Raw genomic sequence first — 115,343 nt, 5'->3', positions numbered from 1 at the left:
CACTGCAGCAGGCGCAGGCCGCCGTGCACGGCCGGGGACGTGCGTTCCTGCGTCCGTCCGGCACCGAGCCGGTGGTGCGCGTGACCGTGGAAGCCGACGACGCCGGCCTGATGCAGGACACGCTCGACCGTCTCTCCGGGGCCGTGCGTGACGCGGCGTGAGTCGCTGATCATTGCTGTGTGCGTGGTCTTTGCCAAGGCCGCGACGTTCTACCTGTTGTATCGCCTGCTGTCCTGAGCGGCAGGCCTTCCTTTCGACCTCCCGACTTCAACTGCAGATATCCGTATGAGCGCCCGCATCCCGACCCTGGACATCACCCGTTTCGACAGCGACCGCGACGCTTTCGTCGCCGAGCTCGGCGCGGCCTATCGGCAGTGGGGCTTTGCCGGCATCCGCAACCACGGCATCGCGCAGGCCGACATCGACGCGGCGTACGAGGTGTTCAAGGCGTTCTTTGCGCTGCCCGAAGAGGTCAAGCGTCGCTACCACGTGGAAGGTAGCGGCGGTGCGCGCGGCTATACCGCGTTCGGCGTGGAAACCGCCAAGGATTCCAAGCATTTCGATCTGAAGGAGTTCTGGCATATCGGCCGCGAAATCCCGGACGATTCGCCGTACCGCGCGGTGATGGCGCCGAATCTGTGGCCGGAAGAGGTGCCCGGGTTCCGTGAGCGCGGCTATCGCCTGTACCAGCAGCTGGATCACCTGGGCTCGCGCGTGCTGTCGGCATTGGCGCTGCATATCGGCCTGCCGCAGGAGTATTTCGTCGACAAGACCAACAACGGCAACTCGATCCTGCGGCCGATCCACTACCCGCCGATCACCAGCGACGACATTCCCAACGTGCGTGCCGGCGCGCATGGCGACATCAATTTCATCACCTTGCTGGTCGGTGCCAGCGCGGCCGGGCTGGAAGTGCGCTCCAACGATGGCGAGTGGGTGCCGTTCACTGCCGACGCCGACACCATCGTGGTCAACATCGGCGACATGCTGCAACGCCTGACCAACCACGTGTATCCGTCCACCATCCATCGCGTGGTCAATCCGCCGGGCGAACAGGCACGCAAGCCGCGCTATTCGGTGCCGTTCTTCCTGCATCCCAATCCGGATTTCCTGATCGACGTGCTGCCGTCGTGCATCACCGCCGACAATCCGAGCCGGTATCCCGAGCCGATCACCGCGCACGGGTTTCTGGAAGAGCGTCTGCGCGAAATCAAGTTGAAGTAGGCCGTTCGCGCCCAGGACGCGCAGGCGATCGCTGCGCTTGCAGCATCGGCAATGACCGCCGGCACAGTTTGATTCATGAAAGTGTGCTCGCGTCCGATTAAAGCTTGCATTCACCTGAGCCGATAACCCAGTCTGATCGCTAGCGCGACGTCGGACTCGCCTGGCGCCCGCTGCTGAGTGCACTAGCTTGGGGGGCGCATGCGGATGCAGTGGTTCAAACGGATCGGCCCGGTTTGCGGGGTGCTGGCGTACTGCGCCGCAAGCTGCGCATTGGCAACGCCGCTCAGCGTGACCGTCGTCGATGCCAACGGCATGTTGGTCGATGCGGTGGTGAGCCTGGAGCCGGCACGTCCGGTTGCCGCCGGCGCGCCCCGGACCGTGGAGATGGACCAGGTCAATTCGCAGTTCGTGCCCGCCGTGCTGGCGGTGCGCACCGGCACCCTGGTGCGGTTTCCCAACAACGACCAGATTCGCCATCAGGTCTATTCGTTCTCCCCCGCCAAGCGCTTCGAATTGCCGCTGTTCCAGGGCAGTACCGCCGCACCGGTGCGCTTCGACCAGGCCGGTCTGGTGACGGTGGGCTGCAATATCCACGACTGGATGCTGGGCTATATCCTGGTGGTGGACACGCCGTATTTCGGCAAGACCGGCAGCGACGGCCGCGTGCAGCTGGATGCGCCGGCAGGCAACTACACGCTGCGGGTCTGGCATCCGCGCATCAAGGGCGCCGCGCTCACCGAGCCGGTGGCACTTGCGCGCCAGGCCATGCAACGGCGCGTGACCCTGCAGACCACCGGCGCCGCGCCGGTGGTCGCGCCACCGGATGCGCGCGTGCGCGCGCTGCAGGACAAGTTCCGTCGCGCCGACCCGAAGACGCCGAAGCCATGAAGGCCATGCGCCTGCATACCCGGATCGCGGCCTTGTTGGTGCTGGTCGTGCTCGCCACGCAGGCACTGACCTTCATTGCGGTGCAGGTCGCCACCGAGCGTAGCGTCAAGGCGCAACTGGGCGAAGAACTGCAGATCGGCGAGCGCGTCTGGCAACGCATCAATCTGCGCCGCGACGAGCAACTGATGCAGTCGGCCTCGGTGCTGGCCGACGACTTCGGCTTTCGCGCGGCCGTGGCCAGTGGCGATGTGCCGACCATGCAATCGGCATTGCGCAATCACGCTGCGCGCATGTCGGCGCAGACCGCGCTGCTGTTGTCCCCGGACGGGGAGTTTCTGACCGGGCTCGCCGACCTGCCGCAAGCCGAACAGCTGCGCGCCGTGCAGACCCTGCTGCAGCAGGCGCAGCGCGATGGGCGTGCGGTCGGCGTGGTGGCCTTGGACAACCGCATCGTGCGGCTGGCGGTGGTGCAGGTGCTGGCACCGAGCCGGGTGGGCTGGATCGCGATCGGTAATGAATCCGGCGACGGCCTGGCGCAGGATTTCCGTTCCACCACCGGGCTGGATGCGACCTTCTTCACCGATGGCCCGCCGGTGCGCGTGCTGGCCTCCACCCTGGAGCCGGCCGCGCGTGCAGAGTTCGCGCAGCAGTTGCCGACCGCCGAACGCGCGCAGGGCGCGGCGGTCGCCTTGACCCTGGCCCAGTCGCGCTACCTGGTCAAACTGCAGTCGATCCAGGGCGACAGCCATGTGCGGGTTGCGCTGCAGGCCTCGCTGGATCGCGCGGTGGCGCCCTATCGCGTGCTCAAGTTGCGCATCCTGCTGCTGGCGGGTCTGGCCACGGCTGCGGCGCTGGGCGTGGCGATCTTCCTGGCGCGCAGCGTCAGCAGGCCGGTCGCGCAGCTGGTACAGGCCGCACGGCGCATCCAGCGCGGCGATTACCACACCGCCGTCGAAGTACCATCCGGGCGCGAACTGGCCGAGTTGGCCGACAGCTTCGCGCGCATGCAGCAGCAGATTGCCAGTCGCGAGCAGCACATCCTGCATCAGGCGCGCCACGATGCCTTGACCGGTCTGCCCAATCGCATCTGCTTGCTGGAGCGGCTGAAGGACGTGGTGGAGCAGACCGTGGCGTCCGGCGGCACCGCCGCGGTGCTGATCCTGGATCTGGAACGCTTCAAGGAACTCAACGACAGCCTGGGCCACGATTTCGCCGACCAGGTCCTGGTCGAGGTGGGCCGCCGTCTTGCCGACGTGGTGCAGGAACCCAATCTGGTCGGGCGGCTGGGCAGCGACGAGTTCATGGTGGTGGTGGCGCAGACCGATGCCGCCACCGTGCAACAGGATGCACAGCGCTTGCTGCTGCAGCTGCGCCGCCCGCTGGCGCTGCCGCAGGCGCGCATCCAGCTGGAAGCCAGCATCGGCATCGCCCTGATCCCCGAACACGGCGCCGACCCGGACACCTTGCTGCGGCGCGCCGACATTGCCCGTCGCCAGGGCGGCAATGTCAGCACCATCGGTGCCAGCGTGTATCGCCTGGGCCAGGACGAGCAGCATCTGCGCCGGCTGCGCCTGACCGGCGATCTGCGCCAGGCCGTCGGTGGCAACGAGCTGACCTTGCGCTTTCAGCCCAAGATCTGCCTGCGCAACGATCGCGTCGAGCAGGTGGAGGTGCTGGTGCGCTGGCACCATCCGGTGCTCGGGGCGATCGGCCCGGACGAATTCATTCCACTGGCCGAGCACTCCGGCGTGATCCACCCCTTGACCCGCTTCGTGCTGGACGAGGCGCTGCGCTGCCAGGCGCAGTGGCGCCGGCAGGGCCTGGAGCTGGGCATGGCAATCAATCTTTCCGCGCTGGACCTGTCCGACCCCGGCTTGCCGGATTACGTACGTGGCCGTCTGGAGCATCACGCGGTGCCGGCGCAGTCGGTCACGCTGGAGCTGACCGAAAGCGCCTTGATGCGCGATGTCGAATCCGCGCTGCACATGCTGCATCAGCTGCGCAGCGTCGGCGTGCGGCTGTCCATCGACGACTTCGGCACCGGCTATTCCTCGTTGGCGCAGCTCAAGCGCATGCCGGTGGACGAATTGAAGATCGACAAGAGCTTCGTCATGCAGCTGGCCGAAGGCACGGACGATGCGTTCATCGTGCGCAGCACCATCGATCTCGGGCATAACCTGGGTTTGAGCGTGATCGCCGAAGGCGTGGAAAACGCCACGTCCCTGGGACTGCTGCGCGGTTACGGCTGCGACATGGTGCAAGGCTATCTGTACGCGCCGCCGTTGGAAGAGGTGCCGCTGGTCGCCTGGTGCCTGCGCCAACTCGATACGACGCCGGCAGCGCAGGCAGGAGTGCATCGATGACCCGGTGGCGGCGCACGCTACTGGCTGCGGCACTGGCCGGGCTGGCCATCGCGCCCGCGTCGGTGATCGCGGGTGATGGGCGTCTGCTCGCCACCGGCGGCGTGTCGATGATCGAAGGCAGCAGCGGGGGCGGCATCGTGCCGTGGGCCACGCTGTCGGGCTACGGCACCCGCGACGAACTCGGCACCGTCCTGTTTGCCACCCATGTGGACAGCGGCGATTACCGGCTCGACGTGCAGGGTGCCGCGCTGACGGTCGGCAACCGGCTGGAACTGTCGCTGGCGCGGCAGCGGCTGGATCTGGGCACCCTGCAGGACCGGCTGGGCCTGCCATGGAATGCGCTCGGCCAGGACGTGTTCGGCGCCAAGCTGCGGGTCTGTGGCGATCTGGTCTACGGGCATGCGCCACAGGTCAGTGTGGGCGTGCAGTACAAACGCCTGCGCGATGGCACGCTGCCGCTGGCGATCGGCGCGCGCGACGATCACGGCACCGATGTGTATGTCAGCGCCAGCCGTTTGTTGCTGCAGGGCGCGGGCGGCTACCAATTGCTGCTCAACGGCACGCTGCGCGCAACCCGCGCCAATCAGACCGGCTTGCTCGGTTTCGGCGGCGATCGTCGCAACAGCTATCGGCTGGTCGGCGAGGCCAGCGCCGCCGTCGTGCTGTCGCCGGCATGGGTGGTCGGCATGGAGTACCGCGACAAACCCGATAACCTCGGCTTCGCCCGCGAGCAGGCATGGGCCGATGGATTCGTGGCCTGGTTTCCCAGCAAGCATGTGTCCCTGACCGCGGCATGGGCCGAGCTTGGCGACATCGCCACGCTCGCCGACCAGCGCGGCCCCTATCTTTCCCTGCAGGTGGCGTTCTGATGAATCGACGGCTGCGCTGGTCCTTGCTGGGCGTGCTGGCGCTGATGGGCGCCTGCGCCACCACGCAACCGCGCCCCACGCTCTATGACGAACTCGGCGGACAGGCCGGCATCGAGGCGCTGGTGGAAACCATGCTGTCGCGCATCGCCGACGATCCACGCATCGTCGACACCTTCGCGCGCGTCAACATCGTGATGCTCAACGAGCGGCTGGTGCAGAAGTTCTGCCATGTCGCCGATGGCCCGTGCCCGGATACCGCCAAGTCGATGCAGCAGGCGCATGCGCACCTGGTCATTCGCGAAGGCGACTTCAACGCGCTGGTGGAGGACCTGAACTGGGCGATGGATCAGCGCAGGATTCCACGCCGCACGCAGAACCGGTTGCTGGCACGGCTGGCGGCCATGCATGGCGACATCGTCAATCACTGACGGCATCACACACCGGCCGCGCGTAGCGCTGGACGCGACGCCGCAGCGGATGTGCAGCCGCCTCACCGCAACGGCCGTACCCGATGCGATCCGCGCGCCATCACGCGCAATGCAAGCGCATGCGGCAACACGCGCAACACCGCACTGACCAGGCGATAGCGCCAGCCCGGCACGGCCAGCACCTGGCCACGTTCTAGTGCGGCAATGCCGTACTCGGCCACGTCGTCGGCTTGCAGCCAGGCCCAGCGGGGCAGGGTGGACATCGCCTCGCGGGTGCCGGTGACATCGTGAAATTCCGACCAGGCAAAGCCGGGGCACAGCGCGCAGACCTTGACCGCGCAGTCGGCATTTTCCAGCGACAGCGATTCGCTGAAGCGCAGCAGGAAACTCTTGCTGGCCGCGTACAGCGTCTGCCCATCGGCACCCGGCGTCAGTGCGGCGAACGAGGCCACGTTGAGGATGCGGCCCTGGCCGCTGGCACGAATCATCGGCAACAACCGCCAGGTTAGCTCGCATACCGCGGCCACCATCACCTGCAGGAAGCGTGCATGCGTGGCCCAGTCGTTGCGCAGATAGCGGTCCGGCACGCCGTAGCCGGCATTGTTGACCAGGGTGCCCACCGTCCAGCCATTGCGCTGGATCCGCGCAACCAGTGTTTCGGCCGCGTCGGCATCGCCCAGATCGGCCGGCAGGACTTCGACCTGCACCAACGGCCGCAACTCCTCGGCCAGCGCCTGCAGCCGATCCACCCGGCGCGCGGTCAGGATCAGCGGCACGCCGCGCCTTGCGTAAGCGCGCGCAATCTCGCGGCCGATGCCGCTGGAGGCGCCGGTGACCAATGCAAAGACAGGTGAAACGGACATGGCAGGTTCCTGTTGAAGGAGGGAGGAGACAGGCAATGGACAGAAGTGTGCCGGCTGCCGACAGGGCATGGGCTATTCTGTCGCCTGTCTTCCACTCAGGAACCTGCGCCTGATGCGTCGAAAGATCGTTGCCGGAAATTGGAAGCTGCATGGCAGCCGCGCCTTCGCCACCGAACTGGTGGCCCGGATCGCCGCGCACATGCCCCTGGAGGGTGTCGATGTCGTCATCCTGCCGCCCCTGCCTTACCTCGGCGATCTGATCGAGGATTTCGAGGAGCACCACCTGTGTTTCGGTGCCCAGGACGTCAGCAGTAACGAGAAGGGCGCCTATACCGGTGAAGTCTCGGCCACCATGCTGGTCGATGTCGGCGCCGAATACGGGCTGGTCGGCCATTCCGAACGGCGTCAGTACCATCGTGAGAGCAGCGAGCTGGTGGCGCGCAAATTCGCCGCCGCCGTGCACGCCGGGCTGATCCCGGTGCTGTGCGTGGGCGAGTCGCTGGAACAGCGCGAAGCCAAGCAGACCGAAGCGGTGTTGCGCGCCCAGCTCGAACCGGTGCTGGCACTGGTGGGCAGCGCAGGCTTTGCCCGTGCCGTGCTTGCCTACGAGCCGATCTGGGCCATCGGCACCGGTCGCACCGCCAGCCCAGAGCAGGCGCAAGCCGTCCATGCCTTCCTGCGTGGCGAAGTCGCGAAGGCGGATGCTAGAATCGCCGATTCTCTGCCCATCCTGTACGGGGGCAGTGTCAAGCCCGTTAACGCCGGCGAGCTGTTTGCGCAGCCCGACGTCGATGGCGGGCTGGTCGGAGGCGCCTCGCTGGTCGCCGAGGATTTCCTGGCCATCGCCCGTGCGGCGGCCGCTTGTTAACCCATTAAGTTTTGTCCGGGGACGGATTTCGAAATGCTGATGTTGATCCTCAATGTGGTCTACGTGCTGGTCGCGCTGGCGATGATTGCGCTGATCCTGATGCAGCGCGGTGCGGGTGCGGCAGCTGGTTCCGGCTTCGGTGCCGGCGCCTCGGGCACCGTGTTCGGCTCGCAGGGCGCGTCGAACTTCCTGTCCAAGTCGACCAAGTGGCTGGCGGTGGTGTTCTTCAGCATCAGCCTGTTCATGGCGTGGTACGCCACCCATGGCGCACGTCCCACCGACCAGAACCTGGGTGTGATGTCGCAGTCGGCCACCCCGGCGCCTGCCGCCGCGGGCGAGCTGACTCAGCCGTTGCCGCAGGCACCGGCCGCCGGCGCAGTTCCGACCGCCCCGTCGCAGCCGGCGCCTGCCGCAACTCCAGCTACGGCGCCTGCGCAGTCCGCACCGGCGCAGCAAGCGCCTGCGGCACGCGAAGAAAACGCTTCAGAACCAGCACAAAAACGCTGAAGCCGGTTACAATACGCTGCGCACTGGGATGCCCAGCGGCGCAACGTATGCCCAGGTGGCGGAATTGGTAGACGCACTACCTTGAGGTGGTAGCGACTTAGGTCGTAGGGGTTCGAGTCCCCTCTTGGGCACCATTGTTTGGCTGCAGTTCCTGCGCATTGCCTGTCGCGCGCGGGGTCTGCCTATACCCCATGCCGGCACGCGGCGCGTGCGGGCAGAGGCAAGAGAGAATCGCTGTGCTGGCCGAATATTTGCCGAGTCTGCTGTTTCTGATCGTCGCCACCGGTATCGGCATCGTGCTGATGCTGATCGGTCGATTCCTCGCACCGCGTACCCCGGATGCGCGCAAGCTCTCGCCTTACGAGTGCGGCTTCGAAGCCTTCGAAGACGCGCGCATGAAGTTCGACGTGCGCTACTACCTGATCGCGATCCAGTTCATCGTGTTCGATCTGGAAATCATCTTCATCGTGCCGTGGACACAGGTGTTCATGGAGATCGGCGCACGTTCGCTGGTCACCATGGGCCTGTTCGTCGGCATGTTGTTCCTCGGCTTTATCTACGTGTGGAAGAAGGGAGCGCTGGAATGGGAGTGATTCAGACCCTGGATCGTCTGATGACCAACCCGATGCCGGAAGGCCGGGTGGAAGACATCCTGCGCCCGGAAGGCGAAAACCCGCTGCTCGAGAAGGGCTACGTGACCACCAGTGTCGATGCGCTGCTGAACTGGGCGCGCACCGGCTCGATGTGGCCGATGACCTTCGGTTTGGCCTGCTGCGCGGTCGAGATGATGCATGCCGGTGCGGCGCGCCTGGATTTGGACCGCTACGGCGTGGTGTTCCGTCCGTCGCCGCGCCAGTCCGACGTGATGATCGTGGCCGGCACGCTGGTCAACAAGATGGCCCCGGCGCTGCGCAAGGTCTACGACCAGATGCCGGATCCGAAGTGGGTCATCTCGATGGGCAGCTGCGCCAATGGCGGCGGCTACTATCATTATTCGTATTCGGTGGTGCGCGGTTGCGATCGCATCGTGCCGGTGGACATCTACGTCCCCGGTTGCCCGCCGACCGCCGAGGCGCTGGTTTACGGCATCCTGCAGCTGCAGAAGAAGATCTGGCGTACCCAGACCATCGCGCGCTGACACCCGTCTTCTTCTACTGAGAGCAGCCAAGCCCCCATGGCAGAGCAAGCATCCTCCTTCACTGACCGACTTGCGGCACGTTTCGCCGGTGCGCAGATCGCCGTGGCATTGCCGCGCGGCGAAGTGACGCTGGAAGTCGCTGCGGCCGATTGGCACGCCACCTGCCTGGCCCTGCGCGACGAGCTCGGTTTCGAGCAGCTGAGCGATCTGTGCGGCGTCGATTACCTGGGCTACGGCAGCGACGAGTGGGATACCGCCGACGTGTCGTCGCAGGGCTTCAGTCGCGGCGTCGAAGGCAAGGCCGTCGGCCGTTTCGCCTGGGGTGAATTTCCCAGCCAGGAAAGTTCCGACGGCGCCCGTCCGCAGCACATGCCCAAGCAGCGTTTTGCGGTGGTGGCGCAGCTGATCTCCTACCAGCACAACCAGCGTCTGCGCGTGCGTTGCTACGCACCGGACGAGCAGGTGCCGGTGGTGGCATCGCTGACCGACATCTGGCCTGGCGTGAACTGGTTCGAGCGCGAAGCCTTCGACCTGTTCGGCATCGTCTTCGACGGCCACCCGGACCTGCGCCGCATCCTGACCGACTACGGATTTGTCGGCCATCCGTTCCGCAAGGATTTCCCGCTGATCGGCAACGTGGAAGTGCGTTACGACGACGAGCGCAAGCGTGTCGTGTACGAACCGGTGACCTCGGTCGAGCCGCGCGTCGGTGTGCCGCGCGTGATCCGCGACGATGCCCGTTATGAGACTGCCGCTGGTGAAGTGGGCAAGTCGGAGACCGCCAAGTGAGTGAGTTCCGCCAGGCAACCGATGCCTTCGCGAGCAATCCTGTCGAAAGCAAGCAGGAAATCCGCAACTACACGATGAACTTCGGCCCGCAGCATCCTGCGGCGCACGGCGTGCTGCGCCTGATCCTGGAAATGGACGGCGAGACCGTGGTGCGTGCCGATCCGCATATCGGCCTGCTGCACCGTGGCACCGAGAAGCTGGCCGAGTCCAAGCCGTTCAACCAGTCGGTTCCGTACATGGACCGACTGGATTACGTGTCGATGATGTGCAACGAGCACGCCTATGTGCGTGCGATCGAATCCTTGATGGGGATCGAGGTGCCCGAGCGCGCGCACTACATCCGCACCATGTTCGACGAGATCACCCGCATCAAGAACCACCTGATGTGGGTGGGGTCCAACGCGCTCGATCTGGGCGCGATGGCGGTGATGCTGTATGCGTTCCGCGAGCGCGAAGAATTGATGGACGTCTACGAGGCGGTCAGTGGCGCGCGCATGCACGCTGCCTACTACCGTCCCGGTGGCGTGTATCGCGATCTGCCCGATCGCATGCCCAAGTACAAGGAATCCCGCTGGCACAAGGGCGGGGCACTGAAGAAGCTCAATGCAGCGCGCGAAGGCTCGATGCTGGACTTCCTCGAGGATTTCACCAATACGTTCCCGTCGCGTGTGGACGAGTACGAGACGCTGCTGACCGACAACCGGATCTGGAAGCAGCGTACCGTCGACGTCGGCATCATCAGCCCCGACCTGGCGCGTGCCTGGGGCATGACCGGTCCGATGCTGCGTGGCTCGGGTATCGAGTGGGACCTGCGCAAGAAGCAGCCCTACGCCAAGTACGACGCGGTGGAGTTCGACGTGCCGGTCGGCACCAACGGCGATTGCTATGACCGCTATCTGGTGCGCGTGGCCGAGATGCGCGAATCCAACCGCATCATCAAGCAGTGCGTGAAGTGGCTGAAGGCCAATCCGGGCCCGGTCATGGTCACCAATTTCAAGGTCGCTCCGCCAAGCCGCGAAGGCATGAAGGACGACATGGAAGCGCTGATCCATCACTTCAAGCTGTTCAGTGAAGGCTACTGCGTGCCAGCCGGCGAAACCTACTGCGCGGTGGAAGCGCCCAAGGGCGAGTTCGGCTGCTACCTGATGTCCGATGGCGCCAACAAGCCGTTCCGCGTGCACCTGCGCGCACCGGGCTTTGCGCATCTGTCGTCCATGGACGCGGTGGTGCGTGGCTATCTGCTGGCCGACGTCGTGGCGATGATCGGTACTTACGATTTGGTTTTCGGTGAGGTTGACCGATGAAGGCGACGGGTAATTTCGAAGCGGCGCGCGACGTCGATCCGCAGGTGGTGCTGAGCGACAAGACGCGCGCGCACATCGATCATTGGTTGAGCAAGTTCCCGCCCGATCGCAAGCGTTCGGCCGTGCTGCAGGGCCTGCATGCTGCGCAGGAGCAGAACCAGGGCTGGCTGACCGACGAGCTGATCGTGGGCGTGGCCAAGTATCTCGACCTGCCGCCGGTGTGGGCCTATGAGGTCGCCAGCTTCTACTCGATGTTCGAGACCGAAAAGGTCGGCCGCCACAACGTGGCGTTCTGCACCAACATCAGCTGCTGGCTCAATGGCGCCGAAGATCTGCTGGCGCACGCGGAAAAGAAACTGGGTTGCAAGCTGGGGCAGTCGACGGCCGATGGCCGCGTCTACCTCAAGCGCGAAGAAGAGTGCCTGGCGGCCTGCTCCGCGGCGCCGATGATGGTCATCAATGGCCATTACCACGAGCACCTGACGAAAGAGAAGGTCGACGCGCTGCTGGACGGGCTGGAGTAAGACATGGCACATCATCACGCACCCTCAGGCCCGGTCGGTCCGGCGCCGTTGCCGCATCAGGTCGTCTACACGACGCTGCACTACGACACCCCGTGGTCGTACGAGAGCTATCTGAAGACTGGTGGCTACGCCGCGCTGCGCAAGATCCTCGAAGAGAAGATCGCGCCGGCCGACGTCATCGAGATGGTCAAGGCATCCAACCTGCGCGGCCGTGGCGGCGCGGGCTTCCCGACCGGCCTGAAGTGGTCGTTCATGCCCAAGGGCACGATGCAGAAGTACATCCTGTGCAACTCGGACGAATCCGAGCCGGGCACCTGCAAGGACCGCGACATCCTGCGTTACAACCCGCATTCGGTGGTGGAGGGCATGGCGATCGCCTGCTACGCCACCGGCTCGACCGTGGGCTACAACTACCTGCGCGGCGAGTTCCACCATGAGCCGTTCGAAAACTTCGAGCTGGCGCTGGCCGATGCGTATGCCAACGGCTGGCTGGGCAAGAACATTCTCGGCAGCGGCGTGGATATCGACATCTACGGTGCGCTGGGTGCAGGCGCCTACATCTGCGGCGAAGAAACCGCGCTGATGGAATCGCTGGAAGGCAAGAAGGGCCAGCCGCGCTACAAGCCGCCGTTCCCGGCGAACTTCGGCCTGTACGGCAAGCCGACCACCATCAACAATACCGAGACCTACGCCTCGGTGCCGGCGATCATTCGCAACGGCCCGGAGTGGTTCTTAGGGCTGAGCAAGACCAAGAACGGCGGCCCGAAGATCTTCTCGGTGTCCGGCTGCGTGCAGAAGGGCGGCAATTTCGAAGTGCCGCTCGGCACCACCTTCGACGAACTGCTGGAAATGGCCGGCGGCCTGCGTCCGGGCCGCAAGCTCAAGGGCGTGGTGCCTGGCGGCGTGTCGATGCCGGTGCTGAAGGCCGACCAGGTTGCCGGGCTGCAGATGGACTACGACACCTTGCGTGCACTGGGCACCGGCCTGGGTTCCGGCGCGATCGTGGTGCTGGATGACAGCGTCTGCTGCGTACGCTTTGCCTGCCGCATCTCGCAGTTCTTCCACAAGGAATCCTGCGGCCAGTGCACCCCGTGCCGCGAAGGCACCGGCTGGATGCATCGGGTGCTGGAGCGCATCGTCGCCGGCAAGGCCACGATGGAAGATCTGCACCAGCTGCGCACGGTTGCCGGCCAGATCGAAGGACACACCATCTGTGCCTTCGGCGAAGCGGCGGCGTGGCCGATTCAGGGCTTCCTGCGCCAGTTCTGGGACGAGTTCGAGTACTACATCGTCAACGGTCGTTCGATCGTCGACACGCACGTCGGAGTGGCCGCATGAGCGCCCAACCAGTGAACCCGAACGTGCCACCGGACCATGTCACCGTCGAGATCGACGGGCAGTCGCTGGTGGTGCCGAAGGGCTCGATGATCATCCAGGCCGCCGACAAGGCCGGCATCCCGATCCCGCGCTTCTGCTACCACGAGAAGCTGCCGATCGCCGCGAACTGCCGCATGTGCCTGGTGGACGTCGAAAAATCCCCGAAGCCGTCGCCTGCCTGCGCCACGCCGGTGATGGACGGCATGAAGGTCACCACGCGTAGCGAAAAGGCGCTGAAGTACCAGCGCAGCGTGATGGAATTCCTGCTGATCAATCACCCGCTGGACTGCCCGATCTGCGATCAAGGCGGCGAGTGCGAGCTGCAGGACGTCTCGCTCGGCTACGGCCGTTCGGTCAGCCGCTTCAACGAACGCAAGCGCGTGGTGCCGGACGAGGACATCGGTCCGCTGGTCGCCACCGAAATGACCCGCTGCATCCAGTGCACCCGTTGCGTGCGTTTCACTGCAGACATCGCCGGCACCTACGAGTTGGGTGGCATGTATCGCGGCGAAAACCTGCAGATCGGCACCTACGACGGCAAGCCGCTGACCACCGAGATCTCCGGCAACGTCATCGACGTGTGCCCGGTCGGCGCGCTGACCAACAAGGTGTTCCAGTTCCGTGCGCGTCCGTGGGAACTGATGGCACGCGAATCGCTCGGCTATCACGATGCGATGGGCTCGAACCTGTTCCTGCACGTGCGTCGCGGCGAAGTGCTGCGCACCGTGCCGCGCGAGAACGAGGCGGTCAACGAGTGCTGGCTGTCCGACCGCGACCGTTATTCGCATCAGGGCCTGTACGCCGAAGACCGCGCGGTCAAGCCGCTGAAGAAGGTCAACGGGCAGTGGACCGAAGTGAGCTGGGCCGAAGGTCTGGCTGCCGCGACGCAGATCCTGCGTGACAACGCCGGCGATCAGCTCGGTGTGCTGGTGCATCCGTCCACCTCCAACGAGGAGGGCGCGTTGCTCGCACGTCTTGCCGAAGGCTTGAACAGCGGCAATCTGGATCACCGCCTGCTCAATCGCGATTTTTCCGACGCTGCGGTGGCCGAGCCGTTTGCCACGCCGCTGGCCGAGATCGAGCACGCCGATGTGGTGGTGCTGTTGGGCACCAACGTGCGTCACGAGTTGCCGTTGCTGCATGCACGCCTGCGCAAGGCCAGCATCCAGAACGGGACGAAGATCCATTCGGTCAATCCGGTCGATTTCGATTTCGCCTTCACCCAGGCAAGCCGTGCGGTCGTTGCGCCGTCGCAGCTGGCCGGTGCGTTGGACGATGCGGCATTGCGCGATGCGGTCAAGGGCGCAACGCGCGCGGTGATCGTGGTCGGCGCACTGGCTGAAAATCATCCGCAGGCTGCTTCGTTGCGCGCTGCCGCACGCGATTTCGCCGCTGCAACCGGTGCCTCGCTGTGCCGGATCCCGCAGGGTGCGAACGCTGTCGGTCTGGTTGCGCAAGGTGTGTTGCCGACCGCGCGCGATGTCGCCGGCATGCTGGCGCAGCCGCGTCAGGCCTATGTGTTGTATGGCATCGAGCCGGGCCTGGATTTCGCCGATGCCGCCGCTGCACGCAGCGCGCTGGCCGGTGCCAAGGTAGTCGCGTTCAGCCAGTTCGCCTGCGCCTCGACGCGCGACGTGGCCGACGTGATCCTGCCGATCGGTGCACTGCCGGAAATCGACGCATCGCTGACCAATCTGGATGGCCGCGTGCAGACCGCACGTGCCGCCGGTCGCCTGCCGGTCGAAGCGCGCGAGGGTTGGCGCGTATTGCGTGCGCTTGGCGGCGAGCTGGGTCTGGCCGGGTTCGAATTCATCGATCTGGTCGGCCTGCGTGCCGGCATGCAGAACCGTCGCGTCAGTCCCGCTGCCTCGGCGCAGCCGGCTGTTAGCGGTGACGGGCTGGAGGTTGCCGCCACCGCTGCGATCTATCGCACCGATGCGGTGGTGCGTCGCGCCGCTGCGCTGCAGTCGCATCCGCTCAATCTCGCCCCGTGTGTGGCGATGCACCCGGAGCAGGCCGCGCAGTTGCAGGTCGGCGCCGGTCAGATGGTCAAGGTCGGCACCGATGCCGGTAAGGCAACGTTGCCGGTGGTGCTGGACAAGCGCGTCGCACCGGGCACGGTGTGGATCGAATCCGGCCATGGCGCAACCGCGCCGCTCGGTGCCGGTCGTGTAACGGTGGTGGCTGCATGAACGAATTGCTGTTGAACCTGGTCGATCCCTTGCACCAGTGGTTTGTCGGCCTGGGCGATGGCGGCATCGTGCTGTGGACCGTATTGAAGATCCTGCTGATCGCCGTGCCGGTGATCGTGTCGGTGGCCTTCTACGTGGTCTGGGAGCGCAAGCTGATCGGCTGGATGCATGTGCGTCACGGGCCGATGTATGTAGGCATGGGCATCTTCCAGGCCTTCGCCGACGTGTTCAAGCTGCTCTTCAAGGAGATCCTGCAGCCGAGCAGCTCGCACAAGGCGATGTTCATCATCGCGCCGCTGCTGACACTGGCACCGGCCTTCGCCGCCTGGTCGGTGGTGCCGTTCGATGCGCAGCTGGTGCTGTCCAATGCCAACGTCGGCCTGCTTTACCTGCTGGCGATGACCTCGCTGGGCGTGTACGGCATCATCCTGGCCGGCTGGGCATCCAACTCCAAGTATGCGTTCCTGGGCGCGATGCGCTCGGCCGCGCAGGTGGTCAGCTACGAGATCGCGATGGGTTTTGCGCTGGTCGGCGTGATGATTGCCTCCGGTAGCGTCAACCTGAGCCAGATCGTATTCGCGCAGGCCGGCAACTCCGGCTTCTTCGACTGGTTCCTGATTCCGCTGTTCCCGTTGTTCATCGTGTACTGGGTGTCGGGCGTTGCCGAAACCAACCGTGCGCCGTTCGACGTGGTGGAAGGTGAGTCGGAAATCGTTGCCGGCCACATGGTGGAGTATTCGGGCGGTGCGTTCGCACTGTTCTTCCTGGCCGAGTACGCCAACATGATCCTGGTCAGCTTCCTGATCTCGATCTTCTTCCTCGGCGGTTGGCTGAGCCCGATCCAGGGTTGGGTCAACGCGGATATCTCGCCGTGGATCGACTGGTTGTGGAAGGGTGGTTGGCCATGGCTGCTGATGAAGGTGTTCTTCTTCGCCAGCGCCTACATCTGGTTCCGTGCCAGCTTCCCGCGCTACCGCTACGACCAGATCATGCGTCTGGGCTGGAAGGTGTTCATTCCGCTCACGATCGTGTGGATCGCAGTGACGGCGTTGATGGTGTTTTACGGCGTGATCCAGAAGGGCGTGTAACCGATGAACAAGATCACCCATTACTTCAAGAGCCTGCTCCTGCTCGAACTGCTAGGCGGCTTGTGGCTGACGTTGAAATACACGTTCAAGCCCAAGTACACCGTGCTGTATCCAATGGAGAAGTTCCCGCAGTCGCCTCGCTTCCGTGGCCTGCACGCGCTGCGTCGCTATCCCAACGGCGAAGAGCGCTGCATCGCCTGCAAGCTGTGCGAAGCGGTGTGCCCGGCGCTGGCGATCACCATCGACTCGGCCAAGCGCGAGGACGGCTCACGCCGCACCACGCGCTACGACATCGACCTGTTCAAGTGCATCTTCTGCGGCTTCTGTGAGGAAAGCTGCCCGGTGGACTCGATCGTCGAGACGCACATCCTCGAGTACCACTTCGAGAAGCGTGGCGAGAACATTGTCAACAAGCCGCAGCTGCTGGCCATCGGAGACCGGTTCGAAGCCGAGATCGCCGAGCGTCGCGCTGCCGATGCCGCCTTCCGTTGAGGTCATGATGGACTGGGTCACTATTGCTTTTTACGCCTTCTCCGCCGTCGCGGTCGTGTCCGCCGGTGCGGTGATCAGCGTGCGCAACCCGGTGTACGCCGTGTTGTGCCTGATCCTCACCTTCTTCTCGATGGCATGCATCTGGTTGCTGGTTGGCGCCGAGTTCCTCGGCGTGACGCTGGTGCTGGTCTATGTCGGCGCGGTGATGGTGCTGTTCCTGTTCGTGGTGATGATGCTGGACATCGACACCAGCCGCCTGCGCGAAGGCTGGGTCAAGTACATGCCGGTCGGCGTCATCGTGGCGGTTGCCATGCTGGTGCAGATGGTCACCCTGATCGGCGTCAAGGCACGCAGTGCCGCGCCGTTCCCGGCCGACAATGCCGCTGCGCAGGCAGCCGATGTGTCGAACCTGACCTGGCTGGCCAAGACCCTCTACACCCAGTTCCTGCTGCCGTTCGAGTTCGCCGCGGTGATCCTGACCGTGGCCGTGGTGGCTGCCGTGATGCTGACCCTGCGCAAGCGCACCGGCATCAAGCATCAGAACGCTGGCGAGCAGTCGCGGGTGAAGGCGGGCGACCGTCTGCGCATGGTCAAAATGGCGGTTGAAAAGCCGGTACAGGTCGCGCCGACGCTCGATGCGACCGACGGACAGGAGGCGAAGTCTTGATTACCTTGGGCCACCTGCTTGGACTGGGCGCGGTGCTGTTCTGCATCTCGCTGGCCGGCATCTTCCTCAACCGCAAGAACGTCATCGTGTTGCTGATGTCGATCGAGCTGATGCTGCTGTCGGTCAACGTCAACTTCATTGCGTTTTCGCGCGAGCTTGGCGACCCCGCCGGTCAGTTGTTCGTGTTCTTCATCCTGACCGTTGCCGCCGCGGAGGCTGCGATCGGCCTTGCGATCCTGGTGACTCTGTTCCGCACGCGCCGCACGATCAATGTGGCCGAAGTCGATACGTTGAAGGGCTGACCTGTAGATGGAAATCACTCTCTCCAAGAGTCTGTTGATTGCGGTGGTGCTTGCACCGCTGGTCGGCAGCATCATCGCCGGCCTGTTCGGTCGCCAGGTAGGGCGCAAGGGCGCGCAGTACGTCACCATCCTGGGCGTGGCGGTCAGCTGCGTGCTGTCGTGCCTGACGCTGTATCAACTGGTGGAGCAGGGCGCCAGCCCGTTCAACCAGAACCTGTACACCTTCTTCGATGTCGGTAACTACTCCGCCCATGTGGGCTTCATGGTCGATCGCCTGACCGCGATGATGATGGTGGTGGTGACCTTCGTGTCGCTGCTGGTGCACATCTACACCATCGGCTACATGGAAGAAGACCCGGGTTACCAGCGCTTCTTCAGCTACATCTCGTTGTTCACCTTCTCCATGCTCACGCTGGTGATGAGCAACAACTTCCTGCAGCTGTTCTTCGGCTGGGAAGCGGTGGGTCTGGTGTCCTACCTGTTGATCGGTTTCTGGTTCAAGCGTCCGACCGCGGTGTTCGCCAACATGAAGGCGTTCCTGGTCAATCGCGTGGGCGACTTCGGCTTCATTCTCGGCATCGCCGGTGTGCTGCTGTGGTTCGGCTCGCTGGACTACTCCACCGTGTTCGCCAACGCGACCACCATGGCCGGTGCCAAGGTGCAGCTGTTCGCAGGCCACGAGTGGAGCGTGATGACGCTGATCTGCATCTGCCTGTTCATCGGCGCGATGGGCAAGTCGGCGCAGGTGCCGCTGCACGTGTGGCTGCCCGACTCCATGGAAGGCCCGACGCCCATTTCGGCCCTGATCCATGCCGCCACGATGGTCACCGCCGGCATCTTCATGGTCGCGCGCATGTCGCCGCTGTTCGAACTGTCGGAAACCGCGTTGAACTTCATCCTGTTCATCGGTGCAACCACGGCCTTCTTCACCGGCCTGATCGGCATCGTGCAGAACGACATCAAGCGCGTGGTTGCGTATTCCACGCTGTCCCAGCTCGGCTACATGACCGTGGCGCTGGGCGTGTCGGCCTATTCGGCGGCCGTGTTCCACCTGATGACGCATGCCTTCTTCAAGGCGCTGCTGTTCCTGGCGGCCGGCTCGGTCATCATCGGCATGCACCACGAGCAGGACATGCGCAAGATGGGCGGCCTGCGCAAGTACATGAAGGTGACTTACTGGACCAGCGTGATCGGTACCCTGGCGCTGGTCGGTACGCCGTTCTTCTCCGGCTTCTATTCCAAGGACACCATCATCGAGGCAGCGGCCCACCACGCCCACGAGTCGCATAGCTGGATCGCGACCTATGGTTACTGGGCAGTGCTCGGCGGCGTGCTGGTGACCAGCTTCTACAGCTTCCGTCTGCTGTTCCTGACCTTCCACGGCAAGGAGCGCTTCCGCGATGCCCATGCGCACGACGCCCATGCACACCACGACAGCGCGCATACCGATGCCGAGGCGCAGGTCCACGCGCACGACAGCCATGCGCACGACGCACATGCACACGACACGCATGGCCACGACGATCACGGCCACGGCCACCATGGTGCCCATGAGCCGCACGAATCCAAGTGGGTGGTGACGCTGCCGTTGATCCTGCTGGCAATCCCGTCGGTGGCGATCGGCTTCTTCACCATCGGCCCGATGCTGTTCGGCACCGACTGGCAGGGCCACCACGCCGCACATGCGATGAAGGGGCAGGCAATGTCGTTCTTCACCGGCATCGTCGACTTCTACGATCCTGCGCGCGACACCGTTGGCGCGCTGGCCGAGGAGTTCCATGGCCCGGTCGCCTTCGCGGTGCACGGCATGATGGCGGCACCATTCTTCCTGACGGTCGCCGGCCTGTTGCTGGCTGCGCTGTTCTACCTGTGGAAGCCGGAACTGGCGACCAAGTCGCGCAAGGCGTTCGCGCCGGTCGTGTGGCTGCTGGAAAACAAGTACGGCTTCGACAAGCTCTGGATCAATGGCTTCGCCGGTGGTGGCGTGGCTCTTGGCAAGGCGTCACGTGCCATCGATACCCATGTGGTCGACGGTGTCGTCGTCAATGGTTCTGCCCGACTGATCGACCTGGCTGCAAATCTGCTGCGTCGCACGCAATCCGGTTTCCTCTATCACTACGCCTTCGCAATGATCATCGGTTTGATCGCCTTGTTGGCGGTACTGATGCATTTCTGGCGTTGACCTGTACGGAATAAGAAAACGTGTCGAACTGGCCTTTACTGTCTATCTTGATCTGGCTGCCGATTATCGGTGGCGCCTTGATCCTCGCGTTGCGCAACGCCGAGACTGCCCGCTGGGCGTCCCTGGCGGTGGCGGTGGCGACCTTTGTGCTGAGTCTGCCGCTGCTGGGCTACGACACGGCCAATGACGCCATGCAGTTCATCGAACTGCATGCCTGGATCCCGGCCTACAACATCGGCTACAACCTGGGCGTGGACGGCATCGCGGTCGCGTTGATCGTGCTGACCACGCTGGTGACGGTGCTGGCCCTGATCGGTGCCTGGCGCTCGATCGACAAGCGTGTCAATCAGTACGTCGCTGCCTTCCTGATCCTGGAAGGCGTCACGGTCGGCATCTTCGCCGCCACCGACGCGATGCTGTTCTATGTCTTCTTCGAAGCCATGCTGATCCCGATGTTCCTGATCATCGGCGTCTGGGGCGGCCCGCGGCGTATCTACGCGGCGATGAAGTTCTTCCTGTACACCTTCCTCGGCTCGGTGCTGATGCTGGTGGGCCTGGTCTACCTGTACCTGAAGGGCGGCAGCTTCCAGCTGGCCGATCTGTACGCGCTGCAGCTGACCGCCAAGGAACAGACCTGGATCTTCTTCGCCTTCCTGATCGCGTTTGCGGTCAAGGTGCCGATGTTCCCGGTGCACACCTGGCTGCCGGATGCGCACGTGGAGGCGCCCACCGCCGGTTCGGTGATCCTGGCTGCGATCGCGTTGAAGATCGGTGGCTACGGCTTCCTGCGCTTCAACCTGCCGATCGTGCCGGATGCGAGCCATGAGTTCGCCTGGCTGGTCATTACGCTGTCGCTGATCGCGGTCGTCTACGTCGGCCTGGTGGCCCTGGTGCAGGACGACATGAAGAAGCTGGTGGCGTATTCGTCCATCGCGCACATGGGCTTTGTCACCCTCGGCACCTTCATCGCGTTCACCCTGGTGCGCGAGTACGGCAGCACCGACGCCGCCCGTCTGGGTCTGCAGGGCGCGATGGTGCAGATGATTTCGCACGGCTTCGTGTCCGGCGCGATGTTCTCCTGCATCGGCGTGCTGTACGACCGCATGCATACCCGCCGCATCGCCGATTACGGCGGCGTGGTCAATGTGATGCCCTGGTTCGCCACGTTCTCCATGCTGTTCTTCATGGCCAATGCCGGCCTGCCGGGTACCAGTGGTTTCGTCGGTGAGTTCATGGTGATCCTGGCCAGCTTCCAGAAGCATCCGCTGGTGGCCTTCGCTGCCGCCACCACGTTGGTGATCACTGCCGCCTACACGCTGTGGCTCTACAAGCGCGTGTTCTTTGGCGAGGTGGCCAACGCCCACGTGGCCGAGCTGAAGGACATCAATGGCCGTGAGGCATTCGTGCTGGGGGTGTTCGCCGTTGGCGTGCTAGCCCTGGGCCTGTATCCGAAGCCGTTGACCGATCTGATGGAACCATCGATCGCCAAGCTGGCTACCCAGATTGCCGCGACCAAGCTGTAACAGCTTGCCGTACGTTTTGATTTCCAGGATTTGATGATGACCACGCCAACGCTCGCGCCGTTGACCACCGCTGACCTGGCTCCGCTTGTTCCGGAGCTGGTGCTGATCGGCGGCGCCTTTGCACTGCTGATGCTCGACCTGTTCGTGAGCCAGCGGAACAAGGTCTGGACCCACCTGTTCTCCGTTGCCGTGCTTGCCGTGGTGTTCGCGCTGTTGGCGACCGGCACGGGCGGGCAGGGCGAGATCTTCCACGGCATGTTCGTGCGCGACACCGCGGCCGACGTGATGAAGACGGTGATCGTGCTGGTCAGTGGTCTGAGCCTAGTGTACGGCTGGACATACCTGCGCGAGCGCAATCTCTATCAGGGCGAGATCCCGGTGCTGGTGTTGTTCGCCACCGCCGGCATGATGCTGCTGACCTCGGCGGGCAGCCTGCTGATGGTGTACCTGGGCCTGGAGCTGCTCGCGCTGTGCTCGTATGCGCTGGTCGCCTCCAATCGCGACAACGGCCTGGCCACCGAAGCGGCGATGAAGTATTTCGTGCTCGGCTCGCTGGCCTCGGGCCTGCTGCTGTACGGCATGTCGCTGGTCTACGGCGCCACCGGCACGCTCAGCCTGAGCGGCATCCACGACGCGATCGAAGGTTCCAGCGAGCGCACCCTGCTGCTGACCGGCACCATCTTCATGATCGCCGGTGTGGCATTCAAGCTGGGCGCCGCGCCGTTCCACATGTGGTTGCCCGACGTGTACCAGGGCGCGCCCGCACCGATCGCCTTGTTCATCAGCTCCGCGCCCAAGCTCGCCGCCTTCGGCATGGCCTACCGTCTGCTTGAAGTCGGCATGGGCCCGCTGTCGCCGCAGTGGCATCTGTTGATCGGCGGCCTGTCGGCGGTGTCGCTGGTGATCGGCAACCTGATGGCAATTGCGCAGAGCAACCTCAAGCGCATGCTGGCGTACTCGACCGTCTCGCATATCGGCTTCCTGCTGATGGGCGTGGCCGGTGGCGGCGAAGAAGGCTATGCCGCGGCAATGTTCTACGCGGTGAGCTACACGATCATGTCCACCGCCGCGTTCGGCGCGATCATCGCGTTGTCGCGCAATGGCTTCGAAGCCGAGAACATCGACGACTTCAAGGGACTCAACGCGCGCAATCCGTGGATGGCCGGCCTGGTGCTGTGCATCATGGCTTCGCTTGCGGGTATCCCGCCGTTCCTGGGTTTCTGGACCAAGCTGGCGGTGCTGGGCGCTGCGGTCAACGGCGACATGCTGTGGCTGGCCCTGGTCGGCGTGCTCTGTGCAGTGATCGGCGCCTTCTATTATCTGCGTGTCATCAAGGTCATGTACTTCGACGAGCCGGTGGGCGAGCCGTTGCCCGCCAATAACGATCGTGTGCTGGGCACCGTGCTCGGGGTCAACGCGCTCGCATTGCTCGCACTTGGCCTGGCCTGGAGCCCGATCATGGTGTGGTGCCAGCGTGCGTTCGCAGGCCTTGCCTAAGTCACGCATGCCTGCATGACGTCGCGGCGCGTGCCTCACACGCGCCGTCGCTGGATGACTGCAATAAAGTCGTGATTGTTGTTTCGTTTTTGTTGCAATGCGGTTATCATTTGCCGCGACGTTGAAGACCCCAGGGTTTTCAATCGATGAAAAACTAGGGCTTGCAATTGCCGCTCAAGTTCTTCATAATTCCGCTTCTGCTGCGGGGTGGAGCAGTCTGGCAGCTCGTCGGGCTCATAACCCGAAGGTCGCAGGTTCAAATCCTGCCCCCGCTACCAAGTTTTGAAGTACTGCTTTAATGCAATGCCTTAGGGCAGTACTTCAGCTTCTTGGATCGCAAAGACGCATGTTCCCGTCTTTGCGCCGACCCTGAGAGGTCGGGCTTTTTTCACGCAAGGGGCCCATCGGGCCCCTTGTTTTTTCCGGAACCGGAAAGTTTGCTGCCGGTTGCCGGGGTTCTACTGGCAATCATCTGATCAGGGCAGTCTGTGAGCGAAAAAGCGACCGAAATCGCGAATCTGCTGAGTCCAACGGTTGAGTCCCTGGGCTTGGAACTGCTGGGTGTGGAATATCTTCCCGCTCCAGGTGGCGCCACGTTGCGCCTGTACATCGATGTGCCGCTGGCCGAACAGCCCGAGCGTGTGATCAACGTCGATGACTGCGAGCGCGTGAGCCGTGAAGTGTCGGCCCAGCTCGACGTCGAAGATCCCATCACCGGCAACTACACGCTTGAGGTGTCTTCGCCGGGTGTGGACCGTCCGTTGTTCACGCTGGAGCAGTTCGGCCGTCACGCCGGCGAGTCCGCCAAGATCGTGTTGAAGCTGGCGCAGGATGGTCGGCGCCGCTTCCAGGGCCAGATCGTGCGGATCGAGTCCGAAGCAGAGGCGGTGGTGTTCGCCATCGACGGCAAGGACGTGCAGATCGTCTTCGACAACATCGACAAGGCGCGCATTTTGCCGGATTGGGTCGCTCTGGGCCTGGCCCCGCAAAAACCGAACAAGCCCGGCCCGAAGAAACCCGGGCACGAGAAGAAGAAACCATCCAACGAGTCGGCGGCTGGCAAGCCGCGCGCGGAGTGACGAAATGAGCAAGGAACTTTTGCTGGTAGTGGATGCGGTGGCCAACGAAAAGGGCGTGCCGCGCGAAGTGATCTTCGATGCGATCGAGGCCGCGTTGGCTTCCGCAGCGAAGAAGCGCTATCCCGACCAGGACGTGCTGACGCGCGTGACCATCGACCACAAGGACGGTAACTACGAAACCTATCGCCGCTGGGAAGTGGTTGCCGACGATGTGGTGATGGAATCCCCGGATCGCCAGGTGCGCCTGATGGATGCCGTCGACGAGGCTGATGGCGTCGATGTGGGCGACTACATCGAAGAACAGATCGAAAACCCGGACTTCGGCCGCATCGCCGCGCAGGCTGCCAAGCAGGTGATCGTGCAGCGTGTGCGCGAAGCCGAGCGTCAGCAGGTGGTCGATGCCTGGAAGGACCGCGTCGGCGAGTTGATCACCGGTGTGGTCAAGCGCGCCGAGCGCGGCAATATCTTTGTCGATCTGGGCGGCAATGCCGAAGCCTTCATCCCCAAGGACAAGGGCATTCCGCGCGACGTGCTGCGGCCGGGCGACCGCGTACGCGGCTATCTGGCCGAAGTGCGTTCCGAGCCGCGCGGCCCGCAGCTGTTCATCAGCCGCGCCGCGCCGGAATTCATGATCGAGCTGTTCAAGCTCGAAGTGCCGGAAGTGGGCCAGGGCCTGGTCGAGATCAAGGCCTGCGCCCGCGATCCGGGCGATCGCGCCAAGATCGCAGTGATCGCGCACGACACCCGCACCGATCCGATCGGCGCGTGCATCGGTATGCGTGGTTCACGTGTGCAGGCAGTGTCCAACGAGCTCAATGGCGAGCGCGTGGACATCGTGTTGTGGAACGAGAACCCGGCCAACTTCGTCATCAATGCGATGGCGCCGGCAGAAGTGCAGTCGATCATCGTCGATGAAGACAAGCACTCGATGGATCTGGCCGTGGCGGAAGATCGCCTGGCCCAGGCGATCGGCAAGGGCGGCCAGAACGTGCGTCTGGCCAGCCGCCTGACCGGTTGGCAGCTCAACGTGATGACCGCCGACCAGGTGGCCGCCAAGTCCGAAGCCGAGCAGACCTCCGCGCGCCAGTTGTTCATGGATCGCCTGGAAGTGGACGAGGAAATCGCAGCGATCCTGGTGACCGAGGGCTTCAATACGGTCGAGGAAATCGCCTACGTGCCGGTCGGCGAGTTGCTGGCGGTGGAAGGCTTCGACGAAGACATCGTCGAAGAGTTGCGCGCCCGTGCCCGCGATGCGTTGCTCAACGCCGCGCTGGCAGAAGAAGAAGGCCTGGAAGGAACTCAGCCCACCGAGGACCTGCTGGCGCTGGAGGGGATGGACGAGGAAACGGCCTTTGCTCTGGCCGAGCACGGCGTGCGCACCAGCGAGGACTTGTCCGACCTGGCAGCGGACGAGATCGTCGACTTCGGCATCGAGGGCTTGACCCAGGAGCGCGCCGCGGCGCTGATCCTGGCGGCCCGCGCCGAGGAGATCGCCCGTTTGGAGCGCGGCGAATGAGCCGGCAATGAACCGCGCCCTGACCCCATCAGGGCTTAGAATCAGCGTTTCCCTTGCTCTGGGCGAGGGGGCGCCAACCAGATCATAGGATCCGAATGTCGCAGCAAACCACCATCCGCAAGCTTGCCGAACTGGTCAATACGCCGGTCGATAAACTGCTGGTTCAACTGGCCGAGGCCGGAATGAAGTTCAGCGGTCCCGACCAGGTCGTGACTAGCACCGAGAAGATGAAACTGCTTGGCTTCCTGCGCCGCACGCATGGCAAGGCCGACACGCCCGCCGAAGCGGCGAGCGAAGCAGCCAAGAAGATCACGCTCAACCGGCGCAAGCTGCAGGAAGTCACGGTCAGCGCCGGCCGCACCAAGACCACGGTCAACGTGGAAGTGCGGCAGAAGCGCACCTACGTAAAGTCCGAAAACGAAGGCGGCCGCCCGGCGCCGATGACGCCGGACGAGGAGCGCGCCGACATCCTGGCCAAGCTCGCCGCTTCGCGTCAGCGCAATCTCGACGAGCAGCAGGCGCTGGCCGAAAGCGATCGTCTGCGCGATGAAGCGATTCAGCGCAAGCGTGAAGAAGAGCAGGCCGCCAAGGACCGTGCAGAAGCCGAGCGCAAGGCTGCCGAGGAAGCCGCTGCGGCTGCCAGTGCGCCGGCCCCGGTTGCTGCTGCGCCGACGCCGTCGGCGCCTGCCGCGCGTGCACCGTCTTCGCCGTCCTCGGCACCGCGTCCGGCCCGTCCGGCTGGCGCGTCGCCGGCATCGCGCCCGGCAACGCCGGCGCGCCCGGACGATCGTTCCAATGCGGCCAAGCACAAGACGCGCGGTTCGCACGTCATGGTGGCCGGTGTCGAAGACGACGATGCGACCAAGCGTTTCGCCGGGCAGTTGCATCTGTCTGCGGCTGATCGTGCGCGTCGTTCCAATGTACGCGGCAAGCCGACCGGTCGTCCCGGTTCGTCGTCCTCGCGCCGTGGCAACGACAACGGCCGTGGCGGCAATCAGGGCAACAGCGGTCCGCACGGGTTCGAGCGTCCGACCGCACCGGTGGTGCGCGAAGTGGCGATCGGCGACACCATCACCGTGGCCGACCTGGCGCAGAAGCTCGCGCTCAAGGGCGGCGACGTGGTCAAGGCGCTGTTCAAGATGGGCGTCATGGCGACCATCACCCAGAGCATCGACCATGACACCGCCGCGCTGGTGACCGAAGAGCTCGGCCACAAGGCCGTGCGTGCCGACAATGCCGACTTCGAGGATGCGCTGCTGGCGCATGCCGAGGATGCGCAGGGCGAGACCACCTCGCGTCCGCCGGTGGTGACCATCATGGGTCACGTCGATCACGGCAAGACCTCGTTGCTGGATTACATCCGTCGCACCAAGATCGCCTCGGGCGAAGCCGGCGGCATCACCCAGCACATCGGTGCGTACCACGTCGAAACCGGCCGTGGCGTCATCAGCTTCCTGGATACGCCCGGCCATGCCGCGTTTACCTCGATGCGTGCCCGTGGCGCCAAGATCACCGACATCGTGGTGCTGGTGGTCGCGGCCGATGACGGCGTGATGCCGCAGACCAAGGAAGCGGTGGCGCATGCCAAGGCGGCGGGCGTTCCGTTGATCGTGGCGGTCAACAAGATCGACAAGGCCGGCGCGGATCCGCTGCGGGTCAAGAATGAATTGCTGGCCGAAAACGTGGTGGCCGAGGAGTTTGGCGGCGATACCCAGTTCATCGAGGTGTCGGCCAAGCTCGGTACCGGTGTGGACACGTTGCTGGACGCGATCTCGCTGCAGGCCGAAGTGCTGGAGCTCAAGGCGGTGGCCGAAGGCCGCGCCAGCGGTACCGTCATCGAGTCCTCGCTGGACAAGGGCCGTGGCCCGGTCGCAACGGTGCTGGTGCAGCAGGGCGCGCTGAAGCGTGGCGATTACCTGGTGTGCGGTATCCAGTACGGCCGCGTGCGTGCACTGTTCGACGAGACAGGCCACCAGCCGGCCTCGGCCGGCCCATCGATTCCGGTGCAGGTGCTCGGCCTGTCCGGCGTGCCGGAAGCCGGTGATGATTTCGTGGTCGTCGACGACGAGCGTCTGGCCAAGGACGTTGCGCAGCAGCGCGAAACCAAGCGCCGCGAGTCGCGCCTGGTCGCCTCGGCCAGCAACCGCATGGAAGACATCCTGGCCCAGATGGGCAAGGGTGAAGGCCAGCAGGTGCTGAACCTGGTGATCAAGGCCGACGTGCAGGGTTCGGTGGAAGCGCTCAAGCAGTCGCTGGTGGCATTGTCCAATGACGACATCCGCATCAACGTGATCCACTCCGGCGTGGGCGGCATCACCGAGTCCGATGCGAATTCGGCGGCGGCTTCCAAGGCCACGATCATCGGCTTCAACGTGCGTGCCGATGCCTCGGCGCGCAAGATCGTCGAGTCCAACGGCATCGATCTGCGTTACTTCTCGATCATCTATGACGTGATCGACCAGGTGAAGCAGGTGGCGTCCGGTCTGCTCGGCGTGGAAATCCGCGAAGAGATCATCGGTATCGCGCAGGTCCGCGACGTGTTCCGCAGCTCCAAGTTCGGTGCGGTTGCAGGCTGCATGATCATCGAAGGCGTGGTGAAGCGCAGCAAGCCGATCCGCGTGCTCCGCGACAGCGTCGTGGTGTTCGAGGGCGAGCTGGAATCGTTGCGCCGCTTCAAGGAAAACGTCGAGGAAGTGCGCAACGGTACCGAATGCGGTATCGGCGTGAAGGCCTACAACGACGTCAAGGCCGGCGATCAGATCGAGTGCTTCGAGCGTATCGAAGTCGCCCGCACGCTGTAACGGTTGCCGGGGCCTGCGGGCCCCGGACTCCGTCGAGCGGAGTCGCTCCGTAACGCAAGTTCTGCAAGGCGAGGGCGGCATGGCCGCCCGCGTCCGTTTTTGGCTTCGGTGCCAACTGGCCCTCCGAATCAACCAGGTCCACGACCATGCCAACCAAATCATTCCATCGCACCGACCGCGTTTCGGCGCAGGTGCGCCGCGACCTCGGCACGATCGTGCACGCGGCCGTGCGCGACCACGGCCTGCCGTCGGTCAGCGTGTCCGACGTCGAAATCAGCCGCGACCTGGCGCATGCCAAGGTGTTCGTCACCGCGCTGCAGCAGGAGCGCTCGGCCGAAGCGGTCAAGGGGCTCAAGGAAATCGCCGGTCAGCTGCGCACGCAGCTGGCACGCGCGATGAAGCTGCGGCATGTGCCCGAGCTGCATTTCCATTACGACGATTCGGTCGACCGCGGCGAGCGCATCGACAACCTGCTGCGTGACCTGGACGATGTCGGCCCCGAGGCCGCGTCCAGCGACGAGGACGCCGAGCAGCGCTGAGCGCTGCCGGCCGGCCGGCTGTTGACCAGCGGCCCTGATTTCAACGGGCGCGCACGGTGCCCGCTTCGAGCACTGATCTCTTGAAACCCCGCATCGTCTATCGCCCGTTGCACGGCATCCTGTTGCTCGACAAGCCGGCTGGAGTCAGCTCCAACACGGCCTTGCAGTCCGCGCGCCGTTTGTTGCGGGCCGAAAAGGGCGGCCACACCGGCAGCCTGGACCCGCTGGCCACCGGCCTGCTGCCGCTGTGTCTGGGCGAGGCGACCAAGATTGCCGGCCTGCTGCTCGGTTCGGCCAAGGCCTATGACGCCGAGATCGTGCTGGGTGTCACCACCGATACCGACGATGCCGATGGCCAGGTCCTGCGCGAGCGTGCAGTGCCGGCACTGGACGAAGGCGCGCTGCGTGCAGCGCTGACGCCCTTCATCGGGCGCATCCGCCAACAGGCGCCGATCTATTCCGCGCTCAAGCAGGGCGGCGAGCCGCTGTACGCCAAGGCACGCCGTGGCGAGGCGATCGAGGCGCCGGTACGCGAGGTCGAGGTGCAGGCGATCGACGTGATCGGCTACGCCGCGCCGCGGCTGCAACTGCGCGTGACCTGCGGCTCGGGCACCTATATCCGCAGCCTGGCGCGCGATCTGGGCGAAGTGCTCTGCTGCGGTGCGCATATCGCCTCGCTGCGCCGGCTCTGGGTCGAGCCGTTTCGCACGCCGCAGATGATCACGCTGGAGGCGCTGTCGGCTGCCCTGGAAGCGGGCACCGACGCGCAGGACCTGCTGCTGCCGATCGAGGCCGGACTGGCCGATTTTGCGCGGATCGTGCTCGATGCGGCGCACGCGGCACGTTTTCGCATGGGCCAGCGTCTGCGCGATGCGGCATTTCCGACCGGCCAGGTGGCGGTGTTCGGACCCGACGGAACCCCCTCCGGGCTAGGCCTGGTGGACGCGGAGGGGCGCTTGTCGCCGCAGCGATTGTTCAATGGACTGAACGAAGTGGCGTCTTGTTAAGGTTTAGTCAACTTGTTCCCGGGGCCGCACGACGTTACAATTTTGCGGCCCCGATCGGGGCACCTCAGCGCCAAGCGCGCTCATCCCAAGCAAACGGCGAGTCCGGCGGTGCGTCATGCACGTTCCTGTCGACCACGCATCTATCGAGTAAACATCATGTCCGTCGACACCCAGAAAGTTATTGAAGACAACAAGCGCAGCGCCCAGGACACCGGTTCGCCGGAAGTGCAGGTCGCCCTGCTGACCGCGCGCATCGAGCTGCTGACCGGCCACTTCAAGACCCACAAGAAGGATCACCACAGCCGTCGTGGCCTGCTGCAGATGGTCAACCGCCGCCGCAGCCTGCTCGACTACCTGAAGAAGAAGGACAACGAGCGTTACAAGTCCTTGATCGAGAAGCTCGGCCTGCGCCGCTAATCGAGTCCTACCGCCGCGGCGCAGCGATGCGCCGCGGCTTTGTTTTGGTCATTCGCATTACGTTATCTGCAGCATGCAGTTCATGGGCCGGAGCCTCCCGGCCGCCCGTTCTCGGCATGGGTCGACGACGGTCCAACGAAGACAGCAACACCTAAGGGAAAAAACCTCCGTGGCAAAAATCACCAAAACCTTCCAGTACGGCAAGCACACCGTCACCCTGGAGACGGGCGAAATCGCTCGCCAGGCAGGCGGCGCCGTCATCGTCAAGTTCGACGACACCGTACTGCTGGTCACCGCCGTCGCCGCCAAGAGTGCGCGCGAAGGGCAGGACTTCTTTCCTCTGACGGTCGATTATCAGGAGAAGTTCTACGCCGGCGGCCGCATCCCGGGCGGCTTCTTCAAGCGCGAAGGACGTGCGACCGAGAAGGAAACGTTGATCTCGCGCCTGATCGATCGCCCGATCCGTCCGCTGTTCCCGGAGGACTACAAGAACGAAGTGCAGATCATCGCCACCGTGATGTCGATGAACCCGGACATCGACGGCGATATCGCCGCGCTGATCGGCGCATCGGCCGCGCTGTCGCTGGCCGGCACCCCGTTCAACGGCCCGATCGCTGCGGCGAAGGTCGGCTACAAGAATGGCGAATACATCCTCAACCCGACCGTGACCGAGCTGAAGGATTCGCAGCTGGAGCTGGTCGTGGCCGGTACCGCCAACGCGGTGCTGATGGTCGAGTCCGAAGCCGAGCTGCTGTCGGAAGAAGTGATGCTGGGCGCGGTGACGTTCGGCCATCGCGAGATGCAGAAGGTCATCAACATCATCAACGAGCTGACCGTCGAAGCCGGCACCAAGCCGTCCGACTGGGTGGCCCCGGCCAAGAATGACGGCATGATCGCCGCGCTGAAGGAAGCGGTGGGCGATCAGCTCGCGTCGGCATTCCAGGTGCGCGACAAGCTGCAGCGCCGTGATGCGATTTCGGCGATCAAGAAGGACGTGCTGGGTGCGCTGGCACCGCGCGCCACCGTCGAAGGCTGGGCTGCCGGTGATCTGTCCAAGGAATTCGGCGAGCTGGAATACCAGACCATGCGTGGCTCGGTGCTGAGCACCAAGGTGCGCATCGACGGCCGTGCACTGGATACCGTGCGTCCGATCAGCGCCAAGGCCGGCGTGCTGCCGCGTACCCATGGCTCGGCGCTGTTCACCCGCGGCGAGACCCAGGCGATCGTGATCACCACGCTCGGCACCGCACGCGACGGTCAGGTCATCGACGCCGTCTCGGGCGAGTACAAGGAAAACTTCCTGTTCCATTACAACTTCCCTCCGTATTCGGTGGGCGAGTGCGGTCGTTTCGGTGCGCCGAAGCGTCGCGAGATCGGCCACGGCCGTCTGGCCAAGCGCGGCGTGCTGGCCGTGATGCCGAGCCTGGAAGAATTCCCGTACACCATCCGCGTGGTCTCGGAAATCACCGAGTCCAACGGTTCGTCCTCGATGGCCTCGGTCTGCGGCAGCTCGCTGGCGCTGATGGATGCCGGCGTGCCGATCAAGGCGCCGGTCGCAGGTATCGCGATGGGTCTGGTCAAGGAAGGCAACGACTTCGTCGTGCTGTCGGACATCCTGGGTGACGAAGATCACCTCGGCGACATGGACTTCAAGGTGGCCGGTACTGCCGAAGGCGTGTCCGCGCTGCAGATGGACATCAAGATCGAAGGCATCACCGAAGAGATCATGAAGCAGGCATTGCAGCAGGCCAAGGCCGGCCGTCTGCACATCCTCGGCGAGATGGCGCATGCCCTGACCACCCCGCGTCAGGAACTGAGCGATTACGCCCCGCGCCTGCTGACCATCAAGATCCACCCGGACAAGATCCGCGAAGTGATCGGCAAGGGTGGCTCGACCATCCAGGCCATCACCAAGGAAACCGGTACGCAGATCGACATCCAGGACGACGGCACGATCATCATCGCGTCGGTCAATGCCATCGCTGCGCAGGCTGCGAAGTCGCGCATCGAGCAGATCACCTCGGACGTGGAGCCGGGTCGCATCTACGAAGGCAAGGTCGCCAAGATCATGGACTTCGGTGCGTTCGTCACCATCCTGCCGGGCAAGGACGGCCTGGTGCACGTCTCGCAGATTTCCAGCGAGCGCGTGGAGAAGGTCGGCGACAAGCTGAAGGAAGGCGATCTGGTCCGCGTCAAGGTGCTGGAAGTGGACAAGCAGGGCCGTATCCGTCTGTCGATCAAGGCAGTGGAAGAAGGCGAAGGCCTGCCGGCATCGGCCGAGTAATCGCCACGGTTTGACGCGTTACGAAAAGCGGGCTTCGGCCCGCTTTTTTATTGGGTGTTTAGGGCAATCGCCGGTGCCTTGATCCTTCTCCTGCGGGAGAAGGTGCCCCGCAGGGGCGGATGAGGGTGCGGGCGCAGCCTAGTGTGGTCGAACCTTGGCCAGGGCTTCGCTTCCGTACCCTCACCCCAGCCCCTCTCCCGACGGGAGAGGGGCTTCGAGCCTTGCTTACCCGGGCTGCTGGGTCGGCGCGGGCTGTGTTTCCGGACGCGGTGGCACGACGCGTGGAAAACCCGGCGGCATCGTTGCGGGCAAGGTGGTTGGCGAAGGCAGTGGCTCGACCGGCGGAGGCGCGGTCATCACCGCATCCGGGCGCAGCTTCAACAGGGCCGCCCAGTCGCGTCGATTGAAATCGCAGAGTTCTTCGTGTGCCGGCGTGCACTCGCTGGCGATGCCCAGGCCGTCCTCGCTCTGGTCCTGGCTGCCGTCAGATTGGGGCGTCGGCAACACCACGCGGCCGGCGCGGTCCAGCGGCATCTTGCGCATCATCACGGTGTTGAACACGTTGCCGCCGATCAGGTACAGAGTGCGATCGCCACCGACGTTGGCGGCCACCACGACGTCGCAATGCGATTGCCAAGGCATCGGCGCGCTGCCGCCAAGCCCGGCCCTGAGGCCGGCATAGCCAAGCGCGACACTGCGCCCGCGCAACAGGCACAGCAGATCGCCGGGAGCGGGCTTCTCCACCGCCGGGTCGGTGAACTGGTAAGGCCCGCTGGCGCCATCGTTGTAGGCGCTGCGGATGTAATCCAGATGGCGTGCAGAGCGATGGAAGCCGCTCAGGCCGGCCTGTGTCATCACCCAGGAGATGAAGGCAGCCGACCACGGGTTGTCGACCAGGAACGCACGGCAATCGCTGGCGGTATAGCGCGTGCCATCCAGTGCCGCGCAGCTCGACGCGCCCGGGCGCCCGCCCATCGATGCCAACGTGCCGCTGTCGCGCCAGTAGCCTGCCACGCGTTGCCACGCGACCACCCCATGGTCGGCGAGATAGCCTGATTCGGCTTCGGTCACGCCCAGGCTGGCCAGACGCCCCTTGGCATCGATAAACGGGCGTTGCCACAAGCGATGCTCGTTGCAGGCATTGCGCACGATGGCGATTGCAGCAGGGCTGGTGCCGAAGCGTGGCGGCACGTCGCAGACTTCCGCGGCGGCCGCGGTGCCGCCCCATGCGGCCAACACCAGACAGAGCCACGGCCAAGGTTTTACAGTCATCGCAGATCCTGCACAGAACAATCGCAGCAGGCTGACAGAGCCGGCTGCGGGCACGCGTGAAATCAGTGCGGCGGCGGGCCGAGCTTGAGCGACAGATCGACGGCGTGCACGTGCTTGGTGAGCCCGCCGATGGAGATGCAATCCACGCCATCGGCCGCAATGGCGGCAATGCCGGCCAGATCCACGCTGCCGGAGACTTCCAGCGGAATGCGTTGGTCGCGCGGCAGGGCGGCAACGATGCGCACCGCCTCACGCCGCAGTGCCGGGTCGAAATCGTCGATCAGGATGCGCGTACACCCGACCTGCAAGGCCTCGCGCAGCTGCTCCAGGGTTTCCACCTCCACCACCAGCGGCAACTGCGGTTGCTGCGCACGTGCGGCATGCACGGCGGCGCTCAACGAGCCGGCGGCGCGGATATGGTTTTCCTTGAGCATCACCGTGTCGAACAGCCCGATGCGGTGATTGTCGCCGCCGCCGCAACGCACGGCGTATTTCTGCGCGGCGCGCAGGCCCGGCAGCGTCTTGCGCGTATCCAGGATGCGCGTGCCGGTGCCGGCCACGGCGGCGACGTATGCAGCGGTGGTGGTGGCGGCAGCCGACAGCGTCTGCAGGAAGTTGAGCGAGGTGCGCTCGGCACTGACCAGGCTACGGCTGCGGCCATGCAGCAGCGCCAGCACCGTGCCGGCGGCAACGTGCTGGCCTTCGTGCACCTGCCAGTCGATACGCACCTGCGGATCGAGTGCGCGGTGCGTGGCGTCGAACCAGGGCCGCCCGGCGATCACGGCATCCTGCTTGCACAGCAGGTACGCGCGGTCGGCCTGATCGGGCAACAACGCCGCAGTCACATCGCCGCTGCCGATGTCCTCGGCCAGTGCGCGTGCCACATCGGCATCCACCAGCGCGGCCGGCGGCGCCTTCGGCACGGCCGTGCTTGCGGAAGAAGTCACTTTTCGGGGAAGTCGGCGATCTGCCCTGTGCCGATCGCTTCTTCGGCCAGCAGCACCGGAATGCCGTCGTCGACGCGGAAGACCTGCTTGCGGTCGCGCGTGATCAGCGCCTCGCGCAGTGGCTGTGTCTGCGCCGTGCCGTCGGCACGCTGCAGGGTTCCGCCGGCGATGGCGGTATTGAGTGCCTCCAGGCCCTTGCCGTCGAGCAGCGAGAGCGGCTGGCGGGTGTCGGGCGAGCACAGCAGGTCGAGCAGTTTGCGATCCATCGAAGTCTTGTCTTGCGTGGAAGATGGCTAGAATACGTCTTTACCGCAGGGCAGGGCCATGACCTCCAACCACTCCGCGCCGCTGGTCGGCATCGTGATGGGTTCCCGTTCCGATTGGGAAACCATGCAACACGCAGCTCAGAAGCTCGATGCGCTGGGCGTGCCTTACGAAGTCAAGGTGGTCTCGGCGCACCGCACACCGGACGTGTTGTTCAGCTATGCAGAGCAGGCGGGCGACCGTGGCCTGCGCGCGATCATCGCCGGCGCCGGTGGCGCAGCGCACCTGCCCGGCATGCTGGCGGCCAAGACGGCGGTGCCGGTGCTCGGTGTGCCGGTGCAGTCCAAGGCGCTCAACGGCATGGATTCGCTGCTGTCGATCGTGCAGATGCCGGCCGGGATTCCGGTGGCGACGTTTGCGATCGGCAACGCCGGCGCGGCGAATGCGGCCTTGTTCGCCGCTGCGATGCTGGCGCCAGAGCAGGCGCAGATCGGTCAGGCACTGGCGCAATTCCGCGCCAGGCAGACCGACGATGTCATGGCCAGCGACGACCCGCGCCAATGACCACAGTTGGTATTCTGGGCGGCGGCCAGTTGGCCCGCATGCTGGTACTGGCCGGCGCGCCACTGGGCTTGCGGTTTGCGGTGTTCGACCCAGCCGCCGACGGCTGCGCAGGGCAGGTGGCGCCGCTGCAGGCGGGCGCTTTCGACGATGCCGCCGCGCTTGCCGCATTCGCCGCACACGTGGATGTGATCACCTTTGATTTCGAAAACGTGCCGGCTGCCAGCGCGCAGCAATTGGCCGCGCAGGTGCCGGTGTTTCCCAGTGCTGCCGCGTTGGCGGTGGCGCAGGACCGGCTCAGCGAAAAGACCCTGTTCCGCGAGCTCGGCATTCCGGTGCCCGCGTTTGCCGCCATCGACGACCGTGCGGGACTGGATGCCGCGTTGGCCCGTATCGGCACGCCGTGCGTGCTCAAGACGCGCCGCTTCGGTTACGACGGCAAGGGCCAGTTCCGCATCAAGACGCCGGCCGGTGCCGATGCCGCGTGGGACGCGCTCGGCGCGCAGGCCGCCAAGGTCGGCCTGATCGTGGAAGCCTTCGTACCGTTCGAGCGCGAGGTCAGCGTGGTGGCCGTGCGTGGGCGCGATGGCGAGTTCCGTGCCTGGCCGCTGACCGAAAACTGGCATGTGGACGGTGTGCTCTCGGCCAGTCTTGCGCCGGCGCATGTGGATGCCGGGTTGCAGGCGGTGGCAGAGGCGCATGCGCGCGCGATCGCCGAGCGCGTGGACTACGTGGGCGTCTTCGCGCTCGAGCTGTTCGTGCGCGATGGCCAACTGCTCGCCAACGAGATGGCGCCGCGCGTGCACAACTCCGGGCACTGGACCATCGAAGGCGCCGAGACCTCGCAGTTCGAAAATCACGTGCGTGCGGTGCTTGGTTTGCCGCTCGGCAGCACCGCGATGCGTGGACATGCCTGCATGCTCAACTGGCTGGGCGCGATGCCGGATGCTGCCGCATTCCTGGCGGTGCCCGGTGGGCACTGGCACGACTACGGCAAGCAATCGCGCGAGGGCCGCAAGGTCGGCCATGCCACGCTGCGCGCCGAGACGCCGCAGGCGCTTGCGCAGGCAGTGGGCGACGCAGGCACGGTGCTGCGGCGTGAGGCACAGGTCGGTCCGGTGCTTGCGCGCTTGAGCGAAGGGTCACTCGCAGAATGAGCGTTGGCGCCGCCACGACCCGGCGCACGCGCAGGGTCGTGGCGGAGCTGGACCGCAGTGCGCGATGCCGCCGGGTGCGCCGTCGCAACCAGTCAATTGGACGTTGACCTGTTGCAACGGCGCAAGCGGCTAGCCCAGCCGGCTGGCCACGAAGTCCCAGTTGATCAGCTTCCAGAATGCGTCCAGGTATTGCGCGCGGTCCTGACGGTAGTCCAGGTAGTACGCATGCTCCCAGAGGTCGCAGGCGAGCAACGGCGTGTCCGGGCCGGTGAGCGGCGTGGAGGCATTCGGCGTGGCGACGATCGCCAACGTGCCATCCGGCCGCTGCACCAGCCACACCCAGCCCGAGCCGAAGGTGCCCAGGGCGACGCGGTTGAATTCCTGCCTGAAGTGCACGAAGTCGCCGAACGATTTGGCAATGCGGTCGGCCAGCCGGCCCAGCGGCTCGCCGCCGCCACGTGGGCGCAGGCACTGCCAATAGAACGTGTGGTTCCACACCTGCGCAGCCAGATGGAACAGCGTGCCCTGCGCCTGCGCGATGATGTCTTCCAGCGTCAGCTCGGCGAACTCGCTGCCTTCGATGCGTGCATTGAGCCGATCGACCTCGCTGCGGTAACAGACGCCGTGGTGCGCCTCCAGGGTGGCGGCGGAAAGATGCGGCTCCAGAGCGGCGCGGGAGTAGGGCAGTGCAAGGTGTTCGATCGGCATGATGGCAAGGGCAGCGAAGGGAGTACGGCGACAGGTCGCGCCGAGGGCTTACAATGCGCGCCTTTGCGGAAGTCTATCCGACCCGGCGGTCGGGCCTGCCGCTCCCAGTCAGGAGAGTCCAATGCCGGTGATGGAACGGATCCAGGCCGAAGTCGAACAACACCCGATCGTGCTGTTCATGAAAGGCACCCCGCAGTTTCCGATGTGCGGTTTTTCCAGCCGCGCCGTGCAGGCCCTGGTCGCTGCCGGCGCCGATCAGTTGCGCACGGTCAACGTGCTCGAAGAGCCCGAAGTACGCGCCAATCTGCCGCGCTATTCCAACTGGCCAACCTTCCCGCAATTGTTCATCCACGGCGAGTTGATCGGCGGTTGCGACATCACGCTGGAACTGTTCGAGGCCGGCGAGCTCAAGCGCATTGTCAGCGAGGCCTACCAGCCGTGAGCCTGGCGCAGGCCCAGCCCGACGCGCCCGCGCTTGCCGAGCGCGTGGTGCTGATCACCGGCGCAGCGGGCGGTCTTGGCGCGGCCGCTGCGCAGGCATGCGCAGTGGCCGGTGCGACCGTGGTGCTGCTGGGCCGCAAGCTGCGCCCGCTGGAGCGCGTCTATGACGCCGTTGCCAAGCTCGGTCCGGAGCCGTTGCTGTATCCGCTGGATCTGGCCGGCGCCACGCCGGACGACTACGCCGCGCTGGCGCAACGGCTGCAATCCGAGCTGGGTGGCTTGCACGGCCTGCTGCACTGCGCTGCCGACTTCGCCGGCCTGACCCCGGCCGAACTTGCGGCACCTGCCGACTTCGCACGCAACCTGCATATCAACTTTACTGCGCGCGCCTGGTTGACCCAGGCCTGCTTGCCGCTGTTGCGGCAGCAAGCCGATGCGGCGGTGGTCTTCGTCGTCGACGACCCTGCACGCGTTGGCCAGGCCTATTGGGGCGCCTATGGCGCTGCCCAGTATGGGCAGCATGGCCTGCTCGCCAGCCTGCATCACGAAACCGCCGCCGGCCCGGTCCGCATCAGCGGACTGCAGCCCGGCCCGATGCGCACCGCCTTGCGTGCGCGTGCCTTTACCCATCAGGAAGACAGCGAAGCGGTGGACCCCACGCGCTATGCGTCCGCCTGCGTCACCTTGCTGTCCACGGCTGGTGGCGCGCACCGCGGTGCGATCTGGAGCCCTTCCGCATGACCATTCTTTCGGCGGCGCTGCTGCTGTTCCTGATCCTCGATCCGCTGGGCAACATCCCGGTGTTTCTCAGCGTGCTCAAGCCGCTGCCGCCGAAGCGCCAGCGCTTCGTGCTCGCGCGCGAGTTGCTGATCGCCTTGTGCGTGCTGATGGCGTTTCTGTGGGGCGGCAAGTACGCGCTGGAGCTGATGCACCTGCGCCAGGAGTCGGTGGCGATCGCCGGCGGCATCGTGCTGTTTCTGATCGGCATCCGCATGATCTTCCCGCGTCCGGAAGGCCTGATGGGCGAGATCCCCGATGGCGAGCCCTTCATCGTGCCGCTGGCGATCCCGCTGGTGGCCGGCCCGTCCGGGATGGCGGCGGTGATGCTGATGGGCAGAAACGAACCCACCCGGCTGTGGGATTGGAGCCTGGCCTTGATGATCGCCTGGATCGGTGCCTCCACCATCCTGGCCTCGGCCCCGCTGTTGTACAAACTGCTCGGTCATCGCGCACTGACCGCGATCGAGCGCCTGATGGGCATGTTGCTGGTCGCGATTTCCGTGCAGATGTTCCTGGATGGGTTGGGGACGTACTTCAAGCTGCCGGTATCGATCTGAGCCGGTCGGTGATAGGCGGGCAGGGCGTGGGAGCGACTTGTGACACTGCCTAGCGAGAATCTGAAGCCACGCCACCGACGCGTAGCGGTGCAAGCCGCCGGCTGCGCCGGGATGCCTCTGTAACAAGGGCCTTCGACAGCCCTTGCCGCGCTTTCGGGCCAAATGAGCCCTGTTTTCGATCAAACGGCTCAATAGCGCGACGCTGGTCGCAGATGCCGTGCGACTTTGCGCAAGCTGGCGTTTACGCCTTCACATGCGAAGTTCATGTTGCACTGCGCGAACTTTGTCACGCCGCCGTCACAATCAGGCCTTAGCGTGTTAATCTGTTGTTAACCGTTGCGGCAGCAACCGCCGCGCGGCGAGGGACCCCAGATCATCGGCAGCCCACCCCCGGGAACGGTTGGGCTGACTGCGCCTTTTTGTCACTGCCCAACCTGTATCGAGGCTACCGAAATGACCCACCCCCGTTGTCTTCGCATGTCCAAGCTGACGCTTGGCCTTGTTGCCGCGCTCGCCGCCGCCCCCGTGTTCGCTCAGAGCACCTCTGCCGGCGTCGCTGGCCTGGTTACCAGCAGCGGCGGTCAGCCGGTGCCGAATGCCGAAGTGACGATCACCCACGTCGAATCGGGAACCGTCAGCCGCGCCACCACCGATGCCAGTGGACGCTACAACGCGCGCGGCCTGCGTGTGGGCGGGCCGTACACCATCACGATCACCAAGTCGGGTGAAGGGACGAAGACGGAAGAGGGCGTGTACCTGAACCTCAATCAGGTCAATAGCGTCGACGCATCCCTGGGCGGTGACGTAACCACGCTGGGCGCGGTGCAGGCCATCGGCGGCGATTACGGCTCGGCGCTGTTCAGTGCGAACAAGATGGGCACCGGTACCAATGTGACCCGCGAGCAGATCGAATCGCTGCCCTCGATCAACCGTAACCTGCAGGACTACGTACGTCTGGATCCGCGCGTGGCGCAGACCGACAAGGCGCGTAATGAAATTTCCGTGGGCGGCCAGAATCCGCGCTTCAACCTGATCCGTGTCGACGGTATCAGCACCAACGACGCGTTCGGCCTGGAATCCAACGGCTTGCCGACGCCGCGCCAGCCGTTCTCGATGGATGTCATCGACGAAATCTCCGTCGACGTCGCCAACTACGACGTCACCATCACCGGCGCCACCGGCGGCGTGATCAATGCGGTCACCAAGTCGGGTACCAACGAGTTCCACGGTTCGGTGTACGGCACCTACCGTGAGAACGATTGGTCGGGCAAGAACCAGAACGATATCCGCCCGCAGCTGTTCGATAACGAAACCACCTACGGCCTGACCCTGGGCGGCCCGGTCATCAAGGACAAGCTGTTCTTCTTCGCCAACTACGAAAAGTACAAGGGCAAGGGCGTGTTCACCGGAGCCTCCGGCTACGGCCCGATCGGTTCTGGCGCGAGCAACATCGTGCAGATCCCGCAGGCGGACATCGATCGGATCATCGACATCTCACGTAACGTCTACGGGTTTGACCCGGGAACCCTGGCGCTGCCAGCGCTCGATTCGGATTCGGAAGAAAAGGGCTTCAAGCTTGACTGGAACATCTCCGACAAGCATCGCGCCTCGTTCCGTTATGGCGAGAGCGAGCAGAGCACTGCCAACCTCAACGGTTTCGGCAATCAGGCGCTGTCGCTGAATTCGTATCACTACGTGCGCGACTTCAGCCTCAAGACCTATACGGCCCAGTTGTTCAGCGATTGGACCGACACCTTCTCGACCGAAGCCAAGGTGTCTTACCGCGACTACTCGGCCGTGCGTACTGCTGCATCGCAGCTGCCGGCCGTTGCTGTGCGCATCGGTAACAACACCGTCAACCTGGGCACCGAGCAGAGCACCCAGGCCAACGAACTGCGTACCGAAACGTGGAATGCCTTCTTTGCCGGCACGTTGTTCTTGAACGACCACACCGTCAAGTTCGGCTTCGACTACGAAGACAACGATCTGTTCAACCTGTTCGGCCAGCGCGTCTTCGGTTCCTACACGTTCAACTCGATTGCCGACTATGCGGCCAATCGCCCGCTGAACTATCGTTATTCGCGGTCCAACAGCGGAAACATCGACGACATCGCCGCAGACTGGGGCATGCGCAATGTCGGCGTCTTCCTACAGGACACCTGGGCCGTCAACAACAACCTGACGCTGACGTTCGGTGTGCGTTACGACGAACCGATGGTCAAAAACAGCCCGGCCTACAACGCAACCGCCTCGACGCTGTTCGGCTTCCGTAACGATCAGACCATCGACGGCAACGGCCTGTTTGAGCCGCGCTTCGGTTTCAACTACACCTTCGACAGCGATCGCCCCACCCAGTTGCGCGGCGGCGTGGGCCTGTTCCAGGGGGCCGCGGCAACCGTGTGGTTGTCCAACCCGTACTCCAACACCGGCCTGGCGTACACCGATTACAACTTCTCCAGCCAGACACTGGTGAACACCAATGGCATTCGTTTCACGCCTGACATCAATAACCAGCCGATCGGTAATGGTTCGTTGAATGGCGCTACGCAGTCCGTCGATTTCGTCGACAGCAAGCTGGGTCAGCCGTCGGTATGGAAGGCCAACCTGGCATTCGACACCGAGCTGCCCTGGTACGGCATCGTGGCGTCTGCGGAAGCAGTGGTGACTCAGGTCAACGAGGCGATCTACTACCAGCAGCTCAATCTGGGCAACACCAGCCGCGTGGGCCAGGATGGCCGTAACCTTTACTGGAATACTGCAGGCTTGAATCCGGCCTGCTGGCTGGATGACGGCCGTAACCCGACCGGTGCAGGCGCCCCGGCTGCTTGTGTGCGTGGCACTGCATCCGTGGTCGATGCGCGCGGCTCGCGCGATGGGCGCTTCAACGATGCCATCATCGCCCGTCCAACCGATAAGGGCGGCAGCGAGAGCTTCACCGTCGGCCTGAACAAACCCTTCAATGGCGGCGACTGGTCGTGGGGCTTGTACTACACCTACACCGACGCCGACGAAGTCAGCGGCCTGACCAGTTCGACCTCGGGTTCGCAGCTGGGCAACAATGCTGTCTTCCAGGCCAACGAAAATGTTGCCTCGACCGCTGCGTACGAAGTGAAGAACAGCATCCTCGGCACCTTGAACTGGAAGCATGCGTTCTTCGGCGACTACGAGACCAAGTTGGGCCTGATCTGCCAAGGTCGCAATGGTCGCCCGTATAGCTATGCGTTCGACAACGACGCCAATGGCGACGGCCGCCTGAACGACCTGTTGTATATCCCGGCCGGCCGCGGCGATGTGCTGTTCGGTACCGCTCGAGAAGAACAGGCGTTCTGGAACTACATCGAAGGCAACGAGTATCTGGCTGCCCGCCGTGGTCAGGTGGCCGAGCGCAACGGCGCGCGCAACTCCTGGATCAACCAGTTCGACCTGCACATCGAGCAGGAGATCCCCGGCTTCTTCAAGGACAACAAGGCCTCTCTCTGGCTTGACGTCATGAACGTCGGCAACCTGCTGAACAAGAAGTGGGGCCGTGTCGAAGAGTACGGCTTCCCGGGCATGCGTGGTGTGGTGGAATACGGTGGTGTCGATGCGGCCAGCGGCAAGTACGTGTACCGCTTCAATACCCCGGACCAGTCCACGGTCTACGACGATCGCGGCATCTCCCGCTGGGCGCTGCAGCTGGGCTTCCGCTACCAGTTCTAAAGCTGGCTAGCGTGTCGAAGCTTGCAAAAACGGCCGGGTTCTCCCGGCCGTTTTCTTTTGTGCGGGTGAGTACGCTAAAGTCCTAGAGATACGACAGGAGCAAGCTATGGAACTCAGCAGTACGGCAGCACGGGCGCTGCCGGTGGTGGATGCGCGGATCTATCCGCGCGGTGGCCTGGATGTGTTGTCCAAAGCGGAAGTGGCGCGTCTGCGCGACGCCTCCAGCGGCGGCATGCACGAGCTGTTGCGCCGGTGTGCGCTGGCCGTGCTCACCAGTGGTAGCGCGTCGGACGACCCGCGCGCCGCGCGCGACCTGTATCCGGATTTCGATATCCAGGTGAACCAGCAGGACCGTGGCATCCGTATCGATCTGAGCAACGCACCGGCGATGGCCTTTGTCGATGGCGAGATCATCCGCGGTGTGGCCGAGCTGCTGTTCGCCGTGGTGCGCGACCTGGCCTACATGGCGATCGAGCTGGAAGCCCAGCGCGGGGATCTGGACACCAGTGAAGGCATCACCAACGCGGTCTTCGGCCAGCTGCGCAACGCGCGCATCTTGCAGCCGTCGGACCCGAACCTGGTCGTGTGCTGGGGTGGCCATTCCATTTCGCGCGACGAGTACCTCTACACCAAGCAGGTGGGCTACGAGTTGGGCTTGCGTGGCCTGGACATCTGCACCGGCTGCGGGCCGGGCGCGATGAAGGGCCCGATGAAGGGTGCCACCATCGCGCACGCCAAGCAGCGCAAGCATCACACGCGCTACATCGGCGTGACCGAGCCGGGCATCATCGCCGCCGAGTCGCCGAATCCGATCGTCAACCACCTGGTGATCATGCCGGACATCGAAAAGCGCCTGGAAGCCTTCGTCCGCATCGGACACGGCATCCTGGTGTTTCCGGGGGGCGTCGGCACGGCCGAGGAAATCCTCTACCTGCTCGGCATCCTGCTGCGCGAGGAGAACGCCGACCTGCCGTTCCCGCTGATTCTAACCGGCCCGACCATTGCCGCGCCGTATTTCGAGCAGATCGACCGCTTCATCCGGCTCACCCTGGGCGAAGCTGTCGCTTCCCGCTACGAGATCATCGTTGGCGATCCAGTCGCCGTGGCGCGTCGCATGGCCGAAGGCATCCACCAGGTACGCGCGCACCGCAAGGAACAGAAGGATTCGTACTACTTCAACTGGTCGGTGCACATCCCGCTCGAGTACCAGCAGCCGTTCGAACCCAGCCACGAGGCCATGGCCGCCCTGGATCTGCACCACGGCCGCCCAGCGCCCGCGCTGGCCGCCGACCTGCGCCGCGCCTTCTCCGGCATCGTCGCCGGCAACGTGAAGGAAGACGGCATGCGCCGCATCGAGGAATTCGGCCCCTTCGAGATCAATGGCGACCCGGACATCATGCAGGCCCTGGACGAGCTGCTGCGCGGCTTCGTCGAACAGCGCCGGATGAAGATTTCGGGCGATTACCGGCCTTGTTATCGGGTGGTGACCTAAGGCCTGCTGGATGTAGACCACCATTCTGGAGAAGGGAAAAGCCGGGCTGGGTACGAACCCTAGGCCCGGTTCGTCCCCCACGCGCACGCCGACAACCCTAAAACGACCGCTCGTCCCCCCACTGCTTGTTCTTGAGGGGGTGGTCGAAGCATCTTGGTCAGGTCACGCTGGGGAGCGTCCAATGTCTTTTCGCCGATCTACCGGCTTCACACTTGTGGAATTGATCATTGCGATCGCCGTGTTGGCGATTTTGCTTACGATCGCGCTTCCAAGCTTTCGTGGAGTAATACGCTCCAATCGCGTAGCCAGTAGCGCCAATGAGACCCTCGGGCTGCTGTCTCTCGCGCGCAGTGAGGCGATACGCAATCGCCGAGGTGGTGGGGTTTGCGGTAGCGCATCGGGGACCGCATGCGACAACAACTGGGGGAGCGGGATGCTGGCTTGGGCGGATACCGACGGAGATGGAGCCTTCAAGGGTGGCGACACCGTCTTGCGTTTCGTCTCAATTGACCCGTCGCTAAGCAATTCCGGTCCGTCCGGCGCAACGATTGCATTCGATGGACGCGGGCGCAGGGTCGCGTCGACAAATCAACAGATTACGTTGCAACCGATGACGTGCGATGGGCAGGCGCTGCGGCGCACCTTGTTCGTCAATGCCGCCGGCCAGATCACGTCTCAGAAGAGCTCCTGTCAATGATGCGTCTCCGTCCCTTCGTTTCGCCCTCTCGCGCCAAGGGATTCAGTCTGCTTGAGGTGCTGGTCGCCATCGTCGTACTGGCATTTGGCTTGCTTGGCTTTGCGCTGTTGCAGACGGCCAATGTGCGGTTCGTACAGAGTTCCAACTACCGCACCCAGGCAACCAACCTGGCGTATGACCTGATGGACCAGATGCGAAGTAATCGCTTCCAGTCTGCCTGGTATACCGATGCCACCTTTGCCGCAAATAGCGTGACCGCGGCCAGTTGCAGCCGACCTCTCGGAAGCGTGGCCATCGCTGACAATATCGCGCGCTGGAAATGCCAGGTCGTGCGCGCATTGGGCGAAGGTGCCAGCGCAACCGTTCTCAATAACAACGGCCAGGTCACCGTTGGCATTAGTTGGGGAGACCAGCGCTGGGACGCCAATAATCCCAACGCCCAGACCACCTTTACCCTGGTATCGCAGCTATGACGCGGCGGCCTTCTTCCAAGCGTGTCGCTGCGGGCATCAGCCTGATAGAGATGATGATCGCCATGGTGATCGGCCTTGTGCTGATGCTGGGAGTCATCCAGGTCTTTTCTGCCTCGCGTACTGCATCGATGCTGGCTGAAGGCAGTGCGCGCGCACAGGAAAACGGACGTTTCGCCATGGATTTCCTCCAGCGTGACATTCGCATGGCCGGGCATTTCGGTTGCGTCAACGACCAGGCGCATTTTGTGCGCGGGGAGGGCGACCCGGTGGTCACTACCGGCGCGGCCAGCGGCTCGGGTCATCCGCTGGATTTCAGCATCAGCGTGCAAGGCTACGAGGCACCTAATACGACGCCTCCCGGCAGCCTGAAGCTTGGAGATAACTGGGCAGTACCAGCGAATCTGCCAGCATCGATCACCAAGCTCAATCCGCGCGGCGGCAGCGATATCCTGGTTCTGCGTTTCCTTGCTCCGGAAGGCGTGCCAATCACAACGTTGACCACAGGCAGCAACAGCGTCGTGGGCTTCAATGCCTCGGCCGGATTGCGTTTGACAGAGGGGGGGCAGGCGGCTCCGAGCCTGTTCGGGGTTGCGGACTGCGCCCATGCCACGGTGTTTAAGGGTACCTATGCCAGCGGCCAAGTCACTGCCACAGGAACCAATCTGTCCAATTACTCCACCCGTCCCAGCGGCCAGGCAATGCTCTATCGCGCCGAATCGCTGGTTTACTACGTCGGTACATCGACGACCTCGGGCGAGCCTGCGCTGATGCGTGCACGGTCCAATGGTGTCGACGACTATGGCACGCCGGAAGAGTTGGTCGAAGGGATCGAGAACATGCAGCTGCTGTTCGGTCTCGATCAGACCGTGAACATGTCCAATACCTCGCCCCCGTTGGGAAACATCAGCACCCAGGCGATCGCGAGCGACGTATCCACTGCGGTCGATGCCACAGCTGCTGGCCAGTGGAGACGGGTCGGGCAAGTTCAAGTTGGCATCCTAGCGCGCAGTCCCGCACCTTCCACAGCCGAACGCCCGGCAACTGCGTTGAATTATCCCAGTGCATTGGGCGTTTCGTTTGCGCCGCCCGCCCAGACGGATGGCCGCTACCGAATGACCTACGAATCCACGATCGCCTTGCGCAATCGTCTGTTTGGGAATTGATCAATGAATGCAGTCGCTCGCCGCCGCCCAATGCCATCCCGTCCTCGGGGGGCCGTGCTCTATGTTGCCTTGATCATGTTGATCCTGCTGGCGCTGATCGGGATCGCCGGCATGCAAGTGGCAGGCATGCAGGAAAAAATGGCGTCCAATTATCTGGTGACCAATATCGCCTTTCAGAATGCCGAGGGCGTGACGCGCAGGAGCGAGCGGGCGATTGAGGCCATCGCCAATCGCAAGAGTGCTCCCAGCGACGCAACGGTTGCGGACACTGAAATCCAGCAGAACTGCGATACAGCATTCGATCCGATGGCTTGGGCACGTAATAAGGCCGTGTCGGTCAACCAAGCGGTTAATGTGCGTCGCATCGACTCGTGCATCATCGGGGGGGGCTCGCTCGCGATGGGCGATCCGGTCGACCCGGTGACTCCGGTCTATCAAATCACCACCTTCGCCAACGATGCTACGACGGATGCATCTTCGTCGGCGGCGATCGATTCCATCTTCAAGCTCTGAGGCCGTGAGCATGTCTCGTCGCACCGTTCGAACCGCTATCGCCTCCGCCATAGTCCTGATCGCGATGAGCGGTTACTTTGTATACAACTTGATCGCGGCGCAGGGTCAGGAAAAGTTGGCACAGGGTCCACTTAATAATGGCAGTCCGGTCCCGCCGGCATTTATTATGACGGTGGATGATTCGAACTCAATGACGTTTGAGCGCATTTTCAAAGGCGGTGATGGGCGACTGCAATGGAATAGTGTCAATTCCAGCTTCTTTAATGCCGATGGAAGTTTTTTTAATAATGGTTCCGACTGTAATGGTTTTGTCGACTGTTACGTGTATTTATTTCCTTTTCCTTCGTATAATTCGTCATATAGTCCGGGCGTGGCTCTTCCGCCGATTGATCAATTTGGTTTCGCAAGATCGCCAGCATATAACGCAAATTATTTCGATCCGAATATCAAATACGATCCATGGAGTCTATCCAAAGGCGATGAAGTTAATAAGGGCTTATGGCCGCAGGCCGATTTCGACAGTGCTCGAGCGGATTCGCGTGACCCTGATGTTTATTGGGACGACGGCACGATAAACATGAGTCGCTACGGCACTGCGGTTAATCTTGGGGTAAGTAGAGAGGTTAATGGTGATAGTTCATTTCGATTTTTAATTGGAATGACGATTCCTTCTGGGACGCGCTATCGCACGGGCGGTAATGCTAGGGCGTGCAGTACCAACAACTCGAATGGCCTGCCGGGCACGAATGGACTTTGGTCCACTCTTGGCTTTAATGCCCAGGTGGCTGCAACTTGTTCGGTGCAAATCTCCTACGTCCCTGCAACATTCTATTTGCCTGCGGCCGCTCCGGCGCCCACGGGATACCTGACTAGCGACACCAATCGGCCGATTATCGTAAATGCATGCGGCCCGGGCTGCAATATGCGACGATATCAAATACTTCGCTCCAATTATTCCGCTGCTAATACGTCTGCTTATAATAATGCGAGGCAAAATTTTGCTAATTGGTTTCAATACCATCGGAATCGTATTCTCTCGATCATTGGCTCAGAGTCGCGGGCATTGACCGGTATTGAAAATATGCGGGTCGGTTATTTCACAATCAATAATTTGGCTCAGCCGACCATGTATGATGTCACGAACGATGATTCGCGTGAGGCTTTATTTCAGCAAATTTATCGTCTCAGGCCGAGTGGTGGCACGCCAAATCGGGCGGCCATCGATTATTTGGGTCAACAATTTAGGCGGACGGGGGACGGAGCTCCGGTGGTGCGTGCATGTCAGAAGAATGGCGGCATGCTATTTACTGATGGGTACACGACTAGGAATAATTCGGTCACTGGCTATGGCAATGCCGATTCCACTGGTACGGTAGACTTCCCCATCGTGCCGTTCGCTGATAGTTACAGCGATACAATCGCTGACATCGCTGCGAGCTATTATTCAGGGGCTTCTACGCCACTGGTGACAGGGCCGGGCTTCCCGGCTGGGCGGGTGCCTGTGGACGAAAAGTGCGCTACGCTCGCCAAGACATCTGCGGATTGGAAGCGTTTGGACTGCCAGAAAGATCTGCACATGAACTTCTATGCGATCACTTTAGGTGCGCAGGGGAATATCTATGAGGTCAATCAACCAGCGACAGATGACCCCTACGCCAATGCCCCCAACTGGACTGGCAATGGCAATCCGGTAACCGCTGACGATGGTCGTGTCATTGACGAACTGTGGCACGCCACGATCAATAGTCGTGGTCAGTTTATCAACGCCAAGAGCCCTGATGAAGTGACCAGCGCCATGCGCCGCGTGTTGTCGGCTGCCAGTGCACCCAACTCGCCGTCTGGCACCCTGGCGCTGACAGGTGCGCGTATCGGTGCAGGCTCGTTGACCGTCACTCCTGAGTACCAGATCAGGAATAATGGCACAGATTGGTCCAGTACGCTGAAGGCCAATCAGGTTTCGGTCGATCCGGATACGCGCGAGGCACGCTTTACGCCTCTCTGGGAGGCGTCTGCGCAGATACCAGCCGCCAATACGCGAAATGTATATTTCAATGATGGCAGTAACGTGCGAAAGCTCGATGGCACGACTGTCAGTTTAAGCGGCCTATGCGGTCTGCCTGCGACGTTGTATCCGGCGCAGTCGCTCTGCTCGGAGTCAGATCTGACCAGTCTTGGCGCAACTGCTGCGACCGCGGCCAACTATCTGCTAGGCGACCGCAGCGGCGAAGTTCAGCAGGGTGGCAAGCTACGCGATCGGAGTACTGTGCTCGGCGATATCGTCAATTCCACACCGGTTATCAGTGCCCCGGTCGATGACTACGGATATCGTGGCCTGGGCGGCACGCTTGGGACTAGCTATGCCAACTACCTAAATAGCAAGCGCAACAGGGGCTATATGGTGTATGCAGGAGCCAACGACGGCATGCTGCATGCTGTCGATGGCGGCATCGACAGCACTGGTGCCGTCACCGGAGGTGGTGGTCGGGAGCGCTTTGCTTATGTGCCGGCAACCTCCTATGGCCATATGGGGAATTTGTTGCTACCGTACCAGACCATTAAGTCATCTACGGTGCCCAGTTTTGAGCATCGTTATTTTGTCGATGGTCCGCTTGCCGTAGGAGATACCTACTACAACAATGCCTGGCAGACGACGCTGGTCGGCACCACGGGAGCGGGAGGTCGGGGTGTCTTCGCACTTGACGTTACCAATCCCGCAAGCTTCGGTGCCGGTAGTCGCCTCTGGGAGATCAACGATCTTGCTGGCGATGCCGCTGTGCGCGGGAACATCGGGCATGTGCTCGGCAAGCCCGTCATCGTCCCGGTGCGCGCGTCCAATGGGACGGTCAGCTGGAAGGCGATCTTTGGTAATGGTTACGCTAGCGCCACTGGGAAGGCGGTATTGTTCGTTGTCGATATCGGAACAGCCACCACACCGACGATTCGGATGATCGAGGCAACTGAGTCGGGAACCTCAATCAGTGGCAATAACGGGCTAGGCAATATTATCGTACTGGATCGCATCGACAATCTGACAATCGATCCGACGACCAATAAGCCAGCTCGCACGCGTGATGGATATGCCGATACTGTCTATGCGGCCGATCTCCGCGGCGCAATCTGGAAGTTCGATCTCACTTCGACCGCAACCTCAGTAACCGTTCCCGCGTTCACGACCGGGATCTATTCCGAGGGTGGTCTAAACTACCGTCAGCCAATAACTGGTGGGCTGCAGGCCGCTTCCGGCGAGAATGGAGGGGTGCTGGTTTTGTTCGGCACGGGGAGTTTCTCGTTTAGTAAAGACAATCTGGCAAGCTCCTCGCTGCAGACGCAAAGCTTGTATGGCTTCACCGATCAGGTCGATGGAGTGGTTTCCTCAACTCTCACAAGGGCGAACCTGACTCCGTATTCGGTCAGCATTGGCGCCTCCAGTACCACTCGATCCCTGCAGCAAGGGACTGGTCCCGCTCTGGCACTAGGCTGGTACGTGGATCTGCCCGCCGGTGAGCGATTTGTGGGTTATCCGGAACTCGTGTCGGGAATCTTGTTCATGCCCACTTATTCGCCGCTCGCGATCAGCAGCGGGTGCAGCACCGATGGTGTGAACTGGTTGTTCGGACTGAATCCACGGACGGGTAGGGGGGCCCTATCTGGTGTGCGAATGGGCGGCATCGGTGGCTCCACGCTTGCCACCGATTCGGCTGGAATCTCGCTCAATACCGGCGGCAATGCGCCGGTTAAAGACGTGGGCGTGTCAGTCGTGCCCAGGCTCGAGCCCAAGGTCAATCCCAAGGATGGTTCTGCGGCACCCACCGTGCCTGCAGGATCGGGCTGCTGGATGATCGTCAGCGTGGCTGGCGCCCCGCCCATGTATGTCCCTTATCCTTGCGGCCGCCAGTCCTGGCGCCAGCTTCAGTAACGGAGATTGTCAATGCCCTTAGACCTATCGCGGTCCCTGTCCACGCAACTTCGTCAGCGTGCTGGTGCCGGTGGTTTCACCTTGATCGAGTTGATGATCGTCGTCGCGATCGTCGGCATCCTGGCTGCCGTCGCCTATCCTTCCTATGCCGATCATGTTCGCAAGTCTCGCCGAGCGCAGGCCAAGGCCGATCTGGTCGAATACTCGCAGTTGCTGGAACGCTCGCATACGACCAACAACACCTATGCCAGTTTCAAGTTCGGGAACGGCTCGACGACCATCCAGTCGCCGCGCGAAGGTGATACGGCGCAATACAACATTACGCTCGCGACTACGCAGTCGACCTTTACCTTGACTGCTGCGCCCCAGGGCAATCAGGCCAAGGACAAGTGCGGCACGCTGACGTTGAACCAGACAGGGGTGAAGACGCCGAGTGCAACTACCACTCCAGGCTGCTGGTAGCTTCGTTACGAGGTGTTGCGCTGCTGCAAAGTTGCCTATAGAATGTGCCTCCCCGCCCGAATAGCTCAGCCGGTTAGAGCACTTGACTGTTAATCAGGGGGTCGTTGGTTCGAGTCCAACTTCGGGCGCCAAGATGTTGAAGAGGCCGCGACTAGTCGCGGCCTCTTTGTTTTTGCTGGAACTCACCGTGCAGGGCAGGCGGTTGGTTGCCTGTAGCGGACAGACCGCGTCCGCCCTGAGTTGTTGACGATGACATCCGCCAGGCGTTGCGCGCCCGTGCAGAGGCTGATCGTGATGTTGGTGCCGCTATTGCGGCCGTTCGGAAGAAATCGGACAAGCGATCGGCCGATCGTTCCAGTGATGCTGATGTTGTCGCTCGCAGCATACTGCTCGATCCGCAGGATCGAGCCTGCGTCCGCAGGCTGCCCACTACGCGCTGGATCTTTGAAAAGAATCCATCCCCGGCTCCAGTCCCTGTCTGGTCGGCAATTCGCGCCGTCAACGGATGGGCAGACGCTAACCGGCAGGCGATGCGTGATGGCCATGCTTCTGGCCATCGCCAGATGTACGGTGAGCACGTGAACCCGTGCCTGTGCTCGCTGCCATTCGATCAAAGCATTGAAGCCAGGCAGGCCGATGGCCGCCATGATTCCGATGATCGCCATCACGATCACTAGCTGTACTGCCGTGTACCCTTCTGCGCACGAACGAATCACTGCTTCACCGTCCTGCTCCCTGGCTCGGAGCAAGCAGTGTCTACGGCGTCTATTGCCCAGGTAAGGCCGGCTCTCAGTGATGAGGTGTCGGACTTTTACCGAAAGTGGCATCCGCCGTTCGTGCAGTCCTCCCCCGAGATCCGCTCCATGACCGACCGTTTTCAGCTCGTATCCCCGTACTCCCCAGCCGGCGATCAGCCTGCCGCCATCGACAAGCTGGTCGCCAGCTTCGAGGCCGGCTTGGCCAAGCAGACCCTGTTGGGCGTGACCGGCTCCGGCAAGACCTACACCATTGCCAACGTGATCCAGCAGGTGCAGAAGCCCACACTGGTGATGGCGCCGAACAAGACGCTGGCAGCGCAGCTGTATGGCGAGTTCAAGTCGTTCTTTCCGCACAACGCGGTGGAGTACTTCGTCAGCTACTACGACTACTACCAGCCCGAGGCCTATGTGCCGTCGTCGGACACCTTCATCGAGAAGGACAGTTCGATCAACGAGCACATCGAGCAGATGCGTCTGTCGGCGACCAAGACCCTGCTGTCGCGTCGCGATTCGCTGGTGGTGGCTACGGTGTCGGCGATCTATGGCCTGGGCGCGCCGGAAGACTATCTGTCGCTGCGCCTGATCCTGTCGGTGGGCGAGCACATCGACCAACGCCAGTTGATCCGCCATCTCACCGACCTGCAGTACACCCGCAATGAATTCGAACTGACCCGCGGCGCGTTCCGTGTGCGTGGCGAGGTGCTGGACGTGTTCCCGGCCGAATCCGACACCGAAGCGCTGCGGATCGAGTTGTTCGATGGCGACATCGAGCGGCTGACCCTGTTCGATCCGCTGACCGGCGAAACGCTGCGCAAGCTGCAGCGCTACACCGTGTACCCCAAGACGCACTACGCGACCACGCGCGAGCGCACGCTGAGTGCGGTTGATACGATCAAGGAGGAATTGAAGGAGCGCTTGGAGCAGCTGTACTCGCAGAACAAGCTGGTCGAAGCGCAGCGCCTGGCGCAGCGCACCCAGTTCGATCTGGAGATGATGGCCGAAGTCGGCTTCTGCAACGGTATCGAAAACTATTCGCGGCATCTCACCGGCAAGGCACCCGGCGAGCCACCGCCGACCTTGTTCGACTACTTGCCGCCGGACGCGCTACTGGTCATCGACGAGTCGCACGTGACGATTCCGCAGATCGGCGCGATGTACAAGGGCGACCGCTCGCGCAAGGAAACGCTGGTGGAGTTCGGTTTTCGCTTGCCCTCGGCGCTGGACAACCGGCCGCTGCGTTTCGAGGAATGGGAGGCGCGCTCGCCGCGCAGCATCTATGTGTCGGCCACGCCGGGGCCCTACGAGCTGCGTGAGTCCGCCGGCGAGATCACTGAGCTGGTGGTGCGCCCGACCGGGCTGATCGATCCGGTGGTCGAAATTCGCCCGGTCGGAACGCAGGTGGACGACTTGATGTCCGAAATCCATGAGCGCATCAAGCTTGGCGACCGTGTGCTGGTGACGACGCTGACCAAGCGCATGTCCGAGAACCTCACCGAGTACCTCGGCGAGCATGGCATCCGCGTACGCTATCTGCATTCGGATATCGACACCGTGGAGCGCGTGGAGATCATCCGCGACCTGCGCCTGGGCAAGTTCGACGTGCTGGTCGGCATCAATCTGTTGCGCGAAGGTCTGGATATGCCGGAAGTGTCGCTAGTGGCGATCCTGGACGCGGACAAGGAAGGCTTCCTGCGCTCGACCGGTTCGTTGATTCAGACCATTGGCCGCGCCGCGCGCAACCTGCGCGGCAAGGCCATTCTGTACGCCGACAAGATGACGCGCTCGATGCAGGCCGCGATCGACGAAACCGACCGTCGCCGCGAGAAGCAGGTCGAGTACAACCTGGAACATGGCATCACGCCCAAGTCGGTGGCGCGTCCGATCTCCGACATCATGGAAGGTGCGCGCGAGGATGCCGCCGAGAAGAAGGCAGGCAAGGGACGCTCGAAGTCGCGTCAGGTGGCGGAGGAAATGCCCGATTACCGCGCGATGGGGCCTGCCCAGATCGCCGGCAAGCTCAAGAGCCTGGAGCAGCAGATGTACCAGCACGCCAAGGACCTGGAATTCGAGGCGGCCGCGCAGATTCGCGACCAGATCCAGAAACTGAAAGCTGCCAGTCTGGCGTAGGGCAGGGCGACAGCGTCGCAGTTCGGATGCAGAGAGGGCTTGTGGCGATCCAAACCCTGCGCTAGAATGCGCGCCCTGCACAGCGCAATGCTGATGCAGGAAACGGGCGGTTAGCTCAGCGGTAGAGCACTACCTTGACATGGTAGGGGTCACAGGTTCGAACCCTGTACCGCCCACCACTCCAAGTCCAGACGGCATGGCGACTTGAGTGGCTTCAACATCGGCAGTGACTGCTGCCGCGGATACCAGGTTGGCTCATGCATTTGCGCTCGCAGCGTCCGTGCGTCCTTTGCCAGGTCTTCGACGATCGCTTTCGCTTCCATCCTCGGCGTCGCCCAATCGTGTTGAATCGAACATCGTGCAGCGGCTAGGCGTCACGGGCGGCTGCACGCTGGCTTGGCAGGCCGGGCGCTCTTGCGCCCGTGCGGCAAGATTCCTAGGTCAGGCTCGGGTCGCTGTTCAACGTTGTTTCGTCGCGGTGCTGGGCACCGCACCCATAGCTGGGCACCTCATCCACAAGGCGAGTTGTCACCGCCAGGCATGTGTGTGGCTTTGAAAGCACTTCAAGTACCAACCGAATTCCTCCAGCACTGACGCATCCCGATCCTCGCCTTGCGTCGAAAGCAGGCGCTGTTGAGCCGGCTTCGCCGAAACCGCTTTCTCCATCACACGTCTTGCTTTAGCATCGCCTCCGCGCTGACGAAAAGGAAGGCTGGCGATGGACGAGTATCAGCACACCGTGCTGACCAGGGGCGGGTACCGTGTCGTGGCAATCACCCGGGAGGATACTTACGCGCCTGACGCTGTGGTTGCCTATGCCGTCGTGACGGATGCCGGAACCCGGCTCACGCCGGACCTGTCGCTGGATCAAGCCAGAGTCTGGATCGACTCGCTCGTCGAGAGCGAGAGCGGCGGGCGCAAGGCGGATCTGGTCGATCACAAGCCCGTCGTCCGTCGCTAATTGCCGTTGAGAAGTAAGCCAAGGAGTAGGGGCGCGTGTCCAAAGCCAAACTAATTGCAGTCGCCACCCTGGTGACATTGCTTGTTGGATATTTCCTGTCCGGGTATCTGACGCTTCTGTTGTTGCGGCTCGATACCGGGCTGTACGCCTGGGATACCTACTACCGCTACGTCAAGGCGCTGGGCTTGCCGGAAGTGGCGCCTTACGCAACCAAGATCAAGATGTCCGGCATTCTCGGCTTTGGTCTGCCCGGGATCATCTGGGCCATCACGGTCGTGCTCCTGGTCAAGCCGAAGGCACGGGCGCTGCATGGTGATGCGCGCTTTGCCGGAGCGGCAGACCTTTCCAAGCACGGTCTTTTCAAACCTAGTGGTAACGGCATCGTCGTCGGCAAGTTCAACGGCAAGCTTGTACGGCTGAGCGGGCAACAGTTCGTGATCCTCGCTGCGCCAACGCGTTCCGGCAAGGGCGTCGGCGTGGTCATTCCCAACCTGCTGGAGTACCAGGAATCGGTCGTGGTCCTGGACATCAAGCAGGAGAACTTCGACCTCACCAGTGGCTGGCGCGCCAGTCAGGGGCATGAGGTGTTCCTCTTCAATCCTTTTGCCGAAGACCGTCGTACGCATCGGTGGAATCCGCTGACCTACGTGTCCAGCGACCCCGCCTTTCGTGTGTCGGATCTGATGAGCATCGCCGCGATGCTGTATCCGGACGGGTCGGATGACCAGAAATTCTGGGTCAGTCAGGCGCGTAATGCCTTTATGGCGTTCGCCCTGTATCTGTTTGAAAACCAGGACGAAGAGCTGTCGCTCGGCTTTCCGGGCGGGGCAGGGGCTCCCACGCTTGGCGGCATCTACCGCCTGTCGTCGGGAGATGGCACAGACCTCAAGAAGTACCTCAAGTCGCTGTCCGAGCGCAGGTTCCTCAGCAGCAATGCACGCTCGGCATTCGCCAACATGCTGTCACAGGCCGATGAGACCTTTGCGTCCATCATGGGCACCCTGAAAGAGCCGCTCAACGCATGGATCAACCCCGTCCTGGATGCGGCAACCAGCGCGGACGACTTCCTGCTCACCGATCTGCGCAAGAAGAAGATGACGATCTACATCGGCATCCAGCCCAACAAGCTGGCCGAAAGCCGGCTCATCATCAATCTGCTCTTCAGCCAGATCATCAACCTCAACACGCGCGAGCTGCCGAAGTCCAATCCAGAGCTGAAATACCAATGCCTGCTGTTGATGGACGAATTCACCTCGATCGGCAAGGTCGACATCATCGCCACTGCGGTGGCCTACATGGCGGGCTACAACCTGCGTTTGCTGCCCATCATCCAGAGCATGGCGCAGCTGGACGCGACCTACGGCAAGGATCTGTCGCGCACCATCATCACCAACCATGCGCTGCAGATCTTGTATGCGCCGCGCGAGCAGCAGGATGCGAACGACTACTCCGAAATGTTGGGCTACACCACCATCAAGAAGAAGAACGTCACCCGCGGCAGGGAGACTACCCGTAGCGTTTCGGAGGAGCGGCGGGCCCTGATGCTTCCGCAGGAACTCAAGGCAATGGGCAACGAGAAAGAGGTCTTCCTGTACGAGGGCATCCCGCACCCGGTGAAGTGCGACAAGATCCGCTATTACGAAGATCGATATTTCACCGCGCGCCTGTTGCCCAGGACGAATGTGAAAACGCTTTCCGTAAAAGTGTGATTTTTGTCACGAAACGTATGGGGCGACGTGCCGGCGATTCTTGACTCATGCGTACGTTGAGGGCAAAGTTACCCAGAATTTGCGCAATGTTGATTTTTTGTTAAAGGGGGGCGGCGCCAGACGGGGCCGCACAGGAGTAAGGCTATGGATGGTTCTGCAGCGTATTCATTTTTACCGGGTGTGCGCCTACATGGCGCTGACCGGCCTGTTCGGGCTGGTTCGGGCGGCCGCGCACACTCGCTCGAGTCATCAAAGGCAGATCCCCTCCGTCACCCGAAGGTGAGCGGAGCTGTTGTGCTGTCCGTCTTAAGCCCGAAATCTCATGAGTTGGAGAAGTCAGAGTGAATCCGATGTCTGTGTCCAAGCTGTCGCTGGTCTTGGTGGTCGCTGCGTTGGTCGGGGCCTGCGCGACCAAGCCTGCTCCCGACTTTGGTGGGCGTTGGAAGCCGGTTAACCGCTTTGCCGAAACTCCCATGGAGTTGCCTTTGCATGCTTCTTATGTCTACCAAGCCACTCCGATGGATGGAACGTTGAAAACCATGCTGGAGCGCTGGGTTAAAGATTCCAATATGACTCTCGCTTACAATATAACCTCTGATTACACTTTGTATTCTGCCGTCTCCAAAATTGATACTGTTAGTATCAAACAAGCAGTCGAGGAGCTCAGTGCGGTTTATGCTGCGCAAGGCGTATACGTGTCTGTAGTTGGAAATCAAATTGTCGTTCAGCCTGCTACGCCTCAAGCGGCAGGCTAGATTGATATGGGCCTATGAGCTGCGCATTTCCTGTGCAGATTTGACATTGTGAAATCAAGGTATAAGCGGATTAATCATGTTCCGTAAGAAAGACTCTAGCAGTCAGAATGTTGATCAAGTCGTGGCGAAAGCGGTCAACTATGAGCTTACGATTGCGGACCTTGCGCAACGCAGTCAGCGTCGCGCCTGGATGGTCGCTACGGCCTCTTTAATGATGTCATTACTCTTGGCCGGTGGTTATTATTATATGTTGCCTTTGAAGGAAAAGGTTCCGTACCTGGTAATGGCTGATGCCTCCAGCGGAACTGCAACCGTCGCTCGACTTCAAGGTGATTTTTATAATCAGCAAATAACATCTAGTGAAGCCATAAATCGTAGTAATGTTGCGCAGTATGTGACTGCTCGTGAATCGTATGACTCGGAGATAATGACGCTGCGGGATTGGAATTTGGTTTTTATTATGTCCACTGCCTCTGTAGGTGCTGGGCACAAGCAATTGTATATGGAAAACAATCCAGATAATCCTTTTCTGAAGTATGGAAAAAGTAAAGCTATCAGGGTTAAGATTCTAAGTATAACCCCCCTGGGACAGCGTCCATCTGGCGGATTTCGTGGTGCTGCTGTCAGAATTCAGCGCACGTTGTATGAAAAAACGACCGGTACGTCATCATTCATTGACAATAAGTTGATTACGTTGGCGTTTGATTATAACGATAACCTGAAATTGGATGAGCAGGATAGGCTGCAGAATCCGTTGGGTTTTCAAGTGACCGAATACCGCGTTGATAATGATTATGACAAAGCTGTCCCTGATGTAGGAGCGCCGGTCGCAAGTAGTACGACACAGCCCTCGCCGCCACAGCAACAAGGAACTGCGGTTCCCCAAAGTGTTGATCAAGCGTCCGTGCCCGCGATTGGTGTGGCTGTTCCTGCAACGACTGAGGCTGCTTCTGGGACAGCTGAGGGAATTTCTATTGGAAATGATGGAGCAAAAGGTCAATGATGCTCAGGCATAGATGGAAGGTGTGGTTATTGGCCGTACTTACATCGGTCTACACGATCGGTAATGTAAGTGCTCAGGCTGTTGACTATTATGATTACAAGGCTGACCAAATCTATCAGATTCGTGCCGGGTTGGGCATAACTACCCAGATCGAGTTGAATCCAAACGAAAAAATACTAGATTATAGTACTGGCTTTAGTAGCGGTTGGGAATTGACGCGTAGGGATAATGTTTTTTATCTAAAGCCAAAAAATATTGACGTGGATACCAATATGATGGTGCGGACAGAAACGCACTCTTATATTTTCGAACTAAAGGTCGTTGCCACTGACTGGCGCGAGCTCGAGCAGGCGCGCCGTGCCGGAGTTCAATACAAGGTGGTTTTCAACTATCCCAGCGACTCGCAATTTACCGCAGCCCAGGATACTGCCAAGGATGAGAACAAGCCGCTGCTCAATACCGAACTATCCAAAGATAGGCAGTATTATTTTGACTATTCGTATTCAACGAGAAGTCGTCTTGCTTGGCTAGTTCCTGTAAGTGTCTACGATGACGGTCGGTTCACTTATTTAAAACTTACGGACTCAAATGCATTTCAGACGGGCAATTTTCCAGCTGTCTTTGGTCGTGAAAAGGAACACGGTGAAGATTTCGTTGTGAACACTACCGTGGAAGGAAATATGTTAGTGATCCATGGCACTTATCCTTATTTGATTATTAGGCATGGAAGCAATGTCGTTGGTCTCCGGAGGAACGTGAAAAAATGAGCCAGAATAATCCTCCTGACAATAACGACGGTCGCCTTGATGGCAGAGATAACGATCGGTCTCAGGCGACAAATAACGGGCAAGATACGAATAACCCATATTTCGCGCGCACGCAGGCGCAGCCATTGCCAGATCTGGATGCCTCGGCACCTGAACTGCGTTCTGTCGAAGATCAGCGTTTAAACAGGAAAGCTTTGTTTTTCTTGGGTGCAATTGTTCTCGTTTTGCTTGTGCTCGCCTTCTTTCTTTATAAAAGCGCGACTAGCCGCAATGTCGCAGATGCAAAGAAGGAGCCTACGGCTGCTGTCACAGCACCAAGTTTGCCAAAAATGGCAACCACTCCTGCTCCGGTCGACGTTCAACAGGACGTCCCTCCCATTTCACTTGCACCGCCGCCCCTTCCCTCAGCGGAAACGCCGGACTATCCTCAGCCGGTTTATCCAGCAAGCAACCGTCCGGCGGGACCTACCTTGGCTGAGCGTCGCATGGCCTCCGCCGGAGGCGCTAACGAATCTGGCGGCAGTGGCCCGACGAGCGCTGAAGAATATTCCAACTCCATATTGGCTGGACTTAATCCTGCTAGCGAGGGCGGGGTCGCGGGCGCGGAGGGTAGTAGCGAGGCAGATAAGCAAAAAGTCTCGAACGCTCAGTTTATTCGACATCCAGATGCGTTGCTTGTGCGTGGCACTTATTTGCGGTGCATTCTTGAAACTCGGGTAATTACCGATATTCCAGGGTTCACATCATGTCTTATTACTGAGCCTGTTTATTCCATTAACGGACGGACGTTGTTGTTGCCCAAAGGGTCAAAGATTTACGGAAGCTACAGTGGCGGTCCCACAGGCCAGCGTGTTTCTGTGATTTGGGACCGTATTACGACGCCGACAGGTATCGACGTCTCTATGGCAAGTCCCGGCATTGATAGCTTGGGCGGCGCGGGGCATCCTGGTCAGTATGACGCGCATTGGGGCCAGCGTTTGTCGTCGGCATTAATGATCAGCTTGCTAGCCGACGCCTTCAAGTATGCGGCAGCCGAATACGGCCCTGAACAGACAACAGTCTCACAGACTGGTGTAGAAGTTCAGTCCCCTTATGAGAGTGCAACCGCTCGGACAATGGAACGTCTTGCAAATGACGCAGCAACGGAAAGCATGAGGCGACCAGCAACTGTCACTATTAATCAAGGTTCGCTGGTTAATGTGTATGTTGCAAAGGACGTCGATTTCACTAACGTACTGCCAAGAAGGTAACGAGAGCACACGTGGACGTAGAAGTTTCTCCCGTCTCAAAGGCATCCAGTGAGTTCCTTGAATACCAGTACAGTGTGCTCGGTATTCGGGAATACATGCTCTCGTCCGAAGTAACGGAGATATGTATAAATCGTCCTGGAGAGGTGTATCTAGAGACGCGTAGCGGTTGGGAGAAGGTCGAGGTACCAGGGCTGACGTTCGAACGTGCTCGCCAATTCTGTACAGCAGTCGTCAATGAAAGTAACACGGGTCAGCGTATTACTGACGCTGATCCGGTTGTTTCACTGACTTTTCCAACAGGTCAACGGGCTCAGTTTGTTATTCCCCCTGCCTGCGATTCCGGTAAAGTCTCGATTACAATCCGTTTGCCCTCTAAGCATACGAAGACGCTTTCTGAATATCAGGAAGATGGATTTTTTGATCAGATCCTGGAGCACAGCGGAGAAGTAAGCGAGCACGACAAAGAACTTCTGATGCTACGCCAGTGCCGGCGATATGCTGAATTCTTCAGGCAAGCAGTACTGTACAAGAAGAATATCGTTGTTTCTGGAGCGACTGGTAGCGGCAAGACTACGTTCATGAAGTCGTTAGTCAACCATATCCCCGGTAGTGAGCGTCTTGTCACGATTGAAGATGCGCGGGAGCTGTTTATCTCGCAGCCTAATGTGGTTCATCTGCTCTATTCTAAAGGTGGGCAGAGCGCCAGCAACGTGACAGCCAAGAGCTGTATGGAGGCTTGCTTACGTATGAAGCCGGATAGAATTATCTTGGCAGAGCTACGGGGAGATGAAGCATTTTATTTTATAAGAAACTGTGCGTCTGGACATCCTGGCTCCATTACTAGCTGCCATGCAGGCAGCCCGGAGCAGACGTGGGACCAGTTGGCTTTAATGGTGAAGGCCTCGGTTGAGGGTTCTGGCTTAGAGTTCAATGTGATTAAACGATTGCTGATGATGACAATCGATATAGTCGTTCATATCAAGGCGCACGAGGGTCGGCGGTATATCACAGGTATCGACTTCAACCCAGAAAGGAGCTTTCAGTCATGATAAGAAAGGACGGAATGCTTTTTTTATCCTTGAATGAGGGCGTCTCGGTCATCTGTGCGTATACACGTTTGCTTGGCACCAAGTGTGAGATAGAGAGGAGGGCATATCGTGCTCCCTGGAATTGAAATGATGGCATGTGGAGAGATGGCCGCTCCGCTTTCTGTAATGCAGCATGTTGTCCAAGTAGAGTCTTCGCACAACCCCTATGCCATCGGCGTCGTAGGTGGACGGCTCGTACGGCAGCCGATGAATTTGAGCGAAGCGCTTTCGACGGTCCAGATGCTTCAGGAAAAGGGCTATAACTTTTCTCTTGGGCTTGCTCAAGTAAATCGTTACAACTTGTCGAAATACGGTCTGCAGTCTTACGAGCAGGCATTTCAACAGTGCCCGAACCTGAAGGCAGGATCAGCTATTCTCTCTGAGTGCTATCAACGCTCTGGGAAAGATTGGGGCAAGGCGCTTAGTTGCTACTATTCAGGAAATTTTGTGACCGGCTTTAGACATGGATACGTACAAAAGGTGTTCGATTCCATGGCAAGGGCTACCGCTCAAGCGGGCGTCGCTCCTATTCCGTTGGCGAATCAGATTCCAGTGCAGCTGAAGCAACCAGTCAAGCCGGCCAAAGCATTGCTCAAGTCATTGCCGGATCGCGTGTTGTCGCGCGTAGTGGACGACCGTTTGTATGCCGCAACCGCTATGCCGCCGGCTGATCCTGCTCAGGTCTTCCCTCAGAACGTGGCTGTCGAGAGCAGCGGGTCCGTGCGTTCAAGCCAAGAAGATCCCTTGGGCTCTTCTTCCTCAGTGCAGCGAAGTCCTGAGGCTTCCGCGCAATCGCTTGGGATCAGGACGATTAGCTCTTCAAAATCGTCTAGTGCCTCTCAAGCACCTACGGGCCTTTCGAGCGATGGAGAGGTTGCCGTGTTGATGAGTTCACGAGTACCGGTGATACTAGGTTCCCCTTCAAAGCAAGCTGCCGCAAACCACCCAGTTCCTTCATCTGCCTCTTCACAGCAGCCAGTTGTGAAAACAGGGGACGCGGCATTCGTTTTCTAGCCTCCGGCACGGCCGATCCGGTAGGTGCACCATCATGTTGGGCCTTAACAAGGAGATTCACAATGAAGCATGCCAAATTTGTTTCCCCCGAAACCCAGCAGACAGCCAAGACGGTCGTCAAGTCTGCGATATTTGTGGCGGCGTTGACTACATCAACTGCTTTTGCGCAGAATTTTGGTGGTACTGATACGAAGACCTGTGAGTTTTTCACCAGTATTACTGGCCTGCTCAATATCGCTTCGATCGCAGTGGTGACCATCGCGGTGATTTTTGCCGGTTATCAAATCGCATTTGCACATAAGCGCATAGGCGATGTCGCTCCGATTTTGATTGGTGGCGTTTTGATTGGTGCTGCTGGCCAGATTGCTCGTATGCTGTTGGGTACTGGAGCTGGTGGTAGCTGCGGAGCAGTTAACGCCTTTGTCACTCACAGCCTTCCTTTCCTGGCAGCTTAACGTGAAGAAAAACGTCGTCTTCCGCGGCTGCACCAGGCCTGCCATGTTCTTGGGCGTGCCCTATGTTCCGTTTTTCATAGGTGCAGGCGGGACGTTAGTTTTTTCTATGTATACGAATTTTTTATATCTTTTTCTTATTCCGGTGATTATTTTCATAATGCGTCAGATGGCTCGACGCGACGAGATGATTTTTCGCTTACTGGGATTGCGTTGGCAGTTCAAGTTAAGAGTTAGAAACGTTCGTTCCAATGCAGGAAAGTGGGTTTTTACACCCAATAGTTATCGGAAAAGTCCGCCTCCATGAAATTGGCAGGCTTTTGATAGTTTAGGGGTCGGCGTCGTCAGGCGCCGGCTTCCTTGCGTTTTCAGTGTTACCCACAGGGGCTAGGCCAAGCAGATGTTCAACCCGGACACCTCCATAAGCGAATTTATTCCCTTTTCGTCGCATGTCTCGGCCAACGTGGTCAAGACAACAGGGGGCGATTATCTGTTGACTTGGCACTTGGAAGGTTTGCCGTTTGTCGGTCGCGATGAATGGGAGCTGGAGCATCGGCACAACACATTTAACAGATTGCTGCAGACCCTGCGGGCGCCAGACTTCGTGAACGTTGCCTTTTGGGTGCATGACGTGCGACGTAGAAGGAAGCTGACGCAGAAAGGTAATTACAGAAACCTGTTCAATCAGCAGCTGTCGGAAAAGTACTTCGATATGCTGTCGTCGCAGAAGCTCATGCAGAATGAACTTTATCTGACGATGCTATATCGTCCAATGGTGAGCGGTAAGCGTTTCGCGGAGAAATCTACGGACATCAAACGATTGCAGGCTTCGCAGGAGCAGGCTGTTGCAAAATTGATGGAACTTGCCGGCAATGTCGAAGCGGTTATTCGAGATTATGCTCCTTACCGGCTTGGCATGTATGAGGCCAAAAACGGCATCGTCTTTTCCGAAACATTGGAGTTCTTTGCTTACCTTGTAAATCGAATCGATGAGCCTGTGCCGGTTCTAACTGCACCTGTCAACGAGTATTTGCCTGTCAGCCGGCATATGTTTTCAGCAAAAAGCGGAGACTATGTGATCAATACTCCCAATGGAGTGAATCACTTTGGCGCGCTTCTGAACGTAAAAGAGTATGCTGAAGGCACATATCCGGGTATTTTAAATGGGTTGAAATATCTTGACTTCGAGTATGTGATCACCCATTCCTTCAGTCCTATTGGGCGTCAGGATGCTTTGCGCGTACTGGACCGTACGAAGGGCATGATGATTTCTTCTGGGGACAAGGCGGTCAGCCAGATCATAGAGTTAGATATGGCGATGGACCAGATCGCATCAGGCAATTTTGTGCTTGGCGAATACCACTTTACGATGGCCGTTTATGCGGACAGCCAAGACATACTGACACAGAATATTGCTGCCACCCGCGCCGAGCTGTCGAATGGAGGATTTGTTTCCGCCAAGGAGGATCTTGCGGTTGCATCCTCATTCTACTCGCAGTTGCCAGGCAACTGGCGCTATCGCACGCGGATTGCCAATGTCAGCTCGCTGAATTTTCTTGGCTTATCACCGCTCCATAATTTTGCCAGTGGTAAGCGTAGCAATAATCCCTGGGGTGATTGCGTCACCACCCTGCAGACCACGAATGGTCAGCCGTACTTCTTCAATTTTCATGCTACTCATCCTAGTGAAAACTCACTTGGAGAGAAGGCAATTGCCAACACGATGGTGATTGGTAAGTCCGGTACCGGTAAGACCGCGCTTATCAACTTCTTGTTGAGCCAAGTTCAGAAATACGAGCCTTCGCCGACGATCTTTTTCTTTGATAAGGATCGTGGTGCTGAGATCTTTGTGCGTGCATGTGGCGGGAACTATCTGGCACTTGATAACGGTATGCCCACCGGGTTCAACCCTTTTCAATGCGAAAGGAATGAAGGCAATGTCCAATTCCTTGCCGACTTGATCAAGGTGCTGGCTGGCAAGCGCGAATACAGTTCGCGTGAGGAAGAGGATATCTTCCGAGCAGTAGAGAACATGCTTGACACGCCGATACATCTGCGCAGCATGACGAATTTCCAGAAGAGTTTGCCCAACATGGGTGATGATGGTCTATTCGCGCGTATGCGCCGCTGGACTTCCGGAAATTCTCTCGGTTGGGTGTTCGACAATCCAGTCGACACTATCGATCTGTCGCGTGCGAACATCATCGGTTTTGATTATACGGACGTCATCGACAATCCTGAAGTCCGTGTGCCGGTCATCAACTATCTGCTTCATAAGTTGGAAACCCTGATCGACGGCCGTCCTCTGATCTACGTGATGGACGAGTTCTGGAAGATCCTTGATGGTGGCGGCGGCTTGAAGGAATTCGCAAAGAACAAACAAAAAACTATTCGTAAACAGAACGGCCTAGGTATTTTTGCAACCCAAAGCCCGGAAGATGCACTGAAAAGCGACATTTCGGCGGCTCTGATCGAGCAGACCGCGACGCTGATCCTTCTGCCCAATCCGAATGCGGATCGCGAAGATTATATCAACGGACTCAAGCTCAGCGAGGCGGAGTATCAAGTTGTGATTGGATTGGATGAGCGTTCTCGCTGTTTCTTGGTTAAGCAGGGACACGCTTCCAGTGTCTGTCAGCTCAACCTGCGCGGAATGGACGATGCATTAGCGGTGATTTCAGCGTCTACCGACAACATCGAGATTATGCATGCTTCGGTCAATGATGCCGCCTCCCGATTGCATGTATCCGCGAACGACGTGCCGCCCGAAGAGTGGCTGCCGGCATTTTATGAAAATAGAAAGGGTTCTGGTAAAGGAAAGGCAGTAGTTTAGAAACATAATCGGTCGTTTGAAACCAGATTCTGTCGCTGTTGTCGTGAATATGAATGATAGGAGAATGTCCATGAGTCGTCAGTTGAAAGTTGGATTTCCAAAACTAAAGGCCCGGATTTTGGCGATTTCCCTGTATGCCAGTCTTGGCTTGACGTTGGTGCCGATTAATGCTGGAGCTAGTGGCGTTCCTGTTATAGACGTGGCTGCGATTGGAGAGTCCGTTAAGAATATGCTTGCCACCGTACAGCAGTGGGGGGTGGAGTACAGCCAATACACTGCACAATTTGAACTGCTTCAGAAAAACCTAGTTCAGTTGCAGTCTATGATCAATACGTTCGGACTACCAAGTGGGGTCAAACTTGAGCCGGTGTCGCCTAATTTTGGATTCGAGCGTTGCGGCGGTGGTATTAGCTTTAGCATGTCGTCCATCACAAGCATGCTGAGTAGTTCTACTGGGTTTGCGAATAATAATCCGCGTGAGCAACAAAAGCAGCTTTGCGTGGCTATTCAGTATATGAAAAATCAACGCTACAACTACGTCGTTGGTTTTCTAGCCGAAACTATGCCGACCATGGATCAGAGCTTGAACAAGCTAATGTCCCTGCGCAATTTCAGTGTGAATCCAGGTGATCTTAATGCTTCTATGTATTCTCTAAATGATACAAATACGCGCATGACCAAGACTTTTGAGCAAGTGAATAATCAAGTCAAGGGCTATGACACATATATCGCTGCGTTGGAAGATAACCAGCGCGCACTTACGCAGGATATGTTGCGTGGGAAGCAGAATATATTGGGTACTGTGGTGAAAACTGCTGCTCTTGCTGAAGCGCTTGGAGACTAGTGAGTGGAGTTTTCAGGATATTCATCGTTGCCCGAACCGTTGATTGAGGTGTTGTAATGGCAAATGGAATTTCAAATTTTGGGCAATGGATGAATAATCTGAGTGTGCAGGCACTCAGTCCTTATCCGGGTGTCTCGTCGGTCGGTGACTTCGTCTTCTATCGCCAGATCATGAGTTATCTGACGAATAGAATCTCCGACTTTGAAGCAGGTCTTCTGGGACGTTTTACGCTCTGGGTTTCGGGCGTTGCAATGATCGTGTTGACGATCTGGGTGATGATCCAGGGCTTCAACATGATCACAGGTCGTAGTCGGGAGTCGATGGCCGCATTCATCGTGACGATGTGTAAGAGCGCATTGATTGTCACGATTGCGGCTTCGATCGGGATGTCGAGTCCTTTCATCCAGAAGTTCGTCAACGACGATGTCAAGAAGGAGATCGCCTACGCGATCACGGGCGAGAACAAGACGCCGGAAGATCAGGTAGACGAAAGCCTGGGATGGATGCAGGTCGCTCTATCCAGCATCGACGTCCTCGACGTTGTACAAGATCCTACACTGGATTCGCAGAAATCCCGTGCGATGTGGATGGTTGGCATTGGGACTGGCGGCCCGGCCGTTGTGGCTGGTTCCATGATGCTCCTCTACCGCATCGCGATGGCGCTGTTCGTTGGTTTTGGGCCATTGTTCATTCTTTGTCTGCTATTTGAACAAACGAAATCATTATTCCAACGGTGGCTCTTCTATGGAATTGGAACCTTCTTCTCCATGTCCGTGCTGGCAGTCATGACATCCATTGCTTTGGACATGGTCACGAAAGTGTCTCTAGCCTTTTGGGGATCTTCGCTGCTGGGCTCCGTGTTGGGTCAGGATTTTACATCGGGTATCAGTAGCCAAGCACTGCAGCAAGGCGGCATGGGCTTGATTTTGACGACACTAATCTTGACTGCACCTCCAATGGCTGCGATGTTCTTCCAGGGCACGCTTGGTGCATTTACACCGTATGCGGCAATGGGGGCCGCGACTGGGGCTTCTGGTACTGCGAGCCGTCCGGGTCCGCAGGGGCAGCCGCCTGGATCTTATGGCTACTCTCCGCCTACACCAGTTGATGCGGGTAGAGAGAATGTTGGTGATTCACGAGTTAATCTTCCAAGGTTTAGTGGTACTCCCTCCGGCGAGCTGCTCGCAGGGGCAAAGGGCGCGCACAAAGACCGAGGGATTGCTTAAAATCGGCATCTGTATGGCTGGGTACGTTTAACTGGAAATAATTATGAAAAATTTAGTTGTTTCAATTCTAATTATTTTTTTTGGTAATGTCGTTGTTCTTGATGCCTCTGCGCAGACTGCCTGTCCAATTGGTACAGCTGCAGGCTCAGCTATGTGTGGTCCATCGCCAAGCTCGGCTGGGGGCTCCGCTGAGGAACTCCCACGGCCTCGCGCTGTCCCGAACGGCGAATGGGAGTCACGATGGGGGTCGATATCAATCGACGGCAACACAGGTAGCGTCGGTACCTCTAGTGACTTGGCTAGTAAGTCAGAAGCGGTGTCGCGTGCCAAAAATGATTGTGAGTCTGATGGTTCTAAAGACTGCAAGGTAATTACTACTTATAGCAATCAGTGTGTTGCGTTGGCGTGGCCGTCGGAGAGGAATAAGAAATTCGCTACCGGCCTGAGTAACGAGAAAAATGTCGCTATAGAAAGGTCAGTGACAAATTGCGAAAAATATGGTGGGGAGTGCAGGGGGGTTTATTCGTCGTGCAGCCTTCCGGTTTTTCATAGATACTAGGCGTACGATGTTGTGTGTTTGGGGAGCACTTAACCTTTTGGATGGAAAAATTTATTCCAACGGTGGCTCTTCTATGGAATTGAACCTTCTTCTCCATGTCCGTGCTGGCAGTCATAACTTCCATTGCTTTGGATATGGTCACGAAAGTGTCCCTAGCCTTTTGGGGATCTTCGCTGCTGTGCTCCGTGTTGGGTTAGGATTTTACATCAGGTATCGGTAGCCAAGCGCTGCAGCAAGGCGGAATGGGCTTGATTTTGACGACACTAATCCTGACTGCACCTCCAATGGCTGCGATGTTCTCCAGGGCACGCTTGTGCATTTACACCATATGCGGCAATGGGGGCGGCGACTGGTGCAGCTAGCCGTCCCGGGCCGCAGAGACAACCGCTAGGATCTTATGCACCACAGACCTATTCACCTCACCAAATTGCCAGAGATGCTAACTCTGATGTTGTCGTAGGAGCCGCCTCACCACCAGGGTGACACGCGGATCAGTTGATGCCCCTCAGCAGTCGGAAGGGAAATTTGCTAATGCTCCTTTACCTGAGCGACCTGGAGGCAGGAATGCATAACTCAATTTCCGCGAGACCTGTACTTTCTTGCGCTGCGCTATTTTTAATTTTGCCGATCACTGCAGCATTTGGCCAAACTGCCTGTCCGATTGGCACTGCGGCTGGTAGTGCGATGTGTGGTCCTGGGCCTTCAGATAGTCAGCGCTCTGGCTCTGACAGATATATAACGACTCCTGCACCCAGGCCTAATGGTGAATGGCTAAAAACTTGGGGCGCGGTTGCGCAGTCTCCTAATGGAGATACCGGTCTAAGTGCTGGCTTTCTTTCCAAAGTAGATGCCTCTACAGATGCACTATCTAAATGCGCTACTTGGGGTGCAGCTGATTGTCGTGTAATAGTAACGTATAGAAATCAATGTGTTGCTTCTGTTAACCCAGTTGATGGTGGTGCAGGAGGTGCTATCGCTAATGCTTCCTCTGTGGATAATGCAATAAAGATAGCCGGTAAAAGTTGCGAAAAGTCTGGTAGGGTTTGCAAAGTAACATTCTCACAGTGCTCAGAGCCTAAATTTAGGAGTTTTTAATGTGAGGAAATGATGAGCTTTTAGTTTGCATGGGTGTAGTGGGTTCAGGCGCTATATGTCAAATGATTTATCCTGCCTGTTCTAATTCTTTCGTAGAAGAATGCTAATCATCTGCGTTAATTTTGTTAGAATTTCGTGTTATATCTATCAAGGAGGTTTGAAAATGAGCGCTTTGAAGTCTTTGATTTGGGTGCTTTTGGTTGTCGCTTCACCAGTCTATGCAGGGGACTCCTGCACTACATTGATGTGCATGTCTGGAAAACTAGCGGGCGTAAGCACAGGTCAAAGTTGCGTCGAGCCTATGACGGATTATTTTAAAATCGTCCGTTTTGATCGTCATGGTTACAGTGAAAGAAAAACCAAGAGTGCTCGTCAATCGTATCTAGACTCTTGCAGTTCCGAGACTAGCGGTGAAGGTAAACGAATCAACGAAAAATTTGGTACTATGCGCTTGGGTTTTTAAAAGGGCTTCTATTTAGGCTTTGTTCCAAAAATTGGAAGCTTGCCGCGCAAAAAATTTCCGCGGCCCGAGCAGCGCAAAGCGCTTGTGGCCATCTGGTCGATCGGTATCGGGTTGGAGTTCGTCGGTCGTGCGCGCTCGTCGAGCAAAGTCGGTCGGCGTGGTATTACCAGCCTCGGGACAATGATGATGCGCCGCTACTTCGACGGGTCGAAGAGATTGCGGCCGTACGGGTCCGCTATGGTTTCTGACGGGTCTTAATGCTATTGCGCACGGAAGGCTTAAAAGTCAGCCACAAGCGTGTGTGCCTGCTGTAATGCCAAGCGGGTTTAAACTTGGAATTTTTCAATGGCAACTTCCAGGATGAGTGCCTCAACACGTACTGGTTCTCGTCGATCGACCACGCCCGTGAGAAGATCGAAAACTGGAAGGTCGATTACGATCATTTCCGGACCCACTCCTCTATCGGCGATGTCCCGCCGGCCGAGTTTGCCGCCAGATTCGCTTCCGCACCCAAGGCCAAATCATCCAGTTCTGCGATGGCCTAATACAGGGAGGATGTCACACGGTCTGCGCGCACGCATCGCCGCAGCATGCGGGAGCCGTGTATTTCTCGGATGCCACGGTCGATGATCGCCGATGCCGCTACATTAACCGCATGGCTTGCGCGGAGACCGTTGGGACCGTACACGCGCGGCTGCCCATGAATACGTATGCACGGGCACGCTCTGGGTCTGTTACGCCGCTACGCTAACGCTCTTGGCTGGGTGCTCCTTCGTGTGCCCGCATTGGCCCGGGAGGGGCGTACATGTCGCAGACACCATGGTGGCGCGGGGCCGTCATCTATCAGATTTATCCGCGGAGTTTTCTGGATTCCAATGGCGATGGGGTGGGCGATCTGCCTGGCATCATCGCCAAGCTCGACTACATCGCCAGGCTGGGCGTGGATGCGATCTGGATTTCGCCGTTCTTCAAGTCCCCGATGGCCGATTTTGGCTACGACATTGCGGACTATCGTGCGGTGGATCCGCTGTTCGGCACACTGGACGATTTCGATCGCTTGCTCGACAAGGCGCATGGCCTTGGCTTGAAGGTGATGATCGACCAGGTGTTGAGCCACACCTCGATCGAGCATGCATGGTTCCAGGAGAGCCGGCAGGACAGGACCAACGCAAAGGCGGATTGGTACGTGTGGGCCGATCCGCGCGAGGACGGGACGCCGCCCAACAACTGGTTGTCGCTGTTCGGTGGGGGTGCATGGCAGTGGGAGCCGCGGCGCGAGCAGTACTACCTGCACAACTTCCTCGTCGACCAGCCGGACCTCAATTTCCATAACGCCGAGGTGCAGCAGGCGACGCTGGATAACGTCCGCTTCTGGCTGGATCGCGGCGTGGATGGGTTCCGCCTGGATGCGATCAACTTCTGCTTCCACGATGCGCAGCTGCGCGACAATCCGGCCAAGCCGGCCGACAAGCGGGTGGGTCGTGGGTTCAGCGCCGACAATCCGTACGCGTATCAGTACCATTACTTCAACAATACCCAGCCGGAAAATCTGGCCTTTCTGGAGCGCCTGCGCGGGCTGCTGGATGTCTATCCGCATGCCGTGAGTCTTGGCGAGATCTCGTCGGAAGACTCGTTGGCGACCACTGCCGAGTACACCTCTCATGGCCGCCTGCATATGGGCTACAGCTTCGAGCTGCTGGTGCAGGACTACAGCGCGGCCTATATCCGCGAGACGGTGAGCCGGCTCGAAGCCACGATGCTGGAGGGCTGGCCGTGCTGGGCCATTTCCAACCACGATGTGGTGCGCGCGGTGACGCGTTGGGGCGGGGTAGATGCGTCGCCGGCATTCGCGCGGATGGTGGTGGCGATGCTGTGTTCGCTGCGCGGGTCGATCTGCCTGTACCAGGGCGAGGAGCTGGGCCTGGGCGAGGCGGAGGTGGCATTCGAGGATCTGCGCGATCCGTATGGCATCACCTTCTGGCCAACCTTCAAGGGCCGCGATGGCTGCCGCACGCCGATGCCGTGGACGGACGCGCCGTCGGCAGGCTTCAGCAGCGGCAAGCCGTGGTTGCCGCTGGTTGAGGCGCATCGTGCGAACGCGGTGAGTGTGCAGCAGAACGATCCATTGTCCGTGCTCAGCGCGGTGCGCCAGTTCCTGGCGTGGCGCAAGGGCGAGCCTGCGTTGCGCGAGGGTGCGATCACGTTCTACGACACCGCCGAGCCTGTGTTGATGTTCCGGCGCGAGCATGCCGGCCGGGTGATGTTGCTGGCATTCAATCTGTCGGCGCACAGGGCCGAACTTGAGCTGCCGGCTGGCGCGTGGAAGCAAGTCGATGTGCCGGGCGTGGAGCGCGGAGCCATCGAACATGGCCACCTGCGCCTGGCCGGGCATGCGGTGGTTTGCGCAATCGAGGGTGGTTGACGGTGTGTTGCGCCAGCTAACTGTTGGTGCGTGATTGTCTGGAAAGCAGCGAGGCATTCCTTTGGGGAATGCCTCGCTCTTTTGTAGTTGACGATTGCTTGGTTTGCCAAGCATTTATAGCGTTACGCCAGCTGTGCGGCTATTCCCTGTTGATCAGGTCCTTGCTCTGTGGATGAGGCAGCGTGCTGTTCTCTACGACAGTCGGGTGTTTTGACCGGAAGGCCGCACAGAGATTGCGATTGACTGTGAGGACGTCAGCGTTACCGGCGGCCTTGTAGCAGTGGCTTGGATTCGTGTTGGTGCAGGCAGGCCCTGATGGCGCCTGGATTGGTTCCGTTTTAGTGCTACAAGCGACTGCGATGCGCAGGGGAGTGCTGATGCGCAAGAGTTGCGTGATTACGGCCGACTCTATGTGCTTTGCAGAGGGCGATGCAAGCTTGGATTCTGAAAATTCTGGATTAAAAAGACCCGCCGGTATGACGTTGGCGGGTTTTCTCTGTTCGATATTGCTGCTGCCCCTGCTCAGAGAAACGTTCGATGCCTTATGGGCAGCAAAGCCGTATCCAAAGTGACGGCGCATTAAGTAGAAGCGCTGGGGATTGTGCTTGGTGGATGCACGCCGAGCTTGTGCCGAACCCTCACCCCGACCCCTCTCCCGGTGGGAGAGGGGCTTCGTTGTCCCGATGGAGAGGTCTGGCGCCGCGGCCGGGCAGCCTGGTGATACGCCGGTTGTCACTTAGGTAGCGTAGCCACAGTCAGCGATGTGGCCACAGGTAACAATGTAGCTACGAGTAAAGTCGTAGCCACAGATAACAATCCAGCCACAGATAACGATGTAGCCATCAGCGCCTCGCTTGCAGCTCACATCCCGTCAAAACTTGTAGTTGACCCCCAGCACGAAGGTGCGGCCCCATTCGATGTATTCCAGCGGACGGTCCTTGGTTTCGGCATAGGTGCGGTAGGGCGAATTGCTGAGGTTGCTGGCCTGCAGCAGCAAGGTCAAGCCGGCAAGATCGCTGCTGTCGTTGAAGCTGTAGCTGATCTGCGCGTCGGTGATGTTTTCGCCGACGACGTAGCGCAGCGTGCGGTTGCCGTTGAAGTTGCCGATTTCGCCGATGAAGTCCGAGCGCCGACGCTGGCTGACGCGTGCCTCGAAGCCCTTGTGCTCGTAGTAGGCGGTGAGGTTGTAGACGCGTTCGGACAGGCCGGGCAGGCTGATTTCGCCGTCACCGACGCTGGAAGCACTTTCCGGGTCACGAATCTTGACGTCGCTGTCGTTGAAGGTGGCGCTGGCCTGGATGCCGAAACCTTCCAAGGGAGCGAAGACCAGATCCAGCGGTAGCGAAGCAGTGAGTTCGACGCCGCACAGCGTGCCGCCCTTGCCGTTGAACGGGGCGCTGAAGGTACCGGTAGTCAGCACCGGCGCCGAGCCCGGCGGCGGCACGTAACCGGCGACCAATGCGGAAAAATCGTAGTTGTCGCGGCTCTGGGTGTAGATGTAGCTCTTCAGGTCCTTGTAGAAGAACGCCGCGGCCACGTAGGCGCGCTCGGCAAAATATTTTTCGTAGGAAAGATCGATGGCGTTCGCGCGCCAGGGATCGAGCATCGGGTTACCGCCGCTGGCACCGGGGCGGCCGGTGGATGTGTCGACACCGAATTCCAGCGAGGCGCGCAGCTGATCCACGCGCGGACGTGCAACCTGCTTTGCCATTGCAAAACGCAAGGTCTGCTCGTACGGGAACTGGAACGCAAGGTTCAGGCTGGGCAACCAGTCGCGGTAGGTCTTGCCGTCGTCGATCGGGCGCACTTCGCTGCCCACCGGCTGCGAAGCGTCCCAATAGCTCGCGCGCGAGGACTGATCGGCGCTCTGCAACTGCACGCCGAGATTGCCGCGCACGCCCACATCGCCCCATTCGGTATCGAGATTGGCACGCACCCAGGCGGTGGTGATCTTCTCTTCGACCGTCCAGGCCTTGGATACCAGGAACGAGGCGTCGTCGCTGGGGTTGAACAGCATGTAGCGCGAGACTACCGCCGGCACGTTCCAGGCGGGCAGGGCGCCGATGCCGGCAAAGCCCAGATTGACAGGCGCGTACTGCAGGTCCGGCGCGATGGTCGATTCGCCCTGCGCGCCGAGGGTGATGTTGCCTTCGGGCTGGGTCTTCTGCTTTTCGCGGTTGGCGTAGTTGACGCCCACATCCAGATCCGAGAACCAGCTCAACGCGTCGGGCATCGGGAAGCTGGCCTGCAGGCGTGCGCCCTTGAGCACATCCTCCACGCGCGGCACCTTGCCGTAGCCGGAGCCGTAGATGGTGTTGGTCAGGAACAGCGCGTCGGGACTGGAATAATTCATGCCCGGCGCCAGCTGCGAGAAACCGTTGCCGACGACAGACACACCCACGGTGTCCAGCTGCGGCATGGGCGCACGTTGGAGATTGTTCTCCAGGTTCAATTCGTCGCGGGTGGCCTTGGAGTAGTTCAGGTCGGCGACGAGCTTGACCGCGCCGGCGGAGATCTCGTTGTTCCAGCCAAACGCGTCGATGGTGTCTTCGCGCTTGTTGTACATGCCGCGGACCAGTGGGTAGACGCCGCTGGCGGTGCCGCCGACGAAGCTGTTGCTGTCGTTGACGCGCACGTTGCTGATGTTCAAGCCCGGCGTATAGCCACCGTTGTAGTTGCTCAGGTTGAGCTCGAACTGGTTGGCGGTGTCGATCTGCTCGGCTTCGGTATGGAAGGCGTCGAGCGTGCTGGTCCAGGCGTTGGACGGGCGGTACTGCAACGTGGCCATGACGCCGTCGCGCTTCTGGTTGCCGGTGCGGCGCAAGGCCTTGATACCGTCGGAGAAATACACGCCGTCGGCCACGCCGGGGCGCGGGCGCTGTGCGTTGACCGGCTGCCATGGTTCGTACAGGCCGACCTGATTTTCCTGGATCGGCATGTCAGTGTGTGCGTAGCCGATGGTCAGGCCGATGGTGCGGTCGGCGAACTGGTCGATGTAGCTGACATTGAAGCGGTTGCCGTACGGATCGACATTGGCGGCCTTGCCCAGCGAATTGCGCTGGTAACGGCCACCGATGGCGATCACGCGCTCGTTGTAGCTGAGCGGGCGTGCGGTCTGCATGTCGACGGTGCCGGACAAGCCCTGGCCGACCAGGCCGGCATCGGGCGTCTTGTAGACGGTGACGCCGCTGACCAGTTCGGACGGGTATTGGTCGAATTCCACGCTGCGGTTGTCACCGGTGCTGACCACTTCGCGGCCGTTGAGCAGGGTGGTGGAAAAATCCGGCGACAGCCCGCGCACGCTGATCACCTGCGCGCGACCGGCGACACGCTGTGCAGCCAGGCCAGGCAGGCGCGCCAGCGATTCGGCGATGCTCACGTCCGGCAGGCGGCCGATGTCTTCGGCGGAAATGGCTTCCACGATCGAGGTGGAATCCCGCTTGACCGAGATGGCGCCCTCGATCGCGCGGCGCAGGCCGGTGACCTGGACCTTGTCCAGCTCGGTCACCGCGCCGGCGGTGTTTTCGGAAGCAGTTTGTTCGGTGTCGGTTGCTTGCGCCGGCGCCGCCGATTGTGCGGCCGCCAACGTCGGTGCCATGGCAACGGCCAGGGCGATACTCAGCGCGGAGCGCTTGTGCTTCAACATTTTCCCCTCCCAGGTACATGTTGTTCTTTGATTTTTCGATCCGGCAGACGCCTGGATGCATTGCATCGCGCGCCACCACGGGCATCACGACTGCGACGTATGGTAGACACGGCACCTGCACGCAAACGCGCACTGCATACGTATTCAACCCGGCTGATTGCGCTGAAATCGATTCCACGCAAGCTCCGCTGCAGCGCGGTACGAGGTGCGCCCGGCGTGAGGCAACGTCATTGCGCGATCCGCAGCGGCTGCGGTGCCGCTGCGTGATGCAATTATCGGTCGCGTTGAAGGCCGCCTCGGCAAGCCGTTGTGACCAAGTCAGCGCTTCCCATCCATCGGCACGAAGCGAATCGCCTGCCCACCGCCTGGCGCAAGACGCAGTTCCAGCGTGTCAACGCTGCTGACCTGGCGTTGTTCGCGCACAAAGGCGAACGGGTTGCCGACATAGTCCGCATCGTCACCGTCGCGGTAGATCTGCGCGGTGTAACGCACGCCAGGCTCAAGAAATCCGAGCGGCACCTGCAGCAGCCGGCCATGCTCGTCGGTAATGCTGCCCAGGAACCAGTCACGGCTATGCCGGTCCTTGCGGGCGATGGTGACGTAGTCGCCGACTTCGCCATTCAAGGCACGGGTCTGGTCCCAATCCACCGCCACGTCCTCGATGAAGCGGAAGGCGTCACGGTGCTGCAGATAATGCTCGGGAAGATCGGCGGCCATCTGGATCGGGCTGTAAAGCGTCACGTACAGCGCCAGCTGGCGCGCGAGCGTGCTGGGAATCGCCTGGCCGTCGCGGCCTTTCAGGCTGACGATGCCCGGCGTGTAATCCATCGGCCCGGCGAGCAGGCGGGTGAACACCAGGTTGACCTCGTGCTCGGGCGGGTTCGGTGGCTGGCCCCAGGCGTTGTACTCCATGCCACGCGCGCCTTCGCGCGAGATCCAGTTGGGATAGGTGCGGCGCAGGCCGGTGTCCTTGATCGGCTCGTGCGCGTTGACGGCGAGATGCCGCTCGGCGGCCTCGCGTACCACGCGCAGATGATGGCGCGCCATCCATTGGCCGTCGTGCCATTCGCGCAGCGGCGCACCGCCTGCCGGGTTGCGGCGCTCCACCTGGCCGTCGTCGCAGACATAGCCGGTCTTGACCGAGTCCACGCCGAAGCGGGCGTACAGGTCCATCGCTTCGGCGATCTGGTCTTCGTAATGATCCACTGCGCACCCCGTTTCATGATGGCCGATCAGATGCACGCCCTTGCCGGCGGCGTAGTTGCTCAGTGCGGGCAGGTCGAAATCCGGCGTCGGCCGGGTGAAATCGAAACTGCCGCCGTTGCCGAACCATTCGCCGTTCCAGCCCGGATTCCAGCCTTCCACCAGCACGCCACGAAAGCCGTGCGCCGCGGCAAAATCGATGTAGCGCCTGGTGTTGGCGGTGGTGGCGCCGTGGGTCGGCCCGGTTGCCCAGGTCTGCTGGTTGAGATGCATGGACCACCACACCCCGACATACTTGGACGGCTTGACCCAGCTCACGTCGCCCAGGGCGTTGGGCGCGTTGAGGTTGAGGATCAGGTTGGATTCCACCAGGCCGGTGGCCTGGTCGGCGATCTGCAGCGTGCGCCACGGGGTGTCGAAGGGCAGCGTGCGCCGCACCTTCCAGCCTTCGGCAGCGGGTGACAATTGCGCGCGCAGGCGCCGGCCTTCGGTACGGCGCAGCCACATGCCGGCGTAATCGACCAGCGCCGCTTCATGCAGCGCGACGTGCAGCCCGCTCTCGGTACGCAAGGTGAGTGGCGTATGCGCCAGCGCGACCTGGTTCAACGGCGTGCGCTGATACAGGTATTCGTAGTGGATCGGCTCGCCTGCAGGAATCCACCACGCTTCGGACGGCTGCGCGATGGCGAATTCGGTGATTTCCTCGTCGATGATGGCTTCGCGTAATCCCGCTTGTTCGGGGAAGTGATAGCGCAGGCCGATGCCATCGTCGTACACGCGGAAGATCACATCGATCCTGCGCTGCGCGCCACCGGGTTCGCCCAGACTGACGCGTAGTTCGTTGTAGTGGTTGCGCACCAGGCGCGTCTCGCCCCAGGGTTGTTCCCAGGTGTCGTCATGATGCTGGCGCGCCTGCGAGAGGACGACCAGGCCGCGTTCCAGCCGGCCGTCGCGTAACTGGAAGCCCAGGCGCGAGCGCTCCAGCACCGGCTGGCCCAGGCGTTGCACGTGGTAGTAGGGTGTGCCGCCATCCACTTCCAGCGTGACCTGCAGGATCTTGCCAGGCGAATCCGCGCTGATGGCGATGCGCTCGGCCTGCGCGATGCCGGCAAGGCTGCCGAGCAGCAGCAGGGCAAGCAGGCGCGCACTGCTTGCGGCGCTCAATGTCGAACGCACGCGACGTGAAGACAGCGGCATATCCCCTCCCAAGGCGGCCATTGCGTCAGTGGCGACTATGCAATGACGCGGCGTGGATGGGCCATGCTGCACTGCGGCCAATGCCATGAATACGTATGCAGTGGTGCCGAACCCCGGGGTGCGCGTCTACCATGGCGCCACGGCACCTGGGAGGGTCCGCGCCCGTGGCACGCCAGTGCCGCGCACTACAACGCGTGCAACGAGGGAGGGAGGCCGACGGTGCAAGCCGTCTCGCCGCGTCGATGCTGAAGATGATCTGCATGGCTGCAACGCTGGGTGTTGCGGCAAGCTCGCCGGTATTGGCCGACGAGCTGGAATTCCAGGGCCGCCGCGCGCAGGCGCAGGTGCTCGAAGACGGTGGGTTCGTGCTGCGCTGGCCGCAGGGCGAGCGTCGTATCGGGCCGCAACCGATGCGTACGCACACTGCCAGTCCATTGTTCGATGCCTTGTTTGCCCTGGCCCAGCAGGAAATGGCCGACGACCGCGTCGATGCGATCCGCGATCCGGCCTTCAATGACGGCAAGCCGGTGGCATGCGCGTGTTTCGAAACCGGTGAGCGCTGGCCTTACGTATGGACGCGCGATGTCAGCTTCGCCGCCGATCTGGCGTTGGCGCGGCTGGAGCCGGAGCGTACGCGCAATGCGCTGCGCTTCAAGCTGTCGGCGGCGCGCGATGGGCAGACGCCGGGATTGTTCGTTGCGCAGGACACCGGCTCCGGTGGCAGCTGGCCGATCAGCAGCGACCGTGTGGTGTGGTTCCTCGCCGCGCGTGGCCTGCTGGACGATGAGCCATTCGCTGAAGAGGTCTGGCGTGCATTACAGGACACCATCGCGCAAGACCGTGCCGCGGTGTTCGATGCGCAGATCGGGCTCTACCGTGGCGAAACCTCGTTCCTGGATTGGCGCGAGCAGACCTATCCGCGGTGGACGCGTGAGGACGTGCGTTTCATCGCCGAGTCCTTTGCCTTGTCCACCAACGTGCTGCACTACCAGGCCCTGCGTCTGGCCGAGCAACTGGCGCGCCAGCATGGCGATGCGCGCGCGGACCAGTACGCCCAGTGGGCGGATGCCTTGCGCCAGGCCATCGCTGCGCGCTTCTGGGATGCGCGCAGCAAGCAGTACGTGAGCTACCTTGGCAATGCCGCGCACCCGGTGCGCTACGCCAAGGTCGATCTGCTCGGCGTGTCGCTCGGCGTGCTGGCCGATGTATTTCCGAAAGACCGCGCGCGTATCGCACTGCGCAGGTATCCGATGGTTGCCGGCGGCAGCCCGGTGGTGTGGCCGCAGGAAGCCGAGCAGCCGATCTACCACAACCGTGCCGTCTGGCCCTTCGTCAGCGCGTATGCGTTGCGCGCCGCACGCCAGCTGGACGATGCGCCGCGTATTGCGCTGGAGCTGCAGTCGTTGATGCGCGGCAGCGCGTTGGCCGGCTCCAACATGGAAAACTACGAGATGCAGAGCCTGGCCGTGCATGTGGAGGAGGGCGCACGCAGCGGTCCGGTGGTGAATTCGCCGCGGCAGTTGTGGTCGGTTGCCGGTTATCTCTCCGCCGTGCTGGAAGGCGTGTTCGGCGTGGGCGCCGATGGCAGCGTCGCTCCGAAACTGCCGCGGGTGTTGCTGCCGTTGTTGTTTGGCGAACGCCAGCAGATCGTGCTTGAACAGGGTGCCCGGCGGTATGTGCTGCAGCGGCCGACGGCGGATGCAGGTGAGTTGCTGGTGGCGGGGGAGGTCGAGCAACAAGGCCAGACCACGCTGGTGCATCTGGTCGGCCGCAAGGCCGACACCACGGTTCCACCGCAGCCAGACCAGGTGTTCGCACCCGGCACGCCCGAAGCGCCTGTTGCGCAACGGCAGGGCGACGGCTACCGCATCGCGGTTCCGGAAGGGGCGACGTTGTACATGGATGGGCAGGCACTGAACGCCACGCGGCACTGGGACCTGCGCGACGACGGCCTGCTGCATGTGCTCAGCCTGACCCGCCGCACTGATGGCCTGGAGTCGCTGCACAGTCCATCGTTGACGCTCGGCCCGTTGCAGGAAGTCGCGGGTAGCCAGGTCTGGGCCTGGACTCCCACACACGCGGGCTGGCATCGCGTATCGCTGCGTTATCGCAACGCCAACGGCCCGATCAATACCGGCGTCACTGCGGCGGTCAAGCGGCTGGTGCTGGAATGCCCGGGGCAGGCGCCGCAAGCGCAGATCGTGGTGATGCCGCATAGCGTGGGCGAGCAGCTGTCCACGCAGGTCGGCTTCACTGCGGCGGCCGGGCAGCCATGCCGGTTCCGGCTGGAAGATGGCTTCAACATGAGTGCGCTGGCGCATTTTGCGCAGTACAACGGCGGCCGCGGCGGTCGCGATGGCGTGGTCAACACCGCGCAGGTGAGCGCGCTGCTGGTCGGACCTGCGGCGAGCACGGAGGCTGGGCAATGAACGCCAAGCCACGCCTAAGTTTCTGGCAGATCTGGAACATGTGCTTCGGCTTTCTCGGCATCCAGTTCGGCTTTGCGCTGCAGAACGCCAACGCCAGCCGCATCTTCCAGACCCTGGGTGCACAGGTCGACGACGTGCCCGGCTTGTGGATCGCCGCACCGCTCACCGGCCTGATCGTGCAGCCCATCATCGGCTACCTGTCGGACCGCACCTGGACCCGATGGGGCCGCCGGCGCCCGTATTTCATGGTCGGCGCGGTGTTCACCACACTGGCCTTGCTGGTGATGCCCAACGCGCCGATGCTATGGGTTGCCGCCGGCACGTTGTGGGTGCTGGATGCCTCGATCAACATCTCGATGGAGCCATTCCGCGCCCTGGTCGGCGACCAGCTGCCGCCTGCGCAGCGGCCCGCCGGCTATGCGATGCAAAGCTTCTTCATCGGCATCGGTGCAATCGTGGCGAGCTTCCTGCCATGGCTGCTCACCCACTGGGGCGTGGCCAATACCGCGCCGCCGGGACAGTTGCCCGACAGCGTGCGCTACGCTTTTTACCTCGGTGCAGCGGTGCTGTTTCTGTCGATCAGCTGGACGGTGTTGCGCACGCGCGAATACAGCCCGCAGCAGCTGGCAAGCTTCGATGATGCACATCCGCCTGTCGCCACTGCGGCAATCGCCGGCAGCTTGCCGTCGCCACGTGCAGGTGTGCTCTGGTGCGGCATCGGCGTACTGCTTGCCGCTGCGATCGCCTGGCAGCACGGCGACCGCATGCTCTACGTGCTGGCCGGCCTGTGCGTCGCCTACGGTGCGTTGCTTGCATTGGCGCGCGTGCTGCCATCAACCAGCATGTTGGTGACGATCGTGCAGGACGTGCGCAGCATGCCGCTGACGATGCGGCGCCTGGCCTGGGTGCAGTTCTTCTCCTGGTTTGCGCTGTTTGCGATGTGGATCTACACCACCGCCGCGGTCACCCAGGTGCACTTCGGTGCGAACGACACCGCATCGGCCGCCTATAACGACGGTGCGAACTGGGTGGGCGTGCTGTTTGGGGCCTACAACGGGTTTGCGGCGTTGGCGGCCTTGGTCATTCCAGTGTTGGTGCGTGCGATCGGCCTGCGCTGGAGCCATCTGTGCAATCTGTGGCTCGGCGCTGCCGGGCTGCTGTCGATGCTGGCGATCCGCGACCCGCAGTGGCTGTTGTTGTCGATGCTGGGCGTGGGCTTTGCCTGGGCCTCGATCCTGTCGCTGCCCTACGCCCTGCTGTCCGACAGCGTGCCCGCCGCCAAGATGGGCGTGTACATGGGCATCTTCAATTTCTTCATCGTGATTCCGCAGCTGGTCGCGGCCAGCGCGCTGGGCTTCGTGTTGCGCGTCTGGCTTGGCGGTCAGCCGATCTATGCGCTGGCCATCGGCGGCGCCAGCTTGCTCATTGCCGGCGTGTGCGTGGTGCGGGTTCCAGTGGCCTCGGGAGGGCAGTGATGCGTCATGTGATGATGGCTGGAGTGATGATGTGTGCAGGCGCGGCGGATGCAGCGGCTGCACCTGGCGATTATTACGGCACGCTGGAGCCGTTTGCCGCCGACGCGGTGTATTTCGTGGTGACCGACCGGTTCGTCAACGGCGATCCCGGCAACGATCAACGTGAGCAGGGCGGTGCGCATCGCACCTTCGATGTGCCGACGCCGTGTGCCGATGGCGTCGGCGACAACATCGGTTATCTGGGTGGCGATTTCAAGGGCATCGTCGACCATGCCGACTACATCCGCGACATGGGATTCGGCGCGGTCTGGATCACGCCGATTGTCGACAATCCGGATCAGGCCTTCACCGGCGGCAAGCCGATCAGCTGCGGCAGTACGCTCAGCGACCACGGCAAGACCGGCTATCACGGCTACTGGGGCGTGAACTTCTACAAGCTCGATGAGCATCTGCCCAGCCCGGGCCTGGACTTTGCCGGCTTCACCCGCGCCATGCATGCCCACCAGTTGAAAGTGGTACTGGATATCGTGGGCAATCATGGCTCCCCGGCCTATACCATGCCGGTGGCGCAGCCTGGCTTCGGCATGGTGTACGACGCCGCTGGTCGCCTGGTCGCCGACCACCAGAATCTGCCGCCTGCGCAGCTGGATCCGCAGCACACTCCGCTGCACGCGTTCTACAACACCGGCGGCGGCCTGGCCGAGCTGTCCGATCTCAACGAAAACAATCCTGCAGTACTCGATTACCTGGCCGGCGCGTATCTGCAGTGGATGGAGCAGGGCGCCGACGCGTTTCGTATCGACACCATCGGCTGGATGCCTGATCGCTTCTGGCATGCGTTCGTGGCACGCATCCGCGAAAAACGTCCCGGGTTCTTCATGTTCGGCGAGGCCTTCGATTACGACGCCAACAAGATTGCCGGGCATACCTGGGCGCGCAATGCCGGCGTCAGCGTGCTGGATTTCCCGTTGAAGCAGCAGCTTTCCGCTGTCTTCGGCCATGAGCAGGCCGGGTTCGAAAAGCTCGCCACGCCGTTGTTTCTGCGCCAGGGGCCGTATGCCAATCCGTACGAGCTGATGAGCTTCTACGACAACCACGACATGGCGCGCCTGGATGCCAGCGACACCGGTTTTATCGACGCGCACAACTGGCTGTTTACCGCGCGCGGCATCCCGGTGATCTACTACGGCTCGGAAACCGGCTTCATGCGCGGGCGTGCCGAACATGCAGGCAACCGCAACTATTTTGGCCAGGAGCGCATCCGCACCGCGCCGCAAAGCCCGATCTTCGGCCCGCTGCAGCAGATCGCGCGGCTGCGTCGCGATACGCCGGCATTGCAGCGCGGCGTACAGGTGGATGTGCTGCTACGCGGGGATCAGGCGGCGTTCTTGCGGGTCTATCAGCATGCGGGCGCCAACCAGACGGCGTTGGTGCTGCTCAACAAGGGCGACGCAGCGGCGACCATCGCAGTGACGCGTTTTCTGCAGCCCGGCACCTGGCGCGATGCGGTGAGCGGCGAGCAGGTGCGGGTGCAACGTCGGCTGCTGGCCGCGGTGCCCGCGCACGGCGTGCGCGTGCTGCTCTCGGATGCGCCGGTCACCGATCCGGCCTTGCGCAAGCAGCTTGATCTGCAGATGGCCAAGCAAGCCGCGCGCGACGCCCGCAACAGGTAGGAGCGCACCCGGGCGCGACAGGGCTTGCCGGGAATGCTCCGTCGCGCCCTGGTGCGCTCCTACGAAGCATTCGATGGACACGACGAGACTTGCGGCCCGCCACGCATGCATGGGCGTATCTTCTTTTGCATACGCCGATCACCGAGCAAGCTGCGCGCGACCTGCGCAATCGGTAGGAGCGCGCTTGCGCGCGATGGGGCGTTACCGGTAGTGCTCCATCGCGCGCCAGCGCGCTCCTACACAGGGTTCGGTTGGCCGCGATCCATCCTGCAGCCAGCCATGCATGCTCTAACGATTCCCGATTCCCGATTCCCAATTCCCAATTCCCAATTCCCAATTCCCGACGCTCAGCGTCCGGCAACTCCGCTGGCCGCCTGAGCACACGCCACATCGCCGGGCTCCGTTGCCGGCGACGGCGTCCAGCCCAACGGCGGTTGCAGGCCATTGCTACGCGAGGAGTCGCGCACGGCCAGTTTCACCGGGATCGTGCGGCTTTGCGCCGCTTCGCCGCGGATCAGCGCCACCAGGCTTTCCACCAGCAGCGTGCCGGCCTGCTTGGTGTCCTGCTGCACCGTCGACAACGCCGGCGCCACCGACGCCGCCAGGGCGATATCGTCGAAGCCGCTCACCGCGACATCCTGCGGCACCCGCAAGCCGCGCTCGCGCAAGGCGCGCATGGCGCCGATCGCAATCAGGTCGCTGGCCGCACACACCGCATCGAAGGCCAGGCCACTGTCGAGCAGCGCCAGGCACGCGGCATGGCCGGACGACTCGGTAGTGATCGCGTCGAACTGCAGCGCGCGATCGGCCACCAACGCCTGTTGCTTGAGCGCGGCCACGTAGCCGCGGTAGCGCTCTTCGAACTCGGGGTAATGATTGGACGCGTGGCCGAGAAAGGCGATGCGGCGGCAGCCCTGCGCGAGCAGATGCGCGGTGATGTCCAACCCGCCCTGATAGTTGTCGCTGCCGATCGAAATGCCCGGCTGCCCCGGCAGCGCCGCGCCCCAACGGACGAAATGGGTGCCTTGCTCGACCAGCAGCTGCAGCCGCTGGCGCGACTGCTGGTAGTCGCCGTAGCCGAGCAGGATGATGCCGTCGGCCTTGTTGCTGTCTTCGTAATCGGCCTGCCAGTCCTTGGACAGCTGCTGGAACGACACCAGCAGGTCGTAACCCTGCAGCGCGCAGGCGCGGGTGATCGAGCCCAGCATCGAATGGAAGAACGGGTTGATCAGCGAATCGTCGGCGGTGGGGTCTTCGAAGAACAGCAGCGCCAGCGTGCCCGCATTGCGCAGCCGTAGCGACGAGGCGTTCTTGTCGACCTTGTAGTTCAACTCGTTGGCGATGCGCAGGATGCGCTTGCGGGTTTCTTCGTTGACCATCGGGCTGCCGCGCAGTGCGCGCGACACGGTCGGCTGCGACACGCCGGCCAGGTAGGCGATATCCAGCGAGGTGGCTTTACCCTTGATGGTCATGGTCGGTACTGGCAGCACAGGTGGCCGGCATCATGCCACGCGCCCGCCGGCCCGGTGCCGGCATGCGCAACGGCGGGCTGATTGGTTTACCATTCGCCTCAAGACCCCTTGCGAGAAGGTGGCCCGCGCCCCGCGCCGGCCCAGCGTGCGACATGAGCACTACCACCGCCCACCGCTGATCCCGGCCGCGCCAGTTGGCAAGGCGCCCGCACGGCGTTGTTTCTGCACCACCTCTCGCCACCTTTTTATCCGAGCCTGTCCCGCAACGGGCAGATCTCCCTTGCAGCCATCGCGCTGCAGCCAGCCCAGACCTCATTCTTGCCCATGATCAACATCACGCTCCCCGACGGCAGCCGCCGCGAATTCGAATCCCCCGTCTCGGTGATGCAGGTCGCCCAGTCGATCGGCGCCGGCCTGGCCAAGGCGACCATCGCCGGCCAGGTCGACGGCCAGCTGGTGGATGCCAGCGACGTCATCGACCACGATGCCAGCCTGCGCATCATCACCGCCAAGGACCCCGAAGGCGTGGAGATCATCCGCCACTCCTGCGCGCATCTGGTCGGGCATGCGGTCAAGCAGCTGTACCCGGAGGTCAAGATGGTGATCGGCCCGGTCATCGCCGAAGGCTTCTACTACGACATCTACAGCGAGCGCCCGTTCACGCCCGAAGACATGGCCGCGATCGAGCAGCGCATGCAGGAGCTGATCGCGCAGGACTACGAGGTGATCAAGAAGGTCACCCCGCGCGCCGAGGTGATCGAAGTGTTCACCCAGCGCGGCGAGGAGTACAAGCTGCGCCTGATCGAGGACATGTCCGCCGACATCACCGCGATGGGCCTGTACTACCACCAGGAATACGTGGACATGTGCCGCGGCCCGCACGTACCCAACACGCGCTTCCTCAAGGCCTTCAAGCTGACCCGCATTTCCGGCGCCTACTGGCGTGGCGATGCCAAGAACGAGCAGCTGCAGCGCATCTACGGCACCGCCTGGGCCGACAAGAAGCAGCTGGACGCCTACATCCTGCGCATGGAGGAAGCCGACAAGCGCGACCATCGCCGCATCGGCAAGCAGCAGGACCTGTTCCATCTGCAGGAAGAGGCGCCCGGCCTGGTGTTCTGGCATCCCAAGGGCTGGTCGCTGTGGCAGGTGGTCGAGCAGTACATGCGCAAGGTCTACCGCGACAGTGGCTACGGCGAGGTGCGCTGCCCGCAGATCCTGGACGTGTCGCTGTGGCAGAAGTCCGGCCACTGGGACAACTACCAGGACGCGATGTTCTTCACCGAGTCGGAGAAGCGCACCTACGCGGTCAAGCCGATGAACTGCCCCGGCCACGTGCAGGTGTTCAATCAGGGCCTGCACAGCTACCGCGACCTGCCGATCCGCTACGGCGAGTTCGGCGCCTGTCACCGCAACGAGCCGTCCGGCGCGCTGCACGGCATCCTGCGCGTGCGCGGTTTCACCCAGGACGACGGGCACGTGTTCTGCCTGGAATCGCAGATCGAAGCCGAAGTCACCGCCTTCCATCAGCAGGCGCTGGCGGTCTACACCGCGTTCGGCTTCGAGGACATCGAGATCAAGATCGCGCTGCGCCCGGAAAAGCGCCTGGGCGACGACGAGACCTGGGACAAGGCCGAAGCCGCGCTGCGCAGCGCGCTGGGCGTGTGCGGGGTGGAGTGGCAGGAGCTGCCGGGCGAGGGCGCCTTCTACGGTCCCAAGATCGAGTACCACCTCAAGGACGCCATCGGCCGCACCTGGCAGCTGGGCACCATGCAGGTCGATTTCATGATGCCGGGCCGCCTCGGCGCCGAGTACGTGGACGAGCACAGCCAGAAGAAGCATCCGGTCATGCTGCACCGGGCGATCGTCGGTTCGATGGAGCGTTTCATCGGCATTCTGATCGAACACCACGCCGGCGCCTTCCCCTCCTGGCTCGCTCCGGTCCAGGTCGTTGTCGCAAATATCACCGATGCACAGGCAGACTATGTCGACTCGGTTCGGAAAACCCTTGCAAATCAAGGCTTCCGTGTGAACGCCGATTTGCGTAACGAGAAGATCGGTTATAAGATTCGCGAGCATACGCTGCAACGCGTGCCTTATCTCCTCGTCGTCGGTGACCGCGAGAAGGAAAACGGTGCCGTCGCCGTGCGGACACGTTCGGGAGAGGATCTCGGGACCATGACGGTCTCGGCCTTCATCGAGCGTCTGCAGGCAGAGCAGGCAGCGTGAGCCAACCCCGGCCGGTCTGGATGATCCGGATGCGCCGGTTCGATTCCCCTGGGAGATTGCAATATCAGTACCCCTGACAACAAACAGAACCGCAAGAACCAAGAAATCCGTGTGCCGCGCGTCCGCGTGATCGGCAGCGACGGTGAGATGGTCGGCGTGTTGTCGCGCGACGAAGCGCTCGCCAAGGCCGAGGAAGAAGGCCTGGATCTGGTTGAAATCCAGCCGCAGGCCGATCCGCCGGTCTGCAAGATCATGGATTTCGGCAAGTTCAAGTTCGAGCAGCAGAAAAAGGCCAACGAGGCCAAGAAGAAGACCAAGCAGGTCGAGATCAAGGAACTCAAGTTCCGTCCGGTCACGGACGAGGGCGACTACCAGATCAAGCTGCGCAACATGCGCCGCTTCCTGGAAGAGGGCGACAAGGTCAAGGTCAACATCCGCTTCCGTGGCCGTGAAATGAGCCACCAGGAGCTGGGGCGCGAGATGGCGTCGCGGATCGAGGCCGACCTGGGCGACGATATCGTCATCGAGTCGCGCCCGCGCCTGGAAGGGCGCCAGATGGTCATGATGATCGCGCCGAAGAAGAAGATCTGATCCCGCGCTGAGACGGGCCCGGTAGGGCCCGCCTGGCCGGAGACGGCATCCATTTGCAAGAATTCCCGGCAACGGGTAGACTGCGCGGCCCGGTTTTGCCGGGGCGCCGCGCAAGCGGTACAGGACCTGTCCGGATCGTGTTCGATCAAGGACTTACAAGCAGGCAAGGGCATGGATGGAAAGCGTGGTCGCAAGACTGCCGCCCGGGTCAGTGACAAAACACCATCAAGGACATTGCAATGCCCAAGATCAAGACCAACCGGGCGGCGGCCAAGCGTTTCCGCAAGACCGCCTCCGGCAAGTACAAGTGCGGCCACGCAAACCGTAGCCATATCCTCACGAAGAAAGCGACCAAGCGGAAGCGCAACCTGCGGCAGACGAATCACGTCCGTGCCGAGGACGCAGGCCGTCTTGACCGTATGCTTCCCTACCTCTGAGGACTGAACCATGGCACGAGTAAAGCGTGGTGTGCAGGCGCGCCGCCGCCACAAGAAAATTCTGACCCTGGCGAAGGGCTACTACAATGCCCGTCGCAAGGTTTTCCGCGTCGCCAAGCAGGCGGTCATCAAGGCGCAGCAGTACGCCTATATCGGCCGTAAGCAGAAGAAGCGCGTGTTCCGTTCGTTGTGGATCACCCGCATCAACGCGGCGGCCCGCATCAATGGCCTGAGCTACAGCCGTTTCATGAACGGCCTGCTGAAGGCTGGTATCACCCTGGACCGTAAGGTGCTGGCCGATATCGCCGTGCACGACGCCGCCGGCTTTGCCGCGCTGGCTGAGAAGGCCAAGGGCGCGCTGGCGGCGTAAATGCAGGTCCCTCTGCAAGAGCCCGCACATCCATGTGCGGACTTTTGAAAGGGTAGTTTCTTGTCGGGGTTTGCGCATTCGTGTGCAGGCCTCCGGCGAGGGCAAGCAGATATGCAGGGGGAAGGGCGCGAGTCCTTCCCCTTTTGCGTTTTAGATGGCCGGCATCGTTGAGTGGATGCCGGGCAGGACGCGATTTGAGTGGCAATGCATTCCGGTGCATCCGGAAACACCGTTCGGCTGAGCAGTTGAGGCGCGAGTGCAATGAGTGAGATTCAATCCCTGACCGAGAGTGCGCTGGCCGATGTCGCCGCCGCGCAGACGCCGGACCAACTGGAAGCCTTGCGCGTCGCATTGCTGGGCAAGAGCGGCAGCATCACCGCCCAGCTCAAGCAGCTCGGCACGCTGCCAGCCGATCAGCGCAAAGCCGCTGGCGAAGCGATCAACCTGGCGCGCGATGCGCTGACCGCTGCATTGTCCGAGCGCAAGCACTCGCTGGAAAACGCCGCACTGGACGCGCGTCTGGCCGGAGAGCGGATCGATGTGACCTTGCCAGGGCGTCGCAGTGAACGGGGCGGACTGCACCCGGTCACGCGCACGCTCGAGCGCATCGTCGAGATCTTTGCGCGCCTGGGCTATGAGTTGTCCGATGGTCCGGAGATCGAGGACGACTGGCACAACTTCGAAGCCCTGAACTTTCCGCCGCACCATCCGGCGCGCGCGATGCACGACACGTTCTATTTCGGCGATGGCCGCCTGTTGCGCACCCACACCTCCGGTGTGCAGGTGCGCTACATGGATGCACACACACCGCCGCTGCGCATGATCGCGGCCGGCAAGGTGTACCGCTCCGACTCGGACCAGACCCACTCGCCGATGTTCCATCAGGTCGAAGGCCTGCTGGTGGACGAGCATTCCACCTTCGCCGATCTCAAGGGCACCTTGTCCGAGTTCGTGCGGGCGTTCTTCGAGCGCGACTTCGAAATGCGCTTCCGCCCCAGCTATTTCCCGTTCGTGGAACCGGGCGCGGAAGTGGATATCGCCTGGCAGCAGCCGGACGGCAGCACGCGCTGGCTGGAAGTGCTCGGCTGCGGCATGGTGCACCCGAACGTGCTGCGCAGCGTCGGCATCGACCCTGAGCGCTACACCGGCTTCGCATTCGGCCTGGGCGTGGAGCGCTTTGCGATGCTGCGCTACGGCGTCAACGACCTGCGCGCGTTCTTCGAAAACGATGTGCGTTTTCTCCGGCAGTTTGCTTGACGGCGGGGAATCGGGAATTGGGAATGGGGAATCGCAACAGCCACGCGCTCTGCAGGTCCCATTCCGAAGGCCCGGCGCCCTTGGCTTTGCAATTCCCCATTCTCCATTCCCGATTCCCGGCTCCTCATGAAATTCTCTGAAAATTGGCTGCGCAGCCACGTTCCCATCCAGGCGAGCCGCGACGAGCTTGCCGCGACGCTGACGGCGATCGGTCTGGAGGTCGAAGAGGTCACGTCGTTGGGCCAGGCACTGGGGCAGGTGGTGGTGGCGCGTATCGTCGAGGCGGTACGTCATCCGGAAGCCGACCGTCTGCAGGTCTGCAGCGTCGACGCAGGGCAGGGCGAGCTGCTGCAGATCGTGTGTGGCGCGCCCAACGCGCGTGCCGGTCTGGTGGCGCCGTTGGCGCTAGTCGGTGCAAAGATCGGCGAACTGACCATCACCGCGGCCAAGCTGCGCGGGGTCGCGTCCAACGGCATGCTGTGCTCGGCCAAGGAACTGGGGCTGGACAGCGACGCGTCCGGCCTGTTCGAGCTGCCGGACGATGCGCCGGTGGGCCAAGCCCTGGCCGAGTATCTGGGGCTGCCCGATGCCAGCATCGAGATCAAGCTCACGCCCAATCGTGCCGATTGCTTCAGCGTGCGCGGTATCGCCTTCGACGTGGCGGCGGCATGCGCCAGCGAAGTGGTGGCCTTCGATGCCGGTGTCGTGGCGCCGGTGTCCACGCGCACGCTGGCGGTGGAGTTGCTTGCCGGTAGCGAGGCGCCGCGCTACTGCGGACGCGTGATCGAAGGCATCGACCCGGCCGCGAAAACGCCGGTGTGGCTGGCCGAGCGGCTGCGCCGCAGCGGCGTGCGTCCGGTCTCGCTGCTGGTGGATGTCACCCAGTACGTGATGCTGGAGCTTGGCCAGCCGATGCATGCGTTCGATCTGGATAAGCTGCAGGGCCCGATCGGTGTGCGCCGATCGCGCGGCGGCGAGCAGCTGGCGTTGCTGGATGGGCGGCAGGTCACGCTGGACGACAGTTTCCTGACCATCACCGATGCCGATCGCCCGGTGGCGCTGGCCGGCCTGATGGGTGGGCTGGACACGCGCGTCACCGAGACCACGCGCAACGTGTTCCTAGAGTCGGCGTATTTCGATCCGGCCGCGATCATGGGCCGTGGCCGCAAGCTCGGGCTGCATACCGATGCCGGTCATCGCTTCGAGCGTGGTGTGGATCCGGCGCTGCCGCCGCAGGCGATCGAAGTGGCGACGCGGCTGGTGCTGGAGCTGGCCGGCGGCACGCCGGGCCCGGTGGTGCATGCGCAACTGCCGCAGCATCTGCCGCAGCCGGCGCGGATCCTGCTGCGGCGTGCGCGGATCGCGCGCGTCCTCGGTATCCGGATCGACGATGCCGAGGTCGTGCGCATTCTGGGCGCGCTCGGCATGCAGCTGGAGGCGGTTGCCGAAGGCTGGCAGGTGATGGCGCCGAGCCGTCGCTTCGATATCGCCATCGAAGAGGATCTGATCGAAGAGCTGGCGCGTATCCACGGTTACGACCGCGTGCCGACCACGCTGCCGGGCGGGGCAAGCCGGATTGCGATGCCGAGCGAAACCCAGCTCGATGAGCTCAGCGTGCGCCGCCAGCTGGTGGCGCGCGAGCTGCAGGAAACCATCAACTACGCCTTTGTCGATGCCACCTTGCTGGAGCGCTGGCAGCTGACCGACGGCCTGGTGCCGCTGGCCAATCCGCTCAGTGCCGAGCTTGCGATCATGCGTCCGCGCCTGCTGCCGGGCCTGGTGGCGACGCTGGGCCGCAACGCCGCCCGCCAGGCCGGCCGCGTGCGCCTGTTCGAGCTGGGCAAGGTGTTCGCTGCCGCCTCCGAGGCTGGCGCTGCCCCGCAGGAGTCGCAGCATGTCGCCGCAGCCGTGTGTGGCGATGCCCTAGCGCTGCAGTGGGGCGAGCCGGCGCGCAAGGTGGACTTCCACGATCTGAAGGGCGACCTGATGGCGCTGGCGGCGGCCAGCGGCGCGGTGCTGGACTTCCAGCCCTCCGCCCAGCCCTTCGGGCATCCGGGGCGCTCGGCCGACATCCATCGCGACGGCGTTTGCATCGGCTGGATCGGGCAGGTGCATCCGCGCCTGGCCAAGGCCTTGGACATCGACGTGGATGTGATCGCGTTCGAGCTGCAACTGACCGCGTTGGTCCAACGCCCGCTGCCGCGTGCCGGTGAACTGTCGCGGTTCCCTTCGGTCCGTCGCGACCTGGCCTTCCTGGTGCCGGAAGAGGTGAGCTGGGCGGCCCTGTCGGCCAGCGTGCGCACCACGGTCGGGCCGTTGTTGCGCGAGGTGCAGCTGTTCGACCGCTATGTCGGGCAGGGGGTCGAGCCAGGTTTCAAGAGTCTGGCTATGGGCTTGATTTTGCAGGATAACTCGCGCACTCTCACCGACCGGGACGTCGACGCAGTCGTTGCCGATGTGGTGGCCGTGATCGAGCGCGAGCACCGCGCCCGGATCCGGAGTTGAGGCGGTAACCAGGGGATTGGCATGGCATTGACGAAAGCGGAGATGGCCGAACGTCTGTTCGACGAGGTCGGTCTGAACAAGCGCGAGGCAAAGGAATTTGTCGACGCGTTCTTCGATGTGCTGCGCGATGCGCTGGAGCAGGGCCGTCAGGTGAAGCTGTCCGGTTTCGGCAACTTCGATCTGCGGCGCAAGAATCAACGGCCCGGTCGCAATCCCAAGACCGGTGAGGAAATTCCGATCTCGGCGCGCACGGTGGTGACTTTCCGTCCGGGCCAGAAGCTCAAGGAGCGGGTGGAGGCTTATGCTGGATCCGGGCAGTAATCGCGAACTACCGCCAATTCCGGCCAAGCGCTACTTCACCATTGGCGAAGTCAGCGAGCTGTGCGACGTCAAGCCGCATGTGCTGCGCTATTGGGAAACCGAATTTCCGAGCCTGGAACCGGTCAAGCGGCGCGGCAACCGGCGCTACTACCAGCGCCACGACGTGCTGATGGTGCGCCAGATCCGCGGCCTGCTGTACGAGCAGGGCTACACCATCGGTGGCGCACGTCTGCGTCTGGAAGGCGATGGCGCCAAAAGCGAGTCGGCACTGAGCAACCAGATCATCAAGCAGGTGCGCATGGAACTGGAAGAGGTTCTGCAACTGCTGCGCCGCTAGGAAAACGTTTCACAAAGCCGCTATAATCGCAGGCCGCCCTCGTGGCGGATGCAACATCTTCGGGGTATAGCGCAGCCTGGTAGCGCACTAGTCTGGGGGACTAGTGGTCGTCGGTTCGAATCCGGCTACCCCGACCAAACACAGAGCCCATGTCTTCACGGACATGGGCTTTTTTGTTGCGCCGCAACATGCGGTCGGCGGCTTGTCATGCGGGTGACACGATATGCATATCGGCATATTGCAGAGCAGCATGAAAGCACTGGTCGCGTCCGTTTCATCGCGGTCCCGCTCGCATGGACCTGGGTCACGGAATGTGGCTAAGTGTCCGAAAATGCTCTGAATCAGTCGCGCTGGATTAGTACGTGGATCACGTTTTGTTAACGGTGTAACGACGAACTTGAATCAATAGGCCAACGCCGTCAAAAAAATGGCGAGCAGCGTCTTGCGATGCCTTGGTTCTATGCCATAGTGCACTGCAACACGTCACACCTGTCGTGATCCCGAGCGTCTTGGGATGAATTTCTCTGTCGTACGTTCTTGCTGGCGTGTTAGCCGGTCGAATGCTGCGCGAGGTCCTGTCCCACCCAACCGAGGCAGCCAGCCACACGCATGAAAAAACTGATCGGACGATTCTGCCAAGGCCTCAGCCTGGCGTTGATCTGCTCGATGGCACTGGGCGCATGCAGCACCGGTCCGAAGATGGCGGACTCCCTGCCGCTTCCGGATCCGCTCGCAATGTCGGCAGTGCAACCGGAGTATCGACTCGCCCCAGGCGACCTGTTGTTGTTCAAGGTGTTCCAGGTCGATGACCTGGAGCGGCAGGTCCGCATCGATCAGAACGGCCACATCTCGCTGCCGCTGATCGGCGACGTCAAGGCGGCCGGTCTGGGCGTCGGCGAGCTGGAAAAGCTAGTGGCAGACCGCTACGCCGCCGGATACCTGCAGCAGCCGCAGGTGTCGGTGTTCGTGCAGGAGTCCAATGGTCGCCGGGTGACGGTGACCGGTGCGGTCGACGAGCCGGGGATCTATCCGGTGATCGGCGCCAACCTGACCCTGCAGCAGGCCATTGCGCAGGCCAAGGGTGTCAGCACGGTGGCCAGCCGCGGCAACGTCATCGTGTTCCGCACCGTCAACGGGCAAAAGATGATCGCCAGATTCGATCTGACCCAGATCGAGAAGGGGGCCAACCCGGACCCTGAGATCTACGGCGGCGACATCGTTGTGGTGTATCGCTCGGACGCACGCGTCTGGCTGCGCACCATGCTGGAACTGACCCCCCTTGTGATGGTGTGGCGCGCTTACCGATGAGTATGAATTCAGACAATCGTTCCTCCCCGTCTCATCGTCATGGGCATCTTGAGCTGGCCGACGTTGGCTTGCTCGACTACTGGCGCGCGCTGGTGTCGCAGCGCTGGTTGATCATCCTGATCACCGTCGCGGCCGTGGCGCTGGCCTTTGGCGTCACCCTGCTGATGCCGGAAAAATACCGCGCCACCAGCACGCTGCAGATCGAGCGTGATTCGCTCAACGTGGTGAACGTCGACAACCTGATGCCGGTGGAGTCGCCGCAGGATCGCGATTTCTACCAGACCCAGTACCAGCTGCTGCAGAGCCGTTCGCTGGCCCGTGCGGTGATCCGCGAGGCCAGGCTCGACCAGGAGCCGGCGTTCAAGCAGCAGGTCGACGAGGCGCTGGAAAAGGCCGCTGCCAAGAATCCGGAAGCCGGCAAGTCGGTCGACTCGCGCCAAGCCATCATCGAGCGCAGCCTGACCGATACGCTGCTGGCCGGGCTGGTGGTCGAGCCGATCCTCAATTCGCGCCTGGTCTACGTCAATTACGATTCGCCGGACCCGGTATTGGCGGCCAAGATCGCCAACACCTACACCAAGGTCTTCATCGTCAGCACGCAGGAACGCCGCATCAAGGCGTCTTCGTTCGCGACCAAGTTCCTGGCCGAGCGTCTGGAGCAGTTGCGCGACAAGGTGGAGGACTCGGAAAAGAATCTGGTCACCTATTCCACCGACGAGCAGATCGTGTCGGTGGGCGATGACAAGCCATCGCTTCCTGCCCAGAACCTGAGCGACCTCAACGCGATGCTGGCATCGGCGCAGGACACCCGCATCAAGGCTGAGGCAGCCTGGCGTCAGGTCAGCAGCGGCGATGCGATGTCGCTGCCGCAGGTGCTGAGCAACCCGCTGATCCAGAGCCTGCGCGGCGAGCAGATCCGCCTGAACACCGAGTATCAGCAGAAGCTGTCGACCTTCAAACCGGACTATCCGGAAATGCAACGCCTGAAGGCGCAGATCGAAGAGTCGCGCCGCCAGATCAATGGCGAGGTCATCAATATCCGCCAGTCGCTCAAGGCGACCTACGACGCGTCGGTGCACCAGGAGCAATTGCTCAACCAGCGCATCGCCGGATTGCGGAACGATGAGCTGGACCTGCAGAGCCGCAGCATCCGCTACAACATGCTCAAGCGCGACGTCGATACCAACCGCCAGCTCTACGATGCGCTCCTGCAGCGCTACAAGGAGATCGGTGTGGCGAGCAACGTCGGCGCCAACAACGTGACCATCATCGACACCGCAGACGTGCCTACGTCTAAGACTTCGCCGAAACTCAAATTGAACCTCGCCTTGGGCTTCATCTTTGGCGTATTTCTGGGCGTGGCTGTGGCTCTGGTGCGCTACTTCCTGCGAGGCACGCCAGCGCAGGCGCGGTTGGACTGACATCGTGGTGTTGCACAACGATGGGTTAATTGAAGTGACAACTGATTCAGCGTGGAAAAGGTTGGATCCCGTATGTTTCGGACTCCTTCGTTTGAAAGTTTGTCTCTGTTGAAACAAAGGGCTGTCGTGCGATCTGGGGTCGGTAGGTATTACCGCGGTGATCGCTCGACGGAGATGATTGAAAGCTCGCGTGCGATTCGTATGTTCCCCCGCATGCACCGTATCGAGTTTGGAGGACATCCCCATGCTTTTGGCAGACTTGAGTAGCGCGACTTACACGACATCCTCGCCGCGATTGTTGTCCAAGTATTCGGCTGCAGCCGACCTGGTCCTGCGTGTCTTCGACCTCACCATGGTCGTGGCTTCCGGGCTGATCGCCTATCGCATCGTCTTCGGTTCCTGGGTGCCTGCGGCACCGTACCGGGTCGCCATCGCCACCACGCTGCTGTATTCGGTGATCTGCTTTGCGCTGTTCCCGCTGTATCGCAGCTGGCGCGGTCGCGGGCTGTTGAGCGAGCTGATGGTGCTGGGCGGCGCGTTCGGCGGTGTGTTCGCGCTGTTTGCGGTGCACGCACTGATCGTGCAGGTCGGCGAGCAGGTGTCGCGCGGCTGGATCGGCCTGTGGTTCGTCGGTGGCCTGGCCTCGCTGGTGGCGGCCCGCACGGTGCTGCGCGGCTTCCTCAATCATCTGCGCACCCAGGGTGTGGACGTGCAGCGGGTGGTGGTGGTGGGTCTGCGCCATCCGGTGATGAAGATCAACCACTACCTCAGCCGCAATCCCTGGGTCGGCATGAACCTGGTCGGCTATTTCCGCACGCCGTACGACATCGCGGTGACCGAGCAACGTCAGTCGCTGCCGTGCCTGGGCGATCCGGATGCGCTGATCGAGTATCTGCAGGACAACCAGGTCGAGCAGGTGTGGATCTCGCTGCCACTGGGCGAGCGTGACCACATCAAGCAGCTGCTGCAGCGCCTGGATCGGTATCCGATCAACGTGAAGCTGGTGCCGGATCTGTTCGACTTCGGCCTGTTGAACCAGTCCGGCGAGCAGATCGGCAATGTGCCGGTGATCAACCTGCGCCAGGGTGGTGTGGACCGCGACAACTACTTCGTGGTCGCCAAGGCACTGCAGGACAAGATCCTGGCCGTGATCGCGCTGATGGGCCTGTGGCCGCTGATGGCGGCGATTGCGGTCGGTGTGAAGATGAGTTCGCCGGGTCCGGTGTTCTTCCGCCAGCGTCGTCATGGCCTGGGCGGTCGCGAGTTCTACATGTTCAAGTTCCGCTCGATGCGTGTGCATGACGATCATGGCACCACCATCCAGCAGGCGACCAAGAACGACAGCCGCATCACCCGTTTCGGTGCGTTCCTGCGCCGGAGCAGCCTGGACGAGTTGCCGCAGATCTTCAACGTGCTCGGTGGCAGCATGTCGATCGTGGGTCCGCGTCCGCACGCGGCGCAACACAACACCCATTACGAAAAGCTGATCAATCACTACATGCAGCGCCATTACGTCAAGCCGGGCATCACCGGTTGGGCGCAGGTCAATGGATTCCGTGGCGAAACCCCGGAGCTGCGCACGATGAAAAAGCGCATCCAGTACGATCTGGACTACATCCGTCGCTGGTCGCTGTGGCTGGATATCCGCATCATCGTGCTGACCGCAGTACGTGTGCTCGGACAGAAGACCGCGTACTGATGATGGCGGGGAGTGTGCGACCTGGCGCGCCGAGCGCCGCGGGCGGCTGCATTGCAGCCGCCCCTTTCAAGCAGGCGTCTGCATGCTGATCCGAATGAGCGACGAGGCCCGCGTTCGCTGGCACAACCTGCTGATTGAACTGACGCTGCTGGTCGGCGTCGGTTACAACCTGGTGCTGGCGCTGATCAATGCGAATGTGTTCACCGTGCGTCCGGTGATCACCTACGCGGTCGAGTTCATGGTCTATGCCGCGTGTTTCCTGCTCGGCCTTGGCTCGATGAGCCGCAAGCGCATCGCCTTGATCATCAGCGGCCTGGGGCTGATCGTCACCTTGATGTTCGTGCGCTTCCTGGTGAACTGGCAGGTCGATCCGAAGTTCTTCCGCGACGCGCTGGTGGTGTTTGCGTTCGTGGTGCTTGGTTCGGCCTATACCGGGTCGGTGCCCAAGCTGTTCGTGCGCATGACCATCATCGTGTCGTTGGTTGCGGCGTTCGAGTTGGCCACGCCCAGTGTCTACGGCGATCTGGTCAACCCGAAGAGCTTCTTCGTCAACGCGCGCGGCATGAGTGCGGAGGGGTTCTGGAACGAAGACAGCAACCTGTTCGTCAGCGCCACGCGACCGGGCGAGCGCAACTTCCTGCCCGGTTCCAATCTTCCCCGCGCCTCCTCGATGTTCATCGAGCCGGTGACCATGGGCAATTACATCTGCTTCTTTACCGCGATCGTGCTGGTGTTCTGGCGCTGGATGCGGCCGGCGATGCTGCTCCTGTCGGTCGGCCTGATCGGCTTCATGATCGTGGCCTCCGATGGGCGGCTTGCGGCGGGCACCTGCGTGCTGATGGTGCTGCTGTCGCCGCTGCTGAAACGCCTGGATCAACGCCTGGCCTTCCTGATTTTCCTGGTCGTGATCATGACCGCATGGTTGCTGGTGTGGATCACCGGGATCACTGCCTATCAGGACAACACGATGGGCCGGGTCTTCTTCACCGTCAATTCGATGAATAACCTGTCCTTCAACTCATGGATGGGCCTGGATTTTGCGCAGGCGTACCGCTACTTCGACAGCGGCATCGCCTACTTCATCGCATCCCAGTCGATCGTCGGCGTGCTCGCGTTCCTGCTGTCGTATTCGTTTCTGTTGTTGATGCCGAGCAAGGAAGGGCAGCTGTTCAAGAACCTGGCGATCTTTGCGTTCGCGCTGAGCTTGCTGGTGTCCAATGGTTACTTCTCGATCAAGACCTCGGCATTGTGGTGGTTCGTGTGCGGCTGCCTGTGGCACATGCGGCCGACCTGGTCTGCTGCAAGCATTGCGCAGCAGACCAGCCAGGATCCGTCCGACGATGAGGCACGATTGCCACTGCCCGCGGGAGGCGCACGATGAGTGTGGCGGCAACGCACGCACCGCAGCCGGTTGCACCGGTGGCCGGCTTGCACGTTGCCAACGGCGGGCGCAGCCGCGACCCGCGCATTGATGCCACCAAGGCCCTGGCGATTCTGCTGGTGGTGTTCTGCCACGCCAAGGGCGTGCCGCATGCGATGACGCTGTTTGCCTACAGCTTTCATGTGCCGCTGTTCTTCATGGTGTCCGGCTGGCTGGCGTCCGGCTATGCGTCGCGGACCACCGGATTGGCGCAGACGATCAGCAAGCAGGCGCGCGGCCTGCTGCTGCCGTATGTGACGTTCTATCTGCTCGGTTACGCCTACTGGTTGCTGACGCGCAATATCGGCGAGAAGGCGGCGCGGTGGGGCAGTCATCCGTGGTGGGAGCCGATCGTGGAGATGTTCACCGGTATTGGCCCCGATCTGTACGTGCAGCCTCCGCTGTGGTTCCTGCCGGTGATGCTGGTGACGGTGCTCAGCTATTTCGTGCTGCGCCGCTGGATGCCGCCGGTGCTGATCGCGGTGGCGTCGCTGCCCCTGGCCTGGTGCTGGATGGGCTGGTTTCCGGGCCAGCAGCTGCGACTTTTCTTCGGCCTGGACGTACTACCGGTGTCGCTGTGCTTCTACGCGCTGGGCGCCTTGCTGGTCCACATTTCCGCACGTCTGCCGACCTCCTTGCCGGTGAGCGCGCTGGTGACGCTGCTGCTGGCCTTGCCGGTGGCCTGGCTGGCCGATCGCAATGGCCGGATCGACGTCAACATGCTGGAATTCGGCCGCAGCCACGCGGGGTTCATGCTCGGTGCGGTGCTCGGCTCATTGATGGTGATCTGCGCGGCACGGCTGGTGCAGGGCTGGGCCTGGATACAGTGGATCGGCCGCAATACCTTGCTGATCCTGTGCACCCACATGCTGGTGTTCTTCGTGCTTTCCGGTGTCGCAGCGTTGGCCGGCGGATTCGGTGCCTCGCGCCCCGGGCTGGGCTGGGCAGTGTTCGTGACGGTGTTTGCGTTGCTTGCGAGCGTGCCGCTGCGTTGGGTGCTGATGCGTTTTGCGCCGTGGACCCTGGGTGCCCGCCCGGTGGCGGCATGACTGGCGCTGCGGCATGACCACCGCACCGTATTCCAGTCCGGCCGGGCACGGCGACCTGGCGGCCAAGGCTGCGCCAGCGCCTGCATTGACCCGCGATTGGCAGATCGATGCAGCAAAGGCACTGGCCATCGTGCTGGTGGTATTGGGACATGCCAACGGCATGCCGGCCGCCTACAAACTGTTTGCCTACAGTTTTCATGTCCCGCTGTTTTTCGTGCTGTCCGGCTGGGTCGGCGAGCGCTTCGGCCACCGCGCGATGACGGTGGCGACGATCAGGAAATTGGCGCGCACGTTGCTGGTTCCCTACCTTGCGTTTTTCCTGGTGGCCTACGCCTGCTGGTTGCTGATGGGAGTGACCAGCCGCGCGCCGCATCCATCGCATGTCCTGCCGTGGTGGGATCCGTTCGTCGGTCTGTTCTGGGCCAACGGCACGCGCCTGTACGTGCTGCCGGCGTTGTGGTTCCTGCCGGCCTTGTTCGTCACCACGCTGGCCTACATCGCCTTGCGCACGCGCCTGACGACGGCCGCCCTGGCTGCGACCAGTGTGCTGCTCGCATTGGCATGGGCGGGCTGGTTTCCGTCATTGCATCTGCGGCTCCCGTTCGCGCTGGATGTAGTGCCCGTTGCGCTGTTCTTCATCGCCGTGGGCGGATGGCTGTCGCGCCATGCCGATGCACTGCGCGCGCTTGGGGCCGCGGTCTGGGCATTGGCCCTGCCGGTGCTGGCGGCAGCGTGGTGGTGGCTGGCTGGATGGAACGGGCAGGTGGACGTGAACAATCTGCAGTTCGGGCATTCCGCTGCGGTGTTCCTGCTGGTCAGCCTGCTGGGTACTGCAATGACCTTGTGTGTGGCCTACTTCGTTCGGCAGTGGCGGTGGCTGCAGTGGATCGGCGGCAATACCCTGCTGATCCTGTGCACGCACACATTGGTGTTTCTGGTGCTCACCAGCGTGGTGGCACGAACGGGCGTGATCGCATCTGGCACGATCGGCACCCCGGCCTGGGCAATGGGCCTGAGTGCGTTCGCTATCGTTGCCAGCGTGCCGATGCGCGCGGTGCTGGTGCGCATTGCGCCTTGGATGTTGGGATTGAAACGTAAATGACGAGCTTCCAGAATGATTGGCCGAACATGCAGATGTCTCTGCGTCGCTGGCACAGGAGATTGGCGTAATGAAAGTGGTGCATGTCGTCCGCCAATTCCACCCTTCGATCGGAGGCATGGAAGAAGTCGTTCTCAATGTGGCCCGTCAGCATCAGGCCACCAGCGCCGATACGGTGGAGATCGTGACCCTGGATCGGGTGTTTACCGATCCGGGTGCGCAGCTTGCGGCGCAGGAGACGCATCAGGGCTTGCCGATCCGGCGCATCGGGTATCGCGGTTCCTCGCGTTATCCGTTGGCGCCGTCGGTGCTGGGCGCGATCCGCTCGGCCGACCTGGTCCACCTGCATGGCATCGATTTTTTCTACGACTATCTGGCACTGACCAAGCCGCTGCATGGCAAGCCGATGGTGGTGTCCACGCACGGCGGCTTTTTCCATACCGCATATGCCTCGCGGATGAAGCAGCTATGGTTTCAGACGCTCACCCGCACCTCGGCACTGGCATATGCGCGGGTGATCGCCACCAGCGAGAATGACGGCGAGCTCTTCGCCAAGGTGGTGTCGCCGGCACGTCTGCGGGTGATCGAAAACGGCGTGGACGTGGAGAAATACGCAGGGCAGGGCGCAGCAACGCCGGGGCGGACCATGATGTATTTCGGCCGCTGGTCGGTGAACAAGGGCCTGATCGAAACCCTGGAGCTGCTGCAGGCGGCGCTGCAGCGCGATCCGCAGTGGCGGTTGATCATCGCCGGGCGCGAATACGATCTGAACGAGGCCGACCTGCGCAAGGCGATTGCCGAGCGGGGCCTGCAGGACAAGGTGCAGCTCAGCATGTCGCCCTCGCAGGAGCAGCTGCGCAGCCTGATGCAGCAGGCGCAGTTCTTCGTCTGCCTGTCGCGCCACGAAGGCTTCGGCATCGCCGCGGTCGAGGCGATGAGTGCAGGCCTGATTCCCATCCTCAGCGACATCCCGCCGTTCGTGCGCCTTGCCAGCGAATCGGGGCAGGGCGTGATCGTCAACCGCGACAGGATCGATGCGGCCGCAGACCAGGTGCAGGCGCTTGCGCTGCAGGCGGACGTGGATTTCGACGTGCGTCGCGCAGCGTCCATGGCCTACGTGGGCCGCTACGACTGGAAGCATGTGGTCGGGCGCTACGTCGATGAATACCACACCGCGTTGGGCACCCCTCGTCCGCAGGAGGCAGTGCGATGAGCGCGCCTGCATCGGCAGCGACTGCGCGGGCGGCCGCGCAGCCACAGGTCACCGTGCTGTTCTCTACCGAAAAGCCCAATGCCAGCACCAACCCGTATCTGACCCAGCTGTACGCGTCGCTGCCCGATGCAGTGCAGCCGCGCTTCTTTTCGATGCGCGATGCGCTGTTGTCGCGCTACGACGTGCTGCATCTGCATTGGCCCGAATACCTGCTGCGCCATCCCAGTTCTGTCGGCACCCTGGCCAAGCAGATGTGTGCGGCGCTGTTGCTGCTCAAGCTGCAGCTGACCGGCACGCCGGTAGTGCGCACCCTGCACAACCTGGCGCCGCACGAGGATCGGGGCTGGCGCGAACGCGGCCTGTTGCGCTGGATCGATCGGCTGACGCGTCGCTGGATCCGTATCAACGCAACCACGCCGCCGCGACCGCCGTTCACCGACACCATCCTGCACGGCCATTATCGCGAGTGGTTTGCACAGATGCCGCAGGGCACGCCGGTGCCGGGGCGGCTGCTGCACTTCGGCCTGATTCGCCCGTACAAGGGGGTGGAGACGCTGCTGGAGGTGATGCGTCAGGTCGATGATCCGCGCCTGAAGCTGCGTATCGTCGGCAACCCGGCCACGCCGCAGATGCGCAGCCTGGTGGAGGAGGCCTGCGCGCAGGATCCGCGCATCAGCGCCTTGCTGGCGTATGTCGAAGAGCCGGTGCTGGCACGCGAGGTCAGCGAGGCCGAGCTGGTGGTGCTGCCGTACCGGCAGATGCACAACTCCGGCACCTTGTTGCTGGCGCTGTCGCTGGCACGCCCGGTGCTGGCGCCGTGGAGCGAATCCAATGCGGCGATCGCCGAAGAAGTCGGCCCGGGCTGGGTATTTCTTTACGAGGGCGAATTTGATGCGGCATTGCTGACCGGCATGCTGGACAAGGTACGCGCCGCGCCACGCGGTGCGGCGCCGGATCTATCGCAACGCGACTGGCCACGGATCGGGCAGCTGCACTACCGCACCTACCTGGAAGCGCTCGGCAAGGATGGAGACGCCGCGCTGTGACTGCAGAGATCCCGACGATGAATTCCCCCACGCCGCCGCCACAGCGCAGCCTCGGTTCGCGCGCTGCCGGTGGCGCAGCGGTGACCATGATCGGCCAGTCGGCCAAGATGGTCGTGCAGTTCGGCGGCATCATCCTGCTGGCGCGTCTGCTGACGCCTTACGACTACGGCCTGATGGCGATGGTCACCGCTATCGTCGGTGCGGCCGAGATCCTGCGCGATTTCGGCCTGTCTGCCGCTGCCGTGCAGGCCAAGCATGTCAGCCGCGAGCAACGCGACAACCTGTTCTGGATCAACAGCGGCATTGGCTTGTCGCTGTCGGTGGTGGTGTACGCCTCCGCCCATGTGATTGCCAACTTCTACAAAGAACCGGCGCTGGTGACGATTTCCCAGGCGCTGGCGGTGACCTTCCTGATCAATGGCATGACCACGCAGTACCGCGCGCATTTGAGCCGCGGATTGCGGTTTGGCCAGGTTGCGCTCAGCGATGTGGGGTCGCAGGTGCTGGGCCTGGGTGCGGCCGTCGCTGCTGCCTTGCTGGGGTGGGGATACTGGGCGCTGGTGGTGCAGCAGGTGGTGCAGGCGGTGGTCAATCTGGTCATCGCCGCCAGCTGCGCGCGCTGGTTGCCGGGCGGCTATCAGCGCTCGGCGCCGATGCGTGACTTCATGAGCTTCGGCTGGAACCTGATGGCCGCGCAGCTGCTGGGCTATGCCAGCCGCAACGTCGGCCAGGTCATCATCGGTTGGCGTACCGGCCCGGACGCACTGGGCCTGTACAACCGCGCGTTCCAGTTGCTGATGATGCCGCTGAACCAGATCAACGCGCCTGCCACCAGCGTGGCGTTGCCGGTGCTGTCGCAGCTGCAGGACGACCGCGAACGCTTCAGCGCCTTCCTGCTGCGCGGGCAGACGGTGATGGTGCATCTGATCGTGGCGCTGTTCGCCTTCGCCTGTGCGCTGGCCATGCCGCTGATCGTGCTGGTGCTCGGTGAGCAGTGGCGTGAGGCCGTGCCCCTGTTTCAGGTGCTGACGCTGGGCGGTATCTTCCAGACGGCGTCCTATGCAACCTACTGGGTGTTCCTTGCCAGGGGCCTGATGCGCGCGCAGTTGCTGTTCTCGCTGGTGAGCCGCATCGTGCTGATCGGCTGCATCTTCGTCGGCTCGCGCTGGGGCGCGATGGGCGTGGCAATCGGCTATTCGTTCGGTCTGCTGGTGACCTGGCCGTTGTCGCTGGTCTGGGTCGGCAAGATCTCCGACGCGCCGGTGGGCGCGCTGTTCACCAACGCGGTGCGCGCGATGACTGCGTATGGCGTGGCGGGGGGATGCGCGTATTACGCCTCCATCACCGTCGGTGGCCCGCTATGGCAGCAACTGGCCGTCGGTGCGGCCACGATGGCGGCGGTCTGCCTGCTGGCGTTGGCGATCTGGCCGGCATTCCGTCGCGACGTGGTTGCCATCCTCAATATCCGCAAGTTGCTGAAGCAGGCCAAGGCACGCCAATGAGATCGACGTTGCCTTCGCCTGCGTTCGTGCATGCTTTCCCCCACTCATTCATAGGACACGGCCCATGAGCGATACACCCGCCGCCGCTTCCGGCATTCGCCGGCCTTGCTATCTGGTCTTGTCCGCCCACGATTACCGCACGCCACGGCGCGCCAATATCCATTTCATCACCGATCAGCTCGCGCTACGCGGCACCACGCGGTTTTTCTCGCTGCGCTATAGCCGGCTGTCGCGCATGAAGGGCGATATGCGGCTGCCGCTGGATGACACCGCAAATACCGTGGTCTCGCACAAGGGCGTGGAATGCTATCTATGGCGCACGACGGTGCATCCGTTCAACACGCGCCGCGCCTGGCTGCGCGCTGTCGAGGATGCGATGTTCCGGTGGTATGCCGCGCACCCGCCGCGCCAGTTGCTGGACTGGATGCGCGAGGCGGACGTGATCGTGTTCGAAAGCGGTATCGCGGTGGCCTTCATCGAGCTGGCCAAGCGCGTCAATCCGGCAGCCAAGCTGGTCTATCGCGCCTCCGATGGCCTGAGCACGATCAACGTCGCGTCCTATATCGAACGCGAGTTCGACCGGGTTGCACCGACGCTGGATGTGATCGCACTGGTGTCGCCGGCAATGGCGGAGGAAGTGGCAAGCCGCGACAACGTGTACCACGTCGGTCACGGGGTGGACCACAACCTGGATCAGCTGGGCGACCCGTCGCCGTATGGCGAAGGCATCCATGCAGTCGCGGTGGGCTCGATGTTGTTCGATCCGGAGTTCTTCGTGGTGGCCAGCAAGGCGTTCCCGCAGGTCACGTTCCATGTGATCGGCTCGGGCATGGGCCGGCACCCCGGCTACGGCGACAACGTGGTGGTCTATGGCGAGATGAAGCACGCCGAGACCATCGGCTACATCAAGCACGCCCGTTTCGGGATCGCACCTTACGCGTCCGAACAGGTGCCGGTGTATCTGGCCGATAGTTCGATGAAGCTGTTGCAATACGATTTCTTCGGCCTGCCTGCGGTGTGTCCGAATGCCGTCGTAGGGCCGTATCAATCGCGTTTCGGCTACACTCCCGGCAATGCTGAGTCGGTCATTGCGGCCATCAGTCTCGCGCTGGAAGCACCGCGCGTGCGTTACCGCCAATGCCTGAATTGGTCCGACACCACCGACCGCGTACTCAATCCCGGTGCGTACCCGGAAACCCGTTTGTACCCGCAGCCAGATGGCGCAGCTGTGCGTGCTTCTTCCGAGGCCGCGCTCTCGCACTGATGCGGCGCACCCAACTTTAGAAGGAGACTGCTCGTTATGGCCAATGCTTTGCTGCAGAAATGGATCGAACATGCGGAACGCCGTGCCTTGTTCTGGTGGCAGCCGAAGAATGCCGGCGTCAACATGGGCGATCATCTGTCCAAGGTGATTGTGTCCTGTGTGCTCTCCCTGCAGGACAAGACGCTGATCGAGAAGCGCGATCTCAGCAAGAAACTGATCGCCATCGGTTCGGTGCTGCATTTTGCCAAGGACGGCGACACCGTCTGGGGCAGCGGCATCAACGGCAAGATTCCCGCCGAGCGCAATACTTTCAGCACGCTGGATGTGCGCGCAGTGCGTGGGCCGAAGACGCGGCAGTTCCTGCTCGACCGCGGGATCGCGGTGCCGGAGGTGTATGGCGATCCCGGTCTGCTGACGCCGATGTTCTTCCCCGCCGATGCGCTGGGAACGGCGAACAAGCGCCCCTTCGCCATCGTTCCGCATTTCAACGAGCCGGTCGAGAAGTACAGCGCGTACGCCGATCATCTGGTGTTTCCCAACGTCAAGCCCGCGACGTTTATGACTGCGCTGCTGGGTGCCGAGCTGGTGATCAGCAGTTCGCTGCACGGGTTGATTCTTGCCGAGGCCTACGGGATTCCGGCGGTGTACCTGGACTGGGGCAACGGCGAGGATCGTTTCAAGTACGACGACTACTACAACGGCACCGGACGCATGCAGTGGCACTCCGGCAACAGCGTGGAAGAATGTCTGCAGCTCGGTGGCAACGGCGACTTCGACCTGGAAAAACTGCAGGCCGGGCTGCTGGCCGCGTTTCCTTACGACCTTTGGTGATTCGATGATGCAGGGCCGGCACGTGGATACGGAGACGACAGCAACCGCCAGCGCCGCCACGCAAGGCGTGGTGATTCCGCTTGGCGGGTTTCCGGTGCTCTCCACCACGCAGGAAGCGTTTGCACTGGAGTTGTTTCACGCATTGGCCGCCCGGCAACCACGCTGGGTGTTTTTTGCCAACACCAATTTCATCGTGCAGTGCCAGGCACTGCGGCTGCGCATGCGCGAGCCCAGCGTGCGCATCGTCAATGACGGCATCGGCATGGATCTGGCGGCCCGCCTGATCCATGGCCGCCGCTTTGCCGGCAACCTCAATGGCACCGACCTGATTCCGTATCTGTGCCGCGAAGCGGCGCAGCCGCTCAAGTTCTTCCTGCTCGGCGGTCGCCCGGGCGTGGGCAAGACCGCTGCCGCAACCTTGACCGGCACCCTGGGCCAGCAGGTGGTGGGCATGTGCGACGGCTACGGCGAATTTGCCGCCGCCGGCGAGGGCCTGGCCGAGCGCATCAATCGTTCGGGCGCCGATGTGCTGCTGGTGGCCTTCGGCAACCCGCTGCAGGAGCGCTGGATCCTGGATCATGGCCAGGCCTTGAACGTGCCGCTGGTCTTCGGTGTCGGTGCGTTGCTGGATTTCCTGTCCGGCGCCGCCAAACGTGCGCCGGATTGGGTGCGGCGCCTGCATATGGAATGGATGTACCGGCTGCTCAACGAGCCGCGTCGTCTGCTCAAACGCTACAGCTGGGACCTGTTGGTGTTCTTCCGCACCTGCCTGCGTGCGGGCAAGCATCTGCCGTGATGCACGTGCGGCGTTGGCTGGCTTAGCATGTACGTATGCATCCGACCGCCGCCACCCTGATCCGTTCGCTCGAACTCGCCCCGCATCCGGAGGGCGGGCATTTCCGTCGGGTGTATGCGTCCGCGCGCCAGGTGACCGATGGCGGCCAGCCGCGCCCGGCGCTGACTGCCATCCGCTTCCTGCTCGCTGCCGGCGAATCCAGCGCCTGGCATCGCGTGGATGCGGAAGAAAGCTGGCATTGGCAGCAGGGCGATGCGCTGGAGCTGTCGATCTACGACGAGGCCAGCGGACAGCTGCAACGCCTGATCCTGGATGCCGCCGGGCGCGGCGAGCCGATGCACGTGGTGCCGGCGGGGTGCTGGCAGGCGGCGCGGTCGCTGGGTGATTTCACCCTGGTGGGCTGCACGGTCTCGCCGGGGTTCGTCTGGGAGGGCTTCGCACTGCTCGACGGCGCCTCGCCGCTGGCTGCGCACCTGGCCAGCCTGGAGCCACGCTGAGCCAGCGACGACGGCGGTGTCGAACGTTTCCCTAACGCGGCCAGGGCCGGCTTGGCGTAGTGTCCGCGTCTCACACAGGGGGCGAGACGTGATGCGAGGCCAGCGGGCGGTATGCGGCGTGGGAGCGATGCTGGTGTCGTTGCTGGCGGCGGCCAGCGCTGGCGCGAAGCCGCAGTTGGCCGCGCCTTCACCGCCGGCCGTGGTCGAGCTGGAGGCGATGGTGGTGCGCGGCGTGCAGCCCGGCCCGGGCTTGTGGAAGGTCAGCAAGGGCGATCATGTGCTGTGGATCCTGGGCACCGTCTCGCCGCTGCCGAAGCGGCTGCAGTGGCAGTCCACCGAGGTGGAAACGATCATCGCCCAGTCGCAGCAGGTGCTGATGGCACCGACCGTCCAGATCGATGCGGACATGGGATTCTTCGGCAAACTGACCCTGCTGCCCTCGGCGATGAAGGCGATGAAGAACGAAGACGGCCGCGAGCTGCGCGAGCTGCTGCCGGCCGAGCTATATGCACGCTGGTCGGTTGCCAAGGCGCGTTATCTCGGCAGCGATCGCGGGGTGGAGCGCAAGCGCCCGATGCTTGCCGCCGGGGAGTTGTATCAGGCAGCGATCAAGCGTTCCGGCCTGGCGCGCTCGCCGGTGATCTGGTCGGTGGTGGAGCGTGCCGCCAAGCGCGCCGGGATCAAGCCGACCCCCACCGCGCTGGATTACAAGATCGCCGACCCACGCCAGGCCATCAAGGAGTTCCGCGCCGGCGGCATGGACGACACCGCGTGCTTTCGCAGCATCCTGGTCACCGTCGAGCGCGACCTGCCCACGATGGTCGAGCGCGCCAACGCCTGGTCGGTGGGCGATATCGAGGCACTGCGCCAGTTGCCACGCGAAGATCCGCAAGCGGCCTGCATGAGTGCCATGGCCAGTTCCGGCGCCGCCAGGAAGCGTGGGATCGACGATCTGGAACGGCGCATGCGCGAGCACTGGCTGGGCATCGCCACCACCGCGCTGCAACGCAATCGCAGCACCTTCGCGGTGCTGCCGATCAGCCGGCTGACCGCGGCCGATGGCTATCTGGCGCGCTTGCAGGCGCTGGGGTACGCGGTGGAAGCGCCCTGAAACGTGGGCACGCATGCGTGGCGATCGTCGGCTGGAACGAGGTGGTGAGCGGCTGAGCGCTCGCCGTCCTCGCAGGCAGGCGATGCGCATTGCGCGCTCCGGCGATCGATCGGCTCGGTCCACGCCAGCCACGGTATGCTGCGCGCCTTGTCCAACGAGACCTCCGTGTTGAACGCATTGCCGCTGCGCATCCTGGGCACCGGGCGCCATGTCCCCGCGACGGAGGTGACCTCGCAACAGCTGGATCAACGCTGGCAGCTGCCGGCGGGCACCACCTTCGCGCGCTCGGGGGTGGCCACGCGCCATTACGTGGGCGAGGGCGAGACGGCCTCGTCGATGGGTGCGGCGGCGGCGGCCCAGGCGCTGGCAAGCGCGGGCATCGACGCCGATCAGATCGATTGCCTGATTTCGGCCTGCAGCGTCATGGAGCAGCCGATTCCCTGCCAGGCGGTGTTGATCCAGCGCGCGCTCGGGCTGGGCGATTCGGGCATTCCTGCCTTCGACGTCAACGCGACCTGCCTGAGCTTTCTGGTGGCCCTGGACATGGCCGCCAATGCGTTGGCGCTCGGGCGCTACCGGCGCGTGTTGATCGTCTCCAGCGAGGTGGCATCGGGTGGGCTGGATGCGTCGACGCCGGCCACGGCCGGCTTGTTCGGCGATGGGGCGGCTGCGGTGGTCGTGACGCGCAGCGCCGCCGATGATGGCTCGGCACTGCTGTCCAGCCGCCTGGCCAGCTACGGCGATGGCGCGGAGCTGTGCCGCATTCGCGGCGGCGGCACGCGCTATCCGCGTGGCGAAGAGCAGGCGCCCGATGCCTTGCGCAGCTTCAGCATGGATGGGCGTGGCGCCTACCGGTTCGCTGCACGCCAGCTGCCTGCATTCTGGGAACAACTGCTGCGCGAGGCCGGCACCACCACGGCAGCGTTGCGCTGCCTGGTGCCGCACCAGGCCTCCGGCGGCGGCCTGGAGCATGTGGTACAGGCGCTGGGGCTGCGCCCCGATCAGGTGGTTCGCATCCTGCAGGACACCGGCAACCAGGTCGCCGCATCGCTGCCGCATGCCTTGCATCACGCCCGGGTCGAGCAACGCCTGCAGCGCGGCGATCTGTTCGCGCTGCTCGGCACCGGTGCCGGGCTGGCGATCGGCGGCATGGTGTTGCGGTACTAGGGCGTGTGCGCATGCTCCGACCAGGTCGCGCGCTGATGCCGCCGCGCGTGTCGCTCGAGTTGCTGCGTATCGGCCATTGCCGCCACTGCGAGCGCATGGTGCGTGCGGACGGCCACTGGCATGCGGTGGAATTCCCCGCGTTGAGCGTGCTGATCCGGCATCCGCAGCGCGGCGCGCTGTTGTACGACACCGGGTATGCCGCGCATTTCTTCCGCGCGACCGATCCCTGGCCAGAGCGTCTGTATCGCTGGACCACGCCGGTGCGCCTGCCCGCGCACGAAACGCTGGGCGCTCAACTGGCACGCCGCGGCGTGCAGCTGGAGGAGATCGCCTGGTGCCTGATCTCGCACTTCCATGCCGACCATGTCGGCGGCCTGCGCGATCTGCCGAACGCCCGTTTCATCTGCCTGCGTGCCGACTATCAGCAGCTGCGTGCCTGCTCACGCGTCGGCGGCCTGCGGCGTGCCTTGTTGCCGCAGCTGCTCCCTGAAGATTTCGATCGGCGCCTGCGGTTTGCCGAGCAGGCACCGGTGCGCGCGCTGACCGGCGCCTGGCAGGGCCTGGGCGCGGCCTACGATCTGTTCGACGACGGCAGCGTGCTGGCGGTGCCCTTGCCCGGGCACGTACCCGGGCAGATGGGCCTGTGGTTGCGCGACCAGCACGACCGCGAGGTGTTGCTGTGCGCCGATGCGGTGTGGTCGTCGGCAACCTGGGCGACGCTGCAGTGGCCTGCCTGGCCCACGCGTTTGTTGATGCACGATTGGCACGCGTTCCGGCGCACCGTGCAGCAATTGCATGCGCTGTCGCTTGCCCATCCCGAGTTGGCCATCCTGCCTTCGCATTGCCAACCCAGTCTTGACCGTTATCAACCGGAGTGGCGATGAGCCTGCGTATTCTCGTGACCGGCGCATCCGGCTTTGTCGGTGGTTCCTTCCTGCGACGTTTTCAGGGGCAGCCGGGTGTGGAGATCCACGGCATCGGTCGTCGTGCCAGCGATCTGCCCAACTACCATCGCATCGACCTGAGTCAGCCGTTTTCGCTGCAGTGGCAGCCGGATGTGGTGATCCACGCCGCGGCCTTGGCCTCGCCGTGGGGCACGCGTGCGCAGTTCCAGCGGCACAACGTCCAGGCCACCGCCAACGTCATCGACTTCTGCAAGCGTCACGGCTGCCCGCGTCTGCTGTATGTGTCGTCCAGTTCGGTGTTCTATCGCGAAGCGCATCAATACGACCTGAGCGAGGACAGCCCGATCGGGCCGGCGTTCGTCAACACCTATGCGCAGACCAAGTACCTTGGCGAAATGCTGCTGGAGCACTATCCGGGCGACACCTGCGTGCTGCGCCCGCGTGCGGTGTTCGGCCCGGGAGACACGGTGCTGTTCCCGCGCGTGATCGCCGCTGCGCGCAAGGGGGCGCTGCCACGCTTCGTCGGCCAGACGCAGCCGGTGATCGGCGACCTGATCTACATCGATACGCTGTGCGATTACCTCTATCGCGCGGCGACGGCGCCGCAGTTGCAGCCGGCCTACAACCTCACCAACGCCCAGCCGGTGGATCTGCAGCAGCTGTTGCTGGACCTGCTCACGCGCCTGCAGCTGCCGCTGCCGCGACGCGAGGTGCGCATCGCCACTGCGCTGCGCATGGCCAGCGTGGTGGAGGCGGCATATCGCGTGCTGCGCCTGCGCGGCGAACCGCCGATCACCCGCTTTGGCGTGGGCGCGTTCGCCTATTCCAAGACCTTCGATCCACGACGCACGCTCGCCGACCTCGGTCCTCCCAGCGTCAGTCTGGAACAGGGCATCGAGGCATTCGTGCGTTGGCAGGCGGCGCAGTGGGCGTAGTCGTTCCGTTAGTGGCAGCCACCTATCTGGCGGTGCTGATGGTCAAGACGGCTGCGGTGCTGTGGGTGATGCGTGGGGCACGCGCGCTGCCATCGGGGGGCGCCATCGCACCCCAGGCCGAGGTGGCGATCCTGCAGCCGGTGCTGGGGGGCGATGCGCATTTGCAGCAGGTGCTTGCCGCCAACCTGCAAGCGCTGCCGGATGCGCAGTTTTTCTGGTTGCTGGATGCAGACGATGGCCCGGGAAATGCCGTTGCCGAGACCTTGGTGGCGCTGCATCCGCATGTACGTATCGCGCGCATGCAGGTGCCGGCCGCGCCAGCCGGGATCAATCCCAAGGCGTGGAAGCTCGACCACGCGCTGGCGCATGTGCAGGCGCCGATCAGCCTGATCCTCGACGACGATGCACAACTGGGCGCCGGCGCGCTCGCACGTTTGCTGCAGGATCTGGCCGATGCCGATGTGGTGACTGCATTGCCGTACTACCAGGACGGCAGCACGCTGGCGGGCCGGCTGTTGTCGCAGTTCGTCAACAACAATGCGGCGCTGACCTATCTGGGTTGGCTGCCGTTTGCCGCGCCGTTGACCATCAACGGCATGTGCTATGCCGCGCGGACCGAGCAACTGCGCGCCTGGGGCGGGTTTGCCGCGTTGCTCGAGCAGCTCACCGACGATCTGGCCGTCGCCACGTTGGTACGTGAGCGCGGCGGGCGGCTGCACCAATCCGTCGCGCCGGTGGCGATGCGCACTGCGATCCCGGATCTGGCCAGCTACGCACGCCAGATGCATCGATGGATGTTGTTCGCGTCGATCCTGCTGCGTCGGCAGACAGTGGGCGTGGGCCTGGCCATCGGCCTGCTGCAGGGGCTGCCGCCGTTGTTGCTGCTGGCCTTGCTGGTGTGTGCCTGCGTGCAGGCGACCTGGCCGGCAGTGGCCGGCGTGCTGTGCACCGTGCTGCTGCGTGCGCTGCTGCTGTGCCTGGTGCAATGGCGGGTGACCGGTGCGGTGCGCCACCGTCCGTTGCTGTCGGTCGTCGCGGAGTGCCTGCAGCCGCTGCATCTGCTGCATGCGGCGCTGGTGCGCACGATCCGCTGGCGCACCCGGCGTTACCGCGTGTTGCCGGATGGACGTTTCCGTGCGGACTGACGGCGCCAGCGTGCAGGTCGCCTTTCTCACCGGGCAAAGCGATCCGGAGCGCTGTGCGTTGAGCGGGGAACAACAGCAGTTTCTGCACCAGCTGCAGGGCGCGGGCCGGCGGCTGATCGACTGCAATTATCCGTATCGCTCCGCTGGCCCACCGCACCGGCGCACACCGCTGTGGCGCGCCAGCGTGTGCAACGCGCGCCAGTATCTGGCCGCACGCGGCGCACGCGTCGCGGACGCCGATCGCATGCGCGTGGCGGCGCTGCTGGAGCAGGCACCGAGAACGGTGCTGTTGGCCGGCAGTTGTGGCCTGCAGCTGCTGACCGCGTTGCAGCTGCCGCAGGCGCTGCGCGCGCGTCTTGCCGTGTTTGCCTATGGCCCGGTGTGCACTGCGCCTGCGACGTTCGGACAGTTGCGCATCGTCCAGGGCCGTGGCGACTGGATCTCGCGCCTGCTGTTCGGCGCTGCGCCCGATCTGAGGCCGGCATGCGGGCATCTGCACTATCTGCGCGATGCAACGGTGCTGGCCGAGTGCCAGGCCTTTATCGCGCAGATCGAGCAGGCAGTGCAGGGGAGTGACCATGCGCATTGATCTGGTCGCACCCCCGTATAGCGGCCATCTGCATCCGATTCTGGCGAT

101 protein-coding genes and 5 tRNA genes (2 of these 106 only partly in view) are annotated in these 115,343 nt (G+C 62.2%); 97 read left to right on the top strand and 9 right to left on the bottom strand.

The annotated features are described in order from the left end of the window. The 6 genes from glmM to EO141_RS09120 all read left to right on the top strand — a co-directional run. A protein-coding gene (glmM, locus tag EO141_RS09145; RefSeq protein WP_126943955.1) for a phosphoglucosamine mutase crosses the window boundary here: on the top strand, nt 1–161 show its final stretch. Its footprint begins 1,189 nt before the window's first position; only the last 161 of its 1,350 coding nucleotides appear in the window; its start codon lies off the left edge, out of view; the stop codon is at nt 159–161. A 124-nt stretch (nt 162–285) separates the two neighbouring features. Beyond that, nucleotides 286–1,224 (top strand): 2-oxoglutarate and iron-dependent oxygenase domain-containing protein, encoded by a 939-nt coding sequence (locus EO141_RS09140; RefSeq protein ID WP_104581955.1) that lies wholly within the window; start codon nt 286–288, stop codon nt 1,222–1,224. A 204-nt stretch (nt 1,225–1,428) separates the two neighbouring features. Beyond that, nucleotides 1,429–2,112 carry a methylamine utilization protein gene (locus EO141_RS09135; RefSeq protein WP_104648017.1) on the top strand — a complete coding sequence of 228 codons (684 nt, stop codon included), beginning with the start codon at nt 1,429–1,431 and terminating at the stop codon, nt 2,110–2,112. Continuing rightward, on the top strand, nt 2,109–4,475 hold the full coding sequence (locus tag EO141_RS09130; protein ID WP_127169015.1) for an EAL domain-containing protein: 2,367 nt from the start codon (nt 2,109–2,111) through the stop codon (nt 4,473–4,475). Before EO141_RS09135 ends, EO141_RS09130 begins: the two co-directional genes overlap by 4 nt. Then, nucleotides 4,472–5,344, top strand: a complete 873-nt coding sequence (locus EO141_RS09125; RefSeq protein WP_127169014.1) for a DUF3034 family protein — start codon at nt 4,472–4,474, stop codon at nt 5,342–5,344. Before EO141_RS09130 ends, EO141_RS09125 begins: the two co-directional genes overlap by 4 nt. After that, on the top strand, nt 5,344–5,772 hold the full coding sequence (locus EO141_RS09120) for a group 1 truncated hemoglobin (protein WP_104648014.1): 429 nt from the start codon (nt 5,344–5,346) through the stop codon (nt 5,770–5,772). Before EO141_RS09125 ends, EO141_RS09120 begins: the two co-directional genes overlap by 1 nt. Before the next feature lie 62 nt (nt 5,773–5,834). On the opposite strand, the gene EO141_RS09115 is transcribed toward EO141_RS09120, so the two are convergent. Next, on the bottom strand, nt 5,835–6,635 hold the full coding sequence (locus EO141_RS09115; RefSeq protein WP_115677536.1) for an SDR family oxidoreductase: 801 nt from the start codon (nt 6,633–6,635) through the stop codon (nt 5,835–5,837). 112 nt (nt 6,636–6,747) lie between these two features. Between EO141_RS09115 and tpiA the strand changes: the two genes are divergently transcribed. The 25 genes from tpiA to pnp all read left to right on the top strand — a co-directional run bounded on the left by tpiA (nt 6,748) and on the right by pnp (nt 32,728). Next, on the top strand, nt 6,748–7,503 hold the full coding sequence (gene tpiA, locus EO141_RS09110) for a triose-phosphate isomerase (RefSeq protein ID WP_127169013.1): 756 nt from the start codon (nt 6,748–6,750) through the stop codon (nt 7,501–7,503). Nucleotides 7,504–7,536: 33 nt separating this feature from the next. Beyond that, complete coding sequence (secG, locus tag EO141_RS09105) at nt 7,537–8,010, top strand: preprotein translocase subunit SecG (RefSeq protein ID WP_115677534.1); 474 nt, start codon at nt 7,537–7,539, stop codon at nt 8,008–8,010. Nucleotides 8,011–8,059: 49 nt separating this feature from the next. Continuing rightward, nucleotides 8,060–8,144: transfer RNA gene (locus EO141_RS09100), tRNA-Leu, on the top strand. Nucleotides 8,145–8,246: 102 nt separating this feature from the next. Next, complete coding sequence (locus EO141_RS09095; protein ID WP_010371162.1) at nt 8,247–8,603, top strand: NADH-quinone oxidoreductase subunit A; 357 nt, start codon at nt 8,247–8,249, stop codon at nt 8,601–8,603. Next, nucleotides 8,594–9,148, top strand: coding sequence for an NADH-quinone oxidoreductase subunit B (locus EO141_RS09090; RefSeq protein WP_016944318.1), 555 nt, complete (start codon nt 8,594–8,596; stop codon nt 9,146–9,148). The genes EO141_RS09095 and EO141_RS09090 overlap by 10 nt, the downstream gene beginning before the upstream one ends. Nucleotides 9,149–9,184: 36 nt before the next feature. Beyond that, nucleotides 9,185–9,937 (top strand): NADH-quinone oxidoreductase subunit C, encoded by a 753-nt coding sequence (locus tag EO141_RS09085; protein WP_104581963.1) that lies wholly within the window; start codon nt 9,185–9,187, stop codon nt 9,935–9,937. Then, a complete protein-coding gene (locus EO141_RS09080) occupies nt 9,934–11,241 on the top strand; it encodes an NADH-quinone oxidoreductase subunit D (RefSeq protein WP_016902995.1) in 1,308 nt (435 codons plus the stop codon). Before EO141_RS09085 ends, EO141_RS09080 begins: the two co-directional genes overlap by 4 nt. Beyond that, complete coding sequence (gene nuoE, locus EO141_RS09075; protein WP_016902996.1) at nt 11,238–11,765, top strand: NADH-quinone oxidoreductase subunit NuoE; 528 nt, start codon at nt 11,238–11,240, stop codon at nt 11,763–11,765. The genes EO141_RS09080 and nuoE overlap by 4 nt, the downstream gene beginning before the upstream one ends. Before the next feature lie 3 nt (nt 11,766–11,768). Then, the gene (gene nuoF / locus EO141_RS09070; RefSeq protein WP_024937978.1) at nt 11,769–13,103 is read left to right on the top strand and encodes an NADH-quinone oxidoreductase subunit NuoF; all 1,335 of its coding nucleotides are present in this window, start codon (nt 11,769–11,771) and stop codon (nt 13,101–13,103) included. After that, the gene (gene nuoG, locus EO141_RS09065) at nt 13,100–15,334 is read left to right on the top strand and encodes an NADH-quinone oxidoreductase subunit NuoG (protein ID WP_127169012.1); all 2,235 of its coding nucleotides are present in this window, start codon (nt 13,100–13,102) and stop codon (nt 15,332–15,334) included. Before nuoF ends, nuoG begins: the two co-directional genes overlap by 4 nt. Next, entirely contained in the window at nt 15,331–16,422 is a 1,092-nt protein-coding gene (gene nuoH / locus EO141_RS09060; RefSeq protein WP_104581965.1) for an NADH-quinone oxidoreductase subunit NuoH, read from the top strand. The genes nuoG and nuoH overlap by 4 nt, the downstream gene beginning before the upstream one ends. Before the next feature lie 3 nt (nt 16,423–16,425). Beyond that, nucleotides 16,426–16,914 carry an NADH-quinone oxidoreductase subunit NuoI gene (gene nuoI, locus EO141_RS09055; RefSeq protein ID WP_102584828.1) on the top strand — a complete coding sequence of 163 codons (489 nt, stop codon included), beginning with the start codon at nt 16,426–16,428 and terminating at the stop codon, nt 16,912–16,914. 4 nt (nt 16,915–16,918) lie between these two features. Then, nucleotides 16,919–17,581: an NADH-quinone oxidoreductase subunit J gene (locus EO141_RS09050; RefSeq protein WP_180497024.1), complete on the top strand. Its 663-nt coding sequence runs from the start codon at nt 16,919–16,921 to the stop codon at nt 17,579–17,581. Then, nucleotides 17,578–17,883, top strand: a complete 306-nt coding sequence (gene nuoK, locus EO141_RS09045; protein WP_006450557.1) for an NADH-quinone oxidoreductase subunit NuoK — start codon at nt 17,578–17,580, stop codon at nt 17,881–17,883. Before EO141_RS09050 ends, nuoK begins: the two co-directional genes overlap by 4 nt. 7 nt (nt 17,884–17,890) lie before the next feature. Next, nucleotides 17,891–20,065, top strand: coding sequence for an NADH-quinone oxidoreductase subunit L (gene nuoL / locus EO141_RS09040; protein WP_127169011.1), 2,175 nt, complete (start codon nt 17,891–17,893; stop codon nt 20,063–20,065). Between the two features lie 20 nt (nt 20,066–20,085). Then, nucleotides 20,086–21,588 (top strand): NADH-quinone oxidoreductase subunit M, encoded by a 1,503-nt coding sequence (locus EO141_RS09035; RefSeq protein WP_104581967.1) that lies wholly within the window; start codon nt 20,086–20,088, stop codon nt 21,586–21,588. Nucleotides 21,589–21,624: 36 nt separating this feature from the next. Further along, complete coding sequence (gene nuoN, locus EO141_RS09030) at nt 21,625–23,085, top strand: NADH-quinone oxidoreductase subunit NuoN (RefSeq protein ID WP_104581968.1); 1,461 nt, start codon at nt 21,625–21,627, stop codon at nt 23,083–23,085. Between the two features lie 201 nt (nt 23,086–23,286). After that, nucleotides 23,287–23,363, top strand: a tRNA-Met gene (locus EO141_RS09025). A gap of 210 nt (nt 23,364–23,573) precedes the next feature. Then, nucleotides 23,574–24,164, top strand: coding sequence for a ribosome maturation factor RimP (gene rimP / locus EO141_RS09020; protein ID WP_104648008.1), 591 nt, complete (start codon nt 23,574–23,576; stop codon nt 24,162–24,164). A gap of 4 nt (nt 24,165–24,168) precedes the next feature. After that, a complete protein-coding gene (gene nusA / locus EO141_RS09015; protein ID WP_016903006.1) occupies nt 24,169–25,680 on the top strand; it encodes a transcription termination factor NusA in 1,512 nt (503 codons plus the stop codon). Between the two features lie 95 nt (nt 25,681–25,775). Further along, nucleotides 25,776–28,481, top strand: a complete 2,706-nt coding sequence (infB, locus tag EO141_RS09010) for a translation initiation factor IF-2 (RefSeq protein ID WP_164739135.1) — start codon at nt 25,776–25,778, stop codon at nt 28,479–28,481. Between the two features lie 146 nt (nt 28,482–28,627). Beyond that, on the top strand, nt 28,628–29,020 hold the full coding sequence (rbfA, locus tag EO141_RS09005; protein WP_024937968.1) for a 30S ribosome-binding factor RbfA: 393 nt from the start codon (nt 28,628–28,630) through the stop codon (nt 29,018–29,020). Between the two features lie 80 nt (nt 29,021–29,100). Then, on the top strand, nt 29,101–30,027 hold the full coding sequence (truB, locus tag EO141_RS09000) for a tRNA pseudouridine(55) synthase TruB (RefSeq protein ID WP_127169010.1): 927 nt from the start codon (nt 29,101–29,103) through the stop codon (nt 30,025–30,027). Nucleotides 30,028–30,183: 156 nt separating this feature from the next. Then, nucleotides 30,184–30,444: a 30S ribosomal protein S15 gene (gene rpsO / locus EO141_RS08995; protein WP_003485583.1), complete on the top strand. Its 261-nt coding sequence runs from the start codon at nt 30,184–30,186 to the stop codon at nt 30,442–30,444. 169 nt (nt 30,445–30,613) lie between these two features. Then, complete coding sequence (gene pnp, locus EO141_RS08990; RefSeq protein ID WP_104581972.1) at nt 30,614–32,728, top strand: polyribonucleotide nucleotidyltransferase; 2,115 nt, start codon at nt 30,614–30,616, stop codon at nt 32,726–32,728. 225 nt (nt 32,729–32,953) lie between these two features. Here pnp and EO141_RS08985 read toward each other — a convergent pair whose 3' ends face one another. The 3 genes from EO141_RS08985 to EO141_RS08975 form a co-directional block, all read right to left on the bottom strand. Next, the gene (locus EO141_RS08985; protein ID WP_164739134.1) at nt 32,954–34,000 is read right to left on the bottom strand and encodes a DUF2272 domain-containing protein; all 1,047 of its coding nucleotides are present in this window, start codon (nt 33,998–34,000) and stop codon (nt 32,954–32,956) included. Nucleotides 34,001–34,062: 62 nt separating this feature from the next. Continuing rightward, nucleotides 34,063–34,947 (bottom strand): carboxylating nicotinate-nucleotide diphosphorylase, encoded by an 885-nt coding sequence (gene nadC, locus EO141_RS08980; protein ID WP_164739133.1) that lies wholly within the window; start codon nt 34,945–34,947, stop codon nt 34,063–34,065. Beyond that, nucleotides 34,944–35,213, bottom strand: coding sequence for a Trm112 family protein (locus EO141_RS08975; protein ID WP_127169009.1), 270 nt, complete (start codon nt 35,211–35,213; stop codon nt 34,944–34,946). Before EO141_RS08975 ends, nadC begins: the two co-directional genes overlap by 4 nt. A gap of 58 nt (nt 35,214–35,271) precedes the next feature. Between EO141_RS08975 and purE the strand changes: the two genes are divergently transcribed. Both purE and EO141_RS08965 read left to right on the top strand, forming a co-directional pair. Further along, the gene (gene purE, locus EO141_RS08970) at nt 35,272–35,775 is read left to right on the top strand and encodes a 5-(carboxyamino)imidazole ribonucleotide mutase (protein ID WP_104581975.1); all 504 of its coding nucleotides are present in this window, start codon (nt 35,272–35,274) and stop codon (nt 35,773–35,775) included. Continuing rightward, nucleotides 35,772–36,929, top strand: coding sequence for a 5-(carboxyamino)imidazole ribonucleotide synthase (locus tag EO141_RS08965; RefSeq protein WP_127169008.1), 1,158 nt, complete (start codon nt 35,772–35,774; stop codon nt 36,927–36,929). The genes purE and EO141_RS08965 overlap by 4 nt, the downstream gene beginning before the upstream one ends. A gap of 129 nt (nt 36,930–37,058) precedes the next feature. On the opposite strand, the gene EO141_RS08960 is transcribed toward EO141_RS08965, so the two are convergent. After that, nucleotides 37,059–37,637: a Fe-Mn family superoxide dismutase gene (locus EO141_RS08960; RefSeq protein ID WP_104581977.1), complete on the bottom strand. Its 579-nt coding sequence runs from the start codon at nt 37,635–37,637 to the stop codon at nt 37,059–37,061. A 121-nt stretch (nt 37,638–37,758) separates the two neighbouring features. Between EO141_RS08960 and grxD the strand changes: the two genes are divergently transcribed. The 12 genes from grxD (at nt 37,759) to EO141_RS08900 (ending at nt 51,961) form a co-directional block, all read left to right on the top strand. Next, nucleotides 37,759–38,079, top strand: coding sequence for a Grx4 family monothiol glutaredoxin (gene grxD, locus EO141_RS08955; RefSeq protein WP_006450539.1), 321 nt, complete (start codon nt 37,759–37,761; stop codon nt 38,077–38,079). Continuing rightward, nucleotides 38,076–38,819 (top strand): SDR family NAD(P)-dependent oxidoreductase, encoded by a 744-nt coding sequence (locus EO141_RS08950; RefSeq protein WP_127169007.1) that lies wholly within the window; start codon nt 38,076–38,078, stop codon nt 38,817–38,819. Before grxD ends, EO141_RS08950 begins: the two co-directional genes overlap by 4 nt. Then, nucleotides 38,816–39,415: a YhgN family NAAT transporter gene (locus EO141_RS08945; RefSeq protein ID WP_127169006.1), complete on the top strand. Its 600-nt coding sequence runs from the start codon at nt 38,816–38,818 to the stop codon at nt 39,413–39,415. The genes EO141_RS08950 and EO141_RS08945 overlap by 4 nt, the downstream gene beginning before the upstream one ends. A 453-nt stretch (nt 39,416–39,868) precedes the next feature. Then, complete coding sequence (locus tag EO141_RS08940; protein WP_127169005.1) at nt 39,869–43,114, top strand: TonB-dependent receptor; 3,246 nt, start codon at nt 39,869–39,871, stop codon at nt 43,112–43,114. A gap of 106 nt (nt 43,115–43,220) precedes the next feature. After that, the gene (gene ppnN, locus EO141_RS08935; protein ID WP_104647998.1) at nt 43,221–44,606 is read left to right on the top strand and encodes a nucleotide 5'-monophosphate nucleosidase PpnN; all 1,386 of its coding nucleotides are present in this window, start codon (nt 43,221–43,223) and stop codon (nt 44,604–44,606) included. Between the two features lie 181 nt (nt 44,607–44,787). Beyond that, nucleotides 44,788–45,303, top strand: coding sequence for a Tfp pilus assembly protein FimT/FimU (locus tag EO141_RS08930; RefSeq protein WP_119128546.1), 516 nt, complete (start codon nt 44,788–44,790; stop codon nt 45,301–45,303). Then, a complete protein-coding gene (pilV, locus tag EO141_RS08925) occupies nt 45,300–45,776 on the top strand; it encodes a type IV pilus modification protein PilV (protein ID WP_127169004.1) in 477 nt (158 codons plus the stop codon). The genes EO141_RS08930 and pilV overlap by 4 nt, the downstream gene beginning before the upstream one ends. Next, nucleotides 45,773–46,939, top strand: a complete 1,167-nt coding sequence (locus EO141_RS08920; RefSeq protein WP_115047010.1) for a PilW family protein — start codon at nt 45,773–45,775, stop codon at nt 46,937–46,939. Before pilV ends, EO141_RS08920 begins: the two co-directional genes overlap by 4 nt. Before the next feature lie 3 nt (nt 46,940–46,942). After that, on the top strand, nt 46,943–47,452 hold the full coding sequence (locus EO141_RS08915; RefSeq protein WP_115047008.1) for a PilX N-terminal domain-containing pilus assembly protein: 510 nt from the start codon (nt 46,943–46,945) through the stop codon (nt 47,450–47,452). Between the two features lie 10 nt (nt 47,453–47,462). Continuing rightward, nucleotides 47,463–51,368 (top strand): PilC/PilY family type IV pilus protein, encoded by a 3,906-nt coding sequence (locus EO141_RS08910; RefSeq protein ID WP_232087851.1) that lies wholly within the window; start codon nt 47,463–47,465, stop codon nt 51,366–51,368. Between the two features lie 12 nt (nt 51,369–51,380). Further along, a complete protein-coding gene (locus EO141_RS08905; protein WP_115047004.1) occupies nt 51,381–51,830 on the top strand; it encodes a type IV pilin protein in 450 nt (149 codons plus the stop codon). 54 nt (nt 51,831–51,884) lie between these two features. After that, nucleotides 51,885–51,961: transfer RNA gene (locus tag EO141_RS08900), tRNA-Asn, on the top strand. A 51-nt stretch (nt 51,962–52,012) separates the two neighbouring features. Here the strand turns inward: EO141_RS08900 and EO141_RS08895 are convergent. Continuing rightward, a complete protein-coding gene (locus EO141_RS08895) occupies nt 52,013–52,495 on the bottom strand; it encodes a GspH/FimT family pseudopilin (RefSeq protein WP_241236652.1) in 483 nt (160 codons plus the stop codon). 198 nt (nt 52,496–52,693) lie between these two features. On the opposite strand from EO141_RS08895, the gene uvrB reads away from it, so the two are divergent. From uvrB to EO141_RS08785, 20 genes are all read left to right on the top strand, one after another. Continuing rightward, entirely contained in the window at nt 52,694–54,715 is a 2,022-nt protein-coding gene (uvrB, locus tag EO141_RS08890; protein WP_102253869.1) for an excinuclease ABC subunit UvrB, read from the top strand. Between the two features lie 104 nt (nt 54,716–54,819). Beyond that, nucleotides 54,820–54,894, top strand: a tRNA-Val gene (locus EO141_RS08885). A gap of 539 nt (nt 54,895–55,433) precedes the next feature. After that, on the top strand, nt 55,434–55,676 hold the full coding sequence (locus EO141_RS08880) for a hypothetical protein (protein WP_104581988.1): 243 nt from the start codon (nt 55,434–55,436) through the stop codon (nt 55,674–55,676). Nucleotides 55,677–55,711: 35 nt separating this feature from the next. Beyond that, the gene (locus EO141_RS08875) at nt 55,712–57,385 is read left to right on the top strand and encodes a type IV secretory system conjugative DNA transfer family protein (protein ID WP_127169002.1); all 1,674 of its coding nucleotides are present in this window, start codon (nt 55,712–55,714) and stop codon (nt 57,383–57,385) included. A 350-nt stretch (nt 57,386–57,735) separates the two neighbouring features. After that, entirely contained in the window at nt 57,736–58,140 is a 405-nt protein-coding gene (locus EO141_RS08870; RefSeq protein WP_104581990.1) for a hypothetical protein, read from the top strand. A gap of 76 nt (nt 58,141–58,216) precedes the next feature. Beyond that, nucleotides 58,217–59,143, top strand: coding sequence for a type IV secretion system protein (locus tag EO141_RS08865; protein WP_127169001.1), 927 nt, complete (start codon nt 58,217–58,219; stop codon nt 59,141–59,143). After that, nucleotides 59,140–59,910 (top strand): TrbG/VirB9 family P-type conjugative transfer protein, encoded by a 771-nt coding sequence (locus tag EO141_RS08860; protein WP_164739131.1) that lies wholly within the window; start codon nt 59,140–59,142, stop codon nt 59,908–59,910. Before EO141_RS08865 ends, EO141_RS08860 begins: the two co-directional genes overlap by 4 nt. Beyond that, complete coding sequence (locus tag EO141_RS08855; protein WP_104647989.1) at nt 59,907–61,160, top strand: TrbI/VirB10 family protein; 1,254 nt, start codon at nt 59,907–59,909, stop codon at nt 61,158–61,160. The genes EO141_RS08860 and EO141_RS08855 overlap by 4 nt, the downstream gene beginning before the upstream one ends. Nucleotides 61,161–61,171: 11 nt before the next feature. Beyond that, nucleotides 61,172–62,209, top strand: coding sequence for a P-type DNA transfer ATPase VirB11 (gene virB11 / locus EO141_RS08850; RefSeq protein WP_127169000.1), 1,038 nt, complete (start codon nt 61,172–61,174; stop codon nt 62,207–62,209). A gap of 108 nt (nt 62,210–62,317) precedes the next feature. Next, the gene (locus EO141_RS08845) at nt 62,318–63,262 is read left to right on the top strand and encodes a lytic transglycosylase domain-containing protein (RefSeq protein ID WP_127168999.1); all 945 of its coding nucleotides are present in this window, start codon (nt 62,318–62,320) and stop codon (nt 63,260–63,262) included. A 62-nt stretch (nt 63,263–63,324) separates the two neighbouring features. After that, nucleotides 63,325–63,717, top strand: a complete 393-nt coding sequence (locus tag EO141_RS08840) for a TrbC/VirB2 family protein (RefSeq protein ID WP_039522151.1) — start codon at nt 63,325–63,327, stop codon at nt 63,715–63,717. Nucleotide 63,718: 1 nt separating this feature from the next. Next, complete coding sequence (locus EO141_RS08835) at nt 63,719–64,021, top strand: VirB3 family type IV secretion system protein (RefSeq protein WP_104581995.1); 303 nt, start codon at nt 63,719–63,721, stop codon at nt 64,019–64,021. A gap of 93 nt (nt 64,022–64,114) precedes the next feature. Further along, nucleotides 64,115–66,547 carry a VirB4 family type IV secretion/conjugal transfer ATPase gene (locus EO141_RS08830; RefSeq protein WP_127168998.1) on the top strand — a complete coding sequence of 811 codons (2,433 nt, stop codon included), beginning with the start codon at nt 64,115–64,117 and terminating at the stop codon, nt 66,545–66,547. A 70-nt stretch (nt 66,548–66,617) separates the two neighbouring features. Further along, nucleotides 66,618–67,391: a hypothetical protein gene (locus EO141_RS08825; protein WP_127168997.1), complete on the top strand. Its 774-nt coding sequence runs from the start codon at nt 66,618–66,620 to the stop codon at nt 67,389–67,391. Between the two features lie 56 nt (nt 67,392–67,447). Next, nucleotides 67,448–68,617 carry a type IV secretion system protein gene (locus EO141_RS08820; RefSeq protein ID WP_241236641.1) on the top strand — a complete coding sequence of 390 codons (1,170 nt, stop codon included), beginning with the start codon at nt 67,448–67,450 and terminating at the stop codon, nt 68,615–68,617. Between the two features lie 1,057 nt (nt 68,618–69,674). Next, a complete protein-coding gene (locus EO141_RS08805; RefSeq protein ID WP_343135009.1) occupies nt 69,675–70,271 on the top strand; it encodes a DUF4189 domain-containing protein in 597 nt (198 codons plus the stop codon). Nucleotides 70,272–70,434: 163 nt separating this feature from the next. Further along, nucleotides 70,435–70,734: a hypothetical protein gene (locus EO141_RS08800; protein ID WP_127168994.1), complete on the top strand. Its 300-nt coding sequence runs from the start codon at nt 70,435–70,437 to the stop codon at nt 70,732–70,734. Between the two features lie 332 nt (nt 70,735–71,066). Beyond that, nucleotides 71,067–71,279, top strand: a complete 213-nt coding sequence (locus EO141_RS08795; RefSeq protein WP_127168993.1) for an integrase core domain-containing protein — start codon at nt 71,067–71,069, stop codon at nt 71,277–71,279. 260 nt (nt 71,280–71,539) lie between these two features. Continuing rightward, nucleotides 71,540–73,156 (top strand): alpha-glucosidase, encoded by a 1,617-nt coding sequence (locus EO141_RS08790; protein ID WP_127168992.1) that lies wholly within the window; start codon nt 71,540–71,542, stop codon nt 73,154–73,156. A 293-nt stretch (nt 73,157–73,449) separates the two neighbouring features. Further along, complete coding sequence (locus tag EO141_RS08785; protein ID WP_127168991.1) at nt 73,450–73,728, top strand: hypothetical protein; 279 nt, start codon at nt 73,450–73,452, stop codon at nt 73,726–73,728. A 299-nt stretch (nt 73,729–74,027) separates the two neighbouring features. Here the strand turns inward: EO141_RS08785 and EO141_RS08780 are convergent, their stop codons facing one another. Both EO141_RS08780 and EO141_RS08775 read right to left on the bottom strand, forming a co-directional pair. Then, nucleotides 74,028–76,802 (bottom strand): TonB-dependent receptor, encoded by a 2,775-nt coding sequence (locus tag EO141_RS08780; protein WP_164739130.1) that lies wholly within the window; start codon nt 76,800–76,802, stop codon nt 74,028–74,030. A 318-nt stretch (nt 76,803–77,120) separates the two neighbouring features. Then, on the bottom strand, nt 77,121–79,202 hold the full coding sequence (locus tag EO141_RS08775; RefSeq protein WP_127168989.1) for a glycoside hydrolase family 97 protein: 2,082 nt from the start codon (nt 79,200–79,202) through the stop codon (nt 77,121–77,123). A 242-nt stretch (nt 79,203–79,444) separates the two neighbouring features. Here EO141_RS08775 and EO141_RS08770 point away from each other — a divergent pair, with 242 nt between their 5' ends. From EO141_RS08770 to EO141_RS08760, 3 genes are read left to right on the top strand one after another with little or no spacing between them, the layout of a single operon-like run. After that, on the top strand, nt 79,445–81,631 hold the full coding sequence (locus EO141_RS08770; RefSeq protein ID WP_127168988.1) for a Six-hairpin glycosidase-like protein: 2,187 nt from the start codon (nt 79,445–79,447) through the stop codon (nt 81,629–81,631). Beyond that, nucleotides 81,628–83,106, top strand: a complete 1,479-nt coding sequence (locus EO141_RS08765) for an MFS transporter (protein ID WP_127168987.1) — start codon at nt 81,628–81,630, stop codon at nt 83,104–83,106. The genes EO141_RS08770 and EO141_RS08765 overlap by 4 nt, the downstream gene beginning before the upstream one ends. A 29-nt stretch (nt 83,107–83,135) precedes the next feature. Further along, nucleotides 83,136–84,779 carry an alpha-amylase family glycosyl hydrolase gene (locus EO141_RS08760; RefSeq protein WP_241236640.1) on the top strand — a complete coding sequence of 548 codons (1,644 nt, stop codon included), beginning with the start codon at nt 83,136–83,138 and terminating at the stop codon, nt 84,777–84,779. Between the two features lie 347 nt (nt 84,780–85,126). Here EO141_RS08760 and EO141_RS08755 read toward each other — a convergent pair whose 3' ends face one another. Next, on the bottom strand, nt 85,127–86,251 hold the full coding sequence (locus tag EO141_RS08755; RefSeq protein ID WP_119131341.1) for a LacI family DNA-binding transcriptional regulator: 1,125 nt from the start codon (nt 86,249–86,251) through the stop codon (nt 85,127–85,129). Between the two features lie 324 nt (nt 86,252–86,575). Here EO141_RS08755 and thrS point away from each other — a divergent pair, with 324 nt between their 5' ends. From thrS to EO141_RS08610, 29 genes are all read left to right on the top strand, one after another. Further along, nucleotides 86,576–88,480, top strand: a complete 1,905-nt coding sequence (gene thrS, locus EO141_RS08750) for a threonine--tRNA ligase (RefSeq protein ID WP_126944032.1) — start codon at nt 86,576–86,578, stop codon at nt 88,478–88,480. Between the two features lie 63 nt (nt 88,481–88,543). Continuing rightward, nucleotides 88,544–89,071: a translation initiation factor IF-3 gene (gene infC / locus EO141_RS08745; protein WP_304941635.1), complete on the top strand. Its 528-nt coding sequence runs from the start codon at nt 88,544–88,546 to the stop codon at nt 89,069–89,071. A gap of 239 nt (nt 89,072–89,310) precedes the next feature. Then, entirely contained in the window at nt 89,311–89,508 is a 198-nt protein-coding gene (gene rpmI, locus EO141_RS08740; RefSeq protein ID WP_002811096.1) for a 50S ribosomal protein L35, read from the top strand. A gap of 10 nt (nt 89,509–89,518) precedes the next feature. Next, nucleotides 89,519–89,878 (top strand): 50S ribosomal protein L20, encoded by a 360-nt coding sequence (gene rplT, locus EO141_RS08735; RefSeq protein ID WP_016903313.1) that lies wholly within the window; start codon nt 89,519–89,521, stop codon nt 89,876–89,878. A 261-nt stretch (nt 89,879–90,139) separates the two neighbouring features. Then, nucleotides 90,140–91,135, top strand: coding sequence for a phenylalanine--tRNA ligase subunit alpha (locus EO141_RS08730; RefSeq protein ID WP_127168986.1), 996 nt, complete (start codon nt 90,140–90,142; stop codon nt 91,133–91,135). 126 nt (nt 91,136–91,261) lie between these two features. After that, nucleotides 91,262–93,640 (top strand): phenylalanine--tRNA ligase subunit beta, encoded by a 2,379-nt coding sequence (pheT, locus tag EO141_RS08725; protein ID WP_127168985.1) that lies wholly within the window; start codon nt 91,262–91,264, stop codon nt 93,638–93,640. Nucleotides 93,641–93,661: 21 nt separating this feature from the next. Next, a complete protein-coding gene (locus EO141_RS08720; RefSeq protein ID WP_002811076.1) occupies nt 93,662–93,961 on the top strand; it encodes an integration host factor subunit alpha in 300 nt (99 codons plus the stop codon). After that, entirely contained in the window at nt 93,942–94,298 is a 357-nt protein-coding gene (locus EO141_RS08715) for a MerR family transcriptional regulator (protein WP_005995911.1), read from the top strand. The genes EO141_RS08720 and EO141_RS08715 overlap by 20 nt, the downstream gene beginning before the upstream one ends. A gap of 60 nt (nt 94,299–94,358) precedes the next feature. Then, nucleotides 94,359–94,435, top strand: a tRNA-Pro gene (locus tag EO141_RS08710). 472 nt (nt 94,436–94,907) lie between these two features. Next, complete coding sequence (locus EO141_RS08705; protein ID WP_164739129.1) at nt 94,908–95,606, top strand: polysaccharide biosynthesis/export family protein; 699 nt, start codon at nt 94,908–94,910, stop codon at nt 95,604–95,606. Beyond that, a complete protein-coding gene (locus EO141_RS08700) occupies nt 95,588–97,027 on the top strand; it encodes a GumC family protein (protein ID WP_104582010.1) in 1,440 nt (479 codons plus the stop codon). The genes EO141_RS08705 and EO141_RS08700 overlap by 19 nt, the downstream gene beginning before the upstream one ends. A 244-nt stretch (nt 97,028–97,271) precedes the next feature. Beyond that, entirely contained in the window at nt 97,272–98,726 is a 1,455-nt protein-coding gene (locus tag EO141_RS08695) for an undecaprenyl-phosphate glucose phosphotransferase (protein ID WP_104582011.1), read from the top strand. Between the two features lie 94 nt (nt 98,727–98,820). Further along, nucleotides 98,821–100,107: a polysaccharide biosynthesis protein GumE gene (locus EO141_RS08690; RefSeq protein ID WP_164739166.1), complete on the top strand. Its 1,287-nt coding sequence runs from the start codon at nt 98,821–98,823 to the stop codon at nt 100,105–100,107. Continuing rightward, nucleotides 100,104–101,195: an acyltransferase family protein gene (locus EO141_RS08685; protein WP_127168984.1), complete on the top strand. Its 1,092-nt coding sequence runs from the start codon at nt 100,104–100,106 to the stop codon at nt 101,193–101,195. Before EO141_RS08690 ends, EO141_RS08685 begins: the two co-directional genes overlap by 4 nt. Nucleotides 101,196–101,208: 13 nt before the next feature. Next, complete coding sequence (locus EO141_RS08680) at nt 101,209–102,297, top strand: acyltransferase family protein (protein ID WP_127168983.1); 1,089 nt, start codon at nt 101,209–101,211, stop codon at nt 102,295–102,297. Between the two features lie 67 nt (nt 102,298–102,364). Continuing rightward, a complete protein-coding gene (locus EO141_RS08675) occupies nt 102,365–103,507 on the top strand; it encodes a glycosyltransferase family 4 protein (protein ID WP_127168982.1) in 1,143 nt (380 codons plus the stop codon). Beyond that, nucleotides 103,504–104,553 (top strand): glycosyltransferase, encoded by a 1,050-nt coding sequence (locus tag EO141_RS08670; RefSeq protein WP_104582015.1) that lies wholly within the window; start codon nt 103,504–103,506, stop codon nt 104,551–104,553. Before EO141_RS08675 ends, EO141_RS08670 begins: the two co-directional genes overlap by 4 nt. A 17-nt stretch (nt 104,554–104,570) precedes the next feature. Next, nucleotides 104,571–106,055 carry a lipopolysaccharide biosynthesis protein gene (locus EO141_RS08665; RefSeq protein ID WP_164739128.1) on the top strand — a complete coding sequence of 495 codons (1,485 nt, stop codon included), beginning with the start codon at nt 104,571–104,573 and terminating at the stop codon, nt 106,053–106,055. A 64-nt stretch (nt 106,056–106,119) separates the two neighbouring features. Continuing rightward, on the top strand, nt 106,120–107,319 hold the full coding sequence (locus EO141_RS08660) for a glycosyltransferase (RefSeq protein ID WP_104582016.1): 1,200 nt from the start codon (nt 106,120–106,122) through the stop codon (nt 107,317–107,319). A 36-nt stretch (nt 107,320–107,355) separates the two neighbouring features. Continuing rightward, entirely contained in the window at nt 107,356–108,150 is a 795-nt protein-coding gene (locus EO141_RS08655) for a polysaccharide pyruvyl transferase family protein (protein ID WP_115677492.1), read from the top strand. A 4-nt stretch (nt 108,151–108,154) separates the two neighbouring features. Next, nucleotides 108,155–108,946, top strand: a complete 792-nt coding sequence (locus EO141_RS08650) for a WecB/TagA/CpsF family glycosyltransferase (protein WP_127168980.1) — start codon at nt 108,155–108,157, stop codon at nt 108,944–108,946. A 35-nt stretch (nt 108,947–108,981) separates the two neighbouring features. Then, nucleotides 108,982–109,443: a cupin domain-containing protein gene (locus EO141_RS08645; protein WP_127168979.1), complete on the top strand. Its 462-nt coding sequence runs from the start codon at nt 108,982–108,984 to the stop codon at nt 109,441–109,443. 91 nt (nt 109,444–109,534) lie between these two features. Further along, nucleotides 109,535–110,554: a TraB/GumN family protein gene (locus EO141_RS08640; RefSeq protein ID WP_164739127.1), complete on the top strand. Its 1,020-nt coding sequence runs from the start codon at nt 109,535–109,537 to the stop codon at nt 110,552–110,554. A 135-nt stretch (nt 110,555–110,689) separates the two neighbouring features. Beyond that, on the top strand, nt 110,690–111,721 hold the full coding sequence (locus tag EO141_RS08635; protein WP_164739126.1) for a 3-oxoacyl-[acyl-carrier-protein] synthase III C-terminal domain-containing protein: 1,032 nt from the start codon (nt 110,690–110,692) through the stop codon (nt 111,719–111,721). A 35-nt stretch (nt 111,722–111,756) separates the two neighbouring features. Then, entirely contained in the window at nt 111,757–112,605 is an 849-nt protein-coding gene (locus EO141_RS08630; protein WP_104647969.1) for an MBL fold metallo-hydrolase, read from the top strand. Then, nucleotides 112,602–113,561 carry an NAD(P)-dependent oxidoreductase gene (locus tag EO141_RS08625; protein ID WP_127168977.1) on the top strand — a complete coding sequence of 320 codons (960 nt, stop codon included), beginning with the start codon at nt 112,602–112,604 and terminating at the stop codon, nt 113,559–113,561. The genes EO141_RS08630 and EO141_RS08625 overlap by 4 nt, the downstream gene beginning before the upstream one ends. Further along, nucleotides 113,552–114,706, top strand: coding sequence for a glycosyltransferase (locus EO141_RS08620; protein WP_127168976.1), 1,155 nt, complete (start codon nt 113,552–113,554; stop codon nt 114,704–114,706). Before EO141_RS08625 ends, EO141_RS08620 begins: the two co-directional genes overlap by 10 nt. Further along, entirely contained in the window at nt 114,684–115,295 is a 612-nt protein-coding gene (locus EO141_RS08615) for a hypothetical protein (protein ID WP_119131353.1), read from the top strand. Before EO141_RS08620 ends, EO141_RS08615 begins: the two co-directional genes overlap by 23 nt. Then, on the top strand, nt 115,285–115,343 hold the 5' portion of the coding sequence (locus EO141_RS08610; RefSeq protein WP_127168975.1) for a glycosyltransferase. 1,198 nt of this gene lie beyond the right edge of the window; the window shows 59 of its 1,257 coding nt (coding positions 1–59); its start codon is at nt 115,285–115,287; its stop codon lies off the right edge, out of view. The genes EO141_RS08615 and EO141_RS08610 overlap by 11 nt, the downstream gene beginning before the upstream one ends.

This window comes from Xanthomonas sp. BRIP62415 (assembly GCF_003993515.1).
Lineage (GTDB): Bacteria > Pseudomonadota > Gammaproteobacteria > Xanthomonadales > Xanthomonadaceae > Xanthomonas > Xanthomonas euroxanthea.
Note: the sequence above shows the minus strand (reverse complement) of the source record. Positions and strands in the feature narration are given on the sequence as shown.

Excerpts from the sequence above, each read along its gene's own strand:
- EO141_RS09140 (WP_104581955.1), top strand. The coding sequence starts at position 286 with ATGAGCGCCCGCATCCCGACCCTGGACATCACCCGTTTCGACAGCGAC.
- EO141_RS09135 (WP_104648017.1), top strand. The coding sequence starts at position 1,429 with ATGCAGTGGTTCAAACGGATCGGCCCGGTTTGCGGGGTGCTGGCGTAC.
- EO141_RS09130 (WP_127169015.1), top strand. The coding sequence starts at position 2,109 with ATGAAGGCCATGCGCCTGCATACCCGGATCGCGGCCTTGTTGGTGCTG.
- EO141_RS09125 (WP_127169014.1), top strand. The coding sequence starts at position 4,472 with ATGACCCGGTGGCGGCGCACGCTACTGGCTGCGGCACTGGCCGGGCTG.
- EO141_RS09120 (WP_104648014.1), top strand. The coding sequence starts at position 5,344 with ATGAATCGACGGCTGCGCTGGTCCTTGCTGGGCGTGCTGGCGCTGATG.
- EO141_RS09115 (WP_115677536.1), bottom strand. The coding sequence starts at position 6,635 with ATGTCCGTTTCACCTGTCTTTGCATTGGTCACCGGCGCCTCCAGCGGC.
- tpiA (WP_127169013.1), top strand. The coding sequence starts at position 6,748 with ATGCGTCGAAAGATCGTTGCCGGAAATTGGAAGCTGCATGGCAGCCGC.
- secG (WP_115677534.1), top strand. The coding sequence starts at position 7,537 with ATGCTGATGTTGATCCTCAATGTGGTCTACGTGCTGGTCGCGCTGGCG.
- EO141_RS09090 (WP_016944318.1), top strand. The coding sequence starts at position 8,594 with ATGGGAGTGATTCAGACCCTGGATCGTCTGATGACCAACCCGATGCCG.
- EO141_RS09085 (WP_104581963.1), top strand. The coding sequence starts at position 9,185 with ATGGCAGAGCAAGCATCCTCCTTCACTGACCGACTTGCGGCACGTTTC.
- nuoE (WP_016902996.1), top strand. The coding sequence starts at position 11,238 with ATGAAGGCGACGGGTAATTTCGAAGCGGCGCGCGACGTCGATCCGCAG.
- nuoF (WP_024937978.1), top strand. The coding sequence starts at position 11,769 with ATGGCACATCATCACGCACCCTCAGGCCCGGTCGGTCCGGCGCCGTTG.
- nuoG (WP_127169012.1), top strand. The coding sequence starts at position 13,100 with ATGAGCGCCCAACCAGTGAACCCGAACGTGCCACCGGACCATGTCACC.
- nuoH (WP_104581965.1), top strand. The coding sequence starts at position 15,331 with ATGAACGAATTGCTGTTGAACCTGGTCGATCCCTTGCACCAGTGGTTT.
- nuoI (WP_102584828.1), top strand. The coding sequence starts at position 16,426 with ATGAACAAGATCACCCATTACTTCAAGAGCCTGCTCCTGCTCGAACTG.
- EO141_RS09050 (WP_180497024.1), top strand. The coding sequence starts at position 16,919 with ATGATGGACTGGGTCACTATTGCTTTTTACGCCTTCTCCGCCGTCGCG.
- nuoL (WP_127169011.1), top strand. The coding sequence starts at position 17,891 with ATGGAAATCACTCTCTCCAAGAGTCTGTTGATTGCGGTGGTGCTTGCA.
- nuoN (WP_104581968.1), top strand. The coding sequence starts at position 21,625 with ATGACCACGCCAACGCTCGCGCCGTTGACCACCGCTGACCTGGCTCCG.
- nusA (WP_016903006.1), top strand. The coding sequence starts at position 24,169 with ATGAGCAAGGAACTTTTGCTGGTAGTGGATGCGGTGGCCAACGAAAAG.
- infB (WP_164739135.1), top strand. The coding sequence starts at position 25,776 with ATGTCGCAGCAAACCACCATCCGCAAGCTTGCCGAACTGGTCAATACG.
- rbfA (WP_024937968.1), top strand. The coding sequence starts at position 28,628 with ATGCCAACCAAATCATTCCATCGCACCGACCGCGTTTCGGCGCAGGTG.
- rpsO (WP_003485583.1), top strand. The coding sequence starts at position 30,184 with ATGTCCGTCGACACCCAGAAAGTTATTGAAGACAACAAGCGCAGCGCC.
- EO141_RS08985 (WP_164739134.1), bottom strand. The coding sequence starts at position 34,000 with ATGACTGTAAAACCTTGGCCGTGGCTCTGTCTGGTGTTGGCCGCATGG.
- EO141_RS08975 (WP_127169009.1), bottom strand. The coding sequence starts at position 35,213 with ATGGATCGCAAACTGCTCGACCTGCTGTGCTCGCCCGACACCCGCCAG.
- purE (WP_104581975.1), top strand. The coding sequence starts at position 35,272 with ATGACCTCCAACCACTCCGCGCCGCTGGTCGGCATCGTGATGGGTTCC.
- EO141_RS08965 (WP_127169008.1), top strand. The coding sequence starts at position 35,772 with ATGACCACAGTTGGTATTCTGGGCGGCGGCCAGTTGGCCCGCATGCTG.
- EO141_RS08960 (WP_104581977.1), bottom strand. The coding sequence starts at position 37,637 with ATGCCGATCGAACACCTTGCACTGCCCTACTCCCGCGCCGCTCTGGAG.
- grxD (WP_006450539.1), top strand. The coding sequence starts at position 37,759 with ATGCCGGTGATGGAACGGATCCAGGCCGAAGTCGAACAACACCCGATC.
- EO141_RS08945 (WP_127169006.1), top strand. The coding sequence starts at position 38,816 with ATGACCATTCTTTCGGCGGCGCTGCTGCTGTTCCTGATCCTCGATCCG.
- EO141_RS08940 (WP_127169005.1), top strand. The coding sequence starts at position 39,869 with ATGACCCACCCCCGTTGTCTTCGCATGTCCAAGCTGACGCTTGGCCTT.
- ppnN (WP_104647998.1), top strand. The coding sequence starts at position 43,221 with ATGGAACTCAGCAGTACGGCAGCACGGGCGCTGCCGGTGGTGGATGCG.
- EO141_RS08930 (WP_119128546.1), top strand. The coding sequence starts at position 44,788 with ATGTCTTTTCGCCGATCTACCGGCTTCACACTTGTGGAATTGATCATT.
- pilV (WP_127169004.1), top strand. The coding sequence starts at position 45,300 with ATGATGCGTCTCCGTCCCTTCGTTTCGCCCTCTCGCGCCAAGGGATTC.
- EO141_RS08920 (WP_115047010.1), top strand. The coding sequence starts at position 45,773 with ATGACGCGGCGGCCTTCTTCCAAGCGTGTCGCTGCGGGCATCAGCCTG.
- EO141_RS08915 (WP_115047008.1), top strand. The coding sequence starts at position 46,943 with ATGAATGCAGTCGCTCGCCGCCGCCCAATGCCATCCCGTCCTCGGGGG.
- EO141_RS08910 (WP_232087851.1), top strand. The coding sequence starts at position 47,463 with ATGTCTCGTCGCACCGTTCGAACCGCTATCGCCTCCGCCATAGTCCTG.
- EO141_RS08905 (WP_115047004.1), top strand. The coding sequence starts at position 51,381 with ATGCCCTTAGACCTATCGCGGTCCCTGTCCACGCAACTTCGTCAGCGT.
- EO141_RS08895 (WP_241236652.1), bottom strand. The coding sequence starts at position 52,495 with ATGGCGATCATCGGAATCATGGCGGCCATCGGCCTGCCTGGCTTCAAT.
- uvrB (WP_102253869.1), top strand. The coding sequence starts at position 52,694 with ATGACCGACCGTTTTCAGCTCGTATCCCCGTACTCCCCAGCCGGCGAT.
- EO141_RS08880 (WP_104581988.1), top strand. The coding sequence starts at position 55,434 with ATGGACGAGTATCAGCACACCGTGCTGACCAGGGGCGGGTACCGTGTC.
- EO141_RS08870 (WP_104581990.1), top strand. The coding sequence starts at position 57,736 with ATGTCTGTGTCCAAGCTGTCGCTGGTCTTGGTGGTCGCTGCGTTGGTC.
- EO141_RS08865 (WP_127169001.1), top strand. The coding sequence starts at position 58,217 with ATGTTCCGTAAGAAAGACTCTAGCAGTCAGAATGTTGATCAAGTCGTG.
- EO141_RS08860 (WP_164739131.1), top strand. The coding sequence starts at position 59,140 with ATGATGCTCAGGCATAGATGGAAGGTGTGGTTATTGGCCGTACTTACA.
- EO141_RS08855 (WP_104647989.1), top strand. The coding sequence starts at position 59,907 with ATGAGCCAGAATAATCCTCCTGACAATAACGACGGTCGCCTTGATGGC.
- EO141_RS08840 (WP_039522151.1), top strand. The coding sequence starts at position 63,325 with ATGAAGCATGCCAAATTTGTTTCCCCCGAAACCCAGCAGACAGCCAAG.
- EO141_RS08830 (WP_127168998.1), top strand. The coding sequence starts at position 64,115 with ATGTTCAACCCGGACACCTCCATAAGCGAATTTATTCCCTTTTCGTCG.
- EO141_RS08825 (WP_127168997.1), top strand. The coding sequence starts at position 66,618 with ATGAGTCGTCAGTTGAAAGTTGGATTTCCAAAACTAAAGGCCCGGATT.
- EO141_RS08820 (WP_241236641.1), top strand. The coding sequence starts at position 67,448 with ATGGCAAATGGAATTTCAAATTTTGGGCAATGGATGAATAATCTGAGT.
- EO141_RS08805 (WP_343135009.1), top strand. The coding sequence starts at position 69,675 with ATGCCCCTCAGCAGTCGGAAGGGAAATTTGCTAATGCTCCTTTACCTG.
- EO141_RS08800 (WP_127168994.1), top strand. The coding sequence starts at position 70,435 with ATGAGCGCTTTGAAGTCTTTGATTTGGGTGCTTTTGGTTGTCGCTTCA.
- EO141_RS08790 (WP_127168992.1), top strand. The coding sequence starts at position 71,540 with ATGTCGCAGACACCATGGTGGCGCGGGGCCGTCATCTATCAGATTTAT.
- EO141_RS08780 (WP_164739130.1), bottom strand. The coding sequence starts at position 76,802 with ATGTTGAAGCACAAGCGCTCCGCGCTGAGTATCGCCCTGGCCGTTGCC.
- EO141_RS08775 (WP_127168989.1), bottom strand. The coding sequence starts at position 79,202 with ATGCCGCTGTCTTCACGTCGCGTGCGTTCGACATTGAGCGCCGCAAGC.
- EO141_RS08770 (WP_127168988.1), top strand. The coding sequence starts at position 79,445 with ATGCTGAAGATGATCTGCATGGCTGCAACGCTGGGTGTTGCGGCAAGC.
- EO141_RS08765 (WP_127168987.1), top strand. The coding sequence starts at position 81,628 with ATGAACGCCAAGCCACGCCTAAGTTTCTGGCAGATCTGGAACATGTGC.
- EO141_RS08760 (WP_241236640.1), top strand. The coding sequence starts at position 83,136 with ATGTGTGCAGGCGCGGCGGATGCAGCGGCTGCACCTGGCGATTATTAC.
- EO141_RS08755 (WP_119131341.1), bottom strand. The coding sequence starts at position 86,251 with ATGACCATCAAGGGTAAAGCCACCTCGCTGGATATCGCCTACCTGGCC.
- thrS (WP_126944032.1), top strand. The coding sequence starts at position 86,576 with ATGATCAACATCACGCTCCCCGACGGCAGCCGCCGCGAATTCGAATCC.
- rpmI (WP_002811096.1), top strand. The coding sequence starts at position 89,311 with ATGCCCAAGATCAAGACCAACCGGGCGGCGGCCAAGCGTTTCCGCAAG.
- rplT (WP_016903313.1), top strand. The coding sequence starts at position 89,519 with ATGGCACGAGTAAAGCGTGGTGTGCAGGCGCGCCGCCGCCACAAGAAA.
- EO141_RS08730 (WP_127168986.1), top strand. The coding sequence starts at position 90,140 with ATGAGTGAGATTCAATCCCTGACCGAGAGTGCGCTGGCCGATGTCGCC.
- pheT (WP_127168985.1), top strand. The coding sequence starts at position 91,262 with ATGAAATTCTCTGAAAATTGGCTGCGCAGCCACGTTCCCATCCAGGCG.
- EO141_RS08720 (WP_002811076.1), top strand. The coding sequence starts at position 93,662 with ATGGCATTGACGAAAGCGGAGATGGCCGAACGTCTGTTCGACGAGGTC.
- EO141_RS08715 (WP_005995911.1), top strand. The coding sequence starts at position 93,942 with ATGCTGGATCCGGGCAGTAATCGCGAACTACCGCCAATTCCGGCCAAG.
- EO141_RS08705 (WP_164739129.1), top strand. The coding sequence starts at position 94,908 with ATGAAAAAACTGATCGGACGATTCTGCCAAGGCCTCAGCCTGGCGTTG.
- EO141_RS08695 (WP_104582011.1), top strand. The coding sequence starts at position 97,272 with ATGCTTTTGGCAGACTTGAGTAGCGCGACTTACACGACATCCTCGCCG.
- EO141_RS08690 (WP_164739166.1), top strand. The coding sequence starts at position 98,821 with ATGAGCGACGAGGCCCGCGTTCGCTGGCACAACCTGCTGATTGAACTG.
- EO141_RS08685 (WP_127168984.1), top strand. The coding sequence starts at position 100,104 with ATGAGTGTGGCGGCAACGCACGCACCGCAGCCGGTTGCACCGGTGGCC.
- EO141_RS08680 (WP_127168983.1), top strand. The coding sequence starts at position 101,209 with ATGACCACCGCACCGTATTCCAGTCCGGCCGGGCACGGCGACCTGGCG.
- EO141_RS08675 (WP_127168982.1), top strand. The coding sequence starts at position 102,365 with ATGAAAGTGGTGCATGTCGTCCGCCAATTCCACCCTTCGATCGGAGGC.
- EO141_RS08670 (WP_104582015.1), top strand. The coding sequence starts at position 103,504 with ATGAGCGCGCCTGCATCGGCAGCGACTGCGCGGGCGGCCGCGCAGCCA.
- EO141_RS08665 (WP_164739128.1), top strand. The coding sequence starts at position 104,571 with ATGAATTCCCCCACGCCGCCGCCACAGCGCAGCCTCGGTTCGCGCGCT.
- EO141_RS08660 (WP_104582016.1), top strand. The coding sequence starts at position 106,120 with ATGAGCGATACACCCGCCGCCGCTTCCGGCATTCGCCGGCCTTGCTAT.
- EO141_RS08655 (WP_115677492.1), top strand. The coding sequence starts at position 107,356 with ATGGCCAATGCTTTGCTGCAGAAATGGATCGAACATGCGGAACGCCGT.
- EO141_RS08650 (WP_127168980.1), top strand. The coding sequence starts at position 108,155 with ATGATGCAGGGCCGGCACGTGGATACGGAGACGACAGCAACCGCCAGC.
- EO141_RS08645 (WP_127168979.1), top strand. The coding sequence starts at position 108,982 with ATGCATCCGACCGCCGCCACCCTGATCCGTTCGCTCGAACTCGCCCCG.
- EO141_RS08640 (WP_164739127.1), top strand. The coding sequence starts at position 109,535 with ATGCGAGGCCAGCGGGCGGTATGCGGCGTGGGAGCGATGCTGGTGTCG.
- EO141_RS08635 (WP_164739126.1), top strand. The coding sequence starts at position 110,690 with ATGCTGCGCGCCTTGTCCAACGAGACCTCCGTGTTGAACGCATTGCCG.
- EO141_RS08630 (WP_104647969.1), top strand. The coding sequence starts at position 111,757 with ATGCCGCCGCGCGTGTCGCTCGAGTTGCTGCGTATCGGCCATTGCCGC.
- EO141_RS08625 (WP_127168977.1), top strand. The coding sequence starts at position 112,602 with ATGAGCCTGCGTATTCTCGTGACCGGCGCATCCGGCTTTGTCGGTGGT.
- EO141_RS08615 (WP_119131353.1), top strand. The coding sequence starts at position 114,684 with ATGGACGTTTCCGTGCGGACTGACGGCGCCAGCGTGCAGGTCGCCTTT.